The sequence below is a fragment of the Mesorhizobium sp. M0011 genome (assembly GCF_040324155.1).
GTDB lineage: Bacteria > Pseudomonadota > Alphaproteobacteria > Rhizobiales > Rhizobiaceae > Mesorhizobium.
The window spans coordinates 110,617-224,242 of the sequence record NZ_JAMYVQ010000006.1; the positions used below are offsets into that span (position 1 = coordinate 110,617).

107 protein-coding genes, 2 tRNA genes and 1 pseudogene (2 of these 110 running past the window's edge) are annotated in these 113,626 nt (G+C 62.7%); 57 read left to right on the top strand and 53 right to left on the bottom strand.

Annotated elements, in window-relative coordinates:
- The 4 genes from NKK51_RS09140 to NKK51_RS09155 form a co-directional block, all read right to left on the bottom strand.
- Positions 1-46, bottom strand: partial view of a hypothetical protein gene (locus NKK51_RS09140; RefSeq protein ID WP_127291562.1) — the start only. It extends 200 nt beyond the left edge of the window; 46 of the gene's 246 nt are visible here — the first part of the coding sequence; its start codon is at positions 44-46; its stop codon lies off the left edge, out of view.
- A 212-nt stretch (positions 47-258) separates the two neighbouring features.
- A complete protein-coding gene (locus tag NKK51_RS09145) occupies positions 259-558 on the bottom strand; it encodes a DUF982 domain-containing protein (protein WP_127291564.1) in 300 nt (99 codons plus the stop codon).
- Positions 559-602: 44 nt separating this feature from the next.
- Positions 603-1,058: a hypothetical protein gene (locus tag NKK51_RS09150; protein WP_352552383.1), complete on the bottom strand. Its 456-nt coding sequence runs from the start codon at positions 1,056-1,058 to the stop codon at positions 603-605.
- 69 nt (positions 1,059-1,127) lie between these two features.
- Complete coding sequence (locus NKK51_RS09155) at positions 1,128-1,616, bottom strand: Hsp20 family protein (protein WP_352552384.1); 489 nt, start codon at positions 1,614-1,616, stop codon at positions 1,128-1,130.
- A gap of 284 nt (positions 1,617-1,900) precedes the next feature.
- On the opposite strand from NKK51_RS09155, the gene NKK51_RS09160 reads away from it, so the two are divergent.
- The 3 genes from NKK51_RS09160 to NKK51_RS09170 all read left to right on the top strand — a co-directional run bounded on the left by NKK51_RS09160 (position 1,901) and on the right by NKK51_RS09170 (position 3,683).
- Positions 1,901-2,332, top strand: a complete 432-nt coding sequence (locus NKK51_RS09160) for a cupin domain-containing protein (protein WP_023812214.1) — start codon at positions 1,901-1,903, stop codon at positions 2,330-2,332.
- Positions 2,333-2,430: 98 nt separating this feature from the next.
- Complete coding sequence (locus tag NKK51_RS09165; RefSeq protein ID WP_352552386.1) at positions 2,431-3,189, top strand: copper homeostasis protein CutC; 759 nt, start codon at positions 2,431-2,433, stop codon at positions 3,187-3,189.
- Entirely contained in the window at positions 3,186-3,683 is a 498-nt protein-coding gene (locus NKK51_RS09170) for a GNAT family N-acetyltransferase (protein WP_352552388.1), read from the top strand. The genes NKK51_RS09165 and NKK51_RS09170 overlap by 4 nt, the downstream gene beginning before the upstream one ends.
- 28 nt (positions 3,684-3,711) lie before the next feature.
- Here NKK51_RS09170 and NKK51_RS09175 read toward each other — a convergent pair.
- The 5 genes and pseudogenes from NKK51_RS09175 to NKK51_RS09195 form a co-directional block, all read right to left on the bottom strand.
- A pseudogene (locus tag NKK51_RS09175) lies at positions 3,712-5,316 on the bottom strand (L-lactate MFS transporter).
- Positions 5,317-5,564: 248 nt separating this feature from the next.
- Positions 5,565-6,587, bottom strand: a complete 1,023-nt coding sequence (locus tag NKK51_RS09180) for an acyltransferase family protein (protein WP_352552390.1) — start codon at positions 6,585-6,587, stop codon at positions 5,565-5,567.
- Between the two features lie 273 nt (positions 6,588-6,860).
- Entirely contained in the window at positions 6,861-7,658 is a 798-nt protein-coding gene (locus tag NKK51_RS09185; RefSeq protein ID WP_023812220.1) for an FAD binding domain-containing protein, read from the bottom strand.
- 90 nt (positions 7,659-7,748) lie between these two features.
- Positions 7,749-10,097, bottom strand: a complete 2,349-nt coding sequence (locus NKK51_RS09190) for a xanthine dehydrogenase family protein molybdopterin-binding subunit (RefSeq protein ID WP_023812221.1) — start codon at positions 10,095-10,097, stop codon at positions 7,749-7,751.
- A 125-nt stretch (positions 10,098-10,222) separates the two neighbouring features.
- Entirely contained in the window at positions 10,223-10,720 is a 498-nt protein-coding gene (locus NKK51_RS09195) for a (2Fe-2S)-binding protein (RefSeq protein ID WP_127291588.1), read from the bottom strand.
- A gap of 264 nt (positions 10,721-10,984) precedes the next feature.
- On the opposite strand from NKK51_RS09195, the gene NKK51_RS09200 reads away from it, so the two are divergent.
- On the top strand, positions 10,985-12,169 hold the full coding sequence (locus NKK51_RS09200; protein WP_050592709.1) for an FIST signal transduction protein: 1,185 nt from the start codon (positions 10,985-10,987) through the stop codon (positions 12,167-12,169).
- A 14-nt stretch (positions 12,170-12,183) separates the two neighbouring features.
- Entirely contained in the window at positions 12,184-13,524 is a 1,341-nt protein-coding gene (locus NKK51_RS09205) for a hybrid sensor histidine kinase/response regulator (protein ID WP_352552392.1), read from the top strand.
- Positions 13,525-13,779: 255 nt separating this feature from the next.
- Here NKK51_RS09205 and NKK51_RS09210 read toward each other — a convergent pair whose 3' ends face one another.
- The 4 genes from NKK51_RS09210 to NKK51_RS09225 form a co-directional block, all read right to left on the bottom strand.
- A complete protein-coding gene (locus tag NKK51_RS09210) occupies positions 13,780-15,003 on the bottom strand; it encodes a PAN domain-containing protein (RefSeq protein ID WP_352552393.1) in 1,224 nt (407 codons plus the stop codon).
- Entirely contained in the window at positions 14,987-16,171 is a 1,185-nt protein-coding gene (locus NKK51_RS09215; protein WP_352552394.1) for a hypothetical protein, read from the bottom strand. The genes NKK51_RS09210 and NKK51_RS09215 overlap by 17 nt, the downstream gene beginning before the upstream one ends.
- Positions 16,172-16,236: 65 nt before the next feature.
- Positions 16,237-16,641 (bottom strand): hypothetical protein, encoded by a 405-nt coding sequence (locus NKK51_RS09220; protein WP_352552395.1) that lies wholly within the window; start codon positions 16,639-16,641, stop codon positions 16,237-16,239.
- 487 nt (positions 16,642-17,128) lie between these two features.
- A complete protein-coding gene (locus tag NKK51_RS09225) occupies positions 17,129-17,812 on the bottom strand; it encodes a response regulator (RefSeq protein WP_023812226.1) in 684 nt (227 codons plus the stop codon).
- Between the two features lie 175 nt (positions 17,813-17,987).
- Here NKK51_RS09225 and NKK51_RS09230 point away from each other — a divergent pair, with 175 nt between their 5' ends.
- From NKK51_RS09230 to NKK51_RS09240, 3 genes are read left to right on the top strand one after another with little or no spacing between them, the layout of a single operon-like run.
- Complete coding sequence (locus NKK51_RS09230) at positions 17,988-18,683, top strand: fumarylacetoacetate hydrolase family protein (RefSeq protein ID WP_352552397.1); 696 nt, start codon at positions 17,988-17,990, stop codon at positions 18,681-18,683.
- 4 nt (positions 18,684-18,687) lie between these two features.
- A complete protein-coding gene (gene maiA / locus NKK51_RS09235; protein WP_352552398.1) occupies positions 18,688-19,338 on the top strand; it encodes a maleylacetoacetate isomerase in 651 nt (216 codons plus the stop codon).
- Positions 19,328-19,801 (top strand): DUF4262 domain-containing protein, encoded by a 474-nt coding sequence (locus tag NKK51_RS09240; protein ID WP_023812230.1) that lies wholly within the window; start codon positions 19,328-19,330, stop codon positions 19,799-19,801. Before maiA ends, NKK51_RS09240 begins: the two co-directional genes overlap by 11 nt.
- 2 nt (positions 19,802-19,803) lie before the next feature.
- Here NKK51_RS09240 and NKK51_RS09245 read toward each other — a convergent pair whose 3' ends face one another.
- Positions 19,804-21,045 (bottom strand): MFS transporter, encoded by a 1,242-nt coding sequence (locus tag NKK51_RS09245; protein WP_128303994.1) that lies wholly within the window; start codon positions 21,043-21,045, stop codon positions 19,804-19,806.
- Between the two features lie 99 nt (positions 21,046-21,144).
- On the opposite strand from NKK51_RS09245, the gene NKK51_RS09250 reads away from it, so the two are divergent.
- Together NKK51_RS09250 and NKK51_RS09255 are read left to right on the top strand one after the other, a co-directional pair.
- A complete protein-coding gene (locus NKK51_RS09250; protein WP_352552400.1) occupies positions 21,145-21,606 on the top strand; it encodes a winged helix-turn-helix transcriptional regulator in 462 nt (153 codons plus the stop codon).
- Positions 21,607-21,704: 98 nt separating this feature from the next.
- Positions 21,705-22,745: a zinc-dependent alcohol dehydrogenase family protein gene (locus tag NKK51_RS09255; protein WP_352552401.1), complete on the top strand. Its 1,041-nt coding sequence runs from the start codon at positions 21,705-21,707 to the stop codon at positions 22,743-22,745.
- A gap of 18 nt (positions 22,746-22,763) precedes the next feature.
- Here NKK51_RS09255 and NKK51_RS09260 read toward each other — a convergent pair whose 3' ends face one another.
- A complete protein-coding gene (locus NKK51_RS09260; protein ID WP_023812234.1) occupies positions 22,764-23,654 on the bottom strand; it encodes a DMT family transporter in 891 nt (296 codons plus the stop codon).
- Positions 23,655-23,758: 104 nt separating this feature from the next.
- Here NKK51_RS09260 and NKK51_RS09265 point away from each other — a divergent pair, with 104 nt between their 5' ends.
- A complete protein-coding gene (locus NKK51_RS09265; protein WP_352552403.1) occupies positions 23,759-25,162 on the top strand; it encodes an aminotransferase-like domain-containing protein in 1,404 nt (467 codons plus the stop codon).
- A gap of 232 nt (positions 25,163-25,394) precedes the next feature.
- Positions 25,395-26,591 (top strand): CmlA/FloR family chloramphenicol efflux MFS transporter, encoded by a 1,197-nt coding sequence (gene cml, locus NKK51_RS09270; RefSeq protein ID WP_352552405.1) that lies wholly within the window; start codon positions 25,395-25,397, stop codon positions 26,589-26,591.
- 49 nt (positions 26,592-26,640) lie between these two features.
- On the opposite strand, the gene NKK51_RS09275 is transcribed toward cml, so the two are convergent.
- Positions 26,641-27,534 (bottom strand): LysR family transcriptional regulator, encoded by an 894-nt coding sequence (locus NKK51_RS09275; protein WP_352552407.1) that lies wholly within the window; start codon positions 27,532-27,534, stop codon positions 26,641-26,643.
- 128 nt (positions 27,535-27,662) lie between these two features.
- Between NKK51_RS09275 and NKK51_RS09280 the strand changes: the two genes are divergently transcribed.
- Positions 27,663-29,135 carry an MFS transporter gene (locus NKK51_RS09280; protein WP_352552408.1) on the top strand — a complete coding sequence of 491 codons (1,473 nt, stop codon included), beginning with the start codon at positions 27,663-27,665 and terminating at the stop codon, positions 29,133-29,135.
- Between the two features lie 25 nt (positions 29,136-29,160).
- Here NKK51_RS09280 and NKK51_RS09285 read toward each other — a convergent pair whose 3' ends face one another.
- The 3 genes from NKK51_RS09285 to NKK51_RS09295 all read right to left on the bottom strand — a co-directional run bounded on the left by NKK51_RS09285 (position 29,161) and on the right by NKK51_RS09295 (position 31,686).
- The gene (locus tag NKK51_RS09285; RefSeq protein ID WP_128303993.1) at positions 29,161-29,658 is read right to left on the bottom strand and encodes a MaoC family dehydratase; all 498 of its coding nucleotides are present in this window, start codon (positions 29,656-29,658) and stop codon (positions 29,161-29,163) included.
- 192 nt (positions 29,659-29,850) lie between these two features.
- Positions 29,851-30,279 (bottom strand): phasin family protein, encoded by a 429-nt coding sequence (locus tag NKK51_RS09290; RefSeq protein ID WP_352552410.1) that lies wholly within the window; start codon positions 30,277-30,279, stop codon positions 29,851-29,853.
- 111 nt (positions 30,280-30,390) lie between these two features.
- Complete coding sequence (locus NKK51_RS09295) at positions 30,391-31,686, bottom strand: DUF445 domain-containing protein (RefSeq protein ID WP_352552412.1); 1,296 nt, start codon at positions 31,684-31,686, stop codon at positions 30,391-30,393.
- 276 nt (positions 31,687-31,962) lie between these two features.
- Between NKK51_RS09295 and rirA the strand changes: the two genes are divergently transcribed.
- Positions 31,963-32,427 carry an iron-responsive transcriptional regulator RirA gene (gene rirA / locus NKK51_RS09300; protein ID WP_013531245.1) on the top strand — a complete coding sequence of 155 codons (465 nt, stop codon included), beginning with the start codon at positions 31,963-31,965 and terminating at the stop codon, positions 32,425-32,427.
- 114 nt (positions 32,428-32,541) lie between these two features.
- On the opposite strand, the gene NKK51_RS09305 is transcribed toward rirA, so the two are convergent.
- From NKK51_RS09305 to hemP, 5 genes are all read right to left on the bottom strand, one after another.
- Positions 32,542-33,333 carry a heme ABC transporter ATP-binding protein gene (locus NKK51_RS09305; RefSeq protein ID WP_352552414.1) on the bottom strand — a complete coding sequence of 264 codons (792 nt, stop codon included), beginning with the start codon at positions 33,331-33,333 and terminating at the stop codon, positions 32,542-32,544.
- Between the two features lie 6 nt (positions 33,334-33,339).
- Positions 33,340-34,437 (bottom strand): FecCD family ABC transporter permease, encoded by a 1,098-nt coding sequence (locus tag NKK51_RS09310; protein WP_352552416.1) that lies wholly within the window; start codon positions 34,435-34,437, stop codon positions 33,340-33,342.
- An 11-nt stretch (positions 34,438-34,448) separates the two neighbouring features.
- Positions 34,449-35,357 (bottom strand): heme/hemin ABC transporter substrate-binding protein, encoded by a 909-nt coding sequence (locus NKK51_RS09315; RefSeq protein ID WP_352552418.1) that lies wholly within the window; start codon positions 35,355-35,357, stop codon positions 34,449-34,451.
- 10 nt (positions 35,358-35,367) lie between these two features.
- Positions 35,368-36,429 (bottom strand): hemin-degrading factor, encoded by a 1,062-nt coding sequence (locus tag NKK51_RS09320; RefSeq protein WP_352552420.1) that lies wholly within the window; start codon positions 36,427-36,429, stop codon positions 35,368-35,370.
- 124 nt (positions 36,430-36,553) lie between these two features.
- The gene (hemP, locus tag NKK51_RS09325; protein ID WP_063172343.1) at positions 36,554-36,760 is read right to left on the bottom strand and encodes a hemin uptake protein HemP; all 207 of its coding nucleotides are present in this window, start codon (positions 36,758-36,760) and stop codon (positions 36,554-36,556) included.
- Positions 36,761-36,951: 191 nt separating this feature from the next.
- Here hemP and NKK51_RS09330 point away from each other — a divergent pair, with 191 nt between their 5' ends.
- The 4 genes from NKK51_RS09330 to hmuQ are packed head-to-tail and all read left to right on the top strand — an operon-like array spanning position 36,952 to position 41,079.
- Positions 36,952-39,150 (top strand): TonB-dependent hemoglobin/transferrin/lactoferrin family receptor, encoded by a 2,199-nt coding sequence (locus NKK51_RS09330; protein ID WP_352552541.1) that lies wholly within the window; start codon positions 36,952-36,954, stop codon positions 39,148-39,150.
- A gap of 5 nt (positions 39,151-39,155) precedes the next feature.
- Complete coding sequence (locus NKK51_RS09335; RefSeq protein WP_023812248.1) at positions 39,156-39,599, top strand: hypothetical protein; 444 nt, start codon at positions 39,156-39,158, stop codon at positions 39,597-39,599.
- Position 39,600: 1 nt separating this feature from the next.
- Positions 39,601-40,704 (top strand): energy transducer TonB, encoded by a 1,104-nt coding sequence (locus NKK51_RS09340; protein ID WP_352552421.1) that lies wholly within the window; start codon positions 39,601-39,603, stop codon positions 40,702-40,704.
- 60 nt (positions 40,705-40,764) lie between these two features.
- Positions 40,765-41,079, top strand: a complete 315-nt coding sequence (hmuQ, locus tag NKK51_RS09345) for a heme-degrading protein HmuQ (RefSeq protein ID WP_023812250.1) — start codon at positions 40,765-40,767, stop codon at positions 41,077-41,079.
- 13 nt (positions 41,080-41,092) lie between these two features.
- On the opposite strand, the gene putA is transcribed toward hmuQ, so the two are convergent.
- Positions 41,093-44,704: a bifunctional proline dehydrogenase/L-glutamate gamma-semialdehyde dehydrogenase PutA gene (gene putA / locus NKK51_RS09350; RefSeq protein ID WP_352552423.1), complete on the bottom strand. Its 3,612-nt coding sequence runs from the start codon at positions 44,702-44,704 to the stop codon at positions 41,093-41,095.
- 163 nt (positions 44,705-44,867) lie between these two features.
- On the opposite strand from putA, the gene NKK51_RS09355 reads away from it, so the two are divergent.
- On the top strand, positions 44,868-45,320 hold the full coding sequence (locus NKK51_RS09355) for an Lrp/AsnC family transcriptional regulator (RefSeq protein ID WP_056596145.1): 453 nt from the start codon (positions 44,868-44,870) through the stop codon (positions 45,318-45,320).
- Positions 45,321-45,424: 104 nt separating this feature from the next.
- Here the strand turns inward: NKK51_RS09355 and NKK51_RS09360 are convergent, their stop codons facing one another.
- Entirely contained in the window at positions 45,425-46,624 is a 1,200-nt protein-coding gene (locus NKK51_RS09360; RefSeq protein ID WP_352552425.1) for a cytochrome-c peroxidase, read from the bottom strand.
- Positions 46,625-46,631: 7 nt separating this feature from the next.
- A complete protein-coding gene (locus tag NKK51_RS09365) occupies positions 46,632-47,081 on the bottom strand; it encodes a FixH family protein (protein ID WP_027039042.1) in 450 nt (149 codons plus the stop codon).
- A 151-nt stretch (positions 47,082-47,232) separates the two neighbouring features.
- Between NKK51_RS09365 and NKK51_RS09370 the strand changes: the two genes are divergently transcribed.
- The gene (locus tag NKK51_RS09370) at positions 47,233-48,153 is read left to right on the top strand and encodes a sugar kinase (protein ID WP_352552427.1); all 921 of its coding nucleotides are present in this window, start codon (positions 47,233-47,235) and stop codon (positions 48,151-48,153) included.
- A gap of 49 nt (positions 48,154-48,202) precedes the next feature.
- On the opposite strand, the gene NKK51_RS09375 is transcribed toward NKK51_RS09370, so the two are convergent.
- The 3 genes from NKK51_RS09375 to NKK51_RS09385 all read right to left on the bottom strand — a co-directional run bounded on the left by NKK51_RS09375 (position 48,203) and on the right by NKK51_RS09385 (position 51,948).
- Entirely contained in the window at positions 48,203-49,225 is a 1,023-nt protein-coding gene (locus NKK51_RS09375; protein ID WP_352552429.1) for an aldose epimerase family protein, read from the bottom strand.
- A gap of 92 nt (positions 49,226-49,317) precedes the next feature.
- Entirely contained in the window at positions 49,318-50,775 is a 1,458-nt protein-coding gene (locus NKK51_RS09380; RefSeq protein ID WP_352552431.1) for an NAD-dependent succinate-semialdehyde dehydrogenase, read from the bottom strand.
- A gap of 222 nt (positions 50,776-50,997) precedes the next feature.
- Positions 50,998-51,948, bottom strand: coding sequence for an AEC family transporter (locus NKK51_RS09385; RefSeq protein WP_128303984.1), 951 nt, complete (start codon positions 51,946-51,948; stop codon positions 50,998-51,000).
- A gap of 143 nt (positions 51,949-52,091) precedes the next feature.
- Between NKK51_RS09385 and NKK51_RS09390 the strand changes: the two genes are divergently transcribed.
- From NKK51_RS09390 to NKK51_RS09435, 10 genes are all read left to right on the top strand, one after another.
- A complete protein-coding gene (locus NKK51_RS09390) occupies positions 52,092-55,112 on the top strand; it encodes a caspase family protein (protein WP_352552432.1) in 3,021 nt (1,006 codons plus the stop codon).
- Between the two features lie 103 nt (positions 55,113-55,215).
- On the top strand, positions 55,216-55,764 hold the full coding sequence (locus NKK51_RS09395) for a histidine phosphatase family protein (protein ID WP_352552434.1): 549 nt from the start codon (positions 55,216-55,218) through the stop codon (positions 55,762-55,764).
- A 229-nt stretch (positions 55,765-55,993) separates the two neighbouring features.
- Positions 55,994-56,067, top strand: a tRNA-Lys gene (locus NKK51_RS09400).
- Positions 56,068-56,069: 2 nt separating this feature from the next.
- Positions 56,070-56,143 (top strand) — tRNA-Asn (locus NKK51_RS09405).
- A gap of 346 nt (positions 56,144-56,489) precedes the next feature.
- Positions 56,490-57,632, top strand: coding sequence for a slipin family protein (locus NKK51_RS09410; RefSeq protein WP_023812260.1), 1,143 nt, complete (start codon positions 56,490-56,492; stop codon positions 57,630-57,632).
- Between the two features lie 194 nt (positions 57,633-57,826).
- The gene (locus NKK51_RS09415) at positions 57,827-58,147 is read left to right on the top strand and encodes an acyl carrier protein (RefSeq protein ID WP_352552436.1); all 321 of its coding nucleotides are present in this window, start codon (positions 57,827-57,829) and stop codon (positions 58,145-58,147) included.
- Positions 58,148-58,203: 56 nt separating this feature from the next.
- Positions 58,204-59,394: a beta-ketoacyl-ACP synthase gene (locus NKK51_RS09420; protein WP_128303982.1), complete on the top strand. Its 1,191-nt coding sequence runs from the start codon at positions 58,204-58,206 to the stop codon at positions 59,392-59,394.
- A 51-nt stretch (positions 59,395-59,445) separates the two neighbouring features.
- Positions 59,446-60,717: a beta-ketoacyl-ACP synthase gene (locus NKK51_RS09425; RefSeq protein ID WP_023812263.1), complete on the top strand. Its 1,272-nt coding sequence runs from the start codon at positions 59,446-59,448 to the stop codon at positions 60,715-60,717.
- 37 nt (positions 60,718-60,754) lie between these two features.
- On the top strand, positions 60,755-61,783 hold the full coding sequence (locus NKK51_RS09430) for a zinc-binding dehydrogenase (RefSeq protein ID WP_127291678.1): 1,029 nt from the start codon (positions 60,755-60,757) through the stop codon (positions 61,781-61,783).
- A 13-nt stretch (positions 61,784-61,796) separates the two neighbouring features.
- Positions 61,797-62,780, top strand: a complete 984-nt coding sequence (locus tag NKK51_RS09435; protein WP_352552543.1) for a lipid A biosynthesis lauroyl acyltransferase — start codon at positions 61,797-61,799, stop codon at positions 62,778-62,780.
- 61 nt (positions 62,781-62,841) lie between these two features.
- On the opposite strand, the gene NKK51_RS09440 is transcribed toward NKK51_RS09435, so the two are convergent.
- The gene (locus NKK51_RS09440) at positions 62,842-63,270 is read right to left on the bottom strand and encodes a L,D-transpeptidase (RefSeq protein ID WP_023812266.1); all 429 of its coding nucleotides are present in this window, start codon (positions 63,268-63,270) and stop codon (positions 62,842-62,844) included.
- 222 nt (positions 63,271-63,492) lie between these two features.
- On the opposite strand from NKK51_RS09440, the gene NKK51_RS09445 reads away from it, so the two are divergent.
- The 5 genes from NKK51_RS09445 (at position 63,493) to NKK51_RS09465 (ending at position 70,112) form a co-directional block, all read left to right on the top strand.
- A complete protein-coding gene (locus tag NKK51_RS09445; RefSeq protein ID WP_128303980.1) occupies positions 63,493-64,773 on the top strand; it encodes an acetylornithine deacetylase/succinyl-diaminopimelate desuccinylase family protein in 1,281 nt (426 codons plus the stop codon).
- Positions 64,774-64,935: 162 nt separating this feature from the next.
- Positions 64,936-66,414: an ABC transporter substrate-binding protein gene (locus NKK51_RS09450; protein WP_352552438.1), complete on the top strand. Its 1,479-nt coding sequence runs from the start codon at positions 64,936-64,938 to the stop codon at positions 66,412-66,414.
- 265 nt (positions 66,415-66,679) lie between these two features.
- The gene (locus tag NKK51_RS09455) at positions 66,680-67,627 is read left to right on the top strand and encodes an ABC transporter permease (protein ID WP_352552440.1); all 948 of its coding nucleotides are present in this window, start codon (positions 66,680-66,682) and stop codon (positions 67,625-67,627) included.
- Complete coding sequence (locus tag NKK51_RS09460) at positions 67,624-68,493, top strand: ABC transporter permease (RefSeq protein ID WP_352552441.1); 870 nt, start codon at positions 67,624-67,626, stop codon at positions 68,491-68,493. Before NKK51_RS09455 ends, NKK51_RS09460 begins: the two co-directional genes overlap by 4 nt.
- A complete protein-coding gene (locus NKK51_RS09465; RefSeq protein ID WP_352552443.1) occupies positions 68,490-70,112 on the top strand; it encodes an ABC transporter ATP-binding protein in 1,623 nt (540 codons plus the stop codon). The genes NKK51_RS09460 and NKK51_RS09465 overlap by 4 nt, the downstream gene beginning before the upstream one ends.
- 21 nt (positions 70,113-70,133) lie before the next feature.
- Here NKK51_RS09465 and NKK51_RS09470 read toward each other — a convergent pair whose 3' ends face one another.
- The gene (locus NKK51_RS09470) at positions 70,134-70,565 is read right to left on the bottom strand and encodes a TerB family tellurite resistance protein (RefSeq protein WP_352552444.1); all 432 of its coding nucleotides are present in this window, start codon (positions 70,563-70,565) and stop codon (positions 70,134-70,136) included.
- 146 nt (positions 70,566-70,711) lie between these two features.
- On the opposite strand from NKK51_RS09470, the gene NKK51_RS09475 reads away from it, so the two are divergent.
- The 4 genes from NKK51_RS09475 to NKK51_RS09490 all read left to right on the top strand — a co-directional run bounded on the left by NKK51_RS09475 (position 70,712) and on the right by NKK51_RS09490 (position 73,144).
- Positions 70,712-71,497 (top strand): TSUP family transporter, encoded by a 786-nt coding sequence (locus NKK51_RS09475; protein WP_352552446.1) that lies wholly within the window; start codon positions 70,712-70,714, stop codon positions 71,495-71,497.
- Positions 71,498-71,549: 52 nt separating this feature from the next.
- On the top strand, positions 71,550-71,720 hold the full coding sequence (locus NKK51_RS09480; protein ID WP_352552448.1) for a hypothetical protein: 171 nt from the start codon (positions 71,550-71,552) through the stop codon (positions 71,718-71,720).
- Positions 71,721-71,822: 102 nt separating this feature from the next.
- A complete protein-coding gene (locus tag NKK51_RS09485; RefSeq protein WP_352552450.1) occupies positions 71,823-72,653 on the top strand; it encodes a helix-turn-helix domain-containing protein in 831 nt (276 codons plus the stop codon).
- Between the two features lie 71 nt (positions 72,654-72,724).
- Positions 72,725-73,144 carry a VOC family protein gene (locus NKK51_RS09490; protein ID WP_352552452.1) on the top strand — a complete coding sequence of 140 codons (420 nt, stop codon included), beginning with the start codon at positions 72,725-72,727 and terminating at the stop codon, positions 73,142-73,144.
- 276 nt (positions 73,145-73,420) lie between these two features.
- On the opposite strand, the gene NKK51_RS09495 is transcribed toward NKK51_RS09490, so the two are convergent.
- Entirely contained in the window at positions 73,421-74,893 is a 1,473-nt protein-coding gene (locus tag NKK51_RS09495; protein WP_352552454.1) for a cobyric acid synthase, read from the bottom strand.
- A complete protein-coding gene (locus NKK51_RS09500) occupies positions 74,893-75,507 on the bottom strand; it encodes a dimethylsulfonioproprionate lyase family protein (protein WP_352552456.1) in 615 nt (204 codons plus the stop codon). Before NKK51_RS09500 ends, NKK51_RS09495 begins: the two co-directional genes overlap by 1 nt.
- Before the next feature lie 149 nt (positions 75,508-75,656).
- Here NKK51_RS09500 and NKK51_RS09505 point away from each other — a divergent pair, with 149 nt between their 5' ends.
- From NKK51_RS09505 to mmsB, 3 genes are read left to right on the top strand one after another with little or no spacing between them, the layout of a single operon-like run.
- Positions 75,657-76,826, top strand: a complete 1,170-nt coding sequence (locus tag NKK51_RS09505) for an isobutyryl-CoA dehydrogenase (RefSeq protein WP_352552457.1) — start codon at positions 75,657-75,659, stop codon at positions 76,824-76,826.
- A gap of 22 nt (positions 76,827-76,848) precedes the next feature.
- Entirely contained in the window at positions 76,849-77,217 is a 369-nt protein-coding gene (locus NKK51_RS09510; RefSeq protein ID WP_023812280.1) for a four helix bundle protein, read from the top strand.
- 59 nt (positions 77,218-77,276) lie between these two features.
- Positions 77,277-78,161 (top strand): 3-hydroxyisobutyrate dehydrogenase, encoded by an 885-nt coding sequence (gene mmsB, locus NKK51_RS09515; RefSeq protein WP_128303970.1) that lies wholly within the window; start codon positions 77,277-77,279, stop codon positions 78,159-78,161.
- A gap of 330 nt (positions 78,162-78,491) precedes the next feature.
- Here mmsB and NKK51_RS09520 read toward each other — a convergent pair whose 3' ends face one another.
- The 7 genes from NKK51_RS09520 to NKK51_RS09550 form a co-directional block, all read right to left on the bottom strand.
- Positions 78,492-80,930 (bottom strand): GcvT family protein, encoded by a 2,439-nt coding sequence (locus NKK51_RS09520; RefSeq protein WP_352552459.1) that lies wholly within the window; start codon positions 80,928-80,930, stop codon positions 78,492-78,494.
- A gap of 194 nt (positions 80,931-81,124) precedes the next feature.
- Complete coding sequence (locus NKK51_RS09525) at positions 81,125-81,652, bottom strand: cytochrome c oxidase assembly factor Coa1 family protein (RefSeq protein ID WP_352552460.1); 528 nt, start codon at positions 81,650-81,652, stop codon at positions 81,125-81,127.
- Between the two features lie 196 nt (positions 81,653-81,848).
- Entirely contained in the window at positions 81,849-82,214 is a 366-nt protein-coding gene (locus NKK51_RS09530) for a hypothetical protein (RefSeq protein WP_023812284.1), read from the bottom strand.
- Positions 82,215-82,357: 143 nt separating this feature from the next.
- Positions 82,358-83,737 (bottom strand): aspartate aminotransferase family protein, encoded by a 1,380-nt coding sequence (locus NKK51_RS09535; protein ID WP_128303967.1) that lies wholly within the window; start codon positions 83,735-83,737, stop codon positions 82,358-82,360.
- Positions 83,738-83,993: 256 nt separating this feature from the next.
- Positions 83,994-86,066, bottom strand: coding sequence for a prolyl oligopeptidase family serine peptidase (locus NKK51_RS09540; RefSeq protein ID WP_352552461.1), 2,073 nt, complete (start codon positions 86,064-86,066; stop codon positions 83,994-83,996).
- 61 nt (positions 86,067-86,127) lie between these two features.
- Positions 86,128-87,300, bottom strand: coding sequence for an MFS transporter (locus tag NKK51_RS09545; RefSeq protein ID WP_023812286.1), 1,173 nt, complete (start codon positions 87,298-87,300; stop codon positions 86,128-86,130).
- A gap of 145 nt (positions 87,301-87,445) precedes the next feature.
- Positions 87,446-88,621, bottom strand: a complete 1,176-nt coding sequence (locus tag NKK51_RS09550; protein ID WP_352552463.1) for an MFS transporter — start codon at positions 88,619-88,621, stop codon at positions 87,446-87,448.
- A gap of 252 nt (positions 88,622-88,873) precedes the next feature.
- Here NKK51_RS09550 and NKK51_RS09555 point away from each other — a divergent pair, with 252 nt between their 5' ends.
- The 4 genes from NKK51_RS09555 (at position 88,874) to NKK51_RS09570 (ending at position 95,257) form a co-directional block, all read left to right on the top strand.
- The gene (locus tag NKK51_RS09555; RefSeq protein ID WP_023812287.1) at positions 88,874-90,451 is read left to right on the top strand and encodes a trimethylamine methyltransferase family protein; all 1,578 of its coding nucleotides are present in this window, start codon (positions 88,874-88,876) and stop codon (positions 90,449-90,451) included.
- A 388-nt stretch (positions 90,452-90,839) separates the two neighbouring features.
- A complete protein-coding gene (locus NKK51_RS09560; RefSeq protein ID WP_128303963.1) occupies positions 90,840-91,325 on the top strand; it encodes an endonuclease domain-containing protein in 486 nt (161 codons plus the stop codon).
- Entirely contained in the window at positions 91,322-93,892 is a 2,571-nt protein-coding gene (locus NKK51_RS09565; protein ID WP_128303962.1) for a GcvT family protein, read from the top strand. Before NKK51_RS09560 ends, NKK51_RS09565 begins: the two co-directional genes overlap by 4 nt.
- 9 nt (positions 93,893-93,901) lie before the next feature.
- On the top strand, positions 93,902-95,257 hold the full coding sequence (locus NKK51_RS09570; protein ID WP_023812289.1) for a M24 family metallopeptidase: 1,356 nt from the start codon (positions 93,902-93,904) through the stop codon (positions 95,255-95,257).
- On the opposite strand, the gene NKK51_RS09575 is transcribed toward NKK51_RS09570, so the two are convergent.
- Together NKK51_RS09575 and NKK51_RS09580 are read right to left on the bottom strand one after the other, a co-directional pair.
- A complete protein-coding gene (locus tag NKK51_RS09575) occupies positions 95,222-96,049 on the bottom strand; it encodes a phosphate/phosphite/phosphonate ABC transporter substrate-binding protein (protein WP_023812290.1) in 828 nt (275 codons plus the stop codon). The genes NKK51_RS09570 and NKK51_RS09575 overlap by 36 nt on opposite strands.
- 91 nt (positions 96,050-96,140) lie before the next feature.
- The gene (locus tag NKK51_RS09580) at positions 96,141-97,151 is read right to left on the bottom strand and encodes a fatty acid desaturase (RefSeq protein ID WP_352552465.1); all 1,011 of its coding nucleotides are present in this window, start codon (positions 97,149-97,151) and stop codon (positions 96,141-96,143) included.
- 230 nt (positions 97,152-97,381) lie between these two features.
- On the opposite strand from NKK51_RS09580, the gene NKK51_RS09585 reads away from it, so the two are divergent.
- Together NKK51_RS09585 and bmt are read left to right on the top strand one after the other, a co-directional pair.
- A complete protein-coding gene (locus tag NKK51_RS09585) occupies positions 97,382-98,239 on the top strand; it encodes a helix-turn-helix domain-containing protein (protein ID WP_023812292.1) in 858 nt (285 codons plus the stop codon).
- Between the two features lie 130 nt (positions 98,240-98,369).
- Entirely contained in the window at positions 98,370-99,392 is a 1,023-nt protein-coding gene (bmt, locus tag NKK51_RS09590; RefSeq protein ID WP_352552545.1) for a betaine--homocysteine S-methyltransferase, read from the top strand.
- A gap of 16 nt (positions 99,393-99,408) precedes the next feature.
- Here the strand turns inward: bmt and NKK51_RS09595 are convergent, their stop codons facing one another.
- The 3 genes from NKK51_RS09595 to NKK51_RS09605 all read right to left on the bottom strand — a co-directional run bounded on the left by NKK51_RS09595 (position 99,409) and on the right by NKK51_RS09605 (position 102,563).
- A complete protein-coding gene (locus NKK51_RS09595) occupies positions 99,409-99,678 on the bottom strand; it encodes a hypothetical protein (RefSeq protein WP_164780033.1) in 270 nt (89 codons plus the stop codon).
- Positions 99,679-99,885: 207 nt separating this feature from the next.
- Entirely contained in the window at positions 99,886-102,000 is a 2,115-nt protein-coding gene (locus NKK51_RS09600; RefSeq protein ID WP_352552467.1) for a YfbK domain-containing protein, read from the bottom strand.
- A gap of 2 nt (positions 102,001-102,002) precedes the next feature.
- Positions 102,003-102,563: an RNA polymerase sigma factor gene (locus tag NKK51_RS09605; RefSeq protein ID WP_352552469.1), complete on the bottom strand. Its 561-nt coding sequence runs from the start codon at positions 102,561-102,563 to the stop codon at positions 102,003-102,005.
- A 155-nt stretch (positions 102,564-102,718) separates the two neighbouring features.
- Between NKK51_RS09605 and NKK51_RS09610 the strand changes: the two genes are divergently transcribed.
- The 6 genes from NKK51_RS09610 to NKK51_RS09635 are packed head-to-tail and all read left to right on the top strand — an operon-like array spanning position 102,719 to position 105,060.
- Positions 102,719-103,042 (top strand): ArsR/SmtB family transcription factor, encoded by a 324-nt coding sequence (locus NKK51_RS09610; protein ID WP_352552471.1) that lies wholly within the window; start codon positions 102,719-102,721, stop codon positions 103,040-103,042.
- A complete protein-coding gene (locus tag NKK51_RS09615) occupies positions 103,039-103,464 on the top strand; it encodes an SRPBCC family protein (protein WP_352552473.1) in 426 nt (141 codons plus the stop codon). The genes NKK51_RS09610 and NKK51_RS09615 overlap by 4 nt, the downstream gene beginning before the upstream one ends.
- A gap of 54 nt (positions 103,465-103,518) precedes the next feature.
- The gene (locus tag NKK51_RS09620; RefSeq protein WP_128303958.1) at positions 103,519-103,740 is read left to right on the top strand and encodes a hypothetical protein; all 222 of its coding nucleotides are present in this window, start codon (positions 103,519-103,521) and stop codon (positions 103,738-103,740) included.
- Positions 103,741-103,751: 11 nt separating this feature from the next.
- Entirely contained in the window at positions 103,752-104,195 is a 444-nt protein-coding gene (locus NKK51_RS09625; protein WP_352552475.1) for a DUF1801 domain-containing protein, read from the top strand.
- A gap of 29 nt (positions 104,196-104,224) precedes the next feature.
- Positions 104,225-104,617 carry a VOC family protein gene (locus NKK51_RS09630; protein ID WP_128303956.1) on the top strand — a complete coding sequence of 131 codons (393 nt, stop codon included), beginning with the start codon at positions 104,225-104,227 and terminating at the stop codon, positions 104,615-104,617.
- A gap of 41 nt (positions 104,618-104,658) precedes the next feature.
- The gene (locus NKK51_RS09635; protein WP_128303955.1) at positions 104,659-105,060 is read left to right on the top strand and encodes a DUF1801 domain-containing protein; all 402 of its coding nucleotides are present in this window, start codon (positions 104,659-104,661) and stop codon (positions 105,058-105,060) included.
- 2 nt (positions 105,061-105,062) lie between these two features.
- Here NKK51_RS09635 and NKK51_RS09640 read toward each other — a convergent pair whose 3' ends face one another.
- From NKK51_RS09640 to NKK51_RS09665, 6 genes are all read right to left on the bottom strand, one after another.
- Entirely contained in the window at positions 105,063-106,241 is a 1,179-nt protein-coding gene (locus NKK51_RS09640; RefSeq protein ID WP_352552477.1) for a BaiN/RdsA family NAD(P)/FAD-dependent oxidoreductase, read from the bottom strand.
- Between the two features lie 108 nt (positions 106,242-106,349).
- Positions 106,350-107,087 (bottom strand): dienelactone hydrolase family protein, encoded by a 738-nt coding sequence (locus NKK51_RS09645; RefSeq protein WP_352552479.1) that lies wholly within the window; start codon positions 107,085-107,087, stop codon positions 106,350-106,352.
- Positions 107,088-107,191: 104 nt separating this feature from the next.
- Entirely contained in the window at positions 107,192-108,487 is a 1,296-nt protein-coding gene (locus NKK51_RS09650) for a CynX/NimT family MFS transporter (RefSeq protein ID WP_352552480.1), read from the bottom strand.
- Complete coding sequence (locus NKK51_RS09655; RefSeq protein WP_352552481.1) at positions 108,484-109,161, bottom strand: FadR/GntR family transcriptional regulator; 678 nt, start codon at positions 109,159-109,161, stop codon at positions 108,484-108,486. The genes NKK51_RS09650 and NKK51_RS09655 overlap by 4 nt, the downstream gene beginning before the upstream one ends.
- A 99-nt stretch (positions 109,162-109,260) precedes the next feature.
- Complete coding sequence (locus tag NKK51_RS09660; protein WP_352552483.1) at positions 109,261-109,956, bottom strand: hypothetical protein; 696 nt, start codon at positions 109,954-109,956, stop codon at positions 109,261-109,263.
- An 89-nt stretch (positions 109,957-110,045) separates the two neighbouring features.
- Positions 110,046-111,620, bottom strand: coding sequence for a trimethylamine methyltransferase family protein (locus NKK51_RS09665; protein WP_128304378.1), 1,575 nt, complete (start codon positions 111,618-111,620; stop codon positions 110,046-110,048).
- Positions 111,621-111,894: 274 nt separating this feature from the next.
- Between NKK51_RS09665 and NKK51_RS09670 the strand changes: the two genes are divergently transcribed.
- Positions 111,895-112,593 carry a cobalamin B12-binding domain-containing protein gene (locus tag NKK51_RS09670; protein WP_126069400.1) on the top strand — a complete coding sequence of 233 codons (699 nt, stop codon included), beginning with the start codon at positions 111,895-111,897 and terminating at the stop codon, positions 112,591-112,593.
- An 86-nt stretch (positions 112,594-112,679) separates the two neighbouring features.
- Here NKK51_RS09670 and NKK51_RS09675 read toward each other — a convergent pair whose 3' ends face one another.
- Positions 112,680-112,820, bottom strand: a complete 141-nt coding sequence (locus NKK51_RS09675; protein ID WP_013531174.1) for an entericidin A/B family lipoprotein — start codon at positions 112,818-112,820, stop codon at positions 112,680-112,682.
- Between the two features lie 63 nt (positions 112,821-112,883).
- Here NKK51_RS09675 and NKK51_RS09680 point away from each other — a divergent pair, with 63 nt between their 5' ends.
- On the top strand, positions 112,884-113,513 hold the full coding sequence (locus NKK51_RS09680) for a DUF1638 domain-containing protein (RefSeq protein ID WP_352552485.1): 630 nt from the start codon (positions 112,884-112,886) through the stop codon (positions 113,511-113,513).
- Between the two features lie 112 nt (positions 113,514-113,625).
- Position 113,626: a 1-nt sliver of a DUF4893 domain-containing protein gene (locus NKK51_RS09685; RefSeq protein ID WP_352552486.1), read on the top strand. The gene runs 575 nt beyond the window's last position; only 1 of the gene's 576 nt is visible here; only part of the start codon is in view: it crosses the right edge, with 1 base visible at position 113,626; its stop codon lies off the right edge, out of view.

Sequence of the window (113,626 nt, forward strand, 5' to 3'; positions counted from 1 at the left end):
GTTTTTCCGGGACATGCGGATGTTGACTTGCGATAGCGGAAACCATTGAACCTCCTGTGGCGACGCTTCGAACATTATATTAGCGTTGACTGTTGCGAGGCTGACCCAGCCAGTCGCCAAAAACCGCACCAGGGAGTTCGAACAAAAGATCGAGCCGCCCCGCTACAAGGTGAACTGGTAGGGCAGCTCACCTTGCAGCGATGTGAAAACGACGATGCAGGCCCAGCCATTCTGGTAGCGCCGCCCCTTTTATCAAGGCTAAGCGGTAATCCCACCGCGACCTGACCTTGTGCCGTCCATCCAAGGGAACTGAGCAAGCGGGTCCTGCAGGATCTTGACGGATCTTGCGAAGCCGGCGACGGCATCGCGCGCCACCGTCAGCGGAACCTGGCCGTCGTAAGCACGCTGGCAGGCTCGAAAGGCCGTTTCGAAAATCGGACCTCGCCTTTCCCTTGGCCACTCGTCAAAGAAGTCAAAGGCGTCGTCGAGGCACCCTATTTCTTGAATGAACTCGCCATTCTTGACCAGGACCGGTTGGTCGAACGTCCTGTCACTCATCTAATCCTCCATTCGGCACGGTGGGTTGTTGCTGGTTCGGGTCATCATGCGATTGCATGCTCCGGCTCGGCCAACATGCCGCCACCTCCACGCCCAGGCGGTACCGTTGCAATGGCCGGGATTGGCGGCGGATCATCGTCGTCATCTCGCCAGGGGTGCCGCATCCAACCGAGGCGGCTCTTCCTGCGGCGACGGTCGAAAGACGGGCTGACGGTGCCCGGCATCTTTGAAATACGCGGTTCCCGCCCGGATTCGTCCAGGAGGTGGAGGGCGCGAAGTATGTCACTGACTTCCACGATGGCGCCGTTGTCCAATTGCCGCAACGCGGGATTGTCAGGAACCGCATGAACGTCGGAAGCCCAGAAAGCGAGCAAAACCCGCTTTGCGCCGATTGTCATCGTCTCCTCGTTCAGGACGTCATCTGGCGTCCGCAACCCCGCGGGTTCCGCGGCAAGATTTTTCGGTTCGGGTTGGTAAAAACTGTAAGCTTCGGTTCTCATCTCCATTCTCCGCGATCTGTGCCTCCCGGCCGAACCGGGAGGCGGACCGTAGATCTAGGTTCCAGGGAATCAGGCGACCTCGCGCTGAGGCTCCGCATCGGAATCGATCAACCGCTTCTTGCCGGGTTGCTCGAGCGAAACCGCTTTGGCTTCGGACCCTATCTCAATGCGCCGAGGCTTGAGTTCCTCGGGCACTTCGCGGATCAGGTCCACCGACAGCAAGCCATTCTCGAGGTTGGCCGCCTTGACCTTTACATGGTCGGCAAGTTTGAACACCTGCTTGAAGTTGCTCGTCGCCAAGCCGCGATGAAGGACCTCCCGATTTTCCTGGTCGGGTTTCCTTTGGCCGATGACAGACAATTCGGGGCCGTTCTGTATGAGTTCGACTTCATCGAGAGCGAAGCCGGCGATAGCCATCGTAATGCGATAGTCGTTCTCGCCAATCTTCTCGATATTGTAGGGAGGCCAGTCGGAGCGCCCGCTTTTCTCGAGCATATCGAAGAGACGGTCGAAGCCGACCGTTGTGCGGTAAAGAGGGGTATAATCAAAGCTTCTCATAGCCATATCCTCCGTGAAGCAACATGGGTTACGAGGCTGTCGCAGCGCCGCTGCGACGCCAATATGTCGAGCCGAAGCCTCGACGGAAAACGATCTGGTAATCGTGTTTTTTTCCGTCAAGAGGGGCGTAAAAAATTTTCTGGCCGGCAGGCAGATCCAGCGAGCCATGCTCTTCGGCGGGGAATTCCGCCACACCGTACGAGGTCCGCTGAAGCGGGTGCCCAAGGCGCTGCCTTGCGTGCTGGCGGTCACTGCGCGATGTTGGCGGCGGGGTGGAGCGAATCATGCGAAAAATTTTGATGTCCGGACTGCTGCTCGCGGTGGCCTTTTCCGCGAACCCGGCCCACGCGCTGGACAGCAGCGGCACGCCTGTCGTCGTGACCCCTCTTGCGTCGCGCACGACGACCGCGTCCGGCCAGCCGATCACGCTGCCGCAGAAGAACGTGCAGGTGCTGGTCTCGAGCTACGACATCGCGTCGGGCGCGACCTTGCCGGTCCACAGGCACCCCTTTCCGCGCTACGCCTATGTCCAGGCCGGCACGCTGAAGGTCACCAATGTCGAGACCGGCATCAGCAACACCTACAAGGCTGGCGATTTCATCATCGAAATGATCGGCCAGTGGCATCAGGCCACCAATATCGGTGATGTCGAGGTGAAGCTTCTGGTGATCGATCAGGTCGAGCAAGGCGCCAAGAATACGGAATTGCGCCAATAACCGCGAAGTCTGTGCCCGAAGGCGGAAGGCTGTTCGCGCTTTCGCTGCAACCGGCCCGGTGCTAGGGCTGGCCGGGAAATCATGGACTGGATCGCCCCTTGACCAAAGCTCTCCGCCTGCCGCTGATCGAAATCTGTGTCGAAGGCATTGACGGCCTGCTCGCGGCGCAAGCCGCTGGCGCCGACCGGGTCGAACTATGCGCCAGCCTCATCGAAGGCGGTATCACGCCGAGCCTCGGCACGGTCCGCGCCGCCCTCGAGCAGGCAAGCGTGCCGTTTCACGTTATGGTGCGGCCGCGCGGCGGCGATTTTCTCTACAGTGAGACCGAATACGCCTCGATGCTGGCCGATGTCTCGGCACTGCGCGAACTCGGCGTGCCCGGCGTGGTGTTTGGCTGCCTGAACGCCGATGGCACCATGGACGAGGCGCGCATGAGCGAACTGACGCAAGCCGCTGGCCCCTTGAACGTCACCTGCCATCGCGCCTTCGACATGACGCGCGATCCGGCCGAGGCGCTCGAATCGCTGATCCGCAGCAAGGTCGGCCGCGTGCTGACCAGCGGCCAGCGTGACACTGCCATCGAAGGCTTGCCGCTGTTGGCGGATCTGGTGCGGCAGGCCGGCGACCGCATCGTCATCCTCGGCTGCGGCGGCCTGGATTTGCACAACATTGCCGAAGTGCGCAGCAAAACCGGCCTGTCCGAAATGCATTTTGCCGCCCTCAAGGATGTGCCGAGTGCCATGGACTACCGCAATCCCCATGTCGGCATGGGTGGCTCCGATCTCGATCGCGAGTATCGCAACACGCTCACCGACACACCACTGGTGGCGGCAACGATCGCGGCGGCCAAGGCATGACCTCGACCCCTGTCCCGATAGCCCGTGTAGCGGCCGCAGACGAAGCGGCGATCCTGGCGCTCAACAACGAGCATGCCGCCGAACTGTCGTGGCTGGAGGCTGAGCGGCTGTCTTTCCTGCTTGGCGAAGCGTTTTACACCAGGCGCATCGGCGATCTCGAAGCCTTCATCATGACCTTTGACCAGGACGCCCGCTACGACAGCCCGAATTTCCTGTGGTTCCGCGAGCGCTATAAGCGCTTCGTCTATGTCGACCGCGTCGTCGTGGCGGCGCATGCGCGCGGCCGCGGCCATGCCCGCCGGCTCTATCAGGATCTGTTCGGCCATGTTGAGCGCGCCGGCTACAATCTGGTCACCTGCGAAGTCAACACCGCCCCGCCGAACCCTGCCTCGGATGCCTTTCACGCCGCCCTTGGCTTCACTGAGGCCGGCGACGCCGTCATCCATGGCGGCAAGAAAGCGGTCCGCTATTACATCAGACGAACCTCCGTCTGAGGCCAGGCGGATCGAACTGAAGACAGGGCTACTGGAACAAGGCTGTCGCACTCACCAGCGTCATCCAGAACCCCCAGATCAATGGGATGCCGACCAGCAGCCAGGCCAGCGTCAGTTTGATCGAATTGCCGTTGCCTTGCGCCATGGTCGGTCTCCTCAGAGCATGATCCCGAAAAGTGGGCTCCGGTTTCGGAAAAGATCATGCTCAAACAATACGATAGAGCCCATCCCGATTCTATCGGGATGGAACTGGCTCTAAGCCACCGCTGGTTCGGTCTTCATGTGGAAGCGGGCATTGACCGGCCGCATCATCAGGTTGAGCAGGAGGCCGACAACCAGCAGGCCGGCCATGATGTACATGGTGACCGTGTAGGCGTCGGCCTTCGCCGCCGCTGTCGATCTGGTACTGCCTGATATAATTCACCAGCACCGGGCCAAGCACGCCCGCCACCGACCACGCGGTCAGCAATCGGCCGTGGATGGCGCCGACGTAACGCACGCCGAAGACGTCGCGCAGGTAGGCGGGAATGGTGGCGAAGCCGCCCCCATACATGCTGAGGATGATCCCGTAGAACAGCACGAACAGGAAGACGCTGCCGGTCTGGCCGGTCCAAGGCACCGCCGCATAGAGGACGACGCCCAGCGCGAAGAAGATGGCATAGGTTGTCTTGCGGCCGATATAATCGCTGGTCGAGGCCCAGAAGAAGCGGCCGAGCATGTTAAAGATCGACAACAGGCCGACGAAACCGGCGGCAGCGGCCGGCGAGATGCGTCCCGGGAACATCTCCTGGCTCATGGCCGAGGCTTGCCCGAGCACGCCGATGCCTGCCGTCACGTTGAGGCACAGCACACCCCATAGCAGCCAGAACTGCGGCGTCTTCAACGCATCGTCGAGATGGACATTGGACGTCGTCACCATCGCATTCTGTGCCGCTGGCGGCGCCCATCCGGCGGGCCGCCAGCCCTCCGGCGGCACCCTGACGATAACAGCCCCAATCAGCATGAAGACGAAATAGACGATGCCCAGCACGAGGAAGGTTTCAGCGACGCCGATATGCTCAGGCGTCGAAAACAGCTTCATCAGATAAACCGACAGCGGCGAGGCGATGAAGGCGCCGCCGCCGAAGCCCATGATCGCCATGCCGGTTGCCATGCCCGGCCGGTCCGGAAACCAGGTGATCAGCGTCTTGACCGGCGAGATGTAGCCGAGGCCGAGACCGATGCCGCCCAGCACGCCGTAGCCGAGATAGATGATCCACAACTGGTGCAGATAGACGCCGAGCGCCGAGACAATGAAGCCGCCACCGAAACAGCAGGCGGAAGCGACCATGGCTTTGCGCGGCCCGACACGATCCAGCCAGCCGCCGCCGAACGCCGCCGCAATGCCCAGGAACAGGATCGCGATCGAGAAAATCCAGCCAAGGCCGGTCAGCTTCCAGTCGTCGGGCGCCGAGTCGGTGATGCCGATCAGCTTCGACATCGGCAGGTTGAAAACGCTGAACGCATAGGCCTGGCCGATGCAAAGGTGTATGCAGAGCGCCGCTGGCGGCACCATCCACCTGCTGAAGCCAGGCTCGGCGACGGTGCGTGAGCGGTCGAGCCAGCCGCCCGCCCTCTCCCCGGTCGTGTCCATTCCATCCTCCCAGATGCGTCTTCGAACCATCTTCTCAGATGTGTCCTGCGAACAAACTAGGCGGGTGAGCCGGTGAGGCAATAAGGAATGCCTGTCATAAGACCAATGTCTAATGAGACTGGCCTATATCGAAAGCAGGTCATTACTTTCCAAAAAAATTATATTAGGGATAATTAATTGATTGTCTGCTTATGAAGCGCGATCCACTCCACCTGCACTCGCGATCATCTGGCCGGGCACGACGGCATTCACCAGTTGCGGTTGAGCCATTCGCGCGCCGGGCGCTCGATGAGGTAGTAGCTGCAGAGCGCGCAGGCAAAAACGCCGGCCAGCATCGGGATCGGCGCGCTGCCTTGTTCATAGACGAATTTGTAGAACGGCTGCTGCCACAGATAGAGCGAGTACGACCACAGGCCCAGCGTCGCCATCGGCCAGGAGGACAGCAATCCGGAAAAATACCGTGGGCTGAAATCGAGTGCGTTGACGGCCAGCGCCAGCAGCGGCACCGCGAAGAGATAGTGGATCGGCGTCGGCACCTGATCCAGGAACAGGACAACGGCACAGAACGTTGCCACCAGGGCCACATGCTTGCCTCTCAAAAACGCAGGCAGCCTGCCATCGGCCTTGAGCAGGCAGATCGAAGCCGACAGCAGGATCGACGCGATGTGCACGTCGGTGCGCCAATACGTGGTTTCGTAGTCCATCCCGAAGACCCAGTACGAAACCGCGCCATTGGCCATGGCCAGCAAGGCCAGCGCCAGGAGCAGCACGACCACGCGAGAGCGACTTGAGACGATGACGCTGATCAGCGCCAGGATCATGTAGGCGTGCTCCTCGATGCAGAGCGACCAGATATGGTCGAGCGCCCCTGCCCGCGTCACGAGAATGCCGGCATAGTTGTAGGTGAATGTCAGCGCCGTCAGCGCCGCCTTCCATTTGAAGGCGATGAACGTGCCGGCCAGCGCGATCATCGCGACGACTACGAAGACCAGAAGAGCTGGATAGATGCGGGAGAAGCGGCGTTTGAAGAATTTTTTCAGCGGGTAGCGTTCGATGAACAGGATCTCGCCCATCAGCCGGCCGCTGAGCACGAAGAAGAATTCGACGCCCAGCACGCCAAGATTGATTCCCGGAACCGGAAAGAAATGGCCGATCAGCACCAGCGCGATCGAAAGCCCGCGCCAGCCGTCGAGATAGGCCAGTCTTGTTCTGGTTGATCTGTCGGCGGCGGATCGGGACGGAACGACATGCGTCGCGGAAATGTCGGTCATGCCGATCCTCTCGCAATAGGTATGCGAAGGGTACGACGGTACATTTCGAACCCAGCTCGCATTCCCGCCCAAATCCATATTGCAGTGCAATATGGATTGGTGCAAGTGCGAGATTGCCGCCGGTGCAGTTCCAGGTGAAGTGTCGGCGGAAGAAATTGCTCAGGCAAACGATTGGTGCGGGGGGCGATTCCATCAAAATTGGACAACTACAGGTCGTCCCAAAAAGGAAAAGGGGCCGCATGACCCCTTCTCCCGTGTTCACAACTGACCGTATCAGGCGTTGGCGGCAGCCACCGCGCGCTTGGCCATCACCGCGATCAGATTGGCGCGATAGTCGGCCGAGGCATGGATGTCGGTCATCAAATTCTTCGCCGGCACTTTTACCCCTTCGAGTGCCGAGGCCGCGAAGTTCCCGGCTAATGCTGCCTCGATCTCCTTCGAACGAAAAACGCCGTCGTCGCCGGCACCGGTGACGGCGACGCTGACGCCATCCTTGCCCTTGGCCACGAACACGCCGACGATGGCGTAGCGCGATGCCGGATTGCGGAATTTTTCATAGGCCGCCTTGGCCGGCGCGGTGAAGGTGACGGCGGTGACGATTTCGCCATCCTTCAACGACGTTTCGAACAGGCCTTTGAAGAATTTGTCGGCTGATATCTGGCGCTTGTTGGTGATGATGGTGGCGCCCAGCGCCAGCAGCGCCGCCGGATAATCGGCCGCCGGATCGTTGTTGGCGATCGAGCCGCCGATCGTCCCCTTGTGGCGCACCGCCGGATCACCGATCAGCGATGCCAGATGAGAAAGCGCCGGACAGACCTTCTTCAGCTTCTCGTCATTGGCAACAGCGTGATGCGTGGTGGCGGCGCCGATGGCGACGGTCTTGCCCGACACCGTGACGCCCTGCAGCTCCGTGATCCGCGACAGGTCGACAAGGTCGGACGGCGCGGCAAGCCGCGTCTTCATCGCCGGGATCAGCGTCATGCCGCCCGAAAGCAGCTTGGCGTCGCCGGTCTTGATCAGCTTGGCGGCATCGGCGACCGAGGCGGCGCGGTGATAGTTGACTGCGTACATTTGTCTTTCTCCCCTGGGTGAAAGAGCGAACAGGAAGTAGCGAACATCGCGTTCTCCCCCTATTCGCTACTCCCTATTCGCCATTCGCGTTCAATGTTTCGTCGCGCGGATCGCGGCCCACACGGTGGACGGCGAAGCCGGCATGGCAAGATCGTTGCTGCCGATGGCATCGGTGATGGCGTTGATCACCGCCGGCGGTGAGCCGATGGCGCCGGCCTCGCCGCAGCCCTTGATCCCCAACGGATTGCCCGGGCAAGGCGTGTTCGAGGTCGAGACCTTGAACGACGGCAGATCGCCGGCGCGCGGCATGGTGTAATCCATGTAGCTCGCGGTCAGCAATTGTCCGCTGTTGTCGTAATAGGCGCCTTCGAGCAGTGCCTGGCCAATGCCTTGCGCCAGCCCGCCATGCACCTGGCCCTCGACGATCATCGGGTTGATGATGTTGCCGAAATCGTCAGCGGCGACGAACTGGACGATCTCGGTGACGCCGGTTTCCGGGTCGACCTCGACCTCGCAGATATAGCAGCCCGCCGGGAAGGTGAAATTCGACGGATCGTAGAACGCCGTCTCCTTGAGCCCGGGCTCCATGCCGCCCGGCAGGTTGTGGGCAGTGTAGGCGGCCAGCGCCATCTGGAACCACGGCACGTTCTTGTCGGTGCCGGCCACCTTCAGCGCGCCGTTCTCGATGATGATGTCGCCTTCGTCGGCCTCGAGCAGGTGCGCCGCGATCTTCTTGGCCTTGGCCTCGACCTTGTCGAGCGCCTTGACGATGGCCGACATGCCGACCGCACCCGAGCGCGAGCCATAGGTGCCCATGCCCATCTGCACCTTGTCGGTGTCGCCATGGACGATCGAGACCGAATCGAGCGGCACGCCGAAGCGCTCATTGACCAGTTGCGCGAAGGTCGTCTCATGGCCCTGGCCGTGGCTGTGAGAGCCGGTCAGCACCTCGATCGTACCGACCGCGTTGACGCGCACTTCCGCCGATTCCCAAAGGCCGACACCGGCGCCGAGCGAGCCGACGGCCGCAGACGGCGCGATGCCGCAGGCCTCGATGTAGCAGCTCATGCCGATGCCGCGCAGCAACCCCTTGTTGGCGGCGGCGGCCTTGCGCTTGGCGAAGCCGGCATAATCCGACGCCTGCATTGCCGCATCGAGCGAAGCGGCATAGTCGCCGGCGTCATAGCACATGATGACCGGCGTCTGATGCGGAAACGCTGTGACGAAGTTCTTGCGCCGCAGCTCAGCCGGCGAAACGCCGAACTGGCGGGCCGCCGTCTCCATCATGCGCTCCATGACGAAGGTCGCTTCCGGCCGCCCCGCCCCGCGATAGGCATCGACGGGCGCGGTGTTGGTGTAGATCGCCTTCACATTCGCGTGGATGGCCGGGATGTTGTACTGGCCCGACAGCAGCGTCGCATAGAGATAGGTCGGCGTCGCCGATGAAAACAGCGACATATAGGCGCCAAGATTGGCTTGGGTTTCCACCTTCAGGCCGAGGATCCTGTGGTCCTTGTCGAAGGCCATTTCAGCATGGGTGTGATGGTCGCGGCCATGCGCGTCGGTCAGAAAACTTTCGGTCCGGTCGGCCACCCATTTGACCGGCACGCCGGTCTTCTTTGACGCCCACAGGCAGACGATCTCTTCGGGATAGATGTAGATCTTCGAGCCGAAGCCGCCGCCGACATCGGGCGCGATCACGCGCAGCTTGTTTTCCGGCGCGACATTGTAGAAGGCGCTCATCACCAGCCGCGCCACATGCGGATTCTGCGAGGTCGTCCAGCAGGTATAGTGATCCTCGGCCTTGTCGTAATGGCCAAGTGCGGCGCGCGGCTCCATGGCGTTGGGCACCAGCCGGTTGTTGATGATGTCCATCTTGACGACATGGGCCGCCTTCCCGAAGGCCGCCGCGGTGTCGTCGGCATTGCCGATGTCCCAGTCGAAGATCAGATTGTTGTCCGCTTCGGGGTGGATCTGCGGCGCACCCTTGTCCATCGCCTTGGAGGCATCGACGACGGCCTTCAACTCCTTGTAGGTGATCTCGACCGCCTCGGCGGCGTCGCGCGCCTGCCCCTTGGTCTCGGCGACGACGATGACGACGGCGTCGCCGACATAACGGACCCGGTCGAAGGCGAGTGGCGACCACGCCCCCATCTTCATGGGCGAACCGTCCTTGGAGTGGATCATCCAGCCGCAGATGAGATTGCCGATGCCGTCGGCCTTGAGTTCCTTGCCGGTCAGCACGCCGATGACGCCGGGCATGCCTTGAGCCTTCTTCACATCGATCTTCTTGATCTGCGCATGCGCGTGCGGACTGCGCACGAAGGCGGCGTGCTTCATGCCGGGAACCACCATGTCGTCGACATAGCGGCCGGCGCCCGTGATGAACCGTTTGTCTTCCTTGCGCGCGACCCGAGCGCCAACACCTTCAATGCCCATCAGAAATTCCTCCGGAATTTATGGGAGTAGGGCAGTAGGGGAGTAAGGGAGTAGGGAAAAAGAGGCCTCGTTGCGTTGGCCTTTTTGCCCTACTCCCCTACTGCCCTACTCCCTTATTCCCTTGCCTAAGCAGCTTGTTTCGCCTTACCCTTCGACCCCTTCATCGTCATCGATGCGGCGAGGATCGCCTTGACGATGTTGTGGTAGCCGGTGCAGCGGCAGATGTTGCCGTCGAGTTCGGCACGCACCGTCGCCTCGTCGAGCCCTTCGGGGTGGCGGCTGATCATGTCGGTCGCCGTCATGATCATGCCGGGCGTGCAGAAGCCGCATTGCAGCCCGTGATGTTCCTTGAAGGCAGCCTGCACCGGATGCAGGTCGGCGCCATTGGCCAGGCCCTCGATCGTCAACACGGTGGAGCCGGAGGCCTGCACCGCGAGCATCGTACAGGATTTGACCGCCTTGCCATCGACGTGGACGACGCAGGCACCGCATTGCGAGGTGTCGCAACCGACATGCGTGCCGGTAAGACCGAGATTTTCCCGCAGGAAGTGAACCAGAAGTGTTCGGTCCTCGGCAGCACCGCTGACCCGCTTTCCGTTCACCATCAACGAAACGTCCGACATGGTCCCTCCCTGGGTATCAACCTTGGTATCCACGCTGCCGACGCGGTATTCGCGTTTCGGTGGTGCATTATTCGTACACCGCACATCGGACAAAAAACAGCACGTCGCAAACGCGGAACATTGTACTTTCGGTCATGGCCGCGCCCAAACATGCGGTGCCGATGGCCCCATTGCCAAACCGCCGATTGAAGGCAACAATGTCGGTCGACGCCCGCGCGCCAGAAGCATTTAAAAACAGCCGCGCACAAAAAAGCGTCGGAGGAAATGCGGAGAACATCGCTGGCCAATTCACAGACGCGCTATGCATGCGGCCTGTCGGCGCTCACCACGGACGAGCCCGACATGGAGGCGTTCGCCAAGGCGATCGCACTGGAAGCAGCCGCCATCGACGCAGGCTTTGCCCTGCTGTTCTTTTCCCAGAGCCTAGTCGAAGCCAGCGCCCTTTCCCAGGCGCTCATGACCCACGCACCGGCGCTCCACCACGCCGGCTGTTCGACTGCCGGCGAGATCACGCCGCAAGGTCTCGAGGATGGTCATGTGCTGGCCATGCTGCTTCCGTCCACCGCGTTCACCGCCGTTAGCGTGATGGTCGAAAATCTGTCCTCGTCGGGTATGGACAGGATCACCGGCGAGGTGGAGACCCTGCGGCGATCGCTGCGCGCGCGCCTCGGTTGCGATCGGACCAAAGGCACTTTCGCGCTCTGCTTCATCGACGGGCTCTCTTATGCCGAAGAAGCGGTGAGTTCAGCCATCCACTGGGGCCTCGATGACATACCGCTGCTTGGCGGCTCCGCCGGCGACGATCTGAAATTCGAGACGACGCGCCTGATCTCGAACGGCAAGGTCACCTCCGACAGCGCCATCATCGTGCTGATATCGACCGAAATTCCCTTCCATGTCTTCAAGACCGACAACTTCGTCCCCACCGATGAAAAACTGGTGGTGACGGCTTCCGATCCCGATCACCGCATCGTGCGCGAATTCAACGCCACCAATGCAGCGCAGGAATATGCCGCGTCCGTCGGCATCGTCGCGCAGATGCTGACGCCACTGAGCTTCGCCTCGCATCCCGTGGTGGTGAAGGTGGGCGGCCAATATTATTGCCGATCGATCCAGAAGATGCATGCCGACGGCTCGCTGTCGTTCTTCTGCGCCATAGACGATGGCGTCGTGCTGTCGATCGCCCAACCAAAGGACATGGTCGAATCGACGCGCGCCGCCCTGCGCGATGTCGAGGAGAGGCTTGGCGGCATCGACATGATCCTCGGCTTCGACTGCGTGCTGCGCCGGCTCGACGCGCGCAATCGGCAGGTGTTTCGCGAGATTTCGGAACTCTACCGGGTCAACAATGTCATCGGCTTCGGCACCTATGGCGAACAGTACCGGTCGATGCATCTGAATCAGACTTTTACCGGCATCGCCTTCGGCGAGCGCCAGGCGGCGGAATAGGACGGCGCAACAAGATGCCGCTGAGGGACATAAACGATCTTGAAAAGCTGAAGAAGATCAACGCGGCACTGGTCAGCCGCGTCGAGCGCTCTATGGACCAGCAAGGCAACGCCTTTTCGCTGTTCCAGACCGCGATTTCGCTGGAAAACCGGGTGCGCACCCGCACCGAGGAACTGCACTCGACCTTGCGCCGGCTGGAGCAGTCGAACATCGACCTCAGCGCCGCCAAGGAAAACGCCGAACTGGCGAACCTGTCGAAAACCCGTTTCCTCGCCGCTGCCAGCCACGACGTGCTGCAGCCGCTGAACGCGGCCCATCTCTCGGTTTCGGCGCTCGCCGAAGTTCAGACCAGTGACGAGGGCAAGAAACTGGTGCGGCAGGTCGAGCGCTCGCTGGAAACGATGGAGGACCTGCTGCGAACCCTGCTCGACATCTCCAAGCTCGATGCCGGCGTGGTGCAGCCCGACATAAGCGATGTCAGCCTGGAGGCGCTGTTCTCGTCGCTTCGCTCGGATTTCCTGCCGGTGGCGGAGATGAAAGGCCTGTCGCTGAAATTCCGGCCGGTCCATGCGGTGGTCCGCTCCGACCGCACGCTGCTGCGCCGCATCCTGCAGAACATTCTTTCCAACGCGCTGGGCTATACACGCTCGGGCGGCGTGCTTGTCGGCACCAGACATCGCGGCGACACCATCCGCATCGACGTCGCCGATACGGGCTGCGGCATTCCCGACGACCAGCGCGAGGCGGTGTTCGAGGAGTTCCATCGCGGCACCTCGCCGGCCAATGCCGAACTGGACGGTGGCGGTCTCGGGCTCGGGCTTGCCATCGTGCGCCGCATGGCCAGCGCGCTCGGCCATCCCGTGACATTCTCGTCGAAGGTCGGACGCGGCACGATCTTCCACATCGATGTTCCCGTCGGCATCGGTGCGCCAGCCGATGCCATCGCCAGCGTTACCGACATGGAACGGCCGCGCGGCTATGGCCTGTTCGGCACCAAGGTGCTGCTGGTCGAGAACGATATCGAAGTGCTGCAGGCCATGACCTTCCTGCTCGAACGCTGGCAATGCCTGGTGCGGGCCGCGACCTCGACCGACGATGCGCTCGACATGCTTGGCGACACCGACTGGGTGCCCGACATCGTCATTGCCGACCAGCATCTCGACGGCGGCGATCTCGGCACCACGACCATCGCCGAAGTCCGCGACTATCTCGGCCGCGCCGTGCCGGCGCTGATCGTCACCGCCGACAGTTCGGAAGCGGTCGCCAAAGCCGCCCGCTCCGGCGGCATCGAACTGATGCGCAAGCCGCTGAAGCCGGCACAGCTACGGGCGCTGCTGGCACATTTGCTGGCTTAGGGGCCTACCTTACTCTTAATTCTGCGCTGTCACCGTAATGCCACTCTGTCCGACCGGCGCCAACGTCGTTCCACGACAGCGTTGAACGACCCCGGCTATTCGCTGAGCATCGCTGTCTATATGAATGAGTGTTCTGGCTGTTTGGATTTTACGGATCGACCGTTTGCAAAAGACTGTCCATGCGGTTCGAATAGGCCATGGGCTCAGGCTTGCCCCATCGTCTCGCTCGGCACATGATGTCGGGCCGGTGCCAATTCAACTGCGGGTGGCTTTAACGCCCGACGCCACGCCCTTGAAGGGAGACGATGATGTCACGGTGTCGAGCATGGCGCACATCTTGTTCGGACCGTCAAAATTGAAGCCTAGACATCTCTGATCAGCGGCGCAGGCCACTACGCAGTCGGCATAGTTGCTCCGCACATTCGCGTAAGCGCCCCCAACGACTACTGTGTCCTTGGCGAAAACGAGGCTAGAGTACTGGAGATCCGCCTTGATGGATCCCTTCGCCGCCATCACTGCATCAGGGCTCCTAACCAGAATCGACCCATTATTTTTCATGAAACAGGCGGCGTGCTTCTTATCATAGGTGAGTGCTAGGCAGCGGCGATCTGCTTCGCATTGGGCCTGACACTGTTCAAGCGAGACATTCCAAGCGGGCATACCCGGCAGATCGTTTCCGATCGCGTCCCATCCGTCCTGCAGGGAGAATGCTTCGGCCGCTGCTGCTGCTTCTTTCCGCTCAGGGCCCATGTCGAAATCGCCTGGCGCGAAATTGGCCTCGTCGAGCCAGAGACAACGGCTGGCGAGTTCTCGTGCCGAATTGTCGTCAAGGCCCACCGATGCGAGTGTCTCGCTCGACGACACCGGTGCCTGCGGCGTCGATGTAGGTGAGGGTCTGTTGACGAGGCTTACCTGAACCTCGACCCCGGTGTTTGCCAGCCTCCGCGTGTAGCACCAAGCTGTATCCCAAGTTGGATTTTTCTCACTCTCAAAATGATGACCGGACTCGAGTTGCCAAGTGCTGCCAGCATAAGGCACTTTGCGATTGGCGAACTTTACGAAATCGAACGTATCTGGATTGGCTGGGTCTGCGGGCGGCGGCGTCGGCTGCTCGATTGACGGCGACTTCGGCTTATCTGTCTTTCCCTCTTCGGCGATTGTCTCTTCACCCGAAATTCTGTCTTCTGATTTCTTCGTCTCCTTTGGTAGGTTCTCGTTCGGGTTTGACGGTTGGTTTTGGGCGACCGGGGGCTCCGGTTGGATCACAGTAGGATCGCGATCAAAGACCAGCCATACACCCACGCCGATACCAATAGCGGCCAAGGCGATGGCAGCGCCGCTAGCCATTCGCCGAAATGCATTGGCACGAACGATCTTGTCGTGCGCATCTGCTTCTGCCTGCAGAGTTGGAATAGCCGACCGTTTGATCTGTAGATCAATCGCTTGTTCGAGCAACTTGGTGTTATGTCGTACGAGCACGTCTACTACCCCGTTTCGCCCCAGTCACCGACTTGTCGAAATCCAATTGCAGCTCACCTTCAAGGTCTTTCGCTATTTGGCCGTACTGCCCTTTTGCAGAAACCCTCACTAGGTCGACTACTTCCGGGGGTAATTCGCGATCCAACGCCCGGCGTAACGCATCCGGGTCGTCAGTGAGGACGGGAACATAGAGAATTTCCTTGACGATCTTTTCGACTTCGACCGGAACCTCGACGCGCCTTTCGACTTCTCTGTCCACCGGGACCTGCACGGGTACCTTGCGGACACGGCGCCACCGCCAGCTTAACAGCATTCGGCGTAACAAACGCGAGAGTTTGCTATCACGCTGAACTTCGGGCTGTGCGCCGATGCGTTGCAGGGCCAGCGCGACCATCGCCGTGATCGGCCCCGCCAATGCGGCGACGAACGCAAGCGAGGCGAACCAGATCGTCGACACCGTGCCGGCCTGAGGCTCTGTGACGTCTTCTGGCTTTACCCCATACCAGCGAGCTGCCAGCCTACGAATCTGATCGTTGCGAGCGACTGGGAGGCGCTCTGTTTCCAGGCGGCTGAGTTCCGTAGCGATCGCCTCTTGCCGCTGCTGATTCTTGGCGAGCGTCTCCGACTTGCGAGCTGCGGCTTCCTGAGCGGTCGCTAGCGCAGTACGTGCCTCGTCAAGCTTACGATCCCAATCGGCCGCGGTGCCATCATAGAGCTTCTCCAGATCGTTGCGCCTAGCCTCAAGGCGCTGTTTGTCTTGGAGAGTCATCGGAGGACTATCTTTCCGCAGCCTCTCATATTCCGCGCGGGCCGCCGCGACTGCGGGCTCCAACTCAGCCAATTTCGGCGCGAATTCGGCCTCTTTTTTAAGCCGCGGATTAGTCAACTTGTTCAGCCCTTCTTCGTTGCGCTGCACTGATGCAAGGTCGCCCGTTTCGCGCGCGCTCTTTATGCGATCCACGTAGCTATCCCGCTGTCGCTCGAACTGCTCCACGGCGTCCTTGATCTCTCGATCGCGCCGTTCCACCAGCGCGCTTAGCGCTGCTTGTTTCTCCTCGATAAATTCTTTGGTTCGCGCCGCCGCTGGTGAAAGGGTGGTTGCGGCCTGCAGCTCTTCGTCAACCTCAGTTATTCGTGCACGCAATTTGTCGCGCTCGGTGTCAGCCAATCCACCGAGCTGCTCCAGATCGCTTCGAGCTTTTGCCTCGTCGTCAGTGTTTCGCAAGCTTTCGGCTACTGCCTTGAGATTTTCGAGTTCTTGTGGAGTCCTTTAGTTTGGTTGGCGAAATTGGCATATTGGACCTCGCGCATTGTACTGGCTCGCTCCAATCCGAGAAGGACTGTCTCAAAAGTGATGCCGGCCAATACAAGTAGAAACGCCAGGATAACAGGTTTCCAAAACCATGAGGCGCCGAACAGAAGCGTGGCGATTGGGATTTTCGTCAGCTCAGCAATCGCGATCATAAAGAACGGGGCGCTTGCAAGGACAAGGTCCATTGAGTCCGCTGCCTCATTGGCAACAAAGCCGCGGTAACTCAGAGCGACGCCGGTTGTTAGACCGATGATCGCCGCAACGATTTCAAGTGCCCACGCACCGCGATACGTCCACTGGCCATAGCTCGCCAGTTTCTGGCTCATTGCCGTGTGCATATGCAATCCCCACCCTTTGCCCAGCCCATCTTGACATGCAACGCTGGCGATTGCAGCAAAATTTGCCTGTGGATACAGCGTAACTTGGAACAAGGTGAATAACCGGCGAGCCGGTGACAATGAATTTATTGAGTCTGCTAGACCGATTTATTCGGGTGGTGCCTAATCTCGGCAGTGGCAATTGTGATGCCGCAAACAGCGTTGCCGATCACATCGGTGAGGCGCTTCGGGCCTTTGGATTCGGGCTTTTTATTTCCTTTCGCACACAAACGATGCGCTCGAGAGTTTCTGCGTCGGACATCGGCTTTGCTAGTTCGGCTCGTAGCGCCTCGGCGGCCTCCTCACATAGCTCTTACTCTCATAACCAGTGTTGGAATTACTGTGACAGTGCACTTTTTCTCTAGTCCGCACGGCCACCGATGTGAGAGCGCCCCCGCTCCACGGGTTGACCCTCGCTATGCGAGGGAGGCGAGGTTCAAAACCCCGCCTGATCGCGAAACAGCTCGGCATTGTCCAGCTTCGAAACCTCGATCACCGCCTGCGTGCGGCTGTAGACATTGAGCTTGCGCAATATCTCCGAGACATGCGCTTTCACGGTGGTCTCTCCCACCTGCAGCTCGTAGGCGATCTGCTTGTTGAGCAGGCCCTGGCGCAGCATCTGCAGCACGCGCAGTTGCTGGGGCGTCAGCGTCGACAGGCGCTGCACCATGTCGGCGCGGTCGACGCTTTCAGCGTCGGGTGTGCGGCCTTCATAAGTTTCCGGCACATAGATCGCGCCTTCCATCACCGAGCGTATGGCGGCGGCGAGGTCGCTCTTGCGCGCCGATTTCGGGATGAAGCCGGCGACACCATAGGACAGCGCCTCGGAAATGATCTTCGGCTCCTCATAGCCCGAGACGATGACCACCGGCAGGCGCGGATAGCGGGTCCGGAGCTGCAGCAGGCCTTCAAAGCCATGCACGTCGGGCATGTTGAGGTCGAGCAGCGCGAGATCGAACGGCTTGGCGCCGGCCAGAAGGTCCAGCGCCTCGGTGATCGAGCGCGCCTCCACGGTGTCGACTTCCGGGTAGGCCATCTGCACGGCGCTGTGCAGCGCCTCGCGAAACAGCGGGTGATCGTCGATGATCAGGAACCGGGCGCGATCGTGGGTTGCGGTCATAGGGGTTCATTTCAGTTCGTGGGCGATTAGAATAGCCTCGTCAGCATGGCCAGATTATTGCCAAATAGTATATCGCCATCTCCGGCGGAAAGTGCCGCCGGCACTTTCTCGACCAAATCGCCTTGTCCAGGCCCCCAAATCGGTCGAATGTTCCGGCAACCAAGCAGAGACCCACATGACAGAATTCGTCCTTCCCTTGCCCGCAACCGCATCGGTGGCCATTGCGGGCTCGTCCGATCGTTTCGCGGTGCGCCGTATCTACTGCGTCGGCCGCAACTACGCGGCGCATGCCCGCGAATTCGGCAATGACGAGCGTGATCCGCCCTTCTTCTTTACCAAGCCGGCCGACGCGGTGGTCGATTCCGGCACCGCTATCCCCTACCCGCCGCTGACGGCCGATCTACACCACGAGATCGAATTGGTGGCTGCGATCGGCAAAGCCGGCTTCCGCATTGCCCGCGACAAGGCGCTGGACCACGTCTGGGGCTACGGCGTCGGCATCGACCTCACTCGCCGCGATCTGCAGGACGAGGCCAAGAAGGCCGCCCGTCCGTGGGACTGGTCGAAGGCCTTCGACCGCTCCGCGCCTTGCGGCCCGCTGATCCCCGCGGCGAAATCCGGCCACCCACGGAAGGGCCGCATCTGGCTCGCCGTCAACGGCAAGGTCAGGCAGGATGCCGACCTCGCTGAACTGATCTGGCCAATATCGGATATCGTGTCGATCTGCAGCGAGGCGATGGAGCTCGAGCCCGGCGACCTGATCTTCACCGGTACGCCGGCAGGCGTCGGCGCGGTTGGCCCCGGCGACACGATGACCGGCGGCGTCGACGGCATCGGCACCATCGAAGTGACCATCGGCCAGCCGAAGTGAGCGCATGAGCGGCCTCGTCCTGCATAATTACTACCGTTCCTCCACCTCCTACCGGGTGCGGATCGCGCTGGAGATGAAGGGGCTGAGCTACGACTATGTCCCGCATCATCTGCGCCATGGCGAACATCTGGAACCAGCCTATCTCGCGGTCAATCCGCAAGGCCTGGTGCCGGCGCTGGTGCTCGGCGACGGCACGCTGCTGACGCAATCGCTGGCGATCATCGAGTTCCTCGACGAGACCAAACCGGAACCACCGCTGCTGCCGGAGGACCCGGCCGGCCGGGCACGCGTGAGAATGCTGGCGCAGATGATCGCCTGCGACATCCACCCGGTGAACAATCTGCGCGTGCTGACCTCGCTGCGCACGCTGTTCGGCGCCGGCGACGAAGACATCGCCAACTGGTTCCGCCATTGGGTGAACGAGGGCTTTCAGCCGCTTGAAAAGATCATGGCGTCGGCGGCGGAGACGGGTACATTCTGCCATGGCGACGCGCCGGGCCTGGCCGACATCTGCCTCGCCGCGCAGATTGCCAGCAACGCCCGCTTCGGCGTCGACTTGACCCCCTACCCGACGATCGCGCGCATCAATGCCGCCTGCATGGCGCTGCCGGCCTTCCAGAAAGCCGCGCCCCGGAACCAGATCGATGCCGAGTAGAAAAGCCACCGACCCAGGTGAAGCCAAGGCGCTGGCCGATATAGAGGCTTATGGCTGCCACATCTTGCATGTGCTGGAGGAAGGCGACGATCCGCCTTTCACCTATTCGGTTGGAATAGAGCACAACTTCAAGGCGCCGGAACTCATCGTCATCGGCCTGAAGCCGGAAATCTCCCAGTTCATCATCAACGAGTATTGCAGCCGCGTCCGCTCCGGCGAGGTTTTCCAACCAGGGCAGCGATCGTCCGGTTTTATCGAAGGTTTCGACTGTCAATTCGGCGCCGTTCATATCGAACACTATCGCGAGCATTTCGGCTGGGACCTCTGGTTCTACGACGGCCTGGATTTCGGTGTTCTCCAGCTGATCTATCCCACTGTGGACGGCATCTGGCCGTGGCAGGCCGAGGCGAGCGACTGGTTCCGAGCCTGGCAGCCGCTTCTCGACACCGCGCCGTGGCCATAGGCTTATCTGCCGACGCGCAGCGTCAACGCCCAGAACAGCAGCGCCAACAGGCCGATGCCGGCGCCAAGCACACAGACGCCATTCCAGCCCATTGCACCATAAGCCATGGTCGAGGCGATGGAGCCCAGGGCGCTGCCGACCGAGTAGAAGATCATGTAGCCGCCAACCAGTCGGCTGCGCGCATCCGGCCGCCGGGCGAAGATCAGGCTCTGGTTGGTGACGTGGACGGCCTGGATCGCCAGATCCAGCATGACTATGCCGGCGACGAGCAACCACAGAGACATGCCCATGAAGGCGATCGGCAGCCAGGCCGCCATCATCAGCAGCAGGCTGAGGCCGGTGACCAACTGGCCGCATCCACGATCGACGAGGCCGCCGGTCCAGCGCGCACCGAGCGCGCCGGCGACGCCCGCAAGGCCGAAAAGCCCGATCTCGGTATGCGAAAGTGAAAATGGCGCGACGCTCAACGGCAGTACCAGCGGCGCCCACAGCACGTTGAAGCTGGCGAAGATCAGCATGGCCAGCACCGCCCGCACGCGCAGCAGCGGCTCCTGCGCGAACAGCAGCAGCACCGAAGCGAGCAGGCGTGGATAGGATGTGCGTGGCCGCTCCGCCTCGTGGCGCGGCAGGATCAGGTAGAGAACCATCGCCATGACGAGCGTCAACATGGCCGAGACAAGATAAACCCAGCGCCAGCCGGCGAAATCGGCGACGACCCCCGAAGCGAAGCGGGCAAGCAGGATGCCCAGGATGACGCCGCTGGTGACGGTGCCGACCGCCCGCCCCCGCTCCGATGCTACAGCGAGGTCGGCAGCGAAGGCGACCAGCACCTGCACCACCACCGCCAGCAGCCCGACGACCGCGAGGCTCGCCAGCAGCATCGCCGCGTTGGGCGCGATCCCGACCGCCACCAGCGCCACGGCAGACAGAATCGCCTGCCCGGCAATCAGCTTGCGGCGATCGAACAGGTCGCCCAGCGGCACGATGAAGAACAGGCCGAGCCCATAGCCGATCTGCGTGACCGTCACCACGATGCCGACCGAGGCCGGCGCGATAGCAAAATCATGCGCTATGGCGTCGAGCAGCGGATGAGCGAAATAGATATTGGCGACGCTCAGGCCGCAGGCGATGGCGAAGATCAGCGCGGTCAATCGTGACAATCCCGTAGGCGGCGGCGCCACCCGATGCGGCCCATCGGATTGCTCGAGGCTTGTTGCACCGCTGTTCGCCACCTGCATGTTCATGTCTCTCTCCACAAAAGGTTTCAACTTGAAACCTCTTGCTGGATAGGCGGAACAGTTTTATGTTGCAACCGAAATTAGAGCATTGGACCAACGACTGCCATGGTGAAACGAACGAGCCACCACGAAGCGGATTGCTTCATAGCGCGACCACTGGACGCGATTGGCGACTGGTGGTCGCTGCTCATCGTGCGTGACGCCTTCGACGGCTTGCGGCGCTTCGGCGAATTCCAGAAGAGCCTCGGCGTCGCCAAGAACATCCTGTCGTCGCGGCTGCGCAATCTTGTCGCGCATGGCATCCTCGAAACGGTCCCGGCGCCCGACGGCAGCGCGCATCATGAATATGTGCTGACGCAAAAGGGACGCGGCCTGTTCTATGTCCTGGTTGCCCTGCGGCAATGGGGCGAGACCTACTTCGCCGGACCGGGCGAACCCTATACCTTCATGGTCGACAATCTCACCAGCCGGCCGATCAAGCGACTGGAAGTACATGCCGAGGACGGGCGGCAGCTTGCCCCCGGCGAAACCCGGCTTGCCGACTTTCGCAACCGCGGAACCAGTTAAGGGCTGCTGCCTGCCAACAGGCCTGGCGGAATCGATTTCTGATCGACCAGACAGGGAATCGGCTATCGTTTCCTGCAGCACAGAGGGTGGAGTGACCGATGAAAGCCGTCGTCTTCGAGAAATTCGGCGAAGCGCCGAGGATCCAGACCGTTCCTGATCCGAAGCCGGCCGCTGATGGCGTCGTCATCAAGGTCGAGGCGACCGGTCTGTGCCGCAGCGACTGGCATGGCTGGATGGGTCATGACGAGGGCATCACGCTGCCGCATGTGCCGGGCCACGAACTTGCCGGCATCGTCGTCGCCGCAGGCAAGCAGGTCACCCGCTGGAAGGCCGGCGAGCGCGTCACCGTGCCGTTTGCCGTCGGCTGCGGCCGCTGCTTCGAGTGCAATTCGGGCAATCACCAGGTCTGCGAACGCCAGACACAGCCTGGCTTCACCGGCTGGGGCTCGTTTGCCGAATATGTCGCCATCGAACACGCCGATACCAATCTCGTGCGCTTGCCCGACGAGATGGAATTCGCCACCGCCGCCAGCCTCGGCTGCCGCTTCGTCACCTCGTTTCGAGCCATCGTCGACCAGGGCCGGGTGAAGCCGGGCGAATGGGTCGCGGTGCATGGCTGCGGCGGCGTCGGCCTGTCGGCGATCATGATCGCCAGTTCAATGGGCGCCAATGTCATCGCCATCGATCTCACCGACGAGAAACTGGATTTCGCCAAAAAGATCGGCGCCGTCGCCACCATCAATGCATCCACGACACCGAACGTGGTCAAGGCGGTCAAGCAGATCACCAATGGCGGCGCGCACATGTCGATGGACGCGCTCGGCCACCCCACCACCTCGTTCAATTCGATATCCAATCTGCGCCGGCGCGGCCGCCATGTGCAGGTCGGCCTGATGCTGGGCGAGCATGCCCGGCCGCAGGTGCCGATGGACAAGGTGATCGCCTTTGAACTCGAAATCCTCGGCAGCCACGGCATGCAGGCCTACCGCTACCAGGCGATGATGGACATGATCCGCAACGGCAAGCTGAAGCCCGAACTGCTGGTCGGCAAGAGGATCAGCCTCGACGAGGCGCCCGCGGCCCTGATGGCGATGGGCGGCTTCGAGGGCATTGGTATTGGGGTGGTCACGAAGTTTTAGGCGAGGACGGTACCGTCGTCAGGCGATCGCGCGTCGTGGCAATTCCTGCTTCGCGAATCGCTTGGCGCCGACGACGCAAAGCACGACGCCAAGCGTGACGACCACCATCAGCGGGCTGACCTGCTCGTGCAGCAGCGTCGCTGCCAGTGCCAGTCCGAAAAATGGCTGCAGCAGCTGCAACTGCCCGACCGCGGCGATGCCGCCTTGCGCCAGCCCGCGATACCAGAACACGAAGCCGATCAGCATGCTGAACAGCGAGACATAGGCAAGCCCTATCCACGCACTGACGCCGACGCCGTCGAACGACGGCGGCATGGTCATCAGCGTCAGCACCAGCATGATCGGCAGCGACAGCACCAGCGCCCAGCAGATCACTTGCCAGCCGCCAAGCTTGCGTGACAGCGCGGCACCCTCGGCATAGCCCAGACCGCAGGCGATGATGGCGGCCAGCATCAAACCATCACCCACCGGCGAGGCCGTCACGCCCTGCGTCAGGGCAAAACCCGCGACCAGCGCGCTGCCGATGCATGAAAACAGCCAGAACGCCGGGCGCGGCCGATCGCCGCCGCGCAGCACGCCGAAAATCGCAGTGGCCAGCGGCAGCAGGCCGACGAAGATGATGGAATGGGCCGTGGTGACGTGCTTGAGCGCCAGTGCGGTCAGCAAGGGAAAGCCGACCACCACGCCAAGCGCGACGATCACCAGCGACAGCAGGTCGCCGCGCTCCGGACGCTTTTGCCGAAACAGGAGCAGCAGTGCCAGGCCAAGCAGTCCGGCAATCGCCGCTCGGGCCGAAGTCAGGAATGTCGGATCGAAATCCCTGACCGCCACGCGCGTTGCCGGCAGCGAGCCGCTGAAGATCAACACGCCGATGAATCCATTCATCCAGCCGCTCGCGGTCTTGTCCATCGTATGCTCCGTTTGTCGGCTCCGTATCGCGCGGAGCCGGTAGTATCGCCAGAGACAATGCGGTACAATTACACACAACTGTCATGCTTAGAAGAGCAGTACGGATGGACAAACAGACAACAGGAAGCGAGAGCAGCGGAACGCTGGTCGAAGGCGTCATGGCGACGATCCGCCAGCGGATCGCGGCGCGCTGCCTGACGCCGGGAGCGCAATTGCCGTCGATCCGCACCTTTGCCAAATCCATGCGAGTGTCCAAATCCACCGTGGTCGAAGCCTATGAGCGGCTCGCCGCCGAAGGTGCGATCCGCTCGCGGCCGGGCTCCGGATTCTATGCCGCCGGATCGCTGGCGCCGCTGTCGCTGGCCGAGATTGGTCCTCGCCTCGACCGCGCGGTCGACCCCCTCTGGATCTCACGCCAGTCCCTGGAGGCCGGCGACGACATGCTGAAACCCGGCTGCGGCTGGCTGCCGGCCTCGTGGATGCCGCAGGCAGGTCTGCGCCGGGCACTGCGCACGGTAGCGCGTGCCGACGATATCGCACTGGTCGATTACGGCACGCCGCTCGGCCTGCCACCGCTGCGGCAATTGCTGGCGCGGCGTATGGCCGGGCACGGCATCGAGGCCTCTCCCGGGCAGATCATGCTGACGGAATCAGGCACGCAGGCCATCGACCTGTTGTGCCGGTTCCTGATCGAGCCCGGCGACACCGTGCTGGTCGACGACCCCTGCTACTTCAACTTCCACGCTCTGTTGCGCGCCCACCGGGCCAAGGTCGTCAGTGTCCCCTACACGCCGTCGGGGCCGGATATCGATCTGTTCGCGCAAGCGTTGGCCGAGCACCGGCCGCGCCTCTACATCACCAATTCCGCCATCCACAACCCGACCGGCGCGGTGCTGTCGCTAGTCACCGCCCATCGGCTGCTCAAGCTCGCCGACCAATCGGATCTGACCATCGTCGAAGACGACATCTTCGCCGATTTCGAACATGCGCCCGCCCCCAGGCTGGCGGCGTTCGATGGTCTCAACCGCGTTGTCCACATCGGCAGCTTCTCCAAAACGCTTTCGGCGTCGGTTCGCTGCGGCTTCATCGCTGCACCGCGCGACTGGATCGAGCCCCTGACCGACCTCAAGATCGCCACCACCTTCGGCGGCGGCCGGCTCGCGGCCGAACTGGTGCTGACGCTGCTCAAGGACGGCAGCTACCGCAAGCATATGGATTTGCTGCGCGCGAAGCTTGCCCGCGCCATGGGCGAGACCAGCGCCCGCCTGAAGGCGATCGGCATCACGCCCTGGATCGACCAGCCGGCCGGCCTGTTCCTGTGGTGCAGCCTGCCGGATGGGGTGGATGCGGCCGAAGTCGCCCGCCGCGCTCTGGCCGACAGCACCGTGCTGGCGCCCGGCAACGCGTTCAGCCTGTCTGGAACAGCCAGCCGCTTCCTGCGCTTCAACGTTGCCCAATGCGCGGACGAGCGGATTTTCAAGGTGCTCGAGGCGGCGATGGCGCGTTGACGCGACCAAGCTGATCCTGTTGCCTGGGCAATCTGTGGCTGCTAGGGAACCACAAGCGCACTCGAGAGAATGTCTGCGCCATCATTTTCCGGATAGCGTTTATGGGAACCAGCAAGTCAGCAGACAAGTAGGCCGCAACAGCAGTTCGTTGTTGCGGCGGCCCGTCATTTCCCATCTTCAGTGAGAACGGCAGATCGCCGCCAAATGTAGCCATTTGAGCGGATGTTCAATCATGCCTTGTCCAAAAAACCCGACATGGACCACTTCCCTGCCAGCAGCCATGGTGCTGATGGCGCCCTTCGACATCCTGGCCTCGCTGGCCATGGATATCTACCTCCCGATCGTCCCGGCGATGCCGGGAATCCTCAAGACATCGCCTAATGTCATCCAGCTGACGCTGAGCCTCTACATGATCTGTCTTGGACTCGGCCAAATCGTCTTCGGCCCGATTTCCGACAGGATCGGCAGGCGTCCGGTGCTGATCGGCGGCGCGCTGCTGTTTGCAGGCGCATCCGTCCTGCTCGCCTGCACCTCGCTGGCCATGGTGTTCGTCGCCTTGCGGGTCGTGCAGGCCATCGGTGCATCCGCCGTTCTCGTTGCGACCTTTGCAACGGTTCGCGACGTCTATGCGCAAAGGCCCGAAAGTGCCGTCATCTACGGCCTGTTCAGTTCGATGCTGGCCTTCGTGCCGGCGTTGGGGCCGATTGCCGGTGCATTGATCGCCGACAATCTCGGCTGGCGCGCGATCTTCCTGACGCTCGGCGGTCTGGCGGTAGCCGCCACCCTCAATGCATGGCCGAGATGGCATGAAACACGCCCGTTGAATGCCGATATTAGGCCAATGGCGTTTCGCCCCATTCTCTCCAGCTTTGCCTTCTGGGCGTATACGCTCGGCTTGAGTGCCGCCATGGGCGCCTTCTTCGTGTTCTTTTCGACGGCGCCGCGGGTGCTCATGGATCGTGCTGGCTTTTCGCAGTTCGGCTTCAGCCTGGCCTTCGCCACCGCGGCGCTGGTGATGATCGCGACCACCCGCTTCGCCAAAAAGTTCATTGCACGTTGGGGCATCGCGGGCAGTGCTATCAGAGGCATGGCGATGTTGCTGCTCGGCGCGGCTCTGCTGGCGGCCGGGCAACTGTTCGCGGCGCCGTCCTTCGAGACATTCGTCGGCCCGATGTGGATCATTGCCGTGGGCATCGTCTTCACTGTTTCGGTCACCGCGAACGGCGCACTCGAGGCCTTCGGCGATGTCGCGGGAACCGCCGTCGCGCTCTACTTCTGCATCCAGAGTCTTGTCGTCGGCACCCTCGGCACGCTGTTCGTCATCGTGCTCGGCGGAGACACGGCGTGGCCATTGGTGGGCTACTGTTCGGTCATGGCGACGCTCACACTGAGCGCGCTGAGATATTTGCGAAAACGCCAAACCGAATAAACGGGACGGATGAGAAGCCTGGGCGATTGGCGCAGGCTTCTCATCGTTGTCAGCGAGACGCCGCGCAGATCTCCCGCACGCAGTCGCGCAGCCAGCGTTGCGCCGGATCGGCATCCAGGCGCGGGTGCCACAGCATGGAGATGGTGACCCCAGCCGTGGCAACAGGCAGGGCAAAACTGTGCATGCCGACGCGTGCGCCCTCGGTGTGCCGCTCCGGAACGCTGGCGATCAGGTCTGATGTGCGGGCCATGGCAAGGGCTGCCGAGAACCCGGACACCATGCACACGATTGTCCGCTGCAGCCCGAGCCGGTTCAAAGCCTCGTCGATCGGCCCTTTCTCGCGGCCACGCCGTGAAACGCTGATGTGCCCGCCTGCGGCATAGCGCTCTGGCGTCACCGCGCCCTCGCTCAACGGATGGCCCATTCGCACGGCGCCGATGAAGCAGTCGCGAAGCAATGCCTGGATGCGCACCTCCGGTCCGGTCTCGCCAGCGACGCCTATGTCCAGGTCGATCGCCGCATCGCGCAGCGACATGACGTCTCTATCGGACTTCGGTGCAAAGCGGAGCCGCACGCCGGGCGCATCGGCCTGGATGCGGGCAACGAGACGAGGTGCGAATTCTTCGACGAAGCTCTCATTGGTGCGCAGCGTAAAGACCCTGTCCAGGCTCCGGAGATCGAGCAAGGTGGCAGGACGCAGCAGCGCCTCCGCATCCTGGAGGACACGACCAGCCTGTCGTCGCAGTTCTTCCGCACGCGGCGTCGCCACCAGGCCTCGACCGGCGCGAACCAGCAGCGGATCGCCCGTCGCCTCGCGCAGCCGCGCCAGCGTCCGGCTCATCGCCGAGGGGCTGAGGCGCAGGCGGCTGGCGGCACGCGCAACGCTGCCTTCGGTCAGCAGGACGTCGAGAGCGAACAGTAAGTTGAGATCGGGTGATGTCATCGGCAGATCATGGCATGATATGGCGCCAAACGCACGAATAAGATGCAAATGCTGCGCCTTCCGCCACATTGGCCAAGGAACTAGATCTCCAGCAGTTCCGGTTGTGGGACTGATGGAAGGAGATCGCCGTGGCAATCGCTGAGCAAAATCGAAATGAGTACGTGTCGGCGCAGCCACAAACCCAATCTGCCCGCTGGGCGCTGGCAAGCCTGTCGCTCGCCACGCTGCTGTCGTCGTTGGGAACCAGCATTGCCAGCGTCGGGCTACCGTCGCTGATGCAGGATTTCGACGCGACGTTCCAGTCCGTGCAATGGGTGGTTCTGGCCTATCTGCTCGCCATCACCACACTGATCGTCAGCGCCGGACGGCTGGCCGACATGTTCGGGCGCAGGCCGTTGCTGCTTGGCGGTATCGCGCTGTTCACATCGGCATCGGTGCTCTGCGGCCTGGCGCGGACGCTGTGGCTGCTGATTGCCGCACGCGCCGTGCAGGGACTTGGCGCGGCGCTGATGATGGCGCTGACGCTGGCCTTTGTCGCCGAAACCGTGACCAAAGACAGAATTGGCAGCGCCATGGGCCTGCTCGGCGCCATGTCCGCGATCGGCACGACACTTGGCCCTTCGCTCGGCGGCCTTTTGATCGCCGGCTTCGGCTGGCGAGCGATCTTCCTCGTCAATGTCCCGCTGGGTGTGCTCACCTTCGCTCTCGCCTGGCGTGCCCTGCCGGCACACAGCAAGACAGGGCAGCAGGTCGACCGAGGCACGTTCGATGTCGTGGGCACCGCCTTGCTGGCCTTGACGCTGGCCGCCTATGCACTGGCCATGACGTTTGGCCGAGGCAATTTCGGCGCACTCAACATCAGCCTGCTGATAGCTGCCGGCATCGGCGTTCTTCTGTTCGCCGCCGTGCAGGCGAGGGTGAACAACCCCTTGATCCGGCTTGCCAGCTTCCGCGACCTCCAACTGAGCGCCAGTCTCGCCATGAGCCTCGTCGTCGCCACGGTGATGATGGCGACCCTGGTGGTGGCCCCGTTCTATCTTTCGCGAGGACTTGGGCTAGATGCCGCAATGGTCGGCCTCGTGCTGTCGACCGGCCCGCTTGTCTCGGCTCTATCGGCGCTGGTCGCCGGACGCCTGACCGATCATTTCGGCGCCCACAGGATGATGGTTGCCGGCCTGATAAGCCTCGCGACAGGCACGTTCCTGCTGTCGCTCGCCGTGATCAGATTCGGCATTGCCGGCTATGTCGTTGCGATCACCGTCACCTGCATCGGCTATGCCCTGTTCCAGACATCCAACAATGCAGCCGTCATGACCGGTGTCGGCGCCGGCCAGCGCGGCGTCGTTTCCGGCCTGCTCAACCTTTCGCGCAACCTCGGGCTGATCACCGGCGCCTCGTTGATGGGCGCCATATTCGCCGTCGCATCGGCCAAAGGGCAGGAAGGCATTGGACTTCTGAGTTCCGAGGCCGCAGCACGGGGAATGCAGGTCACATTTCAGACGGCCACGGTGCTGGCGCTGGCTGCACTGTTCCTCGCACTGCTCTCGGCCCGCGCCGAGTTCAAGCGGCAGAGGCTGGTGGAAGTATCACAAGACCTCTGATTTTGCGCTCCAGGTGAACAGCCTCTCACGCCCCTGCCCGCTTGCGGCGTTCATAAAGCATGACCAGCGTTTCGGCCATCAAAGCAGGCTTTTCCTCGCCTTCGATCTCGACCGTGTTGGCGGCCTTCATCAGATACTGGCCGGGGCCCCTGTCCTCCATGGACAGCAGCGTGATGCGCAGTCTGATGCGGGCACCGACCTTGACCGGTGCCAGGAAGCGTACCTTGTCGAAGCCATAATTGAAGGCGGCCTGCGTACTCTCGGGCACGATGCCCATGCCGAGCGCCAGCGCGCCGATGATCGACAGCGTCAGATAGCCATGCGCGATCGTCGTGCGGAACGGGCTTTGCCGCCGCGCCCTTTCAGGGTCGACATGAATCCATTGATGGTCGCCGGTGCATTCAGCGAACTGGTCGATGCGGTTCTGGTCGACCGTCGTCCACTCCGACACGCCGAGTTCCAGCCCGGCCATCGTCCTCAACTGCTCGTAGGTAGGCGGCGTTTTAGGCCGTATTTCGTTCATTCCTGGTTTCCCGATCGCTTCCAGAGCCTCCGGACCACGAACTGACGGCCTCTGTCAATTCGCTCTGCGCGAATCCGTTCCGTCGATTTCGGCCGCAATCGTGCCACGCCGCCGGCGCAGTCGCAGGTCAAATCGGGCTTTCCGGGCTTCAGGGCGCTGCCGGCAGCAATGAGCCGGCCCCGGCCACATCCGCTACTTCTTCTCGTAGCCGGCGCGGATTTCCTCCATCGCCTCCTTGATGCGGGTGCGCAGGATGTCGACCGATTCGGCGCCGGATTTCTTGACCAGTTCAGCCACTTCGCCCGCATTCTTCAATGCGACTTCGAAAGACTTTCTGGCAAACTCCGTCTGTTTGGCCATCAGTTCCTGCGGATTGCCCGGCGCCCTGTAGCTTTGCGCGATATCGGTGACCTCGCGCAGCGTATCCTGCAGCATCTCGCGCTGCCGGGACAACAGCGAGGTGGCGCCGGCGGCACCGGCTCGTGCCGATTTCTCCAGCGCTTCGATGTTCTTGCGATGATGGGCGAGGATCGCCTCGACATCGACATTCGGCACCTTCAGGTCGCGGCCGAACCTGCCGAACATGTCCACGAAGGAATCGGATTCCGGTTGTTTTGCCATGCTCGTCTGCTCCCCTTTGCCGCGGATGCGGGCAACCTCGGATGGAGAATAACACTCGCATTCCGTGAGTCCATTCGGACGCGGTGGAATGAGCACCAGCCTCACCGCGCATCAATTCACGAGGAACACCCGCTCGACCACATAGAGCACGACACCGGCGAGGCCGCCGATGATCATGCCGTTGAAGCGGATGTATTGCAGGTCCCTGCCGATGTTCATCTCGATCAGCCGCGTCAGCTGCGCCAGGTCCCAGCGTTTGACCTGGTCGGCGATGAATGTCGACACGCCGGCTTTCTGGCTCTCCACGAACGACGCCAGTGCCACCACGAACCCCTGGTTCATGTCGGCCCGGATCTGCGCATCGCTGGCAAGATGCCGCCCGACCTCGACGAACATGTCGGCAAGATGCGCGCGGATGACCGAATTCGGCGCCTTGGCGTCCTGCTCGATGAACTGGCTGAGGCTTGCCCACATGTCGCCGGCCAGTCCCCTGACTTCCGGCCGGGCCAGGAAATCGCGCTTCAGCTTCTCGGCACGTTTGGCATATTGCTTCGATGTCCTCAGCTTTTCGATGAAGCCTTGAGCGAAATGGTCGAATTCAGCGCGCATCGGGTGATCGGGATCGGCCCTCACCTCGTCGAGCAGCGAACCGGCCGAGGCGACGATCTTCTTCAGGAGATAGGCGTCGGCGCGGAACAGGTTGAACAGCGACGGCAGTTCCTCGCGGATCTTTTCGCGCATCGTCGCCAGCGCCTGTTCGTCATTGAGGAACCTGCCGATCACCTTGGTGAACTCGTCGAACAGTTTCTGGTGGCGGCGATCGTCGGTAAGCGCGGAGAGCAGCTCGGCGGCCAGCGGCGCCAGCGGCACCTTTTCGACCTGTTCGAGCATGCGGCTGGTGACGAAGCCACGCAGGCCGGATTGCTCTACGGCGGCCAGGGTCTGCGGCACCAGTCGCACGACGAAGCGCGACAGGCCGGCGGCGCGCTCGGTATCGGCCAGCCAATCGGCGACCAGCGCCGAAAAATCGACCTCGGCGAGCTTTTCACGCACCGGTTCAGGCGCCAGGAAGTTGACCTCGATGAAGCGGCCGAGATTGTCGGCGATGCGGTTCTGGTTCTCGGGGATAATGGCGGTGTGCGGGATCGGCAGCCCCAGAGGTCGCCTGAACAGCGCCACGACCGCGTACCAGTCGGCGAGGCCGCCGATGGTCGCCGCCTCGGCAAAGGCAGCGACGAAGCCGAGCCACGGATGGACGTACTCGAATGACTTGGCGAGCGCAAACACCAGCACGCAAAGCGCCAGTGCGGCCGCCGCGACGAATTTTGTCCGCCGCAACGCGGAAAGCTTGGCATCCGCTTCGGCATCGAAACGGACAGGCGCCAGGGACGAAGCTGATTGTGACATGGGTGAGCCGCTCCTCGTCGATCTCAGGCTATTTAGTGGTTTGACAGCCAAAATACCCGCGACAGCCGGTTTCGCGCCGAATCTTGCTCGGGCGCGCACACAAAGTTGAGGAGAAAATTCAGCTATCGCGCGAAGCTAGTCTGGAATTATTCCAAGGTATAGGCCATATTCCGCCGAGGCCAATGCGGCGAATCCGGAATTTCGGGTCAAAGCCGCATCAGCAAAAATTTCCAGATCTGGCGTGGTTGCACCGCACCAGTGCCTTGTGAGGACAAAATGCGGCTTACGCGCCAGACCAACTATGCCATGCGCATCTTGATGTATTGCGCGGCCAATGACGACCGTTTGAGCCGCATCCCCGAGATCGCGGCCGCCTATTCGGTGTCGGAACTTTTCCTGTTCAAGATCCTGCAGCCGCTGGTCGAGCACGGCCTTGTCCAGACCGTGCGTGGCAGGAATGGCGGCGTCAAGCTTGGCCGTGCTGCCGAAGCCATCAGCCTGTTCGATGTCGTGCGCGTGACGGAAGAGAGCTTCGCTATGGCTGAGTGTTTCGAGAACGACGCCGCCGAATGCCCGCTTGTCGACAGCTGTGCGCTGAACTCGGCGTTGCGCGAGGCGCTGAACGCGTTCTTCGCGGTGCTCGCCCGCTACACGATCGCCGATCTGGTGGCGGCGCGGCCGAATGTGCGCAACCTGCTCGGCATCGACATGCTGATGGAGCGCCGCGCCCCGGCTGCCTGAGCGTCTTCTCCCCATTCTACGGGGAGAAATGCCTGGCAGGGCAATGAGGGGCGGCGCCGACTTCCACAATTGGCGCGCCCACAATTGGCGCGCAATGCCGGCCTCACCTGAATATCAACCGACCGAAGATTGCGGCAGCACGAACGGCATGTTCCCCGCCGGCAGGACGCCGACTTTTAGCCGGCAGTCGAAAACCTTCTCGATCAGGTCATCGCTCAGCACATCCCGCGGCGACCCGGTGGCGGCTAGCCTGCCGCGGTGCATGACGAAGATCCGGTCGGCATACATGGCCGTCAGATTGAGGTCGTGCAGGATGGCGACCACGCCGCCGCCCCTTCTGGCGAAGTCGCGGGCAATGTTCATGATGATCAGCTGGTGCTTGATGTCGAGACTGGAAACCGGCTCGTCTAGGAACAGAAAGCGCGGCTTGCCGTCGAGCACTGGCGCCCAGACCTGGCACAGCACGCGCGCGAGCTGGACGCGCTGCTGCTCGCCGCCGGAAAGCTCCTGGTAGAAACGGCCGGCAAAGCCGTCGAGATCGACACGCGCCAATGCCCGTTCCGGCAGCCGCGAATCCTCGCCCGGCAAGACGCCTGAGCGGCCGCCGACAAGGCCAAGCTTGACCACTTCCCGCACGGTGAACGGGAACGACAGCGTCGTCGCCTGCGGCAGCACAGCGCGATGGACGGCCACCTCGACCGGCTTCATCGTCGAGAGATCTCGGCCGTTGAGGGCAACGCGCCCGGTATAGGCGAGTTCGCCGGAGAGCGCTTTGAGGAAGGTCGTCTTGCCCGAACCATTGGGGCCGACGATGGCGGCGATCTCGCCGGGCCGCGCGTGGAAATCGATACCGCTGACGATAGGCTTGCCGGCGATATCAACCGAAACATCCTTGGCCTCGATCATCAAGCCTCACAAATCAACCACGCCGCGCTTGCGCAGCAGGATCCAAAGGAAAAACGGCGCGCCCGCTATCGCGGTGACGATACCTATCGGCAGTTCGGCCGGCGCAACGATGGTGCGTGCGACCGCATCGGCCAGAAGCAGCAGCGAGGCACCGAGCAGCGCCGACGCCGGCAGCAGATAGCGATTGTCCGGACCAATCAGCAGGCGCAGCAGATGCGGCACCACGATGCCGACAAAGCCGATGCCGCCGCTAACGGCGACGGACGCTCCGACCGCGGCGGAGACGCCGATGATGGCCGTGTATTTCAGCCGCTGCACCGGAATGCCGAGATGGCCGGCGGTCGCCTCGCCCAGCGCAAGCGCGTTGAGGCCGCGTGCCAGGAACGGCATCGCCGCCAGCGCCAGCACAATGATCGGCCCTACCGACGCGATCTTCGCCCAAGTCGCGCCACCGAGCGATCCGAGTTGCCAGAAGGTCAGGTCGCGCAACTGGCGATCGTCGGCCATGAAGATGAGGATGCCGGTCAGCGCCATGGCGAGCGCCGCCAGCGCGATGCCGGCGAGCAGCATTGTGGCAACCGAGGTTTGCCCTCGCCGCGTCGCTACCTGATAAAGCACCAGCGTGGTAGCGAGCCCGCCACAGAAGGCCGCCAGCGGCAGGGCAAATGTGCCAAGCAAGGCTGTCACCGGAGCCAATATCGTCGCGCCGAGCACGATGACGGCAACCGCGCCGAGGCTGGAGCCGGCCGAGACGCCGATCAGGCCGGGGTCCGCCAGCGGATTGCGGAACAGCCCCTGCATGACCGCGCCGGAGACCGCGAGCGCCGCGCCGACCAGCATGCCGAGGATGATACGCGGCAGGCGGATGTCGTAGACGATCAGGCTATCGCGGGCGCTCAACGCGACGTTGTCAGGCACTGTGCCGAACAGCCAGTCGCCAATGACGTTGACGGCCGATGCGTCCGACGCTCCTGATGTCAGCGACAGAAAAATGGCAGCCGCCAGCCCCAGGCACAGCAGAAGGATCACAATGCGGGCGCGGCCCGACCGGTCGCCTTCGGATACGCTTGCCATCACCGGGCCGGCGATCGATTGATCGACCATGATCCGCCCGTTCAGTCCGTGACCTGCCCGCCATAAAGCGAGACAGCGAGGTCGTGGATAGCATCGGCCGTGCGTGGCCCGAAGCCGAGCAGATAGGCACCGTCGATGCGGATCAGCTTGCGCGCCGTTCCGGCCGGCGTCGAGGCGATCGACGGATTGCCGAACAGTTCGTCGTCCGACACCGGAGGCCCGGCATTGCTCATCATCAGGATCACGTCCGGTCTGGCGGTTATGATCGCCTCGTCGGACATTTGCTTGTAGCCGGAAAAGCCCTGGACCGCGTTGACGCCGCCAGCCAGCTTGACCATACCGTCGGCCGCGGTCTCGCTGCCGGCCGCCAGGATCTTGCCGCCCTGTATCGACAGCACGAACAGGATGCGCTTGCGTTCCTTGATCGACGCCGTCTGCTTCTCGGCTGCCGTGAGCTTGGCATCGAGCTCCCCGGCGAGCACCTCGGCCTTGGCGTCGACGCCGAGCGCCTTGCCGACGATACGGACCTTTTCGAGGATGCCTTCGTGGCTATAGTGCTCGGGCACTTCGATGAAAGGAACGCTCGTCTTCTTCAAGACATCGACGGCTTCCTTGGGACCGCTGCCATGCAGCGCCAGGATGCCGGTCGGGTTAACCGACAGCACCCCCTCCGGCGACAGCGCGCGCATGTAGCCGACATCGGGCAGCTCAAGCGCCGCCTTTGGGTACCGGCTGGTGGAATCGCGAGCCACCAGATGCTTTTCCTCGCCGAGCGCATAGACGATCTCGGTGATCGAGCCGCCAACGGCCACGATTTTCGAAGGATCGGCAAACACGGCCGTGCCTTCCATGGCGCTGGCGGATTGCAGTGCGATAACAGCTATGGAGAGACCGATCACCGGCCCGAAAATAGATCCGCGCACGGTCGACAATCTTGGGAAAAAACGCATCGCATTTTCCTCAGGCTGCGGTCGGGCTTGGGATGCGCGGCAGGTTTTCCGCCAGGAAGCGCCAGTCGTCCCGCTCGCTTTCGCCTTCATGACGCTTGCCGAAGAACTGGATGAACATCTTGCCGTCGGCGTCATAGACCTCAAGCGAGGTGACATGACCGTCCTTGGTCGGCTTGCGCACCGCCCAGACCTCCTGGATGTGGTCGGTCCGCAAATGCAGGTGGAAGGTTTCGTCCAGCACGTTGATCCATGGCCCCATCGGCTTGATCGACTTGATCGGACCGGAATGGATCTGGATGCAGCCGCGGTTTCCCACAAAGCACATGATCGGCATCTCGCCCTCCGCGGCGTGATGCAACATGGCGCGGACGGCATCATTGTCGAGCTGCCAGGCATAGTCTTGCCCGACCAGGCGCACCGCTTGCCGGCGGCTCAGCTTCAGCGTCTTCAGCATACCGAAGAACTGGTGCACATCGGTCAGCCGGCTCCAGCGGTCTCGCAGATCGTCGAGATTGGCGGCCGTTTCGTCGCCATGGATCTCGTCATCGGGGAGTGGTCCTGAAATGTCGACCGTCGGCTCCTGATTGGACGATTCGAGCGCGGCAACCAGTTTCTGATAGGCATAGAGGCTGGAGGCCGGACGCAGATGCACCTTGTGCACGGCCTCGCCCGCCGCATCGAAAAACTGCAGGCTGCGGCGGATTTGGTCGCCGTCTCGCTTCTCGACGGCAAAGCCGTGTGCCCAGACCTTCGGGAAGATGCGCAGGTCGATGTTTTCGCCAAGCACCATGGCATTGTGGTTGCCGGTGACGACCTTGTCATAGACGCCGATCTTCTCGTGCACCGCGCTCTCATTGCGGGTCAGCGCCATGACCTCGCCGACGGCCTCGAGGCCGGTCAGAAGATCGTTGACGCGCGGCTCGACGCGCACGACGCCGTCGCCGCAATGCGCGGCGACCAGTTCGGCTTCCGAAATGCCGAGCTGGGCAGCCAGATCACGCTCGCGCGTCTTCGGATTGTCTGTCCGTGCCCGCCGGATTTCATGCGGGGCGGGTTTTACGCGCTGGTCCATATTTCGTTCCTGCTGCCTAGAGCAATTCCAGGAAAAGTGTGAAACGGTTTTCCGTCCGGAATTGCGTTAAAACAAAGAGATAGAGTGGTTCGGGGTTTCCGTGAAACGGTGAACCGCTCTAGCCTTACTTGTTGAGGATGAGCTTGCCCTGACGGGTGATCTTCAGCCGGTAGAGCGCACCGTGATGCTCGATGCCTATCTCGTGCTCGCCCTGGAACAGGGTGTTGCTGGAAAGGGTTCGTACCGCCAGCGGAACCCGGTCGAAACGGGGGGAGGCATCGTCGGAACGGCGGACGCGATAGCGAAAATCGTTGGGATTGTGGGTGTTCATCTGGATCGATCCCTTTCCTGTGCCGGGCGTCTGGCTAGGCGTTGCGTAATCCGATTCATTTCTTGACTTGAATAATCATGTTTATTAGTCAGTGCAATACCGGATCAGTGACTCAACATTTAAGACGCCGGAGACGATCAAAAATGCCAGCCAGCCCCGGGGCCAGCCAGCACGAAACCTGGAGTTGGGGCATGGGGTTGGTGATTTGGGAATGGCGTGGCCGGTCGGCGGCGAACGGTGCGGCGGCATTGCTGGCAAGCGTGGCGGCGATCGCCTTGTCGGCGCAGTTGGCCAACGCCCAGCAAGCGGCGCAGCCGACAGATCAAACGAAGAAGGCTGAAGAAGAAAACGCCGCACCAGCGGGAGCAACGCTGCTCGACAAGATCCTCGTCATCAGCCGCACCGGCGAGACGGCGATCGAATCGCTGGCCTCGGCCAGCCATCTCGACCAGGAACAGCTCGACCGCCGCATGGCGACGACGCCCAATGAGATGCTGCTGGGCGTGCCCGGTGTCGCGGCGCAGGCCGACGCCAGGCGCGTCAGCACCAGCATCAATATCCGCGGCTTGCAGGATTTCGGCCGCGTCGCGGTTATCGTCGACGGCGCACGGCAGAATTTCCAGCGCTCCGACCACGGCACGCAGTCGACCTTCTATATCGACCCGGAACTCGTCAAATCCGTCGACGTGATCCGTGGTCCTGTCGCCAACACCTACGGCTCGGGCGCCATCGGCGGCGTCGTCTTCTTCGATACCAAGGACGCCACGGACTTTCTCAAGCGGGACGAGACGTGGGCCGGTTCCGTCACGGGACGCTATGAGAGCAACGGCAAGGGCTGGACCACCAGCGCATCCGGCGCCTACCGCTTCAACGAGAACTGGGATGCGCTCGGCAACATAGTCTACCGCGACTACGACGACTACAAGGATGGCGGCGGTGACACCGTCAAGGGCACCGGCTTCGACGTGCTCAGTGGCCTGCTCAAGACCACCATCCGCCCGACCGACAACAGTGAACTGAAGCTCGGCTGGGTCGGCTCAAGCGACGGCTGGAACGAGATCAGCGGCGGCGTGCCCGTCAATGACGTCGACCTGAAGTCGAACACCTTCACCGCCCGCTACAACATTACGGATGAGGACAAGAGCTGGCTCGATCTCCATATCAACACCTCCTACAACAAGACCAATCTCGATCTGACCAGCCTCGTGCCTCTCAACCGGTTTGATCCGAGCACCGGCCTTCCAGTTGTTTTGCCGGCTGGCTCGACATCGACATTCGACATCGGCACGACCGGCATCGATATCTGGAACACATCCAGATACGAGACCGCGGGTATCGCGCACGAACTGACCTATGGCGGCGACTGGGCCGGCGATAACGTCAAGACTGGCGGCACGGCCGGCGGCGACAGTTTTTACACGCCCTCCGGTAAGCGGAACGTGTCAGGCGCCTATGTCCAGGACAAGCTCACCTGGGACTGGCTCGAAGTCATCGCCGGGCTGCGTTACGACAATTACAGCCTCAAGGATGACACACACGAAACGTCGGGGGACCGGTTGTCGCCGCGCATCACCGTCGGCGTCTCGCCTTTCGGCAGCGCCAGCCTTGCCGGCCTGCAATTCTACGGCACCTATGCGGAAGGATACCGGTCACCCTCCCTGTCGGAAACACTGATCAGCGGTCGCCATCCGGCGGGTGTCACCTTCCCGTTCCTGCCCAATCCCGATCTGCGGCCGGAAACCGGAAAGACCGTCGAATTCGGCGTCAACTACAAGCAGAATGACATCCTCGAAGCCGACGATGCGCTGCGCATCAAGGCAGCCTATTTCAACAACGATGTCGAAGACTACATCGATGGCGTTACCCTGTCGCGGTTTGACCCGACAGCCGGCTGCCCGAGCGGACCCGGTATCCCGATATGCTTCCAGTACCAGAATTTTGCCAAGGCCAAGATCGACGGCTTCGAACTTGAGGGCGTCTATGATGCGGGATGGGGCTATGCCGGGCTTTCGGCCTCAATCACCAATGGTCATACCATTTCCTACAGGGACGTTCGGGCCGATCTGCTGACCATCCCCTCATCCCAGGTCACCGCGCAGCTCGGCTTGCGCTTCCTCGAGGACAAGCTAACCGTGGGCGGCGAAGTGCAATACAATGGCAAGCCCAAGGGCAACCCGATCGCCGAGGACTACACGCTGGTCAATGCTTTTGCCAGCTACCAGGCGACGGACAATTTGAAGATTGATTTCCGCGCCGACAATCTGTTCGATGTCAAATACGCCAACCCGCTCAACCTGACCACGGCCGGCCAGCCGCCGCAGCCGGTCTTCGCGGCCTACGAGCCCGGCGTCACCCTGAAGCTGGCGGCGACGATGCGATTTGGAGGCTGATGACCATGACGAGCTTGATGACATCCCTTCGTCTGCTGACCTCGATGCTGGCGATGTCGCTTGCGATGGTTCCGGCGTGGGCACAAGAGTCCGCGCCGGTCCCCGCACTCACCCTAGAACTCAATGGTGCGCAACCTTCCGACAAGGGTTGCCGCCTGACGTTCGTGGTCAACAACAATCTCGGCGCCGACCTGTCCAAGGCTGCGTTCGAGATCGCCTTGTTCAACGAGGCAGGCGTCGTCGACCGGCTGACCGTGCTCGATTTCAAGGAATTGCCGGCGGGCAAGACCAAGGTGACGCGTTTCGATCTGGCCGGCACCGAGTGCTCGAAAGTCAGCCGCGTGCTGATCAACAGCGCGACCGAATGCACCGGTACCGGCGTCGAACCGAACGCCTGCATGCGCAAGCTGAAGACGGACACCAAGACCGGGATCGCTTTCGGAGTCTAAGGTGGGACTGCATCCCGCATTCCTGCAAAACAAAGCCGCGTGGCCAGCTGCCGGCGACTGCCGACTGCCGCTGCGAGCTAACGATCTTGATTTGACAATTCTGCTCTTGTCGCTGCAGGTCTCGCGGCGAGACATGCAGGATATCAGTCCCCTCCCCGAAGCCAGCGCCGAGCTGGCGATAGAGCCAACCGAGCCGCTCGCGCTACCGCGGCCATCGGCCTGGAACCGCAAGTGGACGGCGGCGATCGTCGTCTCCTGCCTGCTCCATGCCGCGGTGGCAGCGGCCTTTCTGATCTCCTCTACGGGGATCTCTAGTTTCCAAGGTGCCGAGCAGCCGGAAGGCAGTGATCAGTCGGGCACCAACGTGGTCGGCAGTGCGCTGGACAAGGACCCGACGACAATAAATGTTGCACTGGTGCCCAGCCCGCAACCGGCCAAACCACAGCCGGCAACGCCGCCCAAGCCGTCGCCGCCAACGGACCCTTCGCAACCCGCGAAGGACGCAGCAAAGCCGCTCAAGCCTTTGCCGGAACCTGCCAAACAGCAGACGGTGACGCCCGACATATTGGTGGCCGGCGCCCCTCGCCCCGATGACCAGAGCGTGGCTCCCAAGGCCGAAACGCCAGCGCAGCCGACCGTGCAGGCCGAGAGCGCCGAAGTGCCTGTCGCCGTTCCAGAGCAGCCACCGATCCCCAGCGCCAGGCCAACGTCGGCAGCTGCCCCTTCAAAGACGGCGGATGAGAAACGCGGCACGGCGAATGGCGAGGACCGGTCGGCGCAAGCAGCCAGCAAGGGCAAAAGGCAAAAAGAGGCAGGCACGGCCGCGGAAGACAACTACCGCGGCGATGTTTTTAGAAAACTCGGCAGCGTCAATCGCACCCTCCCGCCTTCCCTACAGCTGGCGGCACGCAACAATGCGGTTGTCACATTCGTCATAGGCAGGAAGGGCAACATAAACAAGTTGCGCATTCTGGAAACCTCAGGATCGGCGGCTTTCGATCAGGCAGCGCTTGGCATTGTCCGCAAGGCAGCCCCCTTCCCTCCGATTCCACCACAGGCAGCAAGCGCAAATTTGGAGTTCGAGACCGAAATCGGCCCATTTTGAATGTGCGCAGAACAAACGCTGCAGCCGCCAATCATCAACATCCGCACGAAAGGAACCGCCATGTACATCGCCATGAACCGCTTCAAGGTGCAGACCGGCTCGGAGAACGATTTCGAAGCCGTGTGGAAGAACCGCGATTCCAGCCTCGCTGAGATGAAGGGTTTTCGGGAATTCCACCTGCTGCGTGGCCCGGTCAACGAGACCGAAGGCTACACGCTGTTTGCGTCGCACACGGTGTGGGCGAGCCACGAGGATTTCATCGCCTGGACCAAGTCGGAGAATTTCCGCGCCGCCCATCGAAATGTCGGCACGACGAAGGTCCACTATCTCGGTCACCCCCAGTTCGAGGGTTTTTCGGTCGTCGAAGGCGCTTAAATACTGGCCGGGATCAAGCTCCGGCCAGCAAGCTCGCATTGCCGCCCGCGGCGGTGGTGTCGACGCAGACCGCGCGCTCATGCGCATAAGCCGCCGGGTTGAGCACCTCGGTGACCAGCGGCACGATCGGGCCGGAGCGGTCGGCGATGACCTTGCGCACGATGCGCGCGGCCTCGGACGTGCCGGAAAAAGCGACGACATCGACGCGTAGCGCGCGCGCCTCGACCGGATCCGGCCGGCCGTCGATGGCGGCCAGCGGCAGGCCCTTGCCGGTCAACGCGGAAAGGGCTGCCGGTGCACCCGGCGCAACGGCCAGAACGGCATTGCCGGCGGCGAGCGCCTGGATCGTCTGCGCCAGCAGCGTATCACCATCGGGACCGAGGCACAGCACCCGTCCGCGTGGCGAGAGCGAGAGCGTGTTGGCCTCGCCGGTCGGCCCGGGCAGGTCGATCTGGCCGAAATCGATGCCGGCGGCCGCACCTATGGCCGCAGCACCCTTGCCGCGCAGATGCTTCCTCAGAATGGCGATCCGGTCCGGACGCGTCGACCAGCCGCCAAGTGTGGGATCGGGCAGATTGTCGGCAAGCTCGGTCGCCGTGACCTTATGGCCATCCTGCAAATGGGTGCCAGCCTCCGGCCCTTTGCGGAACCGGCGGAGGTAGTGCGGGCCGCCGGCCTTCGGCCCGGTGCCTGAAAGCCCCTCGCCACCAAACGGCTGCGAGCCGACCACGGCGCCGATCTGGTTGCGGTTGACGTAGATGTTGCCGGCATGAATGCCGTCGACGAAATGCTGGACGCGACCCTCGATGCGGGTGTGCAGGCCGAAGGTCAGGCCATAGCCCTTGCGGTTGATGGCGGCGATGACCGCGTCGATCTCGTCGGCGTCGAACGTAGCGACATGCAGCACCGGCCCGAACACCTCGCGCTCCATGTCCTCGATACCCTTGACCCGGAAAACATGCGGCGCGACGAAGCGACCTTCCTTCGGCGCCTCGAGCTTGGCGAGGAGCCGGCCCTGCAGGCCCATTTTCGTGCAGTACTCGCGGATCGAGCTTTGCGCTTCGTCGTCGATGACAGGGCCGACATCGGTCGAAATCCGCCAGGGATCGCCGATGCTGAGCGCCTCCATGGCGCCCTTCAGCATCTCCAGCATCTTCTTCTCCACGTCCTTCTGCACATAGAGCACGCGCAGTGCCGAGCAACGCTGGCCGGCACTCTGGAAAGCCGAGGCGAGGATGTCGCGCACCGCCTGTTCGGGCAGCGCGGTGGAATCAACGATCATGGCGTTGAGGCCGCCCGTCTCGGCGATCAGCATGGCGTTGGGCGCGGCCGTCTCGGCCAGTTGCTTCTCGATCAGCTTGGCGACCTCGGTCGAGCCGGTAAAGCAGACGCCGGCGATGCGCGGATCTGATGTAAGCGGCCCGCCGACCGATGGGCCGTCGCCAGGGAGCAACTGGATGACGTCTTCCGGCACACCGGCCTCGCGCAGCAGCTCGACAGCCCGGAAGGCGATCAGCGGCGTCTGCTCGGCCGGCTTGGCGATGACCGAATTGCCGGTGACAAGTGCGGCCGCGATCTGGCCGGTGAAGATGGCGAGCGGGAAATTCCACGGCGAAATGCACACGATGGCGCCGCGCGCTTGCGTGCCCGCCTCCGCATTAGCCGCCTCGGTGGCGTAGTAGCGCAGGAAGTCGACCGCCTCGCGCACTTCGGCGACGCCGTCGGCCAGCGATTTGCCGGCCTCGCGGGTGGCGAGTGCAAAGAACTCGACGGCATTGGCTTCATAGAGATCGGCGGCACGGTTGAGGATGGCAGCGCGCTCGGCGACGGAACGTTTTGCCCATGCCGGCTGCGCTTCCACCGCAAAGCGCACGGCGGTCGCGACTTGCTTGGCGGCGGCTTCGCTGACCGTACCGACCACTTCGGAAGGCTTTGCTGGGTTGACTATGGGACGCTGCTTGCCGTAGCCGGCGGCACGGGTGATCGGCTTGGCATGCCAACGATCCGGCCCAGCGAAGGCCGCCCTGGCCTTGTCGATCGCCGCCAGCGTCACCGTGTCGGTGATGTCGAATCCTTTCGAATTGCGACGCCCGGCCCCAAAAATCTCGGAAGGCCGGGCAATCGCCGGATTGGCGGCCGGACCCTGGCTCTCGACCGTTTCGAGCGGATCGCGCGCAATGTCCTCCGGCTCGACGTCCTCGTCGGTCAGCTGGTGCACGAAGGAGGAATTGGCGCCGTTCTCCAGCAACCGGCGGACCAGATAGGCCAGCAGATCGGAATGCGCACCGACCGGCGCGTAGATGCGGCAGCGCGTGCCTTCGGACCGGCGCACCGTCTCGTGCAGCGCCTCGCCCATGCCGTGCAGGCGCTGGAACTCGAAGGAATCGCGATTATCCGCCATCGCCAAGATGGCGGCGACGGTGTGGGCATTGTGGGTGGCGAATTGCGGATAGATGCGGTCGGTCATCGATAGCAGCTTTTTCGCGCAAGCCATGTAGGAAACGTCGGTGTTGGTCTTGCGGGTGAAGACGGGATAGCCTGACAGTCCGAGCGTCTGCGCCCGCTTGATCTCGGTGTCCCAATAGGCACCCTTGACCAGCCGCACCATGATGTTGCGGTCGTATTTCCTGGCCAGCGCATAGAGCCAATCGATGGCGAAAGCCGCGCGTGGCCCATACGCCTGCACCACCACGCCGAAGCCGTTCCAGCCGGCGAGCTCCGGCTCGGCCAGCACCCGCTCGATGACGTCGAGCGACAGATCGAGGCGATCGGCCTCCTCGGCATCGATGTTGAGGCCCATACGCGAATGGCGCGCGGCAAGCGCCAGCGACAAGAGCCGCTCGGCCATCACAGGCAGCATCTCTTCCTTCTGCGCCACCTCGTAGCGAGGATGCAGCGCCGAAAGCTTGACCGAAATGCCGTGGTTCTGCCTGATGTCAGGACCGTTGGAGCCGGAATCGAGCGACGAAATCGCGTCGGCATAGGCCTTGTGATAGCGCAAGGCGTCGGCCTCGGTGCGGGCCGCCTCGCCCAGCATGTCGAAGGAATAGAGATAGCCCTTCTGCGTCATCGGCCGGCCGCGCTTGACGGCTTCCGTGATGGTGCGGCCGAGCACGAACTGCTCGCCCATCTCGCGCATGGCGGCGGCCACCGCCTTGCGGATGACCGGCTCGCCCAACCGCCGCACCATCGAGCGCAGCGTGCCCTCGATGCCGCCCTCGCCCTCATCGAGGACGCGGCCGGTCAGCATCAGCGCCCAGGTCGAGGCGTTGACGAAGATGGAGCTCGAACCGCCCGAATGCGCCGACCAGTCGTGCGGCGCGATCTTGTCGGCGATGAGGTCGTCCATCGTTTCGGTATCGGGCACGCGCAACAGTGCCTCGGCCAGGCACATCAGCGCGACGCCTTCCTTGGTGGAGAGACCATAGGCCGAGAGGAAGACTTCCATCAGCCGGGGATCGGACGAACCGCGCACCGCCCGCACCAGATCGGCGGCGCGGGCCGAGATCGCCTTGCGGTCTTTCCCGGAGAGCGCCGTCGCGTCGGCAAGCCGCTTCACGGCCTCGTCTTCATCGGGCAGGTAGTTGGCGCGGATCTGCTGGCGGATGGCATCGAGCGCTGGCATGGCGGTCCCATGGATCGAGCAAAGGGATCGGGGCCGGCGGTCACCGGACCGAATGGTGCAAGCTAGCACAGATGCGAATTTTCAATCGGTCCGAAGAAATCGACATTGCAGGTCATTCGATCTATCGTAGCAGCTCAAAACCGACATATGGACTGCATTTTCGATGACAGAAGACCAATTGGACCGCATCGACAGGAATATCCTGGCGGCGCTGGCAAGCGATGGCCGGCTTTCGATGTCAGAACTGGCGGCAAAGGTCGGCCTGTCGAAGACGCCGGTGCAGGCGCGGGTGAAGCGGCTGGAGAAGGACGGCTACATCAGGGGCTACCAGGCGATCATCGACCGCGAGCGCATGGGCGAAGGCCATGTTGCATTCGTCCAGGTGAAATTGTCCGACACCAGGTCCGCCGCGCTCGATGCCTTCAACCGATCCGTGCAAGCCGTGCCGGAAATCGAGCAGTGCCACATGATGGCGTCGAGCTTCGACTATCTGCTGAAAGTCCGCACCAGGGACATCGCCGCCTACCGCCGCGTCCTCGGCGAGCGCATCTCGGCCCTGCCCCATGTTGCCCAGACCTCGACCTTCGTGGCGATGGAGACGGTCAAGGATCGATGACCATGATCCCGAAAAGTAGAAGCCGGTTTTCGGACAAGATCATGGTCAAACAAAAAGAAAAATAGAGCCCCATCCCGATACATCGGGATGGATCGAACTCTAACTCACTCCGAAAGCGTCTTCAGGAAAGCCACCAGCGCCGCACGTTCACGATCCGACAGCCCCAGCGGATGAACTTCGGACGTACCCTCGACGCTGGGTGCAGCCTTGGCGTAGTGCGCCACGACCTCGTCGAGCGACGAAAACTGCCCGGCATGCATGTAGGGCGGCCGCGTTGCCGCACCGCGCAGCGACGGCGTCTTGTAGGCGCGCACCAACTCCGGCGCATTCTTGACCATGAAGCGCAGTTCGCCGCAGGCGGCAGCGTCGCCGTCGCGATAGGCGCCGAGGCAGTTGAACGGGTCGGCCTCGACTTGGTACACGGCATCGATACGGCCGCGATCCGGCGGCAGGCCCGCAACGGGTTGCACGCCGGTATTGTGAAAGCTGTTGTCGGTGAAGCGCGGGCCGTTGTGACAGGTCACGCAACTGGCCTTGCCGATGAACAGTTTAAGCCCAAGGATTTCTTGTTTGGAAAAGACAGCATCGCCCTTCGGCTCGGCACCGGTGGCGAGGTCCAGCGCAAAGCGGTCGAAGCGCGTTGGCGCGGGCGCGATCGAGCGTTCGAAGGCGGCAATCGCCTTGCCTATATTGGCAAAGACGCCGTTGACGGCGTCACGCTGCGGGCCGCTCATCGCGTTCCAGGCAGCCTTCTCGGCATCGTTTCCCAAAGGGCTAGCATCCAACGGCATACCGGAAAAGTCAGGCAGCGGCCCAAAAATGCGCTCATAGCGCTCGCCGAAGCGCGCCTTGATGTAATGCGCGTAGGCGGCGCGGTTTCCCGCCTGCTCCAGCGGATTTTCGAGCGGCGTCAACGCTTGCGCCCACAGGCTGTCGCGGCGGCCGTCCCAGAAGAACCAGGGATCGTGCGCAACGCCAGCCAGCGGCATGGTGCGCCGGCTGGTACGGCCGACCCCGACCGCCTGCGGCAGGTCGTCCTGGAACTGGCGGTCGATCTTGTGGCATGTCGAACAGGATATCGACCCGTCACCGCTCATGCCTTGGTCGAAGAACAGCGTCGAGCCGAGTGCGGCAGCCCCCGGCACGTCGGCAAAACGATTGGTGGTATCGGGCTTGAGCGCCGGCAGCGACGACAGCGCCAGCGAGGCGATGGTGGTCTTCTCGGCGTCGGAAAAATCCGGCTTCGTGCAACCGGTAAGGACAACGGCTACCATTAGCGCCAGAAAACGCGAACGCCGCCTCATGTCCTGCTCACAGCACCACGTTGAAGAGCACCGTGTCGGAGCCGGCGGTGGCCGAGATGGCGAAATGCAACTGCCACCAGCCGCTCATGGTGAACTTCACACCCTCGATTCGATAACGCCCGTCGCCGAGATAGTCGGTCGCCTGCGGGCTGGTCGGCAGGCCGTGACTGTGCAGTGGCATGCCGCCGGAAATCGCGATCGCGGCACCTTCCACCGGAACACCTGCCTTTGTCTTCAAGGTCAGCAGCCAGGATTGCAGTTCGCCCTGCCGCACGACACCTCGCTCCGGCGCGAAGCTGGCTACGAACAGCGCGTTGGCGGTGTTCTTCGTCCGCGAGACATCCGGGCCGGCAGGCAGCGACGACCGCGGCGCCGTCAGGAAGACGACCGCGAGAATGCCGACCAGCAAGGCAGCCAGACCAAGACCCGCCAGAAGATAACGCCATATCGATGCCAAACCGGTTCCTCTTCCGCAGACAACGCTCTGCCGAACGGATCGCATCCCGCCAGCCTGTGGGAAAACGCTGTGGCGGAAAAAACCCTGCTTGCCAAGCATGGCGCTGCCGGTGGCAAAAAGCTACAGCACCGAGATCACTGGAGGATTGTAGATGGCGGGAACCGGCGTCGCCTCGATCGGCGAATGCATGCTCGAACTGTCGGGCCAGACGGGACCGAACTGGCGCATGGGCTTTGCCGGCGACACGTTCAACACGCTGTGGGCGCTGCATGCACTGAGCGCTGAGCGGCCGGCAACCTATGTCTCGGCCTTCGGCGACGATCCATTCTCGCAAGGCCAGATCGATTTCTTCGCTGAAAACGGCATCGGCATCGGCTCCAGCCCGCTCATAGCGGGCGCGCGGCCCGGCCTCTATGCCATCACGCTGACGGGAGCCGAACGTTCCTTCACCTATTGGCGTGGCGACGCCGCCGCGCGGCAGCTTGCCTCGGACCCGGCCGCATTATCGAAAAACCTGGAAAATCAGGCACTTGTCTATTTTTCCGGAATCACTTTGGCAATTCTGGACGAAGCCTCGCGCGCTGCGTTGCTGGCCGCCGTCGCCAAGGCTCGTTCGGCTGGTTCACTTGTCGCCTTCGACCCCAACTACCGGCCACGGCTCTGGCGCAATCGCGAGGATGCGAAGGCAGCGATCGTCGAAGCCCTTGCCGTCACTGATATCGCATTACCAACCTTTCCCGACGAGCAGATGCTGTTTGAGGATGCAACGCCGCAAGTGACCGCTAAGCGGATCGGGCAAATCGTCGGCGAGGTCGTCGTCAAGAATGGCGAAGCGCCGGCACTGATTGCCCAAGCAGGAACGCTGCGCGAAGTCCCGGCAATCCATGTCGCCGCTCCCGCCGATACGACGGGCGCCGGCGATTCCTTCAACGGCGGCTATCTTGCGGCTCGACTTGCCGGCCACGACCCGCTTGAAGCAGCTCGCCGTGCGCATCGCGTCGCCGCCGCCGTGGTGCAGGTGCGCGGCGCGCTGGCGCCGTTCGAGACGCTGCGCGCGGCCTTCGCCGGCTAAAGTCTGTTGCGATTCAGGGCAGGCGGCTTCACCTGAACATTGGCAGGCCTCAGGGCAGACGGAATCTGTATTCCGTCACGTGGTGGTAGATCGCGCCCGGCCACAGGGTCGCCTGCGGGAAATAAGGCCGGTTCGGCGCGTCCGGCCAAATCTGCGGCTCCAGGCAGAAGCCGCAAAAAGCCTTGTAGTCGCGGCCTTCCAACCCGGTGCGCGGCGTCACATACTGGCCGGTATAGAGCTGGACGCCCGGCTCAGTGGTCCAGACCTCCATCTCGACACCGGAACTGGCGCCTTGCGCCCATGCCGCCTGCTTGAGCGGCCCGCGTGCTGAAGCGAGGCAGAAATTCTGGTCGTAGGGCAGCTGTTCGCCCTCGGTCTCCATGCGCAGCGGCCGCGCCTGGCGGAAATCGAACGGCGTGCCGTCAACCGGCTTGACCACCCCGGTCGGGATCATGTCGCCATCGACCGGCAGATAGGCGCCGGCATTCAACATCATCCTGTGGTCGAGAATGTCTCCGGCGCCGCCATCATCGAGGTTGAAGTAGGAATGCTGGGTGAGATTGCACAGCGTCGGCTCCTCACAGGTGGCTGTCAGCTCGACGCTGAGCGTGCCGGGGATCTTCAACCGGTAGGTGCAGGTGACATCAAGCGCGCCGGGAAAACCCATCGCGCCGTCGGGATCATGCAGGGTCAGCGTGACGAAATCCCTGCCATGCAAGGAAACCGTCCACGGCCGGTGGGAGTAACCTTGCGAGCCGCCATGCAGCGTATGCTTGTCGAGGAAGTTTTGCTCGGTCTGGTAGCGGCTGCCGCCAATGGTGAAACGGCCGTCGCGGATGCGGTTGGCGTAGCGACCGACGACCGCACCGAAGAACGCCGTATCCGTCTCGTAGCCTTCGAGACTGTCATAGCCGAGCACCAGCGGCGCATCGTGCCCGGTCAGGCGCAGATCCTGGATGATCGCGCCCAGACCGATGATGTTGGCTGTGATGCCGCCGCCCCTGATCGTGAAGCGACGCACCTGCTCGCCAGCCTGCGTCGTGCCGAAAACCTCGCCGTCCTTCATCGCCATGCCCGTAAATGCCAGTTGATCCAGAAGACTTCGGCTGGTTTTCCCATGAGAGATGGGCAGGCTATCGGCCTCCCCATCTCCGGGATAGAATATCAGAGGCCGAGGCCGCCGATGCAGACATATTTGGTATCGAGGTAATCTTCGATGCCCTGATGTCCGCCTTCCTTGCCGAGGCCGGATTCCTTGACGCCGCCGAAGGGTGCCTCCGGCGTGGTGATGAGGCCTTCGTTGACGCCGACCATGCCGTATTTCAGCCCTTCCATGACGCGGAAGGCGCGGCCGAGATCGCCTGTGTAGAAGTAGCAGGCGAGGCCGAATTCGGTGTCGTTGGCGAGCGCTATCGCTTCCTCTTCGGTCTCGAACTTGAACACCGGCGCCACCGGGCCAAAGATCTCTTCCTTCATGAAGCGCATCTTGGGTGTCGCGTTGGCGATGACGGTCGGCTGGAAGAACGAGCCGCCGAGCGCATGGCGCTTGCCGCCGGCAACGATCTTGCCGCCCTTGGATGTGGCGTCGGCGATCAGTTCTTCGACCTTCTCGACCGCCTTCTCGTCGATCAGCGGCCCCTGCTGCACGCCGTCCTCGAGGCCGGAGCCGACCTTCAGCCCATTGCTGGCGGCAGCGAGCTTCTCGACGAACTTGTCATAGACACCAGCCTGGACAAGGAAGCGGTTGGTGCAGACGCAGGTCTGGCCGGAATTGCGATACTTGGCGGTGATCGCACCGGCGACCGCACGCTCGAGGTCGGCGTCATCGAAGACAATGAACGGCGCGTTGCCACCGAGCTCCATCGAAACTTTCTTGACGGTGACCGACGACTTCTGGATGAGAAGCTTGCCGACTTCGGTCGATCCGGTGAAGGTGATCTTCGACACCAGCGGATTGGCGCAGATCTCGTCGCCGATCTCGCTTGCCGAACCGGTCAGGATGTTGACGACGCCCTTGGGGAAGCCGACCTCCTCTGCGAGCGCACCCCAGGCGAGGCCCGAATATGGCGTCTGCGAGGCCGGCTTGACCACTGCGGTGCAGCCGGCGGCGAGCGCCGGGCCGAGCTTGCGGGCCAGCATCGAGGACGGGAAATTCCACGGCGTGATGGCGGCGATGACGCCGACCGGCTCCTTGGTCACCAGGATGCGGCGGTCCGCCCATGGCGAAGGTACGACATCGCCATAGGTGCGGCGACCTTCCTCGGCGAACCACAATATGTAGGCCGCGGCGGAGCCGATCTCGCCCTTCGATTCGAACAGCGACTTGCCCTGTTCGATGGTCAGCAGTTCGGCCAGCACGTCCTGATTGTCCATCATTGCGTCATGCAGCTTGCGCAGCAGCTTCGAGCGCTCGAGCGCGGTCGTCTTGCGCCAGGTCTTGAAAGCTTCCGCGGCGGCTGCGATGGCGCGGCGGGTTTCGGCTTTGCCCGACTTCGGCACGGTGCCGATCTTGAGGCCGGTGGCCGGGTTGTTGACGTCAACCGTCTGGCCGCTGTCGGCCTGCACCCATTCGCCATTGATGAGATTGGCCTGCCGCATGAAATGGCTGGTTTTCTGAAGCATGGTCTATCCTCCGTTCGGCGCGCTGACGGCCGGTCTGTGAAATCTTCGGTGAGCGTGCGCCATGGACTGAAGCCGGCACGCCGGAGCCACTGCTCTTTACCGAGGGCAAGGCCCGCAAGCAATCGCAAGATGGCATATAGGGGTTGGACCAGCCCGAGGCGAGAGCAGGCCGGACATATGCCGTGCCGATCGCTGGCCGCACCATCTGGCTATCGACATATCCTATCCGAAAACGTGGAGCACCACCGTCAGCCAGAAGGCGGTTGTAACAACCGCGCTCGCCGTGGCGATTGTCATCTGGTTCGACGCCAGCGCCTGGCCGGTGTTGAACTGCACGGCGATGAGATAGGAATTGATGCCGGATGGTAGCGCCGCCACCACCACCGCCACTTTGGCCGTCAATGGCGGCAGGCCAAGCAGCCAGACCAGACCGAGAACCAGAGCCGGCATCAGGAACAATTTCAGCACCGAAAGCGCCAGAGCCGGCCGGACATTGCCGGAGATACCGAAGCGGCGCAGGCTGAGGCCCATGGCAAACAGCGCCACCGGTCCTGCCGTGTCAGCCAGCGCATCGACCAGCCGCGTGGCAAGGTTCGGCAGCGGCGCGCCGGTTAGGCGCCATGCCAGCCCGGCCAGGATGCCGATGATCAGGGGATTGGTGAACAGTCTTCTCAGAAAGCTCTGGATGATGCGCAGCGGGTGTACGGGCTCGCTGCCACCGCGGCCAAATATCTCGAACATGATGATCGACGCCATCATCATGGTCGGCAGATGCACGGAAACGAGCAGCGACAGCACTTCGAATCCGCTGGACCCGAATACGCCGAGAACGAAGGGAATGCCCAGCAACACCACATTCGAGAAGGACGACGACACTCCACCGACGATGCCTGTGCGTGCGTCCCGCCCGAAGATTCGCGTCGTCACCAGATGGCCGGCAGCCCATGTCATTGCAACCGCGGTGAAGTAAGCGCCCCACAGCGACCATGGCGCCACGCCATGGAAATCGGAATTCACCATCGTCCGAAACAGCAGCAGCGGCATCGCCACGTTGATGGCGAATTCGGAGATGCCGTCCCCGCTGGCCGGCTTCAGATAGCCGGTGAGCCCGGTGAGATAGCCGAGCGCGACGAGGCTGAAGACGAAAAGAACGGTTTCGGTGAGCGGCGACATTTTTCAGGGATAGGCGAGCCACGGCCGCGGCGCAATCGCGCCCGAATTTGATCATGCCCTAATTTGATCATGGCCAAATTTGATCATGGTCCATTGGCAGCGTTATAGAGGGCTTGGATCATCAGGACGGATGCGAACGACAAATGACCTTTGTCGAAACCTCGAAGCTTAATCTTTTGCGGCGGGCATGGCTGACGGCTTTCATCGCCGCACTGCTTTGCCTTGCCGCGAGCGCGCTTGCAGTTGCCGAGACAAAAAGCCTCAAGGGCGTGGCGCTGATCATCGGCCAGTCGAATTACCTGCACATCGACGCCCTGCCCAACCCCGCCAACGACGCCCGCGACATGGCCAAGATGCTGACCGACCTTGGCTTCGACGCCCGCAGCGTCACCGACCGCGACGCCACCAAGCTGAAGCGCGACCTGGAGCGGTTCACCGAAGATGCCGACGGCGCCGATGTCGCCTTCATCTACTACTCCGGTCATGGCATCGAGGCCGGCGGCGAAAACTATCTGGTTCCGGTCGATGCCGACGTCCCGTCGCTGAAGGATGCCGACGCTGCTTTGGTGCCTATTTCCGCCGCCATGGACGCGTTGAAGAAGACCGTGCCGGTGACGATCGTGCTGCTCGACGCCTGCCGCACCAACCCGTTCCCACAGGACGCCGTGGTGCGGCGCTCACCGACCGCTTCCGCCTCGCCCATAGGCGCCGGCGGGTTGGAGCCGGTGCGCGGCGCGAAGGCGCTCGGCAATGCGCCGGCGGCCGACGCGAGCCTGGGTACGGTGGTCGGCTTTGCCGCAGAACCGGGTCGTCCAGCGCTCGATGGCGCCGCCGGCGAAAACAGCCCTTATGCGTCCGCTTTGCTGCGCCACCTCGCGGCGATGAAGGGTACCGAGTTCGGCTCGGTCATGCGCATGGTGACCGAGGAGGTCTATCTCGACACAAAGGCAAAGCAGCGCCCCTGGGTCAATGAAAGCTTGCGCCGGCTGCTCTATTTCGGCGTCGCGCCGGCGGAGCCTACCGGCGACGACGGGCTGATCACCGGCGAAAGGCGCCAACTCCTGCTGACGATTTCCGACCTGCCCGACCCGAAACGGGCGCAGGTGGAACTGGCCTCGCTGCAGGAAGGCGTGCCGCTCGATGCGCTTTATGGCGTGCTGAAAGCGCTCGGCACGGAAAATATCCCGGAAGATCCGACCGACCTGCAAAAGGTGCTCGACGCCCAGGCCGAGCGCCTGAAGAAGATGATGTCCGAGCGTGCAGCGCTTCGCACCGACGACCCAGAGATCAAACGGCTTGTCGCCTCCGCCGACAAGGCCATCGGCCAGGGCGCCATTGTGACAGCGCGCAAATTCCTCGACGATGCGGTCGGCCGGGTCGAACAGACCAACGATGCGGTCGATGAGGCCGAAGATCTCGTCAAGCAGAAGCGTCTTGCCGATGCCGCGATCTATGCGAGGCGGGCCGATGCCTCTGGCCTGGTGTTCGACTACAAATCCGCAGCCGGCGACTACGCCAAGGCGTTTTCGCTGGCCGAAAAATGGGACGACAAGCTGCGCTGGAACTACAAGAACCAGGAAGCCGAGGCGTTGAACGCCTACGGCTACGCCACCGGCGACCTCGATGCGCTGCAGCACTCCATCGAGGCCTATCGCACTATCCTGAACTTCATCCCAAATGGCGAACAAAACCGCGACTGGGCCATCACTCGTAACAACATGGCGGTGGTGCTGCAGACCATCGGCGAGCGCGAGACGGAGACCGCGCGCCTTGAAGAGGCAGCGCGGATCTTTCGCGATTCCCTTGTCGTGTTCGAGCGCGTGAAGGACGATCTCAACTGGGCCGCCGCGCAGAACAATCTGGCCAATGTGCTGTTGAAGATCGGCGAACGCGAGAGCGACCCGAAGCGCCTGAACGAGGCGGTGGTGGCGATGCGCGCGACGCTCCAGAAACGCCCGCGCGAAAAAGTGCCGCTCGACTGGGCCGCTTCGCAGAACAATCTCGGCCTGGCGCTCTATGCGCTTTCCGAGCGCGAGGCCGCCGGCGAACATCTGACGCAAGCCGACGCGGCCTACCGGCTGGCACTTGAGGAATACACACGCGAAAAGGCGCCGGTTGAATGGGCGATGGTCGAGAACAATCTCGGCAACACGCTGGTGTCGCTCGGCATTCAGCTCAACGACAAGGCGAAGATAAACGAGGCGGCCAACGCGTTCCGTGCCGCGCTTGAAGTGCGAACCCGTGAAACCTTCCCCGTCTCATGGGCGACCAGCAGGCTCAACCTCGGCAACGCGCTGAGCGGTGTCGCCCGTTTCGATATGGGCACCGGCGCGCTTGAAGAGGCCGCGGCCGCCTATGATGATGCACTGACGGTCTTTACCCGGCAGCGTTTCCCGATGGACTGGGCGTCGGCGCAGAACAATCTCGGTTCGATCTACCAGACGCTTGGCCAGCGCACCCGCGACGCGGCCAAGCTGGAGCAGTCGGCCGCGGCCTTCCGGGCGGCCCGGCAGGTCTATGTCAGACGGAAATTCCCTCTCGACTGGGCAATGAGCCACTACAATCTCGGTAACACGCTGCAGCTCCTCGGCGGCGTCACCGACAAGCCGCAACATTATGGTGAAGCCATTGCCGCCTACCGCGATGCGTTGCGCGAGTACAAGCGCGAGACGAACCCCCGCCAATGGGCGCTGGCCCAGGCCGGCCTCGGCTCGACGCTGCACTGGCTGAGCATGAGCAATGCCGACTCCAGGACGCTGCTTGAGTCCATAGCGGCCCGCCGGGCAGCCCTCGAAGTACTCACCGTCGACGCGGCACCAGTCGACTGGGCCAACGCCCAGAACGGCATCGGCATGAGCCTGCTCAACCTCGGCAATCTCGAACGCACCGGCAAATACCTCGGTGATGCCGAGGCCGCCTTCGCGGCCACGCTGAAGGTATTCACCAGGGAAAGCCTGCCCATGCAATGGGCCTTCGCGCAGAACAATCTCGGTGACGTCAGCTGGAACCGGGCCAGCTATGGTGGCGGCAAGGCCGAATATCAAAAGGCGATCGGATTCTTCGAGAACGCCAAGCAGGGCTTTACCGAAGCCGGCTACACGATCCCCATCCCGCTGACCGACCAGAAGATCGATCTGGTGAAGAAGCAGATGGCGAAGAAGTAGGTCTACGCATCCCGCCGACCGCGCCTTGTCTTTCGGCCGGCTTTACCGTCCCTATATGTCCGGTCACCGGAACCCATTGCCGGGAACCGGAGAAGGATAGCGGATGATTCGATTTCTCTTGGCGTTGCTCCTGCTTGTTGTCCCCGGCGTGGCGCACGCCACGGATGCAGGCTGGGCGCTGCTGCGCGATGGCGGGCATGTCGTGCTGCTGCGTCATGCCATGGTCACCGGCACCACCGATCCGGCCAATTTCGACATCGACAGCTGCGCCACCCAGATGAACCTGTCGGCGCGCGGCAAGCAGCAGGCAAGCAAGATCGGCGCTCTGTTCGCCGCTCGGGCGGCACCGATCGAGCGCGTGCTGTCCAGCCGCTATTGCCGCTGCCTCGAAACCGCGCGCATCGCCTTCGAGGCCGAGCCGGAGCTGTTTGCGCCGCTTGATCTCCTGAAGAGCGATCCGGCCGAGAAGGCAGCACAACTCGACGCGATCATGAAGGAGATCCGCGCCTATTCCGGTTCCGACAATCTGGTCATGGTCACCCATCTGGAAGACATCGTGGCGCTGACCGGCATCTCGCCGCGCGAAGGCGAGGCCGTGGTCGTGGAGCCGCAGGGCGATGGCCTGCGCGTGCTCGGCCGCGTCACCTTCTGAGCGCCCTGCGCGCGATCGCTGACGTCGAAAGCGGTGTTGCCGAAATGCCACCGCCGCAAGAAGCCGTAAATCCGCCACGACAATGCCGCTTGCGACAACCCGTCGCAGGGGCTATAGGCGCGCTCCCGGTCACGAGAACCGAAGTGAGCACAACGGTTGGAGCTTTCGCCTCCGCCCGTGCAGGCGGCATTGCCGCCCTGTATACGGCGCCGCATTGGGGATTGGGATCGCGGATGTAGCTCAACTGGGAGAGCGCCGGATTTTGTCCGGAGGTTGTGGGTCCGAGTCCCGTCGTCTGCACCACGGATAGCTCAGCTGGAAGAGCATCAGATTGTTAATCTGACTGTCGAAGGTTCGATTCCTTCTCCATTGGCCTCCAAGCCATCCGAAAAACGGTCCGGGGACTGGAATGCGAAAGACTGGACGGATGGCCCAAGCCCTCGGGCGCGGATCATCCCAAGCGTCTTTTGCCATCGGCTCGCGGCCAGGCCCGCGGTGACGATCAAGGCGCAGTGTCGCCGGCAAAGGAAGCTTCGGCCTCCGGCGCCCGCTTCGCTGCCCCGCGATCCGCTCCCGAAGGCCCGCCACGGATTGATGCCACCAGTCCCCGGATCATTCGTGCCCGGACGATGACGCAAGACGATGATGTGAAACGAGAAACGAAAGGAACGATCGACGCATGACTTGACCCCTCGCATGGGGCCATGCCCGACAGGAGTGAAACAATGACAATTCTCGACAAGGTTCTTGGACGCGAGCGCGTCCTCGTAAAGGAAAACGAACGTGCCCTCACCCTCCACAAGGGTGAGATCAAGACTGTCCTGCTGCCGGGCGAACATTGGCTCGCCAACCGGCGCGGCAGCCTTGAAGTGTCCCGGCACGATCTGAAGAACCCGGAATTCGTTTCGGCATACGAGAAGGCGTTGTTCGACAAGCTCCCGGATGTGGCCGCGCGTCATTTCACCGTCGTTCGCACCGGGCGCACGGATGTCGCCATTATCGAGCGTGACGGCAATCTGCACGCCGTTCTGGCGCCGGACCGCAAGCTCGTGCTGTGGACGGATGCCGGTCCGTGGAAGGTGACGCTGATCGACACATCGGTCGATCTCGCCATCGATGCGGCGGTCATGCGCCGGCTCGGCCAGGCCCGGAAGGCGGAATTGATGTCCGTCCATCCGGTCGTCGACGGTCAGGCCGGACTACTGTTCATCGACGGCGTCCTGGTCAGGACGCTGACGGCGGGCGTGCATGGCTTCTGGAACGTCGGACGCATGGTGCAGATCAAGGTCGTCGACCTCAAGCGCCAGTCGCTCGACGTTGCCGGGCAGGAAGTGCTGACCAAGGATCGCGTGACGATCCGCGTCAACATCGCAGCCGAATACCGGGTCGTCGATCCTGTCAAGGCGGTGAGCATGGTGAAGGACTTCTCCGAAGCCCTTTACCGCGCCCTGCAGTACGCCTTCCGCAAGACCCTTGGCGCGCTGACACTCGATCAGATCCTTGAAAAGAAGGTGACGATCGACGAGGAAGCCGCTGGCAAGGTCCGCGCCGATATGGCCGAGATCGGGGTGGAGGTCAGCGATATCGCCCTCAAGGATGTCATCCTGCCGGGCGAGATGCGCGAGATCCTCAACCAGGTGGTGTCGGCCGAAAAGCAGGCCGAGGCCAACATCATCCGTCGCCGCGAGGAGACGAACGCGACGCGTTCCCTCCTCAACACGGCCAGGGTGATGGCGGAAAACCCGGTGATGCTGCGGTTGAAGGAGCTTGAGGCTCTGGAAACCATCGCCGGCAAGGTCGAGCGGCTGACCGTCCACAACGGAACGGGCGGGCTGCTGAACGACCTGGTCAAGCTCCGCGACAGCTGATGCATGTCGCCCAAAGTGGTTCCGGTTTTGGGAAAACGACATGCCTCGAAACAAAGGCTGACGTAGCGTCAACAAGAAGGGCCCCCGGGTAAACCGGCGGCCTTCTTGCGTTTTCCGGACACCCTACCCATCTGCGCCCGGCGTATCAGGCCTTTTCCTGCCGGGAAAAACCGATTAGACAGCGCCCAAACCAGATGCGGACAGATTCCGCCCGCAACCGAAGGAAAAGCCCCTTGTCCACCACGTTCGACAAAGTCGCCAAGATCATTGCCGACACCAGCGAGATCGATATCGAAACCATCACGCCCGAGAGCCACACGATCGACGATCTCGGCATCGACAGCCTCGATTTCCTCGACATCGTCTTCGCCATCGACAAGGAATTCGGCATCAAGGTGCCGCTGGAAAAGTGGACCCAGGAAGTTAACGACGGCAAGGCTTCGACCGACGATTACTTCGTCATGAAGAACCTGTGCGCCAAGATCGACGCACTGGTTGCCGCCAAGACCGCCTGACTTCGGTTGAGCGCGCGATCTTGACGCGCCCTGCCGCCTGACCCACAAAGCCGCTCATGAGCAGCCCCCGCGACGTCGTCATCACTGGTATCGGCCTTGTCTCCTCGCTGGGGGAAGGTCCGGACGCCCATTGGCAGAAGCTCGCGCAGCCGGGCCTGGAACCGGTGCTCGAAGCGGCGCGCTTTGCACCCTATACCGTTCATCCATTGCCGGAGATCGACTGGAACCTGCAGATCGCCAAACGCGGCGATCAGCGCCAGATGGAAACCTGGCAGAGGCTCGGCACCTATGCCGCAGGCCTGGCGCTGGACGACGCCGGCATCAAGGGCAATGACGAACTCTGCACGACCATGGACATGGTTGTGGCCGCAGGCGGCGGCGAACGCGACGAGGCGGTCGATGCCGCCATTCTCGCCGCTTCGGAAAGCCGCAACGACCGCGATGTGCTGCTCAACGAGAAATTGACCACCGAATTGCGGCCGACACTGTTCCTGGCCCAGCTTTCCAATCTGCTCGCCGGCAACATCTCCATCGTCCACAAGGTGACGGGCTCATCCAGAACCTTCATGGGTGAGGAAGGTGCCGGTGTCGCCGCCGTCGAGACGGCAGCCGCGCGCATCCGCTCCGGCCAGTCGACGCACATCCTGGTCGGCGGTGCCTTCCAGACCGAACATTCCGACATGCTGCTCGGCTATGAACTCGCCGGCTATTTGCATCGCGGCCCGTGGAAGCCGGTCTGGCAAAGACAGGGGGCTGAGGGCGGCGGCGTCGTGACTGGATCCGGCGGTGCCTTCCTGGTGCTGGAGCAGCGCGAACACGCGACAAGCCGCGGACGAAAGATTTATGCCGAGCTTGGGCCGGTCGTCTCCGGCCGCGCCAGGCGCCCACGGGGAGAACTCGACACCGAGATCGCCGCACTGCTCAAGCAGGCTGCAATGCCGAACGGCAAATTACTGGCCCTGTCGGGCGCGTCAGGCGCCCATATGGCAACCATCGCCGAGAAAGCAGCGCTCGACGCCAATCCGGCGATTGCCGCGCGCGGCTTCTCGACGCTGACCGGGCACATGAAGGAAGCACAGTTTCCCTTCGCCGTGGCACTGGCGGCGCTGGCCGTCGATCGCAAGGCCGCCTACCCCGTTTTTGACGCCGCAGCCGAGAAGCCGTTCGAAGGGGTTCCCGCAACCGTCCTTGCAACGGCGATCGGCTATCACCAATTCGAGGGCATGGCGCTGATCAACGCCGCCTGAGGCGGTGTTCCACGATCCATGCTGCAACGATAAACGCTCGAGGGCTCCCGCATGGCCAATCTGAACGATCATATGGGCAGGCCGATCGTCGCCGTCACCGGCATCGGCGTGGTGACCTCGCTTGGCGTCGGCAAGGCCGACAATTGGGCGGCGCTGACCTCGGGCAAGTCGGGCATCCACCCGATCACCCGTTTTCCGGTCGATCATCTCAACACCCGCATCTCCGGCATGGTCGACTTCCTGCCATCGAGCTCGAAGGGCTCCAGCCACCTCACCTATGAACTGGCGGAAACCGCCGCGCGTGAGGCCGTGGCCGAATCCGGCCTCGATTCCGGTGATTTCGGTGGTCCTCTCTTCCTCGCTTCACCGCCGGTCGAACTCGACTGGCACGACCGCTTCGCGCTCTACAATTCCAACAAACTGGACTCCGGCGGCGAACGGCTGCTGCGGGTGGCGCGCGGATTGAAGGAACTAGACATTTTCGAGACCACGCAGTTCGGCTCGATCGCCGACCGGCTTGCCGACCGTTTCGGCACACGCGGGCTGCCGATCACGCTGTCGACCGCTTGCGCTTCCGGCGCCACCGCCATCCAGCTCGGTGTCGAGGCGATCCGCCGCGGCGAATGCGACCGGGCGCTGTCGATCGGCGCCGACGGTTCGGCAACCGCCGAGGCGCTGATCCGCTTCTCGCTGCTGTCGGCGCTGTCGACCCACAACGACATTCCCGAAAAGGCGTCAAAACCCTTCTCCAAGGAGCGCGACGGCTTTGTGCTGGCCGAGGGCTCCGGCGCTCTCGTGCTGGAATCGCTGGAAGCCGCGATGGCGCGCGGCGCCACGATTCTTGGCATCCTGCGCGGCTGCGGCGAAAAGGCGGACGATTTCCACCGCACCCGCTCGAAGCCGGACGCTTCGCCGGCGATCGCGGCGGTCCGTGCTGTGCTTGCCGATGCCGGCTTGAGCGAAGACGAGATCGACTACGTGAACGCTCACGGCACTTCGACGCCCGAAAACGACAAGATGGAGCATCTGTCGCTGTCGACCGTGTTCGGCGAGCGGATCGGCTCGATGCCGGTCTCGTCGAACAAATCGATGATCGGCCACACGCTGTCGGCCGCCGGCGCGGTCGAGGCGGCGTTCTCGCTGATGACGATGCGCGAAAGCGTCATTCCGCCGACCATCAACTATGACAATCCCGACCCCGCGATCGTGCTCGACGTGGTGCCGAACAAGAAGCGCAATGCCGAGGTCCGCACCGTTCTGTCGAACTCCTTCGGCTTCGGCGGCCAGAACACTTGCCTTGTCATGGCGCGGGAACCGGTCTAAGCGACCTTTTTCAGCCAGACCGAAACCGACAGGCCCAATGCGCGCATTGCAACTTATCGAGGACCGCCGTCTTGAAACGGTGGACCTGCCGCCCCCCTCACCGCCGGCACTTGGCGAAGTCACGCTGCGCATCAAGGCGGTGGCGCTGAACCATATCGACGTCTGGGGCTGGCGCGGCATGGCCTTCGCCAAGCGCAAGCTGCCTCTGGTCGTCGGCGCCGAAGCCTCCGGCGAGGTCGAGGCGGTAGGCCCCGGCGTTTCCAGCCTGCTGCCCGGACAATTGGTATCGATCTACGGCGCGCGCACCTGCGGCCTCTGCCGAGCCTGCCGCGAAGGCCGCGACAACCTCTGTGAACATGTTTCGGGTGTGCACGGTTTCCATCTCGACGGTTTCGCGCAAGAGAAAATCAACCTGCCGGCTCGCCTGCTGGTCCCTGCCCCGCCCGGCGTGACCGACATCGGCGCGGCGGTCGCGCCCGTCACCTTCGGCACGGTCGAGCACATGCTATTCGACAACGCCAGGCTACAGCCCGGCGAGACGATCCTTATCCATGCCGGCGGATCCGGCATCGGCTCGGCGGCCATCCAGCTGGCCAAGCGGATGGGCTGCACCATCATCACCACGGTCGGCTCCAACGACAAGATCGACAAGGCCAAGGCGCTCGGCGCCGACCATGTCATCAACTACCGCGACGACCGTTTCGAGGGCGTCGTGCGCAAGCTGACCAAGAAGAAGGGCGTCGATGTCGTCTTCGAACATGTCGGCGCCGACACTTTTGCCGCCTCGATGTTGTGCCTGAAGCGTGGCGGCCGCCTGGTGACCTGCGGTTCGACTTCCGGCGTGTCGACGCAGATCAACCTCATGCAGCTGTTCCAGCAGCAATTGAAACTGCTTGGCTCCTTTGGCTGCCGCATGGAGAACATGGCAAACGCCATGCAGAAAATGGCGGCGGGACAGGTCGCACCTGTCATCGACACCGAAGTCGACTTCGACGGTATAGATGCCGCGCTGAAGCGCATGGAAGGCCGCGACGTGTTCGGCAAGATCATCCTGCGCGTCGGCTAGAGCCTTGACCTCTGTGTTCAAGAAGTTCCGCCGGGATCTAAAATTTCGTTACGGCAGGCAACTGCGCCAGCTCAATTACTGGCTGGTGGCGCGGGCGGCTATGATGATCATCTCGGTCCTGCGTCTGCTGCCGGCCGACAGTGCGCTGAATTTCGCCGACCGCGTCGCACGCCTGGTCGGCCCCCGGGTGGGACGCCATCAGGTTGCCGTCGACAATCTGCGCAAGGCCTATCCGGAAAAGAGCGAAGCCGAGATCCAGGCGATCGCCTCCGACATGTGGGGCAACATGGCCCGTCTTGCCGCGGAATACATCTTTCTCGACGCCCTCTTCGACTATGACCCCACGGCCATCAAGCCCGCCCGCATCGAGGTCAAAGGAGCGGACCACTTCGTCGAAATCGCTGGCGAACAGAAGCCGCACATCGTCTTTACCGGCCATCTCGGCAATTTCGAATTGCTGCCGGTGGCGGCGGCGACCTTCGGCATGAACATCACGGCGCTGTTTCGGCCGCCCAACAATCCTTATCTTGCCGACTACATCCTCTCGACGCGCCGCTCGACCATGGGCTCGTTGCTGCCATCGATGGCCGGTGCTTCATTCGCCTTGGCCGGGGTCCTGGAGAACGGCGGCAACATCGGCATCCTTGTCGACCAGAAATTCTCCAATGGACTGGATACGACGTTCTTCGGCCGTCCGTGCCAGAGCAATCGGGTGCTGGCCACCCTTGCCCGTCACTATGACTGCGACGTCTATCCGGCGCGCTGCATCAGGCTGCCAGGCAACCGCTTCCGGCTCGAAATCGAGGACAAGCTGACATTGCCGCGCACCGCTGACGGCAGCGTCGATGTCCACGCCACCACCCAGCGTCTCAACGATGTCGTCGAACGCTGGGTGCGAGAAGATCCCGGCCAGTGGATGTGGTTCCACAAAAGGTGGGAGATCAGCGGCGGGCGTCGAAAGCGGCCCTCGCAGGCAAAAGCGGTCCCAAACGCTTAAACAGAACTGCTGGCGAGGGTGTTAGCCCTGCGCCAGCCGACAACAGCGAACCTGAATCTCTTCAGTTCGTCACGACAATCCGCGTATTGCCGAAGCCGGCTTGCCGAACCATCGCATAGAAGGCGGCGGCGTTGGTCGGGTGCAAGCGCACACAGCCATGCGATGCCGGGCGCCCGAGCTGCCTCACCGCGCCGGTGCCGTGAATGGCATAGCCGCCGCGGAAGAACACGGAATGAGGCATCGGCGACATGTCGTATTTGCGCGAATACCACATCCGCGCCGTCCGTTGCGGCCGATAGCTGCCGCGCGGGGTAATGTAGCCTTTGCGCGCGGTGGAGACGCTCCACCGGTAAACCGACGCACCATATCTGACGGTCATCGTCTGCGACGACACGTCAATATTTGCAACGAGGCTGGCTGCCCAGCCCTGCCCCGAAGCACCGAACAGCATCGCAACAAACACGGCTGCCATGAGAACTGTCTTTTTCATGCGATCAAACCCCTTTGATTGCCCCTAACCTGCCTGCCCTCAAATTGTCTTTCATCTTTTTAATGGCAGATGAACGGGCTAACACACACACCTTGACCAATTCGCCAATCCAAAGCAGCGAATTTGAACGATTTCCCGCAATAGTTGCCGCAACGACACGCCGCCCAGGCTCGATCACCAACGGGCTTGCAAAACCGCTGAGATCACTGCTCAACTCTGGGCATGAACGAGCGACTCCTCCGGGCAATCGATGACAGGCGCGACGATGTCGTCGCGCTGACCACTGAGCTGATCCGTTTTCCGACCATCAATCCACCCGGCGAGGCCTATCGGCCATGCGCCGAATATCTCGGCGCGCGGCTGAAGAAGAGCGGTTTCGAGACCGAATTCATCCGCGCCGAAGGCACGCCCGGCGACACCGACCGCTACCCGCGCGTCAATGTCGTTGCCCGTTTCGACGGAAGATCGTCAGGCGCCTGCGTCCACTTCAACTCGCACATCGACGTGGTCGAAGCTGGCGACGGCTGGACCGTCGATCCTTTTGCCGGCATCGTCAAAGACGGCAAGGTCTACGGCCGCGGCGCCTGCGACATGAAGGGCGGTCTTGCCGCCTCGATCGTCGCAGCCGAAGCCTTCCTGGAAGTCTTCCCCGATTTTCCCGGCGCCATCGAAATATCCGGCACGGTCGACGAGGAGTCCGGTGGTTTCGGCGGCGTCGCCCATCTGGCGAGCCTGGGCTATTTCTCGAAGCCCAGAGTCGACCACGTCATCATACCCGAGCCACTCAACAAGGACCGCATCTGCCTCGGTCATCGCGGTGTCTGGTGGGCCGAGATCGAGACCAAGGGGGAGATCGCGCACGGCTCGATGCCGTTTCTCGGCGACAATGCCGTACGTCACATGGGCGCCGTGCTGAGGGCTTTCGAGGACGAGCTGTTCCCCGCACTCGACCGCAAGATGACGCGCATGCCGGTCGTGCCCGAAGGGGCAAAACGCTCGACCATGAACATCAATTCGATCCATGGCGGCCAGACCGAGGACTTCCGGCCCGGCCTGCCGTCGCCCAACGTGCCCGACTCCTGCCGGCTGACCATCGACCGCCGTTTCCTGCTGGAGGAAGATCTCGACACCGTCAAAGGCGAAGTGACCGGTATTCTCGACCGGCTAAAGCGCGAGCGGACAAAATTCGACTACGAAATCCGCGACCTGATGGAAGTGCTGCCGCTGATGACCGAGCGCGACGCCCCGGTGGTCAAGGCGGTTGCGCAAGGCATCATGGCGATCTTCGACCGCGAACCCGACTATGTCATTTCGCCCGGCACCTACGACCAGAAGCACATTGCGCGCATCGGCCATATCTATGATTGCATCGCCTATGGGCCGGGCATTCTCGACCTCGCGCATCGGCCGGACGAATGGGTCGGCATATCGGACATGGTGGAATCGGCCAAGGTGATGGCAATAGGGCTCAACGTGCTGCTGCGCGGCACAGCCGCGGAATAAGGTGCGCACCGCGACAAGCTTCGACCTGCCGATGCGGTCGCCAGGACAAAAACATTCCCGGCCCCGCCAACGGGCAGAACGAAACGCAATTTACTCCGTGGCGAAATCACGCTTCTATCGCCCGGGTTCGAGCACGTGTCTGAACGCATGGGGAGTTGCACGATGAAATTGTGGAAAACCATTCTGGCGGCCGCGGTGCTGTCGCTGGCCGCCGGCACCTCCGCGTTTGCCGCGCGAACCGACCTGGTCATCGGCATTCCGCTCGAACCCCCGCATCTCGACCCAACCGCAGGTGCCGCCGCGGCAATCGACGAGGTTCTCTACGCCAATGTGTTCGAGGGGCTGACACGCATCGGGCCGAATGGCGAGGTGCTGCCGGATCTGGCCGAAAGCTGGACCATTTCCGATGATGGAAAGGTCTACACCTTCAAGCTGCACACCGGCGTGAAATTCCATGACGGCACCGACTTCGACGCCAGCGACGTGAAATTCTCGCTCGATCGAGCCCGCGCCGAAAATTCCGTCAACGCACAAAAGGGCCTGTTCGCCGCCATCGACAAAGTCGACGTGGTCGACCCGGCAATCGTCAAGGTCACGCTGAAAAACCCGCAGGGCTCGTTCCTCTACAATATGGGCTGGGGCGACGCGGTAATCGTGGCGCCGGAATCTGCCGATACCAACAAGGAGAAACCGATCGGCACCGGCCCGTTCAAGTTCCAGAGCTGGGCCAAGGGATCGTCGATCACCTTGGTCAAATCGGATAACTACTGGGGTACGCCGGCGTCCCTCGACAAGGCCGAGTTCCGCATGGTGCCGGATGCAGCCGCCTATGTGCCGGCGCTGCTCTCGGGCGACATCCAGGCTTTCCCGTTCTTCGATGCCGACAGCGTCGCCCAGGTCAAGGACGACCCGCGCTTCAAGGTTGTGATCGGCGCGACCGAGGGTGAGACCATCCTGTCGATCAACAACAAGAAGCCGCCTTTCGACAAGCTGCAGGTAAGACAGGCGATCTCCTACGCGCTCGACCGCAAGGCGATCATCGACGGCGCCTCGGCCGGCCTCGGCCAGCCGATCGGCTCGCATATGTCGCCGGCCAACAAGGACTATGTCGACCTCACCGGCCGCTACCCGCATGATGTCGCCAAGGCCAAGGAACTGCTGAAGGAGGCAGGCCTCGAGAACGGCTTCAAGGCGACGCTGAAACTGCCGCCGCCCGCCTATGCGCGGCTCGGCGGCGAGATCATCGCTTCACAACTTCGCGACGTCGGCATCGATCTGGAAATCATTCCGGTCGAATGGGCACAGTGGCTGGATCAGGTGTTCACCAAGAAGGATTACGACCTGACCATCGTCTCCCACACCGAGCCCAACGACATCGATATCTATTCGCGCAAGGACTATTATTTCAACTACGACAATCCGGCTTTCGACAAGGTGATCGCCGATCTCGGCGTCACCTCCGACGAAGCCAAGCGCAAGGAATTGCTGGGGCAGGCACAGAAGATCCTGGCCGACGATGCCGTGGTCGGCTTCCTCTACGAATTGCCGAAGGTCGGAGTCTGGGACGCCAAGCTGCAAGGGCTGTGGGAAAACGCACCGATCCAGGCCAATGATTTGACCAAGGTGAAGTGGTCGGATTGAAGACTCAGGCTGCCTGGCGGAACTTGCGCTCCGTCACACCCCCCTCTGCCCTGCCGGGCATCTCCCCCGCAAGGGGGGAGATCGGCAGTTTGGCCGATGGTGCACCCTTTGCAACCTTCTTGGTCTGCGCACCGTCAACGATTGGCGAAAGCCTCGATGAGAGCACAATCTCCCCCCTTGCGGGGGAGATGTCCGGCAGGACAGAGGGGGGTGTGCGGGAACGCAACCTTTGCCCGGTGGACAAAATAACAGTGCCTCCGCTTCCATGACCGCCTATCTCCTAAAACGCATCGCCGTCGCCATCGCCACGCTGCTGCTGGCTTCCATGGTGGTGTTCGCCGTGCTGGAGATCCTGCCCGGCGATCCGGCACGGCTGATGCTGGGCATGAACGCAAGCGCCGACCAGATCGAACTTCTCCGCAACCAGATGGGCCTCAACGCTCCACTGGCTTGGCGCTATCTGCACTGGGCCAGCGGCCTGCTCAGCCTCGATTTCGGCCGCTCCTACACCTATTCGGTGCCGGTCATCGATCTGGTGCGCGAGCGGCTTGCCGTCTCGCTGCCGCTGGCGCTGATTGCGCTTGCGCTCTCCACCATCATCGCGATTCCCGTTGGCCTGTTTTCCGCCAGCCGACGTGGACGCGCCGGTGATACGATTTCGATGGGTGCCGCACAGCTTGGCGTCGCCGTGCCCAATTTCTGGTTCGCGCTGATGCTGATCTATGTGTTCGCCGTCTGGCTGCGGCTGGTCCCGGCCGGTGGGTTTCCCGGCTGGAGTGCAGGCGTCTGGCCAGCCCTGAAATCGCTGCTGCTGCCGGCGGTGGCTCTCGCCTTGCCGCAAGCCGCGATCCTGGCGCGCGTCACCCGCTCGGCGCTGATCGAGGTGCTGAACGAGGACTATATCCGCACCGCCCGCGCCAAGGGCCTGCGCTATCGCGCAGTCTTGTGGCGGCATGCACTGCGCAACGCCATGATCCCGGTGCTGACCATTCTGGGCCTGCAGTTCGCCTTTCTGCTTGCCGGCACCATCATCATCGAGAATGTCTTTTACCTGCCCGGCCTCGGCCGGCTGGTGTTCCAGGCCATCACCCAGCGCGATCTGATCGTCGTCGAAAGCGTCGTCATGCTGCTGGTCGCCGCCGTCATCGCCGTCAACCTTCTCGTCGATCTTTCCTATGCGGTTGTCGATCCGCGCCTGAGAAGCCGGCAATGACACTGCACATCGACATCCCAGAGGAGACGTTCGGCAGCATCCTGGTCAAGGCATTCAGGAACACCGCCTTCGTGGCCGGTTTCGTCATCACCCTGCTGATCCTGGCAATGGCAATCGTCTCCTATGCGTGGACGCCCTACGACGTCACCAAACTGGTGATATCGGACAAGACGCAAGCCCCCTCTCTGACGCACTGGTTCGGCACCGATCATTTCGGCCGCGACATCCTGTCGATGGTCATGGTCGGCGCCCGCAATTCGATTGCTGTGGCGCTGGTCGCGGTTGGCATCGGCATGGGGGTCGGCGTGCCGCTCGGCGCCTTTGCCGCGGCACGCGGCGGCCTCGTCGACGAGGCACTGATGCGGCTGAACGATCTCGTCTTCGCCTTCCCGGCTTTGCTGTCGGCGATCATGATCACCGCCATCTTCGGGCCGGGCGCGATCAACGCCATCATCGCCATCGGCATCTTCAACATCCCGGTCTTTGCCCGTGTCGCCCGCGCCGGCGCGCTGGCGATCTGGCCGCGCGAGTTCATTCTGGCCGCGCGCGCCGCCGGCAAGAGCAGCACGCAGATCACAATCGAACATGTGCTGCCCAACATCGCCACGCTGCTCCTGGTGCAGGGCACCATCCAGTTCGCGCTGGGCATCCTGGCCGAGGCCGGGCTTTCCTATCTGGGCCTGGGTGCCCAGCCGCCGATGCCGAGCTGGGGCCGCATGCTGTTCGACGCGCAGACCCGCATGGTGGTGGCGCCATGGATGGCGATCTTTCCGGGCATGGCGATCGTCGTCGCCGTGCTGGGACTGAACCTGCTGGGCGACGGCATTGCCGACATCCTCGATCCGAAATCGCGGCGGCAGCGATGAGCCTGCTCGACATTGAGAACCTGTCGCTGACTATCGGCGACACGCAGATCCTCAGGGGTGTGGAGCTTTCCGTCGCGCCCGGCGAGGTGATGGGGCTGGTCGGCGAATCCGGTTCGGGCAAATCGATGACCGCGCTGACGGTGATGCAGCTTCTGCCCCATGCCGCGCGCGCCACCGGACATGTCACATTCGACGGCATCGACATCCTGGCAGCAACCGAGGACCAGATGTGCGCGCTGCGCGGCGACGACATCGGCATGGTCTTCCAGGAGCCGATGACGGCGCTCAACCCGGTCAAGACCATCGGCGAACAGGTTGCCGAAGGCATACGCTGGCACACCAAGGCCAGCCGCGCCGAGGCCGAAGACCGGGCGCGAAAAATGCTCGACCGTGTCGGCTTGCCCTCGGCGAAATTCCCGATGTCGCGCTATCCGCATGAACTGTCCGGCGGCCAGCGCCAGCGCGTCGTCATCGCCATCGCCTGCGCGCTGAAGCCGAAGCTGCTGATCGCCGACGAGCCGACGACGGCGCTCGACGTGGTGCTGCAGGCGCAGATCCTCGACCTCTTGCGCGACCTCGTCGCCGAAAGCCGCATGGGCCTGCTCCTGATCTCGCATGACCTCGCCGTGGTCACCGAGATGGCCGACCGCATCACCATCCTGCGCGGCGGCGAGGTGATGGAAGCCGGCGACACGGCGCGCACGCTGTCCGAACAGCTCCATCCCTATACGCGCCAGCTGGCGCAGGCCTCGATGCATGTGCCGGCGCGCGCCAGGCCGCATGGCATCGAGGCGGGCCATCCCCTGCTTCTGGTCGAGGGCGTGACGCGCGACTATCCCGGCCGGCGCACTTCGCTGTTCAAGCGTGCGCCTGGTATCCGAGCCGTCGACGACGTGTCCCTGTCGATGGCGCCGGGTCAGTCAGTGGCGCTGGTCGGCCGCTCCGGTTGCGGCAAGTCAACGCTCGCCCGCATGATCCTGGCGCTGGACCAGCCAAGCTCGGGCACGATCCGGTTCCGAGGCGAGACCGTCACCGGCAAGAGCGAAGCCGAGCTGAAGCCGGCCCGCCGTGACATGCAGGTCGTCTTCCAGGATCCCTACGGCTCCTTCGACCCGCGCCAGACGGTCGAAAAACTGGTCGCCGAACCCCTGCATGTACTGGAGAAAAAGCCGACACGCGCCGAGCGCCGCGAGATGGTGGCGCATGCGCTGCACGAAGTCGGTCTCGGCATCAGCGACATGGACAAATACCCGCACGAATTTTCCGGCGGCCAACGCCAGCGCCTGTCGATCGCCCGCGCCATCATCACCCGCCCGAAACTGGTCGTCGCCGACGAGCCGGTCTCGGCGCTCGACGTCTCGATCCGCGCCCAAATCCTCGATTTGTTCGCCGAACTCAACCAGAAGCTCGGCATCGCCTATCTCTTCATCACCCACGACCTGACCGTCGCCCGGGCCATCACGGACGAGGTGCTGGTCATGCATGACGGCAAGATCGTCGAGCGCGGCAAGACAAACGAGGTGCTGGATCACCCGCAGTCGGAGGCGGCCAAGGCACTTGTCACCGCAGCCCCTGATTTACACCGGGCGATCGCCAAGCGGCTGCGAGAGCAAGGCTGATCAGGAGAGAAGGCGGCCCAATCACTCCTGCGGCTTCACCACATCGACCGGGCTGATATCGAGCAGGTCGAGCGTGCGGCGCAGCAGGCGCACCTCGCTCTCGGCCAGTTGCGAATCGGCCTTGGCGATCTCCGCCATATGTTTGGCCAATTGCCGGCGCCGCTCGATGTCGAGATCGCGGAACAGTGCAATCGCCTGCGAGCCGTTGGTCTCGTAGCCGAACTCGTTGAGATATTCGATGACGCTGTCGATGCTGCTTTCCTGAATGCCGAAGGCGTCCTTGCAGATGCGCCGGAAGGCAACCATCTCGCTCTCGCTGACCGACCCATCGGCCAGGATCATGCGAAACAGCATCAGCAGTTCCGCCGATAGGACCGGATCGTCCGCCACCTTGCGCACACCCGGGTCGCCGTCGAATATCTGACGTATCTGGTCCAGCAATGCGAATGCCATCAGGAGCCTCTTTCCGGTTAACCACACAAATACAAATCCAAGCGCGATGCGCTTGGATAGAGGTAGCGCGGAATCGACCTTGCGCAAACAGGGCGGCCGTGGTCGAACGCCCGATATTTCAGCCGGCCGGACACCCCATACACCAGATGATCGACCTTAGCATCCAGACCGTCGCCATGCTCGCCTTCGCCGCCTTTGCCGCGGGCTTTGTCGATTCGATCGCCGGCGGTGGCGGGCTGATCACGGTGCCGGCGCTGCTGCTTGCCGGCTTCACGCCGGTCCAGGCGCTCGCCACCAACAAACTCCAGGGCATGTTCGGTTCGGGCTCGGCGACCATCCACTACGCATCGAAGGGTCATGTCGACCTCCGCCGGCAATTGCCGTCGGCGCTTCTGGCCCTTGTCGGAAGCGCCATCGGCGCCTTGCTGGCAACGATCGTGCCGGGTGACATTCTGCGGGCTGCCCTGCCTATCGTGCTGATCGCCATCGCGCTCTACTTCGCGTTCAAGCCCAACATGAACGACATCGACCGCGCCGAGCGGCTGTCGCCCTTCCTGTTCGGACTGATCCTTGTGCCCGCCATCGGCTTCTACGATGGCCTGTTTGGACCGGGCGCAGGCTCCTTCTACATGCTGGCGTTCGTGGCGCTTGCCGGCTATGGCGTGCTCAAGGCGACGGCGCATACCAAGCTGCTCAACTTCGCCTCCAACATCGGCGGCTTCATCGTCTTCGCGGCCTTCGGCGTCGTCTACTGGAAGATCGGCCTGATGATGGGCGTTGCCCAGTTCCTCGGCGCCCGCGTCGGCGCCAGCCTGGCCATGCGCATCGGCGCAAAACTGATCAAGCCGCTGCTGGTAATCGTGTGCCTGGCGCTTGCTTTGAAGCTGCTGGCCGACCTGGCGAACCCACTGCGCGCCCTGATTGGTGTGTGATCACGCGCCCTGATAGAATGCCGCTGTTCGAATCATGTTGGAGGAGCCACACATGAATCTTAGCGCACCTACGCAGATCGTTTTTATCATTTCCGTTGTTATCGCCATCGTCGGCGCACTCGCCGCGCTTGGCGTTCTTGCGTTCATTCCACTCGCATCGGTGTGGATTGTTCTTATCGCTTTCATCGTGCTTGCCGGCGGCTGCTTGATGCGCGGCGCCTGACCATTTCCCTTGAAGTGGGGACGAGGAGCGCCCGGCCAAAAGCCGGGCGCTTTTGATTCCGGCCTCGAGTCTGCTAGATTTGACTTGGCGCAAGGATGGCCAATGCCCGTCGATATGCAACCCCAGCAAGAGCAGGACCGATCCGTCGCCGGGCGGTTCGAGATGCGCCGGCGCCTGCCCGACCCTCGACTTGAGGGCATTGTGTCAGACATTTGCGGCTATCGCGAAATGGCGCCCGGCCATATGCGCAACGTCGAATACGCGTCGCTCACCGTACCGCTGGTCATCAGCTTCGCCGAACCCTTCGCCATCGGCCTCGGTAAGGCGCCCGGCGACAATGACCGCTTCGCCAGTTTCGCCGCCGGTCTCTATGCCGGACCGGTGGTGATCGAATCCTTCGGCGGCGCCTGCTGCGTCCAGGTCAACTTCACGCCGCTTGGCGCACGCCGTTTCTTCCGCCTGCCGATGAGCGAGCTGGCTGACAGCATGGTCGCCCTCGACGACGTGCTTGGCGCGCAAGGCATGGCGCTGCGTGAACGGCTTGGCAACGCGCCGGACTGGGCCACGCGTTTCGACGTGGCCGAAGCCTTCGTCACCGCCCGTCTCGAGAATGCCGCAGAGACGCCGCTCGAAATCGCCTGGGCCTTTGACCGTATCATCACGTCCGGAGGCCGGACCCGCATTTCATCGATTGCAGAAAGACTGGGCTGGAGCCGCAAGCATCTCGCCAGCGGTTTTTCCAACGCCATCGGCATCGGCCCCAAGACGCTGTCGCGCATCGTGCGCTTCAACCGCGCGCTCGGTCTGTCGAGGCAGCAGACCGCCGACTGGGCGGATATCGCCGCCGATTGCGGTTATGCCGACCAGGCGCATCTCGTGCGCGAGTTTCGTGATCTTGCCGGCGAGACGCCAACCTCGCTTTCAGTCAGGTAACATTTCTTCAAGACGCTGGAACGGCCTTTGAGCGGGGTGGGTTATCGACCAACCCAATGAAGGAGGTTCCCATGCCAACCACCACTGAAGCGCCGCGGCTTTACCCCGCTTTGCGCTACAAGAACGCGGCAAAAATGATCGACTGGCTGGGCGAGGCTTTCGGCTTCAGCGTCCGGGCCCGCTATGGCGAAGGCGATGTCGTGCACCATGCCGAACTGGTCTTCGGCTCCTCAATGATCATGCTGGGCACGGTGCGCGACGACGACTACGGCAAGATGGTCGGCGAGCCCGGCTCAGGCGGCGGCAAGTCGATCTACATTGCAGTCGATGATGCCGATGCCGCCTATGCCAAGGCCAAGAAGGCCGGCGCCACGATCATCCAGGAATTGACCAACCGCGACTATGGCAGCCGCGAATTCATCTGCCGCGACCCGGAAGGCAATGTCTGGTCCTTCGGCACCTACTGGCCGAAGGGAAGCGAAAGGGCCTGAACGACCATCGCCAGCGCTTGAAGTCGGCGAAAGCGTCCGAACTTCGTCATACCAGGGCGAAGCAGGAGCGAAGCTCCGTCGCGGAGACCCTGGTATCCATGCCGTGACCTCAACCAAAGAGTGCAACGGAGCAGAATTCTGCACCGAAGCAACGCTTCGAAGTCGCGGCATGGATCCTCGGGTCTGCGCCGCGTCGCTACGCTCCTTGCTCCGCCCGTGGATGACGACGTGATGGGCGTTTATCGCTAGTTGCCAAGGTGGTTCGCCAAACGGGCTCTATCGAGCCAGCGCAAAGATCGCGTCGCAGTCGAGATAAGTCTCCAGCTCGGCTGCGACCTCGTCCAAGGCCCGCTCGACCTCGGCCCGATAGTCGATGCCACCGCCCTTGATGCCGAGGCTTTCGAGGAATTTCCCGCGAAAGCCGTCGGCGCCAAACAGACCGTGCATATAGGTGCCGATCACCTTGCCGTCGGCCGACACCGCCCCATCCTCGATGCCATTGATGATTGCCGACGGCCGCAGCGTATCCGGTCCGGTGGTGCGGCCGAGATGGATTTCGTAGCCTTCGAGCGGCAAGTCGAATTGCACCGAACGGGCGCTGATATTGCGCACCGTCTTTTCCGGTTCCATCACCGTTTCGACGTCGAGCAGGCCTAGCCCTTCGGCTTCGGTGACGCTGCCCTCGACGCCGTCGGGATCGCGGACAGCACGGCCGAGCATCTGGAAACCACCGCAAATGCCGACGACATGGCCGCCGCGCTTGCGATGGGCCAGCAAGTCGCGATCCCAGCCGTTCTCGCGGAATTTCAGGAGATCGCCGATCGTCGACTTGGAGCCCGGAATGACCACCAGTCCGGCATCGGCCGGCAGCGGCTTTCCCGGCGGCACGAACACCACCTCGACCTGCGGTTCGGCCTTGAGCGGGTCGAGATCGTCGAAATTGGCGATGCGGCCAAGCATCGGCACCGCCACCTTCAGCGCGCGCGCTTCGCCGGATGCCAGCCGTTCCAGCACCACCGAATCTTCCGAAGGCAGGCGTGCCGCCGCCTTCAGCCACGGAACGACACCGAAACAGCGCCATCCCGTGAATGTCTCGATCGACTTCAGACCGTCGTCGAACAGCGAAACGTCGCCGCGAAACTTGTTGATGAGGTAGCCGACGATCATGCGCCGGTCCTCTTCCGGCAGGATCAGATGCGTGCCGACGACCGAAGCGATGACGCCGCCGCGATCGATGTCGCCGACCAGCACCACCGGCACGTCGGCGCGCGTGGCAAAGCCCATATTGGCGATGTCGCGGCTGCGCAGGTTGATCTCGGCCGGCGAACCGGCGCCCTCGACGATGACCAGATCGGCGCCCTCGCCGACCTTGCCCCAGGAGTCCAGAACGGCATCCATCAGCCGGCCTTTCAGTGCCTGGTAGTCGCGCGCCCGCGCTTCGCCGAACACCTTGCCCTGCACGATGACCTGCGCGCCGACATCGGTCTGCGGCTTGAGCAGCACCGGGTTCATGTGGACCGATGGCGCGACGCCGCAAGCGATCGCCTGCAGCCATTGCGCGCGGCCGATCTCACCGCCGCCAGCTTTGTCGCCGGGAATATCGGCGACAGCGGCGTTGTTCGACATGTTCTGCGGCTTGAACGGCCGCACGTTCAGACCACGGTTCTTTGCCGCGCGGCAGAGGCCGGCGACCAGCACCGTCTTGCCGACATCCGAACCCGTGCCTTGCAACATGATCGCTTTGGCCATCAGCCCCTGCCCTGCGCCACGGTTCCGGTAATATCGGATTTCTGCGCCAGCGGCCCGCCGCGCCAGATGTAGAGCGCCAGCAATGGGTCCTTGCCGGTGCGCATGGCGTGATTGACGTTGGACGCGTGGTGGACGACCTCGCCGGCCGTGCGCATGCAAAAGCCGCTCTCGCCCATGCGCCATTCGGTACCGCCGGTCAGCGGAATGTAGATTTCCTCGGCAATGTGATGGTGGTCGGGATAGACGATATCAGGCCCAAGGATCAGCACGCCGGCGGCGACCGCGTCATTGGCGAAGTGGCCTCGGTTGCCGAACACTTCCAGCCAGCCGTAATTGTCGATGAACTCTTTTCCGAAATCCGCCTCGCTGTAGGTCTGCCCCCAGCGGAAATCATTCCGACGCTCGGCAAGCAGTTGCACCAGCGGCTTGGCACCCGACGGCGCCAGTTCGGCGGCGCGATCAAGATGGCGCTGGCAGGCAAGCGGATGTGGCTCCAGCGTGCGGGCCGGCATGCCCCAGCCAATGCGCGCCACGGCTTCGCGCACCAAGGCGTGATCCACGGACGCAAGGTATGCGTGGAACCGGCCCAGCAGTTCATCGAATTTTGTCGTCACATTGTGCTCCGGACATGCATTGATGCACAGCCGCTCCCCAAATGGCCGGTTGATAGGCTCGGGTTGCGCGGCGGCATCATTGGTCTAGATTGGTGCGCGCGCAAAGCCAAAAACGACAGGCCAACAGGTCGAAGATTAGGGAGCACGCCATGGACGCCGCGGTCGATGCGAGCACCAGCCAGTTCGAACTTAACGAGGAGCAGCGCGCCATCCAGGAGATGGCGCAGGCCTTCGCCGCAGACCGTGTCGCGCCGAATGCGTTAGACTGGGACTGCAACAAGCATTTCCCGGCCGACGTGATCCGCGAGACCGGGCCGCTCGGCCTTGGCGGCATCTATATCAGCGATGACGTCGGTGGTTCCGCGCTCGGCCGGCTCGATGCCGTACTGATCTTCGAGGCGCTTGCGCACGCCGATCCGGCCTTCTCGTCCTTCATCTCGATCCACAACATGGTGGCCTCGATGATCGACCGTTTCGGCAATGACGAGCAGCGCCAGCGCTTCCTGCCCAAGCTCACGTCGATGGAATGGCTGGCGAGCTACTGCCTGACCGAGCCCGGCTCCGGCTCCGATGCCGCGGCGCTCAAGACCCGTGCGGTCAGGAGCGGCGACGACTATGTCCTCAACGGCACCAAGCAGTTCATCTCCGGCGCTGGCGACAGCGATGTCTACGCCGTCATGGTGCGCACCGGTGCCGAGGGGCCGAAAGGCATTTCCACCATCATCGTGCCGAAAGACGCGCCAGGCCTCTCCTTCGGCGCCAACGAGCACAAGATGGGCTGGCACATGCAGTCGACCCGCCAGGTGATTTTCGAGGATTGCAAGGTGCCGGCGGAAAACCTTTTGTCCGGCGAAGGCGCGGGCTTCGGCATCGCCATGGCCGGGCTCGACGGCGGCCGGCTGAACATATCAGCCTGTTCGCTGGGCGGCGCGCAGTCGGCGCTCGACAAGGCGCTTTCCTACACCGCCGAGCGCAAGGCCTTCGGCTCGAAGATCAACCAGTTCCAGGCGCTGCAGTTCAGACTGGCCGACATGGAGACCGAGCTGCAGGCGGCGCGTATTTTCCTTTATGCCGCCGCCTCGAAGCTCGACAGCAAGGCGCCGGATGCCGGCAAATGGTCGGCGATGGCCAAGCGCTTCGTCACCGATACCGGCTTCAACGTCGCCAACGACGCACTGCAGCTGCTCGGCGGCTATGGCTACCTGCATGACTACGGCATCGAGAAGCTGGTGCGGGACCTGCGGGTACACCAGATCCTGGAAGGCACGAACGAGATCATGCGCGTCATCATCGCGCGGGCGCTGATTGGTAGGCAGTAGGCAGTAGGCAGTAGGCAGTGAGATGACCGGCAAGATCAGTTCGTACAAGGATCTTATCGTGTGGCAGCAGGCGATGGATCTGGCTGTCGCCACCTATTCTTTGACCAAGGCATGGCCCAAGGAAGAATTGTACGGGTTGACCAGCCAAATCCGCCGTTCAGCGACCTCTATCCCTGCAAACATCGCCGAAGGTTATGGTCGAGACAACAGAGGCTCTTATCAGCAATTTCTCCGGATCGCCCAAGGCTCGCTGAAGGAGTTCGAGACACACCTCCAGATCGCCGAACGCATTGGCCTTGCCACGCATGATCAAGCTGATCACTTGCTGATATCGACCGAGGGCATCGGCAAAATGCTTCGCCAACTCATTGTCAGACTTACACCGGAATAGACATGCCTACTGCCTACTGCCTACTGCCTACTGCCTAGCCCAAATCACGGAGCACCATTATGAGCACCATTGCCTTCATCGGCCTAGGGAACATGGGTAATCCGATGGCCGCTAACCTGGTCAAGGCGGGGCATGCGGTGAATGGTTTCGACCTTGTGCCGGAAAGCCTCACCGTCGCCCGAGAGCATGGCGTGACTGTGATGGCCAATGCCGTTGCCGCAGCGAAGGATGCCGATGTGGTGATTACGATGCTTCCCGCTGGCAAGCATGTGCTCTCCGTCTACGAAGACATCGCGCCCAAGGCGAAAAAGGGGGCGCTGTTCATCGATTCCTCCACCATCGATGTGGAGTCGGCGCGCAAGGTGCACGCCATAGCCGCCAAACACGGCCTGCTATCCATCGATGCGCCCGTCTCAGGCGGCACCGGCGGTGCCGCAGCCGGCACGCTGACCTTCATGGCCGGAGGCTCCGATGACGCCTTTGCAACCGCGGAGCCGATCCTGAAGCCGATGGCCGGCCGCATCGTCCATTGCGGCGGCGACGGCGCCGGCCAGGCGGCAAAGATCTGCAACAACATGATCCTCGGCATTTCGATGATCGGTGTCGCCGAAGCCTTCGTGCTGGCGGAAAAGCTCGGCCTGTCACACCAGGCGCTGTTCGACGTCGCCTCAACCTCGTCGGGGCAATGCTGGTCCTTGACCACCTATTGCCCGGTGCCCGGCCCGGTGCCGACTTCGCCCGCAAACAGGGACTACAACCCAGGATTTGCAGCAGCACTGATGCTGAAAGACCTGAAATTGTCCCAGGAAGCCGCGCAAAGTGCGGGTGCTGTAACGCCGCTTGGTGCCGAAGCAGCCCAGCTCTATGCCTTGTTCAACGCCCAGGGACATGGCGGCGTCGATTTCTCCGGCATAATTAATTTTCTCAGGGGTAACCCAGCGTAACCCTTGGATTTGGCGGGTTTTTCCGGTTTCCTTCGGTGGAAAAAATGCAAATTTAGATTTGCTTAAGCTCTCGATAACTCCGCGGTAACGATGTCCCTATAAAACGGACTGCGAGGCGGACATATCTCATCCGCCCGGCGCTCCGGATCAGGTCTCGCGTACCGGAGCCCGTAAGTTTCGACAAGTGCCATAAGTTTCGCAAAGTGTTTGCGTAGCGAAGCGCCATGCGTATCTGGCAAAGCCGCGTTCCTGATGGAGCGCGGTTTTTGCGTTTTGCCCTGCAGCACGTTTTGAGACATCGATAACCCGGAAACTGTACTCCGGGATGCCTCACATGCGCCCGCGGGCGCCTTCCGGATCATAGGGCGAGTCCGCGATCACCTTGGCCGCGCGGCGCTCGCCGAGGATGGACACCTCGAGCTCGATACCGGGCGACACAAGTTCCAGGGGCAACAGCGCAAGTGCGATGTCGTGACCGAAAGTGTAGGAGTAGCCCGCAGAGGTGATGTGGCCGACGAGCTCGCCTTCGCGGTAGACGCCCTCGAAGGCGAACGCGCTCGCACCGTCCGTATCGATCGACAGCGTGGCGATCCGGCGTGCCGCCCCCTGCTTCTGTTTTGCGACCAGTGCCGCGCGGCCGATGAAGCCCCCTTTGTCGAGGCTCATGAATCGGTCGAGGCCGCTCTCCCAGGCCGACAGTTCGAGATTCATGTCGCGATACATGGCGCGGTAGGATTTATCGAGACGAAGCGATTCCAGCGCTTGAAGTCCGACCAGCCTCAGTCCGTGCGCCTCCCCCGAGGCCAGGAGCGCATCCAGCAAATGCCGCTGATAGCAGAGCGGATGATAGAGCTCCCATCCCAATTCGCCCGAATAGTTGACGCGCAGCAGTCGCACGTCGCTGGCCATGCCGACAGTGCCGGACTGCACGCTGAACCAGGGGAAGGCCTCGTTGGAGAGATCTATTTCCGTCAGCGGCTGCAATATGTCGCGCGCCTTCGGCCCAACCACCGTGAAGCTGCCGCGATCCTCCGTGACGTTGCGCAGATGCACGCTGCCGTCCTTCGGCAACAGCCGGCGGAGATCGTCAAGGTTACAGCGCTCTGCGCGCGGCGTCGATATGAGATAGAACAGGTCGCTCTGCAGCCGCGCCACCACATACTCGGCCTGCACGCCGCCGGCCGGCGTCAGGTGATGGGCAAGAGCGACGCGACCGGGACGCGGCAGTCTGTTGGCCAGGATTCCGTCGAGCCAGTCCCTTGCGCCCGGTCCGCTGACCTCGAACTTGGTCATTGGTGTCATCTCGACCAGGCCAGCGGTCTGGCGGACAGCCTGGACCTCCGCGGCGACGTGGTTCCCTTTGGGGGTCCAGCGCCAGCTGTAGACGTTGCGCGCTTCGACACCGGCAGGCGCAAACCAGCTCGGCATCTCCCAGCCGTTCAACACATCCCACACCGCGCCGAGCTGGCTTAGACGGTCATAGGAAGGGGCCGTTTTCTGCGGTCGTGCCGCCGGCATGTCCTGGCCTGGATAGTGCTGTGCGGCGTGGGTGCCCCAGGCTTCCCGGACCTTTGCCCGGGTCCAGTTCTTGTTGGCATATTGGCCGAACCGACGGGGATCCAGCTCCGCCGTGTCGATGCTGTTGCCACCCTCCACGATCCGTTCGGAGAGGTAGTAGCCAATCGCACCGCCCCAAAGGATGCCCCCCGGCACCCCTTCGGCGAGCCAGACATTCTCCAGGCCCCACGCCTGCCCCATCAGCGGCAGTTCATCGGCCGTCATCTGGAAAGGCCCTCGCACATTCCGCTTGATGCCGGCGCGGCCTAGTGCGGGGACCAGTTCGGTCGCGCGCTCCCAGTTCCAGGAAACGGCGTCGAAATCTTCATCGAGCAGATCGGCGCCGAACCATTCCGGGACGCCGTTTTCGGCGAACAGCTTGAGCTGCTCGGTACGCTCATAGGGGCCGAACATCAGCCCGTCCCCCTCTTCGCGCAGATAGCCCTCGTAACCCTCGTCCCTGAGGATCGGCATCTCCGGAAGACCAAGCCGTTTGCGTTCCACCACCTCGGGAACCGACTCGGTGATCCAGTACTGATGCAGGATCGGGATCGCGGGAATGTCCAGGCCCAGCATGGCGCCTGTCTGGCGTGCGTAATTGCCGGTCGCAAGGATGACATGTTCGCAAACGATGTCACCGCGCGAGGTCTTGACCCTCCACTCGCCGCTCGGCATCCGCTCGAAACCCACGACCTCGGTATCAAGATGGATCTTCGCGCCGAGGTCGCGTGCACCCTTGGCCATGGCCTGGGTGACATCGGCGGGTGCAATGTGGCCGTCATCGGGATGGTAGAGGGCGCCCAGCATGCTGTTGTTGTCGAGCAGCGGCCAGATCTCTCGCGCCTCCGCGGGCGATACGATCCGGGCCCGCACACCCTGGACCTCGGCAACGTCCATGTAGCTTCTGTACTCGTCCAGCCTGTCGCGCGTGTTGGCAATGCGCAGCTGGCCGCATTTGTGCCAGCCGACGTTCTGGCCCGTCTCCGCCTCCAGCCCCTCATAGATTTCGATCGACCTGGCGATCATGCGGCCGACATTGCGGCTGCGCGCGTAAGAGGGGATGAGCCCCGCGGCATGCCATGTCGACCCGGCCGTAAGCTGCGTTCGCTCCAACAATGCCACATCGGTCCAGCCGCGCTTTGCCAGGCCGTAGAGAATGCCGGCACCCACACAGCCGCCACCGACCACGACCGCACGAAAGGAACTCACCATATGCGCGTGCCCTTGTATGAAATTGCCACCGGCCCACATGAACGCATGCGCATACTGTCAGACAGCATCCGGCTTTTCAGCATATTTCCTTGTCTGGAACGCAGCAGTGGTGACCCGATTGTTGGGCCACAAAGCCGACCGAACTGTCAGCCTTCGCGCCCGTGTTTAGGCTGCTTTTTTTGCGTTTTGCCCAGCTATATTCCGATTGCAGCATTCGGGATCGGGACATGATCTTCGTTGATCAGCACGATCGGCGCATTGGTTCCCTCGACCCTGACGACCAGCAGGCGCAAGCTCCATGTGCCGGCTGTCCGGACAGCGGTCGAATAGGCCGTGCCCTTGCCCTTGGCGCCGTGGACCGGAATGCCGAACTGGGCGTCGCCGGCCCCATTTGCATTGACGTTGAGATGGCCGCCGACCCAGAAACTGTCGGTCAAATCATCACCCAACGCCGCCTTGACGCGGTCGTCGGCGCGAAGCCTGTCCATCGTCATGTGATAGGCATCGCTGCCTTTCAGGACGTAGGGAATGCTGCCCACCATCGTCGCGCAGCCGCCAATCCCGACAACCCAGACGGCAAGGCCGGCGATTGCCCAGTTGCGCTGCGTCTTGCGAAACTGTTCCGCGTCACGCCAGGCGCGGTTCTGCCAAGCCCAGCGGCTGCCGCGCGCGCCCAGCACGATGATCATGATGATGTTGACGACAGGGATCAGCGCCAGCAACGCGATGAAAGTGCTGTTGCCGATGCCCCAGATCCAGTTGAGGAAGAAGGCGCCCCAGTTCCAGCGGTCGAGTTCGGCTGGATTCAGCCGGCTGGTTGAGCGGTTGTCCGGCCATCGTGTCCCCCATCGGTGACGTACTGACTGATTCTAGCGCATGCGCCCGTCAATGCGCAAAATCAAAGTTCTGCAACTTCTGTCAGGTCTTGTTGGACAGCCGGCGAAAATTCGCTTTCACGGCACGGCTTGCCGGCTTCAGCGCGGCGCTGATCGAGCGCTCCGCCGCGACCCCGTTGAACAGCGACGGCGTGCGGCCGGAAAAGATTTCCGGCCAGAACCGCGATGCCGATTGCAGGAAGGACATTTGCGCCGCAAACACGCCTTCGGCCATAGCGGCGGTCTTCTCGTTTACCGCACGCGCGGTCTCCGTGCTCCATGGCTGGCTGCTCCCGCCATCCATGGTCATCAACGGCAGCCGCATCATCGCCACCAGCGGCGCCAGCATCAGGTCGCCGCCGATGCTGGCCGCTTCTTGCGTCCGTCGGCTCTTGCCGGTCTTTCTCATGGAAACAAAACCCCTTGTCGCGGCCGAATCAGCCGCAGCCCCACACACTACGCGCTTGTGGTGGAATTCGTTCGCTCCCCGCGTCAGCATGGCCTCAAGGCTGGGCGCTCCCGCCGAGGAGCGCCCAGCCGAGGGGTCGAGTTCTACCGCTTGCGCAGATCGGCTTGCGCCAGATCCAGCGCCTTCGAGATGCGATCGCAGGCCATATCGATCGTATCGCGGGTCCAGATCAGCGGCGGCGACAGGATCATCGTGTCGCCGGTAGCGCGCAGCATCATGCCGTGCGCGATGGCATGATCGCGCACGGTCACCGCCGCACTTCCAGCCGGCAGGAACCGCTCCTTGGTCGCCTTGTCCTTGACGATCTCGATCGCGCCCATCAGTCCGATCGAACGCACCTCGCCGACCAGATCATGTCCGGCAATGCGCTCCTGCAACGCCTTGGCGAAATAAGGACCGGTGTCGTTCCTGACGCGGTCGACCAGCCCTTCGCGCTCGATGATCTCGAGGTTCTTCAGCGCCACGGCGCAGGCCACCGGGTGGCCGGAATAGGTGTAGCCATGGTTGAACTCGCCGCCCTTCTCGACCAGCGTCGAGGCGATGCGGTCGCCAACCAGCAATGCCGACAGCGGTTGATAGCCCGAGGTCAGAGCCTTGGCGGTGGTGATCGTGTCGGGCTCGATGCCGAGCGTCTGGGCGGCGAACCATTCGCCGGTGCGGCCATAACCGGTGATGACTTCGTCCAGCATCAGCAGGACATCGTATTTGCGGCAGATGCGCTGCACTTCCGGCCAATAGCTCGCCGGCGGTATCTTCACGCCGCCCGCCCCCATGACCGGCTCGCCGATAAACGCGGCAACCTTGTCGGCGCCGGCTTCGAGGATCGCCTCCTCGACAGCCCCGGCCGCGCGCAGGCCGAAATCATGATCGCTCTCGCCGGGCAGCGCCAGTTCATAGGCGTAGGGCATCATCACATGGACTATGTTGGGCACCGCTCCGTTGAGCTGCTTGTGCATACCATCCATGCCGCCGAGCGAGGTGCCGGCAACGGTCGAGCCGTGATAGGCCATCTTGCGCGAGATGATGCGGTTCTTCTCCGGCTGGCCTTCCAGCACCCAATAGTGGCGCACGAGACGCAGGGCCGTGTCGTTGGCCTCCGAGCCCGACGAGCCATAGAACACCTGGTTGACGTGCTTCGGCGCGATCTCCGCCAGCTTCTTGGACAGCAGCACTGGCGTCGGCGTCGAGCATTTGAAGAAGGAGTTGTAATAAGGCAGTTCCTTCATCTGGGCATAGGCGGCGTCGGCCAGCTCGTCACGGCCATAGCCGATGTTGACGCACCACAGCCCGGCCATACCGTCGAGGATTTCAGCCCCTTCGGAATCGTAGATGAAAGGGCCGTTGGCATGGGTGATGATGCGCGACCCGGCCCCGCGCATTTCCTTGTGGTCGGTGAACGGATGCAGATGATGCGCGGCGTCGATCTGCTGAAGCTGCTTCAGCGAATAATTCTGATAGGTCATGTCTGATCTTTCCTCTGGATTCTATCCGGCAAGCCGGGGCGAATGCTTCAGAGGCAGAGAGGTGGCGAATAGCCGATGCGGGCGCACAGCCGCAAAAGCTCGGCGCGCAGCGTACGCGGTGACGGCGTCACCGCGACCCGCAATGCGCGAGCCTCAAATGCGTCAATCAACATCCTGACGAGAGCCATGGAAGCCATCTTAGAGCAAAGGCTGGTCGAGGAGAACCACCCTTTGCTTGGCCCATAACGGAATGAGTCTAGGCCTTGGCTGTCAGCGCCCTCTGCAGGAAGACATATTTCATCGCCGTCTGCGCCGCCTGCGGCCGGCGGTCGCCACGCCCGCCATGGCCGCCCTCGGTCTCCTCGAAGAACAGCGTCCTGGCATGGCCGGCTTCCTGCAGGCGGGCGGCCATCTTGCGCGCATGGCCGGGATGGACCCGATCGTCAGCGGTCGATGTGGTCAGCAGCACCGGCGGATAGGCGGCAGCGGCGTCGACATGCTGGTAGGGCGAGTAGGCTGAAAGCCACTTCGCGTCTTCGGGTTTCGACGGATCGCCGTATTCGGCCATCCACGAGGCGCCGGGCGGCAATTCGGCGTAACGCAGCATGTCGAGCAGCGGCACCTCGATAATGACGGCGCCGAAAAGCTCGGGATGCTGCGTCAAGGAAACGCCGGTCAGCAAGCCGCCATTCGAACCACCCTGGATGCCGAGTGAGCTTGCTGTCGCGATGCCGCGCTTGACGACGTCCTGCGCGACCGCTGCGAAATCATCGAATCCGTTTTGGCGATTGCCCTTGAGCGCCGCTTGATGCCAGGCCGGGCCGAACTCGCCGCCGCCACGGATGCAGGCCTGCACATAGGCATTGCCCTTTTCCAGCCATAGCCTGCCGCGCACGCCGGCATAGCCGGGCAGCAGCGGCACTTCGAAACCGCCATAGCCGTAAAGCAGCGTCGGCACCGGCCCCTTCTGATCGCGCCGCCTGACGACGAAATAAGGGATCATCGTGCCGTCCTTGGAGCGCGCCTCGAACTGTTCCGAGATCAGCGGCGAGGCATCGAAACGCGCCGGCTGCGACTTCACGGTTTCTAGCGTCTCGCCATTGTCGTCAGACCAGATGATCGAACTCGGCGTCAGGAAATCGGTGAAGGAGAAGGACACGCTCGAGCCGAACTGCTCGGCATGGCTGATGCCGACATTGCCATTTTCGGGCAGCGCCACCGGTTTCAGCGACCAGTTGCCATCCTTGCGCTCGCAGACGACGACCTTGCCGCGCACATTGTCCATCAGGCTGATGAACAGCCGGTCCCGCGTGCGGGCAACGCCGGCTATGGAAACGCGATATGCCGGCTCGAACAAGGTTTCGACAGGTCCGAGCGCGCCGATCTTGACCCAGTGCGCGAGATCCAGCGAATAGAGGCCGTCGGGCTTGCAAACCGTGCCGTCGGGCGCCGTCCATGGACTGCGTACGCCGAACACGAGCTGATCCCTGAATATTGCCGTATCGGTCATGTCGTCCGGTAGCGGCAGTTGTTTGTTTTCGCCGGAAGGCAGCCGAAGGAAGATGTGCGAAGCGAAGAAATTCAGCGTTCGAGCCAGGACCAGATAACGTCTGTCACCGTCGTACTCGACAGCGGCACCAACGGCGAGATCCTCTTTCTGCGCCTCGAAGATCGGCGTCGCGTCTTCCAGCTTGGTACCGCGCTTCCACAGCTTTATGACTCGCGGATAGCCGGACTCGGTCTTGTCGGCCTCGTCGAAAGCGGCCGAAACAATCACGGTGTCCTTATCCAGCCAGCTGAAGCCCGACTTGGAAGCGGGTGCACGAAACCCACCCTCGACAAACGACTTGGTCGCGATGTCGAATTCGCGCATCTCGCTGGCGTCGCCGCCATCCGGCGACATACTCACCAGGCAACGGTTGAAGTCCGGATAGAGTCGGCTTGCGCCGCCAAAAACCCATTTTACCCCCTCCTTCGCCGCAAGCTGGTCGAAGTCGATGATCGTTTCCCAGTCGGGCTTCTCGGTCTTGTAGGAAGCGACGGTCGTGCGGCGCCAGAGTCCGAGCACATTGGTCTTGTCCTGCCAGAAATTATAGACATGGCCGGCAATGGCGGCGCCGACCGCGATGTTGTCCTCGGCCGTCATCAGGTCGAGCGCGGTCTGGAACGACGCCTGATAGGACGGATCACCCTGCAATTCGCCAACCGTGACCTCGTTCTGGCGATGTACCCAGTCCAGTGACTGCTTGGCCGTCCTGTCCTCCAGCCAGAGGAAGGGATCGTCGGTCGAGGGGGTGGAATTCGGCGTCTGGGTGGCAGGCTTGGTCATGAGGTCTCCGATAAACGCGTTGCTTTGAAAAGGCCAACGCCGACAGGCTGTATCGATATTCTCAGCGCACGATTGAGGCTTTCCGCCGACCAGCGAGGCTAGCAATAGCCAGCGCCAGGCACAGCAGCCCAAGCGTGATCGGCAGCCCGCCGGCACCCAGAATATCCATCGCGCCGCCCGCCAGCGGCGGCACGGCGATACCGCCGACGCCCCACATCAAGGAAAAGGCCGCATTACCGGCAACCAGTGCGGAGCCGGTGAAGCGTTCGCCGAGCTCAATGATCGACATCGTGTAGATGCCGTAGGAAACCGCGCCCCAGACAAAGATCATTGGCCAGATGAGCGGCGATTCGATGAGAAGCGGAAGCAGGACGCAGCCGAGCACCGTGATCGCGACGCAGGCGAGCCGCACCAGGCGCGCGGAAAGCCTTTCCGCCAGCAGGCCTAGCGGTACCTGCATAGCGATATTGCCGGCAATCATCACCGACAGCAGCGCCGACATGCGGATCTCGGTAATGCCGTGATGGGTGCCATAGACAGGCAGCAACGCCAGCGCGCCCTGTTCGAAACCGGCGGCGACTATGACGGCAAACAAAAGCAGCCACGCCAGCGGCACGAAACCCAGGACGGAAACTTGATGCCCGGCCTCGTCGACCTTGGGCAAGCGCGGCAGCACCAAGCCCAGGCAGATGCCGCACAGCACGAAGGCGGAGATGCCGACGAGGAAGGGCGGCCAGCCCTCGGTGCCGACTGCAAGCAGGCATAGCGGCCCGGCCGCGAAACCGGCCGAGATGATCGTCGAATAGACACCCATGACGCGCCCTCGCCGCGCCGGCGGCGCCAGCGCGATGACCCAGATTTCGCTCAGCACATAGAGCGGGTTGGTCACCACACCGATCAGGAAGCGCAGGGGAAACCACAAATAGACATTTTGCGTCCAGCCGATCAGCGCCAGCACGACAGCCGAAAGGGCCGCACAGGTAAGCGCCGTGCGCCCTGCCCCGAACCGCCGCGCCAGCGCCGGGATCAATGGCGACGACAGGATGAAACCGATCGGCGTCATGGCCGCCGACAAGCCGATCATCGCTGGCGAAACGCCCTGGCGCTGCAGGATGAAACTCAGCAGCGGATAGGACAACCCTTGCGCGATGGCGAACACCGAGACGGTCGCGATCACACCGGTGATCGCTGCCCATTGCATCGTCTCGTCCTTGTTCGATTCAACCAAATTCATGTGCGCACCGCTATCGAGGCTGCAGGATTAGCGATTGAGCAACGTGGTGGTAAGCCCCTGGCAGGCGAAAACGGCTTTCTCCGGACAATGCCTGTCAGGAGGTTGGGCCTGTCAGGAGGTTGGGCCTGTCAGGAGGTTGGGCTTGTCAGGAAGCTCGGCGCACGGACGACCGATACAGCGCGAACATCACCAGCACCGCGTCAAGGCCGGCGATCACGACCGGCAGCCCGAGCGGGCCGATGCCTTGCATGAGCAGGCCGGCACCGGGTGGGCCGACGATGCCACCGACGCCCCACATCAGTGCAAAGGCAGCGTTGCCGGCGACCAGCACAGAGCCCTTGAACCGGCTGCCGAGTTCGACCAATGCCATGGTGTAGACGCCGTAACCGACCGCGCCCATCACCAGCAGCACGACCCAGATCAACGGCGTTGTGATCAGCAGAGGCAGCAAAAGCGCGCAAACGGTTGTTGCCAGCGCGCAGACGATGATCATGGGGCGGCCGCCAAAACGCTCCGCCAGAAGGCCGAGTGGTATCTGCAGCAGGATGTTGCCGAGTGAAAGCGCCATCACCAGCGAGGCCAGAACGGCTTCCGCCAAGCCGTAGCTGGCGCCGAAGACCGGCACCAGCGCATAGGTGCTCTGCTGGACCGCCGCCGAGACAAGCACGGCAAGCAACAGCGCCGGCGCCATCCCGGCGAAGCCGACAAGACCGCTGGCAGGCTGGTCGTCATCCTCGAAACCGGTGAGCTTAGACGAGACGGCGCGCAGGATCACCGCGCAGAGCGCGAAACCGGCGACGCCGACCATGAAGGGCGCCCAGCCCGACGTACCGAGCAGGGTCAGCGCGAATGGTCCGGCGGCGTAACCGGCGCCCATCAGCGTGTTGAACACGCCCATCACCCTGCCGCGCCGCGATGGCGGCGCCAGCGACAGTGCCCACACCTCGCCGAGAATGTAGAGCGGGTTGATGACGACGCCGATGATGAAGCGGATGACGAACCAGGCCACCCAGTCCTGCAGATAGCCGATGCCCAGGAAGCAGAGCGCGCCGATCAGCGAGCAGCCGACCGCCAGGTTGCGCCCACCGACCAGCCGCACCGCGGCCGGCACGAAGGAAGCCGAAAGGATCAGCCCGAGCGGCATCATCGCCGCCGACAAGCCGATCAGCGCCGGCGACATGCCCTGTTTCTGCATCAGCAGCGTGAACAGCGGCGAGCTCAACCCCTGCGCAGCGCCGAACATGGCAAGTGCCGCGGTGACGCCGGCAAGCGCTGCCCATTGCGTTCCTGCTTCGCCTTCGCTTGAGCCGGTCGCGACCATGCTGCCATCCAAATGAACTGCTGGCCATCCGGCCGGCAAGCCGAGTAGCTATCGGTTCGATCCCGGGAAAGGAAGGGCCGGCCGCCGAAATCCGCTTAAGCCAACGAGGCGGCGGGATCAGGCCGATGTCGTGGCCGCGCAACTGCCGTTCCGGCATGTCGCTTCCCTCGCCCTAGTGGTCGCCGCCTCCGCAATGGCTGGGCAGCCGCCGGTCCATTATGCCGCCCGCTATCGCATCCTACGAGGACCATCATGACCGCCGCCCTACAACCCTTGGAACCGGCATTGGCCACTGACCGCGCCCGTCGCGGCGGCCGCGCCGGAAAGCGCGCCGGCGGCTCGGCCGCGTTCGAGCAGCCGGCTTTTCGCCAGCTGAAGAACCCGCTGGCGCCAACCAGGCTGGTCTCCGACGACGAGCTGGAATCGATCCACCTCGCTTCCCTGCGCGTGCTGCGGGAAATCGGCGTCGACGTGCTGCATGACGAGGCCCGGAGCATCATGAAGGCGCATGGCGCCGATGTGCGCGACGGCAGCGAACGGGTGCGCTTCGACAGCGACATGATCTTGGAACTGGTGTCGCACTGCCCGTCGGAGTTCACCATCCATGCCCGCAATCCCGCTCACAATGTGCGCTTCGGCGGCAACAATGTGATCATCTCGATGATGGCGTCGGCGCCCAATTGCTCCGATATCGATCGTGGCCGCCGGCCCGGCAACCAGCAGGACTACCGCAACTTCCTCAAGCTTGCGCAGATGCACAACATCCTGAACTGCACGGGCGGCTATCCGGTCGAGCCGACCGATATCCATCCGTCCGTCCGCCACCTCGAATGCATCCGGGATCTCAGCGTGCTCACCGACAAGGTGTTCCACATCTATTCGCTCGGCAAGGAGCGCAATGTCGACGGCATCGAGATCGCCAGGATCGCGCGCGGCATCAGCCACGAGCAGATGCTGGAAGAGCCGTCGGTCTTCACCATCATCAACACCAATTCGCCGCTGAAACTCGATGTGCCGATGATGGAAGGCATCATCCAGATGTCGAGCAAGGGCCAGGTCGTCGTCGTGACGCCGTTCACCCTGTCGGGGGCCATGGCGCCTGTCACCATCGCCGGCGCACTGGTGCAGCAGAACGCCGAGGCGCTTGCCGGCATCGCCTTCGCCCAGATGGTGCGCAAGGGCGCGCCCGTCGGCTATGGCGGCTTCACCTCCAATGTCGACATGAAGTCCGGTTCGCCGGCGTTCGGCACGCCGGAATACATGAAGGCGCAGCTTGTCGGCGGCCAGCTTGCCCGCCGCTACAACATCCCCTACCGCACCTCCAACACTTGCGCCGCCAACACGGTCGACGCGCAGGCGGCTTATGAAAGCGTGTTCTCGCTGTGGGGCGCCATCCAGGGCGGCGGCAATCTGATGATGCATGCCGCCGGCTGGCTCGAGGGCGGCCTGCGCTGCTCCTACGAGAAGACCATCCTGGACATCGACCTGCTGCAGATGGTCGCCGAATTCCTGACCCCCCTCGATCTTTCCGAAGAGGCACTCGGCTTCGACGCCATCCAGTCGGTCGGCCCTGGCGGCCATTTCTTCGGCACGCAGCACACGCAGGACCGCTACAAGACCGCCTTCTACTCGCCGATCCTCTCCGACTGGCGCAATTACGAGACCTGGGCGGAAGCCGGCTCGCCGACGGCGCTCGAAAAGGCCAACAAGGTCTGGAAGGAGCGGCTGGCGTCCTATGAGGAGCCTTACATGGACCCGGCCATCCGCGAGGAACTCAACGCCTTCGTCGCCAAGCGGCGGTCCGAAGGCGGCGCGCCGACCGATTTTTGATCGGCCGTGTTGTTGATGAACAGTCGACCCCCACTCCGTCGAGCGGCGCTCGACACCTCTCCCCCGATCGACGGGGGAGAGGAAAGGCGCGAACTTATACCGGCTGGCTCTTTCCTCTCCCTCCAGAGGGGGGAGAGGTGGCGTCGCGAAGCGGCGACGGAGTGGGGGAAGCCGTTCCTGAAACGCGCAGCCGCCGCAAAATTGGTACAACGAAGATAGCGCGTAACCTACGGCAAGCGGGCAACCAGGCGGAAGCATTGCTTTGATGAACAGTCGACCCCCACTCCGTCGAGCTACGCTCGACACCTCTCCCCCGATCGACGGGGTAGAGGAAAGGTGCGAGCTTATACAGGCTGGCTCCCTTCCTCTCCCTCCGGAGGGGGGAAAGGTGGCGCCGCGAAGCGGCGACGGAGTGGGGGAAGCCGTTCATGAAACGCGCAGCCGCCGAAAAACAGGCACAACTCGGCGAGCGAGAAAACTCAGGCAAGGCGACAATCAAGCCGAAGCGCTGCTTTGGCTTGAGTTAAAAGCCCGCAAGCTTGGCGGTTACAAGTTCACGCGACAGTTCTCTATCGAACCATACTACGCTGACTTCGCTTGCCGCGAAAATTGGCTTGTCGTGGAAATCGACGGGCACCAACACGCCGGCAGTTCATATGACCGCCACCGCGACGACTTCATGCGCGCTCAAGGCTATTCGATCCTGCGTGTTTGGAACCATGACGTCCTGAAACATCGCACGTCGGTCTGTGAAACCATCCTCGCCGCGCTTGATGGCAGGCTGGCCGAGAACATCGCTGCATCCGATCTCCGCTTTGTCTTCACACCCCGCTCACCCAATTCAATCTCTTCAAAAACGGACTTATCTAGATGAAATCTCACGTAAAAGCGGTTGTCATCGGCGGCGGCGTCGTCGGCTGCTCGGTTCTCTACCATCTGGCCAAGGCCGGCTGGACCGACATCATGCTGATCGAGCGCTCGGAGCTCACCTCGGGCTCGTCCTGGCATGCGGCGGGAGGCTTCCACACGCTGAACGGCGACCCCAACGTCGCCAAGCTGCAGGCCTATACGGTGCAGCTCTACAAGGAGATCGAGGAGATATCCGGCCAGTCCTGCTCGCTGCACCTGACCGGCGGCGTGATGATGGCTGATACGCCAGAGCGCATGGATTTCCTGCGGCTGGCCCACGCCAAGGGCCGCTATCTCGGCATGGACACAGAGCTGATCACCCCGTCCGAAGCCAAGGCGATGTTTCCGCTGATGGACGAGACCAATTTCGTCGGCGCCATGTGGGATCCGGTGGAAGGCCATCTCGATCCGTCGGGCACCACCATCGCCTACTCCAAGGCGGCAAAAAAACTCGGCGCCGAGATCGTGCTGCGCAACCGCGTTGTGGAACTGACACAGGAGGTCGACGGCACCTGGAACGTCGTCACCGAACAGGGCACGGTGAAGGCCGAGCATGTCGTCAACTGCGGCGGCCTGTGGGCGCGCGAGATCGGCCGCATGGTCGGCGTCGAGCTGCCGGTTCTGGCCATGGAGCACATGTATCTCTTGACCGAGCCGATGCCGGAGGTCGAGGAGTTCAACAAGTCGACCGGCCGCGAAATGATCGGCGTGCTCGACTTCAAGGGCGAGATCTACACCCGCCAGGAGCGCAACGGCATCCTGCTCGGCACCTATGAGAAGGCCTGCAAGCCGTGGTCGCCGGTCAACACGCCGTGGGATTTCGGCCATGAATTGCTGCCGCCCGACCTCGACCGCATCGCGCCGTCGCTGGAAATCGGCTTCAAGCATTTCCCCGGCATCGAGAAGGCCGGCATCAAGCAGATCATCAACGGCCCCTTCACCTTCGCGCTCGACGGCAACCCGCTGGTCGGCCCGGTGCAGGGCCTGACCAATTTTTGGTGCGCCTGCGCCGTGATGGCCGGCTTCAGCCAGGGCGGCGGCGTCGGCTTGGCGCTGTCGAACTGGATGGTCCATGGCGATCCCGGCTTCGACGTCTGGGGCATGGATGTCACCCGCTTCGGCGAATGGGCCGGCCTGCGCTACACCAACGCCAAGGTGCGCGAAAACTATTCGCGCCGCTTCTCCATCCGCTTCCCCAATGAGGAACTCCCGGCGGCACGCCCGGCGCAGACGACCCCGCTCTACGACACGATGCTGGCCAACAACGCCGTCATGGGCGACAGCTGGGGCCTTGAGACACCGCTCTGGTTCGCACCTGAAGGCAAGGAACCCAGGGATATCGTCTCCTTCCACCGCTCCAACGATTTTGGGCCGATCGGCGAGGAAGTGCGCGCCACGCGTGAGCGTGTCGGTGTCACCGAGATCGCCAATTTTGCCAAATACGAAGTCTCGGGACCCGCGGCCGAGGATTTCCTCAACCGGCTGATGACCAACCGCATGCCGAAGACCCGCCGCATCGTGTTGACGCCGATGCTCAACGAATTCGGCAAGCTGATCGGCGACTTCACCATCGCCAAGGCGGCAGAAGACCGCTTCATGATCTGGGGCTCGTCGGCGGCGCAGAAATACCACATGCGCTGGTTCGAGAAGCACCTGCCGAAGGACGGAACGGTGCGCATCCACCGCTTCGACCAGACCCTGGTCGGCCTGTCGATCGCCGGGCCGAAATCACGGGACTTGCTGCAGAAACTGGTCGATGTCGACGTCTCGACAAAAGCCTTCCGCTTCATGGATTTCCGCGAGATGGCGGTCGGCGGGGCGCCCTGCATGGTCAACCGCATCACCTACACCGGCGACCTCGGCTATGAAATCTGGATGGCGCCGGCCTACGAGCGCCTGGTTTACAAAGCGATCAAGGACGCCGGCGAGGAATTCGGCCTTGTCGATTTCGGCATGCGCGCGCTGCTCTCCATGCGCCTCGAAAAGAATTTTCCGACCTGGTTCCGCGAGTTGCGGCCGATCTACGGCCCGTTCGAAGGGGCGATGGACCGCTTCATCAAACTGGAGAAGAACGACTTCATCGGCCGCGAGGCTGCCGCCAAGGAACAGGTCGAGGGTCCGAAGCTGCGCCGCGTCTCCTTCATCGTCGATGCCGCCGACGCCGACGTCATGGGCGACGAACCGATCTGGGCCAAGGTCAGCAAGGACTACGGCACGGTGGAAAAGCCGCATGGCTATGGCGCGCCACGCTTCGACAAGGGCGGCAAGGAAATACGCGGCTCCAAGGCTGCCGAAGGCGCGTCCGCCGTGCGCGGCATCGTCGACGGCGACTGGCGCGTGGTTGGCTGGGTCACGTCGGGCGGCTATGCGCATTATGTGCAGAAGTCGATGGCGCAAGGCTATGTGCCGGCGGCTCTTGCCGAGGACGAAAGCGCGGGCCTGTTCGAGATCGAGATCCTCGGACACCGCCGGCCGGCCCGCATCAACGTCGAAGCGCCTTTCGACCCGAGCGGCGAGAAGATGCGGACCTGAGGTTCGACCATGGACAGCGCGGGGCCGAAGGGCAGCTTTGGCCGCCATCGCAAGATCATGCCGTTCGAGCCAGGCTCGATCGAGGCCCTCCGCGACGCCTCCCGCCGGAAGGCGGCTTCGCTCAACCAGCATGTGCTGGGCTATGGCGCGCAGGCCGAAGCTGAATGGGCCGCGGCAGGCATTGCCGCGCCCGATCTGCCTGCCATGCGTCAATACCGGCTGGAGCGTATCCGCGCCGAGCTGAAGCGGCGCGGCTATGCCGGCGCCCTGCTCTACGACCCCGTCAACATCCGCTACGCCACCGACTCGACCAACATGCAGCTGTGGGTGGCGCACAACCCGACGCGGCATTGCTTTGTCGCCACCGACGGCCCGGTGGTGCTGTTCGACTATTTTTCCTGCGAGCACCTGTCCGATCATTCCGGCGTCGTCGACGAGGTGCGGCCGGCGGTGTCGTGGATGTACCTCTATAGCGGCGAGTTGACCGAGCAAAAAGTCCGCCGCTGGGCCGCCGGGATCGCCGATCTGGTGAAAGAGCATGGCGGCGGCAACAGCCGCATCGCCGTCGATCACATCAACCCGGAAGGCGTCGAGGAACTGGCGCGGCTTGGTATCTCCATCGGCAATGGCGAAGCGGTGATGGAAAATGCGCGGCTGATCAAGTCGCCTGACGAAATCCTCGCCATGCGCCGCGCCATCGTCGCCTGCGAGGCGGCGATGGGCGAAATGGAACAGGCGCTGAAGCCTGGCATTTCCGAAAATGAGTTGTGGGCGGAACTGCATCGCGGCAACATCGCGCGCGGCGGCGAATGGATCGAGACCCGGCTGCTGACGTCAGGTCCGCGCACCAACCCATGGTTCCAGGAATGCTCGTCACGCAAGATTGTATCAGGCGACCTCGTCGCCTTCGACACCGACCTGATCGGTCCCTACGGCTTCTGCGCCGACCTGTCGCGGACATGGCTGTGCGGCGATGCAAAGCCGACCAATGAACAGCGCGACCTGTTCCGTATCGCCGCCGATCAGATCGAGCACAACACGGCACTGATGCAGCCGGGCATCTCGTTTCGCGACCTCGTCGAGCGCTCGGCCGTGCCACCGGGAGACTGCTTCCCGACGCGATACGGCGTGCTCTATCATGGCGTCGGCCTGGCCGACGAGTATCCGACACTACCGCATGCCAGCGACTGGACATCGGACACGCCGGACGGCGTGCTGGAACCGGGCATGGTGCTGTGCGTGGAAAGCTATATCGGCCGGCTTGGCGGGCGCGAAGGCGTCAAGATCGAGGAACAGATCCTGATCACCGAGACCGGCAACGAACAGCTCTCAACCTACCCGTTGGATGCGAGGCTGCTCGGCTAGCCCGGCAAGGGCCTCGCGCAACGCCCCAACCGTCTTTTCCGGTGTCACCGCGGCGGTGATGTAAGGCAGGCCTTTGCGCCGCCCGGTCCAGCCGATGACCACCACCTTTTTCGCCGCCGGCTCGAAACGCTGCGCCAGTGCCCAGCTCTCGCAGTCGATGGCCGCTATATCGGCCTTGCCCTCGGCAATTGCCACGATCGAGGAACGGTGCCCACCGCTTTCGCTGCGCGAGGCAAAGAGGTCAAGGCTCTCGCCCATCGCCTCCAGGTCGCGCGTCAAACCGAGGAACCCCGACATCGAATCGAGGCTGTTGAAGGTGAAGCGCTTGCCACGGATGCGATCGAGTGGGACCAGCGGGCTGCCGTCATTGGGCGAGGCAACCGACGGCGCGCCATCCGCCAGCATGACGATAGCGCTGGAATAGAGCTCGCCCTGCCCGCCTTCGTAGGCGTCGTAGCTTGGCTGGGCGACCACCTGCACATGCCTGGACAGGCCGAGTTCCATCGGCCCCCAGCAGGTCTGCGCGAACAGCAGCGCCGGGTGCAGCCACAGTCTGTGAAAATCGAGTTCGTCCGGCGGCAATGTCGCTGGATCGGGTGCGATCAATGCACCGGCAGCATCACGAATTCCGCCCGGCACCGGCGGCAGGTCACCATTGCGACGCGCGATGGTTTCCGGCGCGTCAATGCCCTTTCCCCGGAAAGCATCGCGCAGCAGCACCCATTGCGCGTCGACCTCGCCGCGCACTTCGGGCCAATCATACATCGGCAACGCCGCAACCAATTCACTCATGCCGATATCAAATCATCATGTCGGGAAAAAGGATCGCAAAAACGCGGCGTCCAATCAGAATTGGCCGACACGGACCCCCGGATAGGCCGGATTATTCCTTGGGCGGCTCGGCGGGAACCGGCGCACTGCCAAGCCCGCTGATGCTGCGCGCCCTGATGCGCGGCTTGAAGGCCCTGCCCGGCTCGGCTTGACGCCGCAGCACCGGGTGCACGATCGGCTCTTTTGCCTTGAAGGCGTAAGCCTTGATCAGCGCGAAATAGTTCGGATAGGCATAGCCATTGTTCATCCGCAGCCATTCCTCACGGCGGTCACGAAACAGCTTGGGTAGCTTGTACCAGGCCACGGTCGGGGTCTTGTGGTGGACGAAGTGCAGATTGTTGTTGAGGAACAGGAACGACAGCGGCGAACGCTCGACGATCACCGTGCGACCTTCCGGATGTTCCGACCATTGATGCTCGGCGAACGTGCGGATCGAGATCAGCGACTGGCCGAGCCAGACCGGCACGAGAATGTAAAGCCACAGCGGGATGCCGAAGCCGAACTGGACGATCGGCAGCACGACGGCAAGGCCGATCGCGTGCAGCAGCCACGCCTTGCGGATCGCCTTGTCGCCGGCGAACATCTGCTTGGCGTCGTCGATGAAGAAGCCGACGCAGGACAGCCACGGGCCGAGCACGAAGCGGCCGGCCATGGTGTTGTTGATCTTGAGCAGGAATTTCATCGTCGGCGGCAGCTCGTCATGCTGCCAGAGCGCCTGGTAATAACTCTCTGGATCGTCCAACGGGTCGGTCAGCCGCTCGTCGGCGTGGTGGCGCAGATGGATGGTCTTGAAGCGGCGGAATGGCCAGACCAGACCGATCGGCAGGAACACGAAGGCTTCGTTCACCCGCGCGTTGCGTGTCGGATGACCGTGCAGCACTTCGTGCATGATTGACGATTGCAGTGCAGCGGTGAAAGCCAGCACGGCGAGCGCCAGGACGGGATAGGATGGCCAGAGCAGAAAACCGGTGGCGAGCCATGTTGCGTAGCAGAAGAAGGCGAGTATCACGGTTGGCCACTCGATGGCCGGTGCGCTGTGTCGCCTGATGCTCTTGCTCGTCATGCTATCGACCACTGTCCCTCAGTCGCCGGAAACCCCAATTGGCTCCTGACAGCATAGTGTCAGGAGAAATGATTCCACTCAACGAGACAAAGTGCACAAGCTGTTGCGATTGCGCATTTTCGACCGCACATGTTATACATTGTAAACAGCCTTAGGGATTCATTTACGCCTGAGGCGCGCTCGGAAGCGATTCGGCGCAAATTTTTCCTCAATCGAGGTGGAGCCCGCACATGGACAAGCGCGACCTGTCGACGATCTTCCGCGAACGCCTGAAAATGCTCTTGACACGCTCCGACCTGAACCAGTCGGCCTTCGCGACCGCGGTCGGCATCGACCGCTCGGCGCTATCGCAGCTGCTGTCGGGCGCCTCGACCCGCCTGCCCCGCGCCGAAACGCTGCTCAACATCGCCGCCGAGTTCAAAGTGTCGCTGGACTGGCTACTCGGCCTCAGCCAGGACGAGGGTCTCACCGGCGAAATCCGCGAGAGCCTGGAGATCGAGGAGGCACCCGACGGTTTCGACCGCACGCTGCTGGCCAAATGGCATGCCGAGGCGGCAGGCACCAAGATCCGCTACGTGCCGGCCGGCATCCCCGACCTCCTGCGCACCGAAGCACTGGTCGACTACGAAGCCGGCATCACCAACAAGAGCCGCCTGGCGCAAGCCGGAGAAACGCAATACCGCATCGACTACAACAGGCGGCCGGAAACCGACATGGAAGTCTGCATGCCGCGCCACACGCTGGAGATTTTTGCACGCGGGCTGGGTGTCTGGGACCGTTTCCCCGAAGCCGACCGGCGCGCGCAGCTGCTGCACATGGCGACGCTGCTCGACGACCTCTATCCGACCTTCCGGCTGTTTCTCTATGACGGGCGGATGCGCTATTCGATCCCCTACACCATCTTCGGCCCCTATCGCGCCGCCATCTATGTCGGCGACATGTATCTGGTGCTCAACGCCACCCAGCCGATCCAGACGCTGATCCAGCATTTCGACAATCTGATCCGGGCCGCCGACATCAATGCGCACGAGGCGTCCGGCTTCGCGCACAGACTGGCCGGCATGTCGTTCCCAACAGGCACTGTCTGATCTCTGGCAACGATGATCCCTCGGACGGAAACCGGCCTCCGCATTGGCGGCCGCGCTACCGTTATTTCATTGACTACACATAAAGACTTCTTTATATCCTTATCCGACTTCGAACATGAAAGCCAATCCGATGACGACCATCAACCCGATCGATGCGCTGCTGGCTAAAAAGGGCGTCCTGCTGGCCGATGGCGCCACCGGCACCAATTTGTTCGCCATGGGTCTGGAGGCCGGCGAGGCACCCGAGCTGCTGAACGAGACGGCGCCCGACACCATCACCAGCCTGCACCAGAAATTCGTCGATGCCGGCGCCGACATCATCCTCACCAACTCGTTCGGCGGCACCCGTCACCGCTTGAAGCTGCACCATGCGCAGGACCGCGCGCATGCGCTGAACAAGCGCGCCGCCGAGCTTGCTCGTGCCGTCGCCGACAGAGCCGGCCGCAAGGTGATCGTCGCCGGCTCGGTCGGACCGACCGGCGAATTGCTGGTGCCGCTTGGCGCCATGACCTATGACGAGGCGGTCGAATCCTTCGCCGAGCAGATCGAGGGTCTCAAGGCCGGTGGCGCCGAAGTCGCCTGGATCGAGACGATGTCGGCTCCCGACGAGATCCGCGCCGCCGCCGAGGCTGCCATCCGCGTCGGCCTGCCCTACACCTATACCGGTTCCTTCGACACCGCTGGCCGCACCATGATGGGCCTGCTGCCCAGGGATATCCACGGCGTCACCGATGGGTTGTCGCAGGCGCCGCTCGGCGTTGGTGCCAATTGTGGCGTCGGCGCATCCGACATCCTGGCCTCGCTGCTCGACATGACCGAGGCGAAGCCGGAGGCGACGGTCATCGTCAAGGGCAATTGCGGCATCCCCGAATTCCGCGGCACCGAGATCCATTATTCCGGCACACCCGAACTGATGGCCGACTATGTCAGGCTCGCCGTCGATGGCGGCGCCAAAATTATCGGCGGCTGCTGCGGCACCTCGTTCCAGCACCTGGCCGCCATGCGCAAGGCGCTCGACGCGCACACCAAGGCGGATCGTCCGACGGTTGCCGCGATCGTCGAGCGCATCGGTCCGATGCGCAACAAGGTGGCGACGGAAAACACCACCGAGACCAGCGAAGCCCGCCGTGAGCGCCGCCGCAGCCGGGCCTGACCTTATCGGTTTTCGATTATTCGCTGTTGTCGGCGTAGCTCGACTGCGCCGACTTGAAGTCGACCACATTGTCGCCGCGCATCGTCATCAGCGCGCCTGAAGCGCTGGGGTCGGTGATCTGTTCCAGCATGATGCGGAAGCGGTCGTTGGTCAGCGCCGATATGGCGGTATGGCGCGCTTGCGCGACATCGTCACTGATACGCCTGGATTCCGATGATGGGGCCGATGAAACCGCCGAGGCGTCTGGCGCTGGAGGTATCGAGTTGGCGATAGTCCTGATCTGCAATTTCGGCTCCCTCAAGCCCAGTACACCTGTCCTGCGTAACAAGGAGAGGGTTGCCATCCAGTACCGGAAATGCCGCGCAATTTAACGACCCGGAAAATCCGCGAAAAAGGCCGGCAAGGTTTCCCTCGCCGGCCTGCCTCACCCGCCCGCGGTTGGTTCCCCGTATCAGAACGATCCCATCTGAAAGAAACCGGCCGTCATCACCACTTACCGGTTACCGCCCAGCGCAGAGGCAAGGCGCACAAGCGAGAGGAACTCGGCCCTGTACCCAAACGGGTCGGCTCCTCGAGCGGCGGTGGCGATCTCCATAATCTTGTCGTAGCCGAACTTCGCGGTCGCATCCTGGTCGCGCAGCTTCTGGCCGAAGGCGGCGACCGCGACGGAGAAGCGCTGGTCGGTGCTGGCCTGGTCGAAGGACGAAATCTCGTTGGCCGAGGTCACCGGCGTGGTGATCAGCTTCGAGACGTCTTCATTCGGAAGCTTGTAGCGGATCTTGACGAAGGCATATTCGTCCGCGTTGGCGACGCCGCCATTGTCCACCGACGCCTGACCATAACGCAGCGCGTCGATCTGCTCGCCGCCGCTGCCCTTTGGCGTGATTTCATAGATCGCGGTAACGGAATGGCCCGAACCAATGTCGCCGGCATCGACGCGGTCATTGTTGAAATCCTCGCGGTTCAAGGCGCGGGTCTCGTAGCCGATCAGGCGATATTCCGAGACCTTGTTCGGGTTGAACTCGACCTGGATCTTCACGTCCTTTGCGATGGTGAACAACGTCGACGAGGCATCCTCGACCAGCACCTTTTCGGCCTCGGCCAGCGTATCGATATAGGCGGCGGTGCCGTTCCCGTTCTGGGCAATGGTTTGCATCATCTGGTCGTTCAGATTGCCGCGGCCGAAGCCGAACACCGACAGGAAGACACCGGTCTTGCGCTCTTTTTCGATCAGCCGCTTCAGATCGTCGTCGTCGGTCTGGCCGATATTGAAGTCGCCGTCGGTGGCGAGCATCACCCGGTTGACGCCGTCCTTGACGAAGGATTTTTGCGCCAGCCTGTAGGCTTCCTTGATGCCCGCCTCGCCGGCCGTGCTGCCGCCGGGCGTCAGATTGTCGATGGCGTTGAGGATCTTGTCCTTTTCGGACGCCTTGGTCGGCTCCAGGACTGTGCCGGCGTCACCGGCATAGGTGACGATCGAAATGGTGTCGTCGGCCTTCAGCTTGCTGACCAGCAGCCGGAAGGCCGATTTGAGCAGCGGCAGCTTGTCCGGCTCGTCCATCGAGCCCGAGACATCGATCAGGAACACCAAATTGGCCTTCGGCTGCTCGGTCGGCTTGACGTCAAAACCCTTGATGGCGACATGCATCAGCCTGGTCTGCGTGTTCCATGGCGTCGGCATGACGCTGACTGTCGAGTTGAACGGCGTCGAGGCGGAGTCCGGCCCCTTCCAGTCATAGGGGAAGTAGTTGATCATTTCCTCGACACGCACCGTGTCGGCCTGCGGCAGATAGCCTTGCTTCAGCGAACTGCGCACGAAGGAATAGGAGGCCGTGTCGACGTCGATCGAGAAGGTCGAGACCGGGTCCTCGAGTGCTGCATGCACCGGATTGGTCTTGAAATCCTCGATACGGTCGCGATTTTCCTCCTGCGGCAGCATCTGGTCGGCCGGCGCCATGGCCGGCTGCTGCGGCGCCATCAGCTTCGACTCCGCCGCCATGCGGGCTCGCGAGGTGCTGGGTACACTTGCAGCGCCATCCAGTGCGAATTCACCTGTCGGTGCCGGTGGCGCAGGCTCGGCCAGCACACCGCGCTCCAGCGCATTTTGTTGTGCAGCGCCCCCAGCAACGGTCGATTCGGATTTCTGCGGCGAGGCCGGCGCCACAAGCGCATCGGTGGCGTCGCGGCTTTCCACATCGGCGTCCGCCTTCTTGTCCTTCTCCAACTCGCCGCGAGCCGGCTTCGGCTCGGCGGTCGTCGGCTTCACCGTCGTCGGCTTGTCGGCCAGCGTCTCGGTGATCTTCTCGTCGCCGCCGAATTTGGGCGGCTGTTCCCTCAGCAAATGGAAGGTGGCGTATCCGGCGATCGGCAGGGCGACGAGCCCGGCAAGGGCCGGCGTGGCAATAAGTTTCTTTTGCATGATCTCGCTCCAGAGCTTTTGTGCTCGCTCTATGAGACGAAGCCCGCCAACCGATCCTTGGAAGACAGCAGAAATATTTTCCTGATCATAGGCGCGCAGGGCGGCCTCGAAGGCACGTGCCTTGGCATCCTTGGCGGGCGCCGGTGCTGCGATATCGCGCAGTCTGTTGAGTTCATTGTCGTCGACCATGGTCACACTTCCCCGGCCGCGCGCATCAGCGTCTTAAGCCGTTTCTTCGCTTCATGGATGTGCCAGGAAACCGTCGTCTCCGAGATCGCCATCGCCTCAGCGGCGGCCGCATGGCTCAGGCCCTCGCCATAGACCAAAAGCACGGCGTCGCGCTGCTTGTCCGGCAATCGCCGGACGGCGGCCCACAGCGCTTCGGCAGGGTCTTCCGGTTCGACCGACGCCTCGCCCGAGATCAATGCATGGACGCCATAGGCCTCGGTCTTGACGGTCTCGCGGGCGGACTTTCGCATCATGTCGCGCGCGGCGTTCATCGTCACGGAATAGAGCCATGTCGTGAAAGCGCCGCCGCCGCGATAGTCGCGGATCGCCTTGCCCAGCCTGACGCAGACTTCCTGGGCGATGTCTTCGGCATCGGCCTTCCTGCCGCACCAGCGATAGGCGGCGCGATAGACGAAGTCATAGTGCCTTTCCAGCAATGTGCTGAAGGCCCCTCTGTCTCCGCCCTTCGCCCGCCCGATCAGTTCGGCGTCGGAGGCTTCGCTCTCATCCAGCATCATAGCCATCATTTGCCTGTTGGACGAAGGCTAATGGCTAATCCTTGGGGCAATGGAAAGATTTTTTTGGAAACCGCCGGATCGTGACCGCCGACACCCCGCTTGACACATCCATATCTCGGCGGTTATACGTCAATCAATAGCCACAGGGTTATCGATCCCAGATGACGAACGCTCACGATGTCCTCTTCAGAACGCTCTCCGATCCGACGCGTCGGGCAATCTTCGAGCGCCTGTGCCGGCAAGGCGAGCAGACGGTCGGCGCCCTGACGGCTCAGTCGGGGGTCTCGCAGCCGGCGGTGTCGAAGCATCTCGGCGTGCTCAGGCAGGCCGGGCTCGTGCGTGACCGCCATCAAGGACGGCAGACCCATTATAGCGCCCAGCTCGCAGCACTTTCCCCGCTGACCGACTGGACGAACCAGATGAATGCGTTCTGGCAGAGCCGGTTCGATGATCTCGAAAATTTGCTCAAAAGAATGGACCAATGACCAACATCGCGACCGAAACGCGCTCCGTCATCGTCGAACGTGAGATCCCCTATCCGCCGGAAAAAATCTGGCGCGCGCTGACCCAGCCGCATCTCATCGAGGAATGGCTGATGAAGAACGACTTCAAGCCAGTCGTGGACCACCGTTTCAATCTGCGAAAGGAACCGCAGCCTGACGTGAGCATCGTTGTCGACTGTCAGGTAACAGTCGTCGAATTGAACAAGACACTATCCTACACGTGGCAGGCCTATGGCCTCGAGAGTGTCGTCACCTGGACTCTCATGCCGACCAGCACGGGCACCCGGTTGCGCATGGAACAATCCGGCTTCCGGCCGGACCAGGAGCAGGCGTATCGGGGCGCGACGAGCGGGTGGCGGCAGTACTTTACGAATCTGAGTCAAGTCCTGGCGCGGATAGATTGAAACCTGCCGGTGCGGATCGGTGGTCCGCGTCGGCTGTTTTGACAGGAGGAACTATTGGACTGGAACATGTGGGTTCGGCAAATTCATCGCTGGCTGTCGATCATCTTTACGCTGACCGTCATCGCCAACTTCGCCACCATGGCATTCGGGCAGCCTCCCGCCTGGGTGGTCTACTCGCCGCTCTTGCCGCTCCTCCTGCTGCTGTCCAGCGGTCTGTACATGTTCGTGCTGCCCTATGCCGCCAAGGGACGCGGCGCGCAGCGTGCGCGCGGATAGGAGTAGGCAGAATGGTCAAGACACAGGGTCAGTTGACCAAGGCCAAGGCTGCGCCAGTGCTGCTCTCGGGCGGCAACCCGCAAATCGCCAAGGGCGATGGTGACGCCCCGGTGCAGGCCTATATCGCTGCGATGCCGGGTTGGAAGCGCGGCCTGGGCGAACGCCTCGACGCGCTCATCGAGCGCAACGTGCCGGACGTCCGCAAAGCCGTGCGATGGAACTCGCCCTTCTACGGCATCGAAGGCCAGGGCTGGTTCGTGAGTTTCCATGTCTTCACCCACTATTTGAAGGTAACCTTCTTCAGTGGCATCTCATTGCAGCCGATCCCACCTGGCGGCACGGCCAAGAGCAAGGATGTGCGCTGGATCGACATCCGCGAAGACGATCAGTTCGATGAGGCGAGGATGGTGGAATGGATCAAGCAGGCCGCGGCCCTGCCCGGCTGGATCCCGTAATGACCGACTATGACAGAGGAAAATGAGCGATGAAGATCAAGCTGACCAGCGTGTATGTGGACAACCAGGAAAACGCACTGCGCTTCTACACCGACGTGCTGGGCTTCACCAAAAAGGCCGATTTCAGCAATGGGCCTTATCGCTGGCTGACCGTGGCCTCGGCCGAAGAGCCTGATGGGACCGAACTGCAGCTCGCGCTCAACGACAACCCGGCCGCCAAGGCCTATCAAGAAGCCATTTTCAAGCAGGGTCAGCCCGCGATCATGTTCTTCACCGACGACGTCAAGGGCGACTACGAGCGCATCAAGGCGAAGGGCGGCGCGTTCACCATGCCGCCGACCGAAGTGACCGGTTCGACCATCGTCCAGATGAACGACAGCTGCGGCAATCTCGTTCAGATCACCCAACTGACGCGCTGGTGACAGGCAGCGGTTGAACGCGTCGAGGCACAGGAAGGCACCCAATGACCCCCTCGCAACAAATCGACCAATTGATCGCCGGCCTCTCGGACTGGCGCGGCGAGACGCTCGCCCGCATCCGCAAGACCATCCTTGCAGCCGACCCGGACATCGTCGAGGAGTGGAAGTGGATGGGCAGCCCGGTATGGTGTCTCGACGGCAACATCGTGGTCGGCAACGCCCACAAGGACAAGGTGAAGCTGACCTTTTCCCATGGCGCCAGCCTGCCGGACCCCGACAAGCTGTTCAACAACGGTTTCGGCGGCAAGGTGTGGCGGGCAATCGATATCCTTGAGGGCGATAGGCTCGATGAGCGTGCTTTGAAAGACCTCGTCCGCGCAGCGATCGATTACAACCAGGCCAAAAAGAAGAAGAAGGCGACTGCTGGGACGAAGCCACGGACGTAAGTCTAGGCCGCCTGCCCCGCAACCCAGCCCGATGACCATGCCCACTGGAAATTATAGCCGCCCAGCCAACCCGTGACATCGACGACTTCGCCGATGAAAAACAGGCCCGGCACGGATTTCGCCTGCATCGTCTTCTGGTCCAGCCCGTTGGTGTCGACTCCGCCCAGCGTCACTTCGGCGGTGCGGTAGCCCTCCGAGCCGGCAGGCTTGATGCGCCAGTCATTGACTGCGGCAGTTATGGTTTTCATCTGGGCGTCGGAAAGATCGGCAAGGTTGCCGTCGATCCCGGTGCGCTCGGCGATCGACTGCGCAAGCCGCTTCGGCAGATGATTTGCCAGCACCGTCTGTACCGCTTGCCGCCCATTGCTTCGCTTGGCCACCCGAATGAGGTCCGCCACGTCAACTCCCGGCAGCATGGCGATGCGGATTTCATCGCCCTCGCGCCAATAGGAAGAGATCTGCAGGATGGACGGTCCGCTGACGCCGCGATGCGTAAACAGCATCGCTTCGGAAAACCGCGTCTTGCCGCAGGCGACTTCCGCGTCGACGGCGTTGCCGGCCAGCGGCGCCAGCCGTTCGAGCGTGTTTGCGTCGAAGGTCAGCGGAACGAGCGCCGGCCGCGTTTCGACAACAGCAAGGCCGAACCGCTCGGCAAGCTCATAGCCGAAGCCGGTCGCCCCCATCTTGGGGATCGACTTGCCGCCGCAGGCCACGACCAGCGACTGGCAAGTGACCAAGCCTGTGGAGAGGGTGAGCGCAAACCCCTCCACGGTTTTGCGGACATCCTCAACGCTGGCCGAGAGCGCCAGCTCCACGCCCCTGCCCTGCATTTCCGAGACCAGCATGTCGATGATCTGGCGTGCGGAGCCATCGCAGAACAGCTGCCCAAGTGTCTTCTCGTGATAGGCAATGCGGTGGCGTTCGACGAGGGCGATGAAATCGCGCTGCGTGTAGCGGCTGAGCGCCGAAATGCAGAAATGCGGATTGCCCGACAGAAAATTCTTCGGGCTGGCATGGATGTTGGTGAAATTGCACCGGCCGCCGCCGGAGATGCGGATCTTTTCGCCAGGCATTGCCGCATGATCGAGGATCAGCACCGAACGGCCGCGCTTGGCCGCCTCCACGGCGCACATCATTCCAGCGGCACCCGCGCCGATGATCACGACATCATAGGATTGCATCAGGCTATTCGTTCCCGCTCGACCCACTCACATGGGGCCGCGCCACTTGTGCTGCCTGATACCGCGAACGGGACGGGCAGCCAACAGGCAAGAACAGCCGCGGAAGGCTTAGATCAGCGTCTCGGCGAACAACGTCGTCAGCCGCTTCCAATGACGTTCGGCACCCGCGGCGTTGAAAACGCTATGATCGGGCACGCACCAGCCATGCGCCATCCCGGCATAGTTCTCGATGACATGATCGACTTCAGCGACCCGCAGCGCTTCGGCCAGCCGCGCCGACTGTTCCGGCGGGAAACTCCTGTCGACGCCGGATGTGCCGACATAGACGCGCCCCTTGATGGAGGCTGCCTTGCGATGCGGGCTGTCGGCGGCGTCGCTGGCCAGATTGCCGCCATGGAAGCTTGCGGCCGCTTTTATCCGGTCGGGATAGGTTGCAGCCGCATTCAATGATCGACCGCCGCCCATGCAATAGCCGACGGTGCCGATCGGCCCGGTGATGCCCTCGGCAGCAAGCGCATCGAGGAACGCATCGCCGTCGCTGATGGTCATGTCCTGTGTCGTGCCGCTGACCAGCGCCATCAGCGGGATTTTGGTCTTTTCCTCGGCGAACGCGGTCTTGGCGTCGAACGGCCCGTAGGGCGCATTGCGGTAGAATAGGTCGGGCACCAGCACCGCATAGCCTTCATTCGCCAGGCGGTCGGCCATACTGTCGAGCGCCGGCCGCGGACCGAAGGCGTCCTGATAGAGAATGACGCCGGCCTTGGCAGGAGATGCGTTTGCCGAGCGGAAAAGCCCAGCATTGGCAACACCATCCCTGGTCTTGATCTGAAGGTCGTGTTTCGTCATCGCCCGCTCCGTTCGACTGATGCGCGATACATAGCCGCGCAAGCCTATACGGCAAGGCGTTCCCTGAACCCGGCAGTCAACATTTCGTGCAGGATTGCGTGACGCTATTGCTCGCCCTCGCGCACGGTCCGCGCGCCGACATGCAGCGCACGGCCGGCACCGAGCCCCATGATGGCTACGCCAAGCCCGAGCGCGACGAACAGGAACGCCGTCCCCGAAAAACTGCCGGTCCAATCGCGGATCAGGCCCACCAGCAGCGGGCCGAATGCCGCCAGTACATAGCCGACGCCTTGCGCCATGCCTGAAAGATGCGCGGCGACATGCGAATCCGGCGAACGCAGCACGATCAAGCTCATGGCAGCCGCGATCAGGCCACCCTGCCCGATGCCTTGCAGGACCGCCCAGAACAGCACCGTCGACGTCGGCGCAAAGAGAATGCCGAGCAGCGCGATCACCGCTATGGCAACGAGCGCCACATTGATGCCGCGCTGGTCCTTCAGCCGCATCGCAAAGGATGGCACGGCGAGGCACGTGATGACCTGCGCCATCACCGACACCGAAACCATCGCGCCGGCGGTGGCCGCGTCAAAGCCGCGCTCGCGCAGGATCGGCGCCAGCCAGCCGAAGATGCAATAGGCAAGTGCCGACTGCAGCCCCATGAACAGCGTCACCTGCCAAGCCAGGCGATCGCGCCAAAGCCCGACGACGTGAAAGCCGCGATGACTGACCTGCCGACGGCTGCCCAGCGCCTGCGGGATCCAGATCAGCAGCACGACCAGCGTCGGCACCGCCCAGGCAGCGAGCGCTCCCGACCATGAACCGGTGACAAAATGCTCGATCGGCAGCGTGAAGCCGGCAGCGGCAGCCGAGCCGGCGCAGAGCGCCATGGTGTAGAACCCGGTCATGATAGCGGCCCTGTCGGCGAAATCGCGCTTCACCAGGCCCGGCAGCAGCACATTGCCGATGGCAATCGCGCCACCGGCCAGGAATGTGGCGACAAACAGCAGGGGAACCGTACCGAACCAGCGCAGGCCGGTTCCCAGCACCAGCAAGGCGAGCGCCCCGAGCAAAGTGCGCTCGGCTCCATAGCGCTGCGCAAGCCTTGGCGCGAAGGGCGCGAACAGGCCGAGGCACAGGACGGGCAGCGTCGTCAGCAGGCTGGCGCCGGTCGTCGAAAGACCGGTTGCCTGCATCACCTCGGGCAACAGCACCGACAGGCTGGAAAACAGCGGCCTCAAGCTGAAGGCGATCAGCACAAGGCTTGCGCCAAGCATGATGCGCGCCGCACGGCTGCGCAGTTCAGGCGGCTGCGGCATGGGCAGGCTGTCGGCCTCGGCATCGACGAGTTCCAGACCCTCGACCTCGGCCTTCGGATCAGGCTGACGAAAACTCTGGTTCATTGCGAAAGCAGTCTTTCAAGTTGGGCAAGCACCGGCGCCATGAAGGCTCGGACGGCGGCAACGGCGCGCTCGGGATCGCTCGCGGCAATGGCGTCGACGATTGCCGCATGCGCCTGGTGGTCCGGTTCGGGCAGATCGCCGTCGATGGTGGCATGGATGGTCTCGGTGATGGCGGCGGTGAAGAAGTCATAGAGCTCCATCATCGCCCTGTTGCCGGACGCCGCGACGACGGATTTGTGGAAAGCAAGATCGCGCCGGATGAAGGCTTCGCTTCCGCCGTCGGCGACGGTGCCGCGCGCGGCAAGCAATTGCCGCATCCGCTCGAGGTCGGCTGGCGTGTGACGCAAGGCGGCGAGCCTCGCGGCCTCGAGGTCCAGCGCCGCCCGCGCCTCCCACTGATCGCGCAAGCCGCTGCGTTTGACCCGGTCAAGCGCGGCAGAAGTATCGACGGCGGAGCGCACATAGGTGCCCGAGCCCTGACGCGTATTCAGCAACCCCTGCGAGACCAGCACCCGCACCGCCTCGCGGACGGTGCCCCGACTGACTGACAGAAGGTCGGTCAGAGCTGCCTCGTTGGGGATACGCTCGCCGACACCCCAGCGGCCGCTGACGATTTCAGCCCGCAGGCTCTCGGTGGCGCTGTCGGTGAGATTGGTTCGGAGAGCAGGTTGCATCGGCCTATTCATCAAGTCATCAGATGACTTGATGAATAGGCTTGCTTCTAACTGCCGTCAAGATGCTCGAAGCGAAGAGCACCACGCAATGGGAATGGATCAGTTGGTGGCTCGTGCGAAGCTCGCCATGTGGAAGGCCTGAACCTCCGGCGGATAGCGATACTCCGTGCCATAGGGGCACGCATTGCGATCAAGGCAGCCGCCGCTGCGGCAAGGCGAGCCGCCGGCTCCACGCACATGCGTCAGGCAGGATTGATAAGCAAATCCTTGCGCGGAATAGGCGTCGGCCGGACAAGATTTCAGGCAAGGTTTCTCGACGCAGCTATCGCAAAGGTGAGGCGCCGTTTCGCCGGCTTGAATCGGAAGCTCGTCCTCGAACAGCAGCGCACCGCGATAGGCATGCCATAGCCCGTATTGCGGATGCATGAGGATGCCGAGCGGCGACGGCTTCAGTCCCTCCGCCCGCATCGCCCATTGCTGAAACGGCAGATAAGGTCTGTCGGAAGGGGAAACGGCTCGCGCCCCGAATGCCTCGGCCACGGCTCCGATCACTTCGCGCGACCACGTGTCGAGCGGATTGGCGATGGTCTGCGATTGCTTGTCGATCCAGCGCAGGAAATGCGGCCAAGGCGCTGCACCCGCCTGCCCGACCAGCAGGACGGATTTGACGGGAGCACCTGAGAGGTCGGCAAACGGGGTTTCGCTCGCTCCGCACTTGAAGCCGCCGCGCAGGATGAGGCCATGGGCCGAAAGCACGGTCGCGATGTCCTCAACCCGGCGCCCCGCGGCAATCATTCCTTCTTGACCGGATCGGAGAACGCGCTCCGCCAGACTTCCTTGTGGATGATGTTGGCGACTTTAGCCCCGCCTGACTCGGGCTCCTTTCAAGTGAAGGCGTCGGGCATCGACCCCTTCTTCTTGGCGATGAAGTCCTGCAACGCTTCGTCGATGCTCGGATCGAGATACGGCGCCTCGTAGCTCTCCAGCCAGCGGCGGGCGAGTTCGTTGGCACGTTGGGGCGCGGTCTTCTCGCCTTCGGCCAGCCACTGCTCGTAGGAATTGTTGTCGGCGATGTTGGAGCGGTAGAAGGCGGTCTGGAAATTGGCCTGGGTGTGGTCGCAGCCGAGATAGTGGCTGCCGGGGCCGACCTGGCGGATGGCGTCCATCGCCTGGCCGTTTTCCGACAGGTCGACGCCCTCTGAGAATTTCTGCGTCATGCCGAGCTGATCGATGTCCATCATGAATTTCTCGTAGCAGGACGCCAACCCGCCCTCGAGCCAGCCGGCCGAATGCAGCACGAAATTGGTGCCGGCCAGGATGGTCGAGTTCAGCGTGTTGGCGCTCTCATAGGCGGCCTGCGCATCCGGAACCTTGGACGCGCAGAGCGAACCGCCGGTGCGGAACGGCAGGCCCAGCCGACGCGCCAGCTGCGCGGCGCCATAAGACACCAGCGACGGCTCCGGCGTGCCGAAGGTCGGCGCTCCCGACTGCATCGAAATCGACGAGGCGAAGGTGCCGAACAGCACCGGCGCGCCGGGACGGATCAGCTGCGTGAACGAGGCGCCGGCCAGCACTTCGGCCAGGACCTGCGTCAGCGTGCCGGCCACCGTCACCGGGCTCATCGCGCCGGCAAGGATGAACGGCGTGACGATGCAGGCCTGGTTGTGGCGCGCATAGACTTTCAGCGCGCCGAGCATGGTCTCGTCGAACACCATCGGCGAGTTGGCGTTGATCAGGCTGGTCAGCACCGTGTTGTTCTCGACGAAATCGTCGCCGAACACGATCTTGGCCATGGCGACGGTGTCTTCGGCGCGTTCCGGCGCGGTCACCGAGCCCATGAACGGCTTGTCGGAATATTTGATGTGGCTGTAGATCATGTCGAGGTGGCGCTTGTTGACCGGCACGTCGACTGGCTCGCACACCGTGCCGCCCGAATGGTGGATCGACGGCGCCATATAGGCGAGCTTCACGAAATTCTGGAAATCCTCGATCGTCGCATAACGCCTGACGCCATCGAGGTCACGCACGAAGGGCGGACCGTAGACTGGCGCAAAGACGGTGGCATTGCCGCCGATCTGCACCGAACGCTCGGAATTGCGCGCATGCTGAGTGTAGACGGACGGCGCGGTCTTGAGCAGCGAACGGCACAGCCCCTTCGGAAAGTGCACGCGCTCGCCCTTGACGTCGGCACCGGCCTCTTTCCAGAGTTGCAGCGCTTCGGCGTCATCGCGAAAAATGATGCCGATCTCTTCGAGCACCGTGTCGGTGTTCTTTTCGATAATCGCCAGGCCTTCCTCGTCCAGCACCTCGTAGACGTTGATCTTGCGCTTGATGTAGGTGAGCTGCGTGCCTGGGCCACCGCCTGAACGCGCGGCACGCCGGGCAGCAGCCCCGCCGCTGGCGCCGCGCCCACGTCGCGCGTTTGACGCTTCCTGATCGACTGCCGCGTGTTCGCTCATGGTGGTTCTTCCCTGAATCTGTTCTTGTCTGGAATCCATAGCGGCTGCATCTCGCCGCTTCTTGCCAGATCGTAGCCATGCACCCTATTCGAAACGGCCCGCCAGCGCCAACGCCTGTCGCAAAATCGACAAGAATTCCAAGAGAGTTACGGTCGCTTTCCTTTTGCGGGAAGTCGCAAATCAGCTATGGATACATGCCCTCAGCGGGTTAGGTATGAACGCGAAGATGTGTGCCTTGCGACATGGTCGCGATGCCGGCAGGAGCTCGATACAAATGTCCGACGACGAGATCATCCTTTCCGAACTTTCCGACGACGAGTTGGTGCAGCAGATGCACGACGATCTCTATGACGGGCTGAAGGAAGAGATCGAGGAAGGCACCAACATCCTGCTCGAGCGCGGCTGGGTGCCCTACAAGGTGCTGACCGAGGCACTGGTCGAAGGCATGCGCATCGTCGGCGAGGATTTTCGCGACGGCATCCTGTTCGTTCCCGAAGTGCTGCTGTCCGCCAATGCGATGAAGGCCGGCATGTTCATCCTGCGTCCGCTGCTCGCCGCCACCGGCGCGCCGAAGCAGGGCAAGATGGTCATCGGCACCGTCAAGGGCGACATCCACGACATCGGCAAGAATCTCGTCGGCATGATGATGGAAGGTGCTGGCTTCGACGTCATCGATCTCGGCATCAACAATGCGGTCGAGAAATATCTCGATGCGATCGAACAGCACCAGCCGGACATCATCGGCATGTCGGCACTGCTGACCACGACCATGCCTTACATGAAGGTCGTCATCGACACGATGAAGGAAAAGGGCATCCGCGACGATTATGTCGTGCTGGTCGGCGGCGCGCCGCTGAACGAGGAGTTTGGCAAGGCCGTCGGCGCCGATGCCTATTGCCGCGATGCGGCGGTGGCGGTCGAGACCGCCAAGGACTACATGAAGCGCAAGCACAATGTGCGCGCTTCGGCCTGATTGGCCAATTCGGCATGGACAATAGGAAGCCGCGCCTTGCAGCGCGGCTTTTTTGTTCCCAGATGGTGAAGAAGGCCGCGCGCGGATCAGGGCTTGGTGACGGTGTCCTCGACCGCCTTGGCAGTCGATTTGACATCCCTGCCGACGCCGCGAACGGTGTTCGCGCAAGCCGCAAGGGCCAAGGCGCAGGCCAGGATGGCAATCGGCGTGATGCGTAGCAGTTTCATGGACGGTGTCTCCCTCAATAGATAAATTAGCGCCACAACAACGAAGGCCGTTCGACTGGTTCCATGGCCAAGACGCAAAAAACGAAACCGAATCAAGACGACAGGCTGCTCGTCATCGCCTGCGGGATGATTGCGCGCGAAGTTCTGGCCGTCAAGGAACAGCTCGGACTGGATCATCTCGACCTGACCTGCCTGCCGGCGGAATTCCATTTCTATCCGGACCGCATCGCACCGGCCATGGACCAGGCGATCGAAAAGGCCAAGGCGGAGGGTTACGAACACATCTTCGTCGGCTATGCCGATTGCGGCACCGGCGGCCTGCTCGACAGGATCTGCGAGAAGCATGGCGTCGAGCGCATGGCCGGCCCGCACTGCTTCGCCTTCTATCAAGGCATGGAAGCCTACGCGAAAATCGCCGACGACGACATGATGTCGTTCTACATGACCGACTTCCTGTGCCGCCAGTTCGACGCCTTCTTCATGAAACCGCTCGGCCTCGACAAGCACCCGGAGCTGATCAAGGACTATTTCGGCAACTACGAAAAGCTGATCTACCTTGCCCAGACCAACGATCCGGAGCTCGACAAGGTCGCCGAAAAGGCCGCCAAAATGCTCGGTCTCGTCTATGAGCGCCGCGCCACTGGCTATGGCGACCTGACGGCCGGAATGGCGCAGGCGGCTGCACACGCCTGAAGCAATTCTTGACCCGCCATGCTCCAACCCTGGATGACAGGCCATCGAGAACGGGTAAGTTGTGCGCCACAAGGCAACAGGCCCTCCAGCCATTCGAACGTGGAAACGCACGA

Coding starts and splice junctions, on each gene's coding strand:
- NKK51_RS09145 (WP_127291564.1), bottom strand. CDS start 558: ATGAGTGACAGGACGTTCGACCAACCGGTCCTGGTCAAGAATGGCGAG.
- NKK51_RS09150 (WP_352552383.1), bottom strand. CDS start 1,058: ATGAGAACCGAAGCTTACAGTTTTTACCAACCCGAACCGAAAAATCTT.
- NKK51_RS09155 (WP_352552384.1), bottom strand. CDS start 1,616: ATGAGAAGCTTTGATTATACCCCTCTTTACCGCACAACGGTCGGCTTC.
- NKK51_RS09160 (WP_023812214.1), top strand. CDS start 1,901: ATGCGAAAAATTTTGATGTCCGGACTGCTGCTCGCGGTGGCCTTTTCC.
- NKK51_RS09170 (WP_352552388.1), top strand. CDS start 3,186: ATGACCTCGACCCCTGTCCCGATAGCCCGTGTAGCGGCCGCAGACGAA.
- NKK51_RS09180 (WP_352552390.1), bottom strand. CDS start 6,587: ATGACCGACATTTCCGCGACGCATGTCGTTCCGTCCCGATCCGCCGCC.
- NKK51_RS09185 (WP_023812220.1), bottom strand. CDS start 7,658: ATGTACGCAGTCAACTATCACCGCGCCGCCTCGGTCGCCGATGCCGCC.
- NKK51_RS09190 (WP_023812221.1), bottom strand. CDS start 10,097: ATGGGCATTGAAGGTGTTGGCGCTCGGGTCGCGCGCAAGGAAGACAAA.
- NKK51_RS09195 (WP_127291588.1), bottom strand. CDS start 10,720: ATGTCGGACGTTTCGTTGATGGTGAACGGAAAGCGGGTCAGCGGTGCT.
- NKK51_RS09200 (WP_050592709.1), top strand. CDS start 10,985: ATGCGGAGAACATCGCTGGCCAATTCACAGACGCGCTATGCATGCGGC.
- NKK51_RS09205 (WP_352552392.1), top strand. CDS start 12,184: ATGCCGCTGAGGGACATAAACGATCTTGAAAAGCTGAAGAAGATCAAC.
- NKK51_RS09220 (WP_352552395.1), bottom strand. CDS start 16,641: ATGAGCCAGAAACTGGCGAGCTATGGCCAGTGGACGTATCGCGGTGCG.
- NKK51_RS09225 (WP_023812226.1), bottom strand. CDS start 17,812: ATGACCGCAACCCACGATCGCGCCCGGTTCCTGATCATCGACGATCAC.
- NKK51_RS09230 (WP_352552397.1), top strand. CDS start 17,988: ATGACAGAATTCGTCCTTCCCTTGCCCGCAACCGCATCGGTGGCCATT.
- maiA (WP_352552398.1), top strand. CDS start 18,688: ATGAGCGGCCTCGTCCTGCATAATTACTACCGTTCCTCCACCTCCTAC.
- NKK51_RS09240 (WP_023812230.1), top strand. CDS start 19,328: ATGCCGAGTAGAAAAGCCACCGACCCAGGTGAAGCCAAGGCGCTGGCC.
- NKK51_RS09245 (WP_128303994.1), bottom strand. CDS start 21,045: ATGAACATGCAGGTGGCGAACAGCGGTGCAACAAGCCTCGAGCAATCC.
- NKK51_RS09250 (WP_352552400.1), top strand. CDS start 21,145: ATGGTGAAACGAACGAGCCACCACGAAGCGGATTGCTTCATAGCGCGA.
- NKK51_RS09255 (WP_352552401.1), top strand. CDS start 21,705: ATGAAAGCCGTCGTCTTCGAGAAATTCGGCGAAGCGCCGAGGATCCAG.
- NKK51_RS09260 (WP_023812234.1), bottom strand. CDS start 23,654: ATGGACAAGACCGCGAGCGGCTGGATGAATGGATTCATCGGCGTGTTG.
- NKK51_RS09265 (WP_352552403.1), top strand. CDS start 23,759: ATGGACAAACAGACAACAGGAAGCGAGAGCAGCGGAACGCTGGTCGAA.
- cml (WP_352552405.1), top strand. CDS start 25,395: ATGCCTTGTCCAAAAAACCCGACATGGACCACTTCCCTGCCAGCAGCC.
- NKK51_RS09275 (WP_352552407.1), bottom strand. CDS start 27,534: ATGACATCACCCGATCTCAACTTACTGTTCGCTCTCGACGTCCTGCTG.
- NKK51_RS09285 (WP_128303993.1), bottom strand. CDS start 29,658: ATGAACGAAATACGGCCTAAAACGCCGCCTACCTACGAGCAGTTGAGG.
- NKK51_RS09290 (WP_352552410.1), bottom strand. CDS start 30,279: ATGGCAAAACAACCGGAATCCGATTCCTTCGTGGACATGTTCGGCAGG.
- NKK51_RS09295 (WP_352552412.1), bottom strand. CDS start 31,686: ATGTCACAATCAGCTTCGTCCCTGGCGCCTGTCCGTTTCGATGCCGAA.
- rirA (WP_013531245.1), top strand. CDS start 31,963: ATGCGGCTTACGCGCCAGACCAACTATGCCATGCGCATCTTGATGTAT.
- NKK51_RS09305 (WP_352552414.1), bottom strand. CDS start 33,333: ATGATCGAGGCCAAGGATGTTTCGGTTGATATCGCCGGCAAGCCTATC.
- NKK51_RS09310 (WP_352552416.1), bottom strand. CDS start 34,437: ATGGTCGATCAATCGATCGCCGGCCCGGTGATGGCAAGCGTATCCGAA.
- NKK51_RS09315 (WP_352552418.1), bottom strand. CDS start 35,357: ATGCGTTTTTTCCCAAGATTGTCGACCGTGCGCGGATCTATTTTCGGG.
- NKK51_RS09320 (WP_352552420.1), bottom strand. CDS start 36,429: ATGGACCAGCGCGTAAAACCCGCCCCGCATGAAATCCGGCGGGCACGG.
- hemP (WP_063172343.1), bottom strand. CDS start 36,760: ATGAACACCCACAATCCCAACGATTTTCGCTATCGCGTCCGCCGTTCC.
- NKK51_RS09330 (WP_352552541.1), top strand. CDS start 36,952: ATGGGGTTGGTGATTTGGGAATGGCGTGGCCGGTCGGCGGCGAACGGT.
- NKK51_RS09335 (WP_023812248.1), top strand. CDS start 39,156: ATGACGAGCTTGATGACATCCCTTCGTCTGCTGACCTCGATGCTGGCG.
- hmuQ (WP_023812250.1), top strand. CDS start 40,765: ATGTACATCGCCATGAACCGCTTCAAGGTGCAGACCGGCTCGGAGAAC.
- putA (WP_352552423.1), bottom strand. CDS start 44,704: ATGCCAGCGCTCGATGCCATCCGCCAGCAGATCCGCGCCAACTACCTG.
- NKK51_RS09355 (WP_056596145.1), top strand. CDS start 44,868: ATGACAGAAGACCAATTGGACCGCATCGACAGGAATATCCTGGCGGCG.
- NKK51_RS09360 (WP_352552425.1), bottom strand. CDS start 46,624: ATGAGGCGGCGTTCGCGTTTTCTGGCGCTAATGGTAGCCGTTGTCCTT.
- NKK51_RS09370 (WP_352552427.1), top strand. CDS start 47,233: ATGGCGGGAACCGGCGTCGCCTCGATCGGCGAATGCATGCTCGAACTG.
- NKK51_RS09375 (WP_352552429.1), bottom strand. CDS start 49,225: ATGGCGATGAAGGACGGCGAGGTTTTCGGCACGACGCAGGCTGGCGAG.
- NKK51_RS09380 (WP_352552431.1), bottom strand. CDS start 50,775: ATGCTTCAGAAAACCAGCCATTTCATGCGGCAGGCCAATCTCATCAAT.
- NKK51_RS09385 (WP_128303984.1), bottom strand. CDS start 51,948: ATGTCGCCGCTCACCGAAACCGTTCTTTTCGTCTTCAGCCTCGTCGCG.
- NKK51_RS09390 (WP_352552432.1), top strand. CDS start 52,092: ATGACCTTTGTCGAAACCTCGAAGCTTAATCTTTTGCGGCGGGCATGG.
- NKK51_RS09395 (WP_352552434.1), top strand. CDS start 55,216: ATGATTCGATTTCTCTTGGCGTTGCTCCTGCTTGTTGTCCCCGGCGTG.
- NKK51_RS09410 (WP_023812260.1), top strand. CDS start 56,490: ATGACAATTCTCGACAAGGTTCTTGGACGCGAGCGCGTCCTCGTAAAG.
- NKK51_RS09415 (WP_352552436.1), top strand. CDS start 57,827: ATGCGGACAGATTCCGCCCGCAACCGAAGGAAAAGCCCCTTGTCCACC.
- NKK51_RS09420 (WP_128303982.1), top strand. CDS start 58,204: ATGAGCAGCCCCCGCGACGTCGTCATCACTGGTATCGGCCTTGTCTCC.
- NKK51_RS09425 (WP_023812263.1), top strand. CDS start 59,446: ATGGCCAATCTGAACGATCATATGGGCAGGCCGATCGTCGCCGTCACC.
- NKK51_RS09430 (WP_127291678.1), top strand. CDS start 60,755: ATGCGCGCATTGCAACTTATCGAGGACCGCCGTCTTGAAACGGTGGAC.
- NKK51_RS09440 (WP_023812266.1), bottom strand. CDS start 63,270: ATGAAAAAGACAGTTCTCATGGCAGCCGTGTTTGTTGCGATGCTGTTC.
- NKK51_RS09445 (WP_128303980.1), top strand. CDS start 63,493: ATGAACGAGCGACTCCTCCGGGCAATCGATGACAGGCGCGACGATGTC.
- NKK51_RS09450 (WP_352552438.1), top strand. CDS start 64,936: ATGAAATTGTGGAAAACCATTCTGGCGGCCGCGGTGCTGTCGCTGGCC.
- NKK51_RS09455 (WP_352552440.1), top strand. CDS start 66,680: ATGACCGCCTATCTCCTAAAACGCATCGCCGTCGCCATCGCCACGCTG.
- NKK51_RS09460 (WP_352552441.1), top strand. CDS start 67,624: ATGACACTGCACATCGACATCCCAGAGGAGACGTTCGGCAGCATCCTG.
- NKK51_RS09465 (WP_352552443.1), top strand. CDS start 68,490: ATGAGCCTGCTCGACATTGAGAACCTGTCGCTGACTATCGGCGACACG.
- NKK51_RS09470 (WP_352552444.1), bottom strand. CDS start 70,565: ATGGCATTCGCATTGCTGGACCAGATACGTCAGATATTCGACGGCGAC.
- NKK51_RS09475 (WP_352552446.1), top strand. CDS start 70,712: ATGATCGACCTTAGCATCCAGACCGTCGCCATGCTCGCCTTCGCCGCC.
- NKK51_RS09480 (WP_352552448.1), top strand. CDS start 71,550: ATGAATCTTAGCGCACCTACGCAGATCGTTTTTATCATTTCCGTTGTT.
- NKK51_RS09485 (WP_352552450.1), top strand. CDS start 71,823: ATGCCCGTCGATATGCAACCCCAGCAAGAGCAGGACCGATCCGTCGCC.
- NKK51_RS09490 (WP_352552452.1), top strand. CDS start 72,725: ATGCCAACCACCACTGAAGCGCCGCGGCTTTACCCCGCTTTGCGCTAC.
- NKK51_RS09495 (WP_352552454.1), bottom strand. CDS start 74,893: ATGGCCAAAGCGATCATGTTGCAAGGCACGGGTTCGGATGTCGGCAAG.
- NKK51_RS09505 (WP_352552457.1), top strand. CDS start 75,657: ATGGACGCCGCGGTCGATGCGAGCACCAGCCAGTTCGAACTTAACGAG.
- NKK51_RS09510 (WP_023812280.1), top strand. CDS start 76,849: ATGACCGGCAAGATCAGTTCGTACAAGGATCTTATCGTGTGGCAGCAG.
- mmsB (WP_128303970.1), top strand. CDS start 77,277: ATGAGCACCATTGCCTTCATCGGCCTAGGGAACATGGGTAATCCGATG.
- NKK51_RS09520 (WP_352552459.1), bottom strand. CDS start 80,930: ATGGTGAGTTCCTTTCGTGCGGTCGTGGTCGGTGGCGGCTGTGTGGGT.
- NKK51_RS09530 (WP_023812284.1), bottom strand. CDS start 82,214: ATGAGAAAGACCGGCAAGAGCCGACGGACGCAAGAAGCGGCCAGCATC.
- NKK51_RS09535 (WP_128303967.1), bottom strand. CDS start 83,737: ATGACCTATCAGAATTATTCGCTGAAGCAGCTTCAGCAGATCGACGCC.
- NKK51_RS09540 (WP_352552461.1), bottom strand. CDS start 86,066: ATGACCAAGCCTGCCACCCAGACGCCGAATTCCACCCCCTCGACCGAC.
- NKK51_RS09545 (WP_023812286.1), bottom strand. CDS start 87,300: ATGAATTTGGTTGAATCGAACAAGGACGAGACGATGCAATGGGCAGCG.
- NKK51_RS09550 (WP_352552463.1), bottom strand. CDS start 88,621: ATGGTCGCGACCGGCTCAAGCGAAGGCGAAGCAGGAACGCAATGGGCA.
- NKK51_RS09555 (WP_023812287.1), top strand. CDS start 88,874: ATGACCGCCGCCCTACAACCCTTGGAACCGGCATTGGCCACTGACCGC.
- NKK51_RS09565 (WP_128303962.1), top strand. CDS start 91,322: ATGAAATCTCACGTAAAAGCGGTTGTCATCGGCGGCGGCGTCGTCGGC.
- NKK51_RS09570 (WP_023812289.1), top strand. CDS start 93,902: ATGGACAGCGCGGGGCCGAAGGGCAGCTTTGGCCGCCATCGCAAGATC.
- NKK51_RS09575 (WP_023812290.1), bottom strand. CDS start 96,049: ATGAGTGAATTGGTTGCGGCGTTGCCGATGTATGATTGGCCCGAAGTG.
- NKK51_RS09580 (WP_352552465.1), bottom strand. CDS start 97,151: ATGACGAGCAAGAGCATCAGGCGACACAGCGCACCGGCCATCGAGTGG.
- NKK51_RS09585 (WP_023812292.1), top strand. CDS start 97,382: ATGGACAAGCGCGACCTGTCGACGATCTTCCGCGAACGCCTGAAAATG.
- bmt (WP_352552545.1), top strand. CDS start 98,370: ATGACGACCATCAACCCGATCGATGCGCTGCTGGCTAAAAAGGGCGTC.
- NKK51_RS09600 (WP_352552467.1), bottom strand. CDS start 102,000: ATGGTCGACGACAATGAACTCAACAGACTGCGCGATATCGCAGCACCG.
- NKK51_RS09605 (WP_352552469.1), bottom strand. CDS start 102,563: ATGGCTATGATGCTGGATGAGAGCGAAGCCTCCGACGCCGAACTGATC.
- NKK51_RS09610 (WP_352552471.1), top strand. CDS start 102,719: ATGACGAACGCTCACGATGTCCTCTTCAGAACGCTCTCCGATCCGACG.
- NKK51_RS09615 (WP_352552473.1), top strand. CDS start 103,039: ATGACCAACATCGCGACCGAAACGCGCTCCGTCATCGTCGAACGTGAG.
- NKK51_RS09625 (WP_352552475.1), top strand. CDS start 103,752: ATGGTCAAGACACAGGGTCAGTTGACCAAGGCCAAGGCTGCGCCAGTG.
- NKK51_RS09630 (WP_128303956.1), top strand. CDS start 104,225: ATGAAGATCAAGCTGACCAGCGTGTATGTGGACAACCAGGAAAACGCA.
- NKK51_RS09635 (WP_128303955.1), top strand. CDS start 104,659: ATGACCCCCTCGCAACAAATCGACCAATTGATCGCCGGCCTCTCGGAC.
- NKK51_RS09640 (WP_352552477.1), bottom strand. CDS start 106,241: ATGCAATCCTATGATGTCGTGATCATCGGCGCGGGTGCCGCTGGAATG.
- NKK51_RS09645 (WP_352552479.1), bottom strand. CDS start 107,087: ATGACGAAACACGACCTTCAGATCAAGACCAGGGATGGTGTTGCCAAT.
- NKK51_RS09650 (WP_352552480.1), bottom strand. CDS start 108,487: ATGAACCAGAGTTTTCGTCAGCCTGATCCGAAGGCCGAGGTCGAGGGT.
- NKK51_RS09655 (WP_352552481.1), bottom strand. CDS start 109,161: ATGCAACCTGCTCTCCGAACCAATCTCACCGACAGCGCCACCGAGAGC.
- NKK51_RS09660 (WP_352552483.1), bottom strand. CDS start 109,956: ATGATTGCCGCGGGGCGCCGGGTTGAGGACATCGCGACCGTGCTTTCG.
- NKK51_RS09665 (WP_128304378.1), bottom strand. CDS start 111,620: ATGAGCGAACACGCGGCAGTCGATCAGGAAGCGTCAAACGCGCGACGT.
- NKK51_RS09670 (WP_126069400.1), top strand. CDS start 111,895: ATGTCCGACGACGAGATCATCCTTTCCGAACTTTCCGACGACGAGTTG.
- NKK51_RS09675 (WP_013531174.1), bottom strand. CDS start 112,820: ATGAAACTGCTACGCATCACGCCGATTGCCATCCTGGCCTGCGCCTTG.
- NKK51_RS09680 (WP_352552485.1), top strand. CDS start 112,884: ATGGCCAAGACGCAAAAAACGAAACCGAATCAAGACGACAGGCTGCTC.